The sequence below is a fragment of the Chitinophaga sp. CF118 genome, assembly GCF_900112615.1.
Lineage (GTDB): Bacteria > Bacteroidota > Bacteroidia > Chitinophagales > Chitinophagaceae > Chitinophaga.
The window spans coordinates 230686-346028 of sequence record NZ_FOMK01000003.1 but is presented as its reverse complement, the minus strand read 5'-3'; the positions used below and the strand labels follow the sequence as shown (position 1 = coordinate 346028).

At 40.9% G+C, this 115343-nt stretch carries 89 protein-coding genes; 38 read left to right on the top strand and 51 right to left on the bottom strand.

From position 1 onward, the window contains the following. Positions 1-1139 precede the first annotated feature (1139 nt). Positions 1140-2057 (top strand): polysaccharide deacetylase family protein, encoded by a 918-nt coding sequence (locus BM176_RS13740; RefSeq protein WP_090103886.1) that lies wholly within the window; start codon positions 1140-1142, stop codon positions 2055-2057. After that, positions 2008-2637, top strand: coding sequence for a class I SAM-dependent methyltransferase (locus BM176_RS13735; protein ID WP_090103885.1), 630 nt, complete (start codon positions 2008-2010; stop codon positions 2635-2637). Before BM176_RS13740 ends, BM176_RS13735 begins: the two co-directional genes overlap by 50 nt. A 147-nt stretch (positions 2638-2784) precedes the next feature. Here the strand turns inward: BM176_RS13735 and BM176_RS13730 are convergent, their stop codons facing one another. Both BM176_RS13730 and BM176_RS13725 read right to left on the bottom strand, forming a co-directional pair. Next, positions 2785-3528 (bottom strand): class I SAM-dependent methyltransferase, encoded by a 744-nt coding sequence (locus BM176_RS13730; protein WP_090103883.1) that lies wholly within the window; start codon positions 3526-3528, stop codon positions 2785-2787. A 12-nt stretch (positions 3529-3540) separates the two neighbouring features. Further along, positions 3541-4563: a polysaccharide deacetylase family protein gene (locus tag BM176_RS13725; RefSeq protein WP_218162206.1), complete on the bottom strand. Its 1023-nt coding sequence runs from the start codon at positions 4561-4563 to the stop codon at positions 3541-3543. 219 nt (positions 4564-4782) lie between these two features. On the opposite strand from BM176_RS13725, the gene BM176_RS13720 reads away from it, so the two are divergent. Then, on the top strand, positions 4783-5775 hold the full coding sequence (locus BM176_RS13720; protein ID WP_090103881.1) for an MBL fold metallo-hydrolase: 993 nt from the start codon (positions 4783-4785) through the stop codon (positions 5773-5775). A gap of 5 nt (positions 5776-5780) precedes the next feature. Here BM176_RS13720 and BM176_RS13715 read toward each other — a convergent pair whose 3' ends face one another. The 3 genes from BM176_RS13715 to BM176_RS13705 form a co-directional block, all read right to left on the bottom strand. Beyond that, positions 5781-6533 carry a hypothetical protein gene (locus tag BM176_RS13715; protein ID WP_090103879.1) on the bottom strand — a complete coding sequence of 251 codons (753 nt, stop codon included), beginning with the start codon at positions 6531-6533 and terminating at the stop codon, positions 5781-5783. A 133-nt stretch (positions 6534-6666) separates the two neighbouring features. Continuing rightward, complete coding sequence (locus tag BM176_RS13710; protein WP_090103877.1) at positions 6667-8109, bottom strand: M56 family metallopeptidase; 1443 nt, start codon at positions 8107-8109, stop codon at positions 6667-6669. A gap of 6 nt (positions 8110-8115) precedes the next feature. Beyond that, on the bottom strand, positions 8116-8493 hold the full coding sequence (locus BM176_RS13705; RefSeq protein ID WP_090103875.1) for a BlaI/MecI/CopY family transcriptional regulator: 378 nt from the start codon (positions 8491-8493) through the stop codon (positions 8116-8118). 182 nt (positions 8494-8675) lie between these two features. Between BM176_RS13705 and BM176_RS13700 the strand changes: the two genes are divergently transcribed. Continuing rightward, entirely contained in the window at positions 8676-8942 is a 267-nt protein-coding gene (locus tag BM176_RS13700) for a hypothetical protein (protein ID WP_090103873.1), read from the top strand. Positions 8943-9152: 210 nt separating this feature from the next. Further along, entirely contained in the window at positions 9153-10484 is a 1332-nt protein-coding gene (locus tag BM176_RS13695) for an outer membrane beta-barrel protein (RefSeq protein ID WP_090103871.1), read from the top strand. Positions 10485-10548: 64 nt separating this feature from the next. Here BM176_RS13695 and BM176_RS13690 read toward each other — a convergent pair whose 3' ends face one another. Further along, positions 10549-12933, bottom strand: a complete 2385-nt coding sequence (locus BM176_RS13690; RefSeq protein ID WP_090103869.1) for an ABC transporter permease — start codon at positions 12931-12933, stop codon at positions 10549-10551. A gap of 232 nt (positions 12934-13165) precedes the next feature. Between BM176_RS13690 and BM176_RS13685 the strand changes: the two genes are divergently transcribed. From BM176_RS13685 to BM176_RS13670, 4 genes are all read left to right on the top strand, one after another. Further along, positions 13166-17218 (top strand): hybrid sensor histidine kinase/response regulator transcription factor, encoded by a 4053-nt coding sequence (locus BM176_RS13685; RefSeq protein ID WP_090103867.1) that lies wholly within the window; start codon positions 13166-13168, stop codon positions 17216-17218. Positions 17219-17392: 174 nt separating this feature from the next. Beyond that, positions 17393-20401 (top strand): SusC/RagA family TonB-linked outer membrane protein, encoded by a 3009-nt coding sequence (locus BM176_RS13680; RefSeq protein ID WP_177230399.1) that lies wholly within the window; start codon positions 17393-17395, stop codon positions 20399-20401. A 23-nt stretch (positions 20402-20424) separates the two neighbouring features. Then, the gene (locus tag BM176_RS13675) at positions 20425-21939 is read left to right on the top strand and encodes a RagB/SusD family nutrient uptake outer membrane protein (RefSeq protein ID WP_177230398.1); all 1515 of its coding nucleotides are present in this window, start codon (positions 20425-20427) and stop codon (positions 21937-21939) included. Positions 21940-21942: 3 nt separating this feature from the next. Then, positions 21943-22956, top strand: coding sequence for a glycoside hydrolase family 43 protein (locus tag BM176_RS13670; RefSeq protein ID WP_090103861.1), 1014 nt, complete (start codon positions 21943-21945; stop codon positions 22954-22956). A 102-nt stretch (positions 22957-23058) separates the two neighbouring features. Here the strand turns inward: BM176_RS13670 and BM176_RS13665 are convergent, their stop codons facing one another. The 4 genes from BM176_RS13665 to BM176_RS13650 all read right to left on the bottom strand — a co-directional run bounded on the left by BM176_RS13665 (position 23059) and on the right by BM176_RS13650 (position 25801). Continuing rightward, positions 23059-24288, bottom strand: coding sequence for an alpha/beta fold hydrolase (locus tag BM176_RS13665; RefSeq protein WP_218162205.1), 1230 nt, complete (start codon positions 24286-24288; stop codon positions 23059-23061). Positions 24289-24293: 5 nt separating this feature from the next. Then, positions 24294-24848 carry a hypothetical protein gene (locus BM176_RS13660; protein ID WP_090103859.1) on the bottom strand — a complete coding sequence of 185 codons (555 nt, stop codon included), beginning with the start codon at positions 24846-24848 and terminating at the stop codon, positions 24294-24296. Continuing rightward, positions 24845-25144, bottom strand: a complete 300-nt coding sequence (locus BM176_RS13655; protein ID WP_090103857.1) for a DUF2089 family protein — start codon at positions 25142-25144, stop codon at positions 24845-24847. The genes BM176_RS13660 and BM176_RS13655 overlap by 4 nt, the downstream gene beginning before the upstream one ends. Positions 25145-25234: 90 nt before the next feature. Continuing rightward, positions 25235-25801, bottom strand: a complete 567-nt coding sequence (locus BM176_RS13650; RefSeq protein ID WP_090103856.1) for a hypothetical protein — start codon at positions 25799-25801, stop codon at positions 25235-25237. A gap of 588 nt (positions 25802-26389) precedes the next feature. Here BM176_RS13650 and BM176_RS13645 point away from each other — a divergent pair. Further along, positions 26390-27406 (top strand): GntR family transcriptional regulator, encoded by a 1017-nt coding sequence (locus BM176_RS13645; RefSeq protein ID WP_090103854.1) that lies wholly within the window; start codon positions 26390-26392, stop codon positions 27404-27406. Between the two features lie 81 nt (positions 27407-27487). Here the strand turns inward: BM176_RS13645 and BM176_RS13640 are convergent, their stop codons facing one another. Further along, positions 27488-27676 (bottom strand): hypothetical protein, encoded by a 189-nt coding sequence (locus tag BM176_RS13640; protein WP_090103852.1) that lies wholly within the window; start codon positions 27674-27676, stop codon positions 27488-27490. Positions 27677-28056: 380 nt separating this feature from the next. Between BM176_RS13640 and BM176_RS13635 the strand changes: the two genes are divergently transcribed. After that, positions 28057-28248, top strand: a complete 192-nt coding sequence (locus tag BM176_RS13635; protein ID WP_090103850.1) for a YgaP family membrane protein — start codon at positions 28057-28059, stop codon at positions 28246-28248. Here the strand turns inward: BM176_RS13635 and BM176_RS13630 are convergent. From BM176_RS13630 to BM176_RS13600, 7 genes are all read right to left on the bottom strand, one after another. Next, complete coding sequence (locus BM176_RS13630) at positions 28245-29468, bottom strand: PAS domain S-box protein (RefSeq protein WP_090103849.1); 1224 nt, start codon at positions 29466-29468, stop codon at positions 28245-28247. The two genes, BM176_RS13635 and BM176_RS13630, sit on opposite strands and share 4 nt — an antisense overlap. Positions 29469-29631: 163 nt before the next feature. Next, positions 29632-30669, bottom strand: coding sequence for an LLM class flavin-dependent oxidoreductase (locus tag BM176_RS13625; protein ID WP_090103847.1), 1038 nt, complete (start codon positions 30667-30669; stop codon positions 29632-29634). Positions 30670-30944: 275 nt separating this feature from the next. Beyond that, the gene (rhaM, locus tag BM176_RS13620) at positions 30945-31256 is read right to left on the bottom strand and encodes an L-rhamnose mutarotase (protein ID WP_090103845.1); all 312 of its coding nucleotides are present in this window, start codon (positions 31254-31256) and stop codon (positions 30945-30947) included. Then, positions 31253-31837 (bottom strand): LutC/YkgG family protein, encoded by a 585-nt coding sequence (locus BM176_RS13615; RefSeq protein ID WP_090104901.1) that lies wholly within the window; start codon positions 31835-31837, stop codon positions 31253-31255. The genes rhaM and BM176_RS13615 overlap by 4 nt, the downstream gene beginning before the upstream one ends. Positions 31838-31945: 108 nt before the next feature. Further along, positions 31946-33097 carry a nucleotidyltransferase family protein gene (locus BM176_RS13610; RefSeq protein ID WP_090103843.1) on the bottom strand — a complete coding sequence of 384 codons (1152 nt, stop codon included), beginning with the start codon at positions 33095-33097 and terminating at the stop codon, positions 31946-31948. Positions 33098-33103: 6 nt separating this feature from the next. After that, positions 33104-34861 carry an ABC transporter ATP-binding protein gene (locus tag BM176_RS13605; RefSeq protein WP_090103841.1) on the bottom strand — a complete coding sequence of 586 codons (1758 nt, stop codon included), beginning with the start codon at positions 34859-34861 and terminating at the stop codon, positions 33104-33106. A 40-nt stretch (positions 34862-34901) separates the two neighbouring features. Next, positions 34902-35195, bottom strand: coding sequence for a PqqD family peptide modification chaperone (locus BM176_RS13600; RefSeq protein ID WP_090103839.1), 294 nt, complete (start codon positions 35193-35195; stop codon positions 34902-34904). A gap of 190 nt (positions 35196-35385) precedes the next feature. Between BM176_RS13600 and BM176_RS13595 the strand changes: the two genes are divergently transcribed. The 4 genes from BM176_RS13595 to BM176_RS32910 are packed head-to-tail and all read left to right on the top strand — an operon-like array spanning position 35386 to position 38777. After that, a complete protein-coding gene (locus tag BM176_RS13595; protein ID WP_090103837.1) occupies positions 35386-36291 on the top strand; it encodes a hypothetical protein in 906 nt (301 codons plus the stop codon). Position 36292: 1 nt separating this feature from the next. Next, positions 36293-36724 carry a lasso peptide biosynthesis B2 protein gene (locus tag BM176_RS13590; RefSeq protein WP_090103835.1) on the top strand — a complete coding sequence of 144 codons (432 nt, stop codon included), beginning with the start codon at positions 36293-36295 and terminating at the stop codon, positions 36722-36724. 5 nt (positions 36725-36729) lie between these two features. Continuing rightward, positions 36730-38601 (top strand): asparagine synthase-related protein, encoded by a 1872-nt coding sequence (locus tag BM176_RS13585; RefSeq protein ID WP_090103833.1) that lies wholly within the window; start codon positions 36730-36732, stop codon positions 38599-38601. Positions 38602-38645: 44 nt separating this feature from the next. After that, positions 38646-38777, top strand: a complete 132-nt coding sequence (locus BM176_RS32910; protein ID WP_255373508.1) for a hypothetical protein — start codon at positions 38646-38648, stop codon at positions 38775-38777. A 112-nt stretch (positions 38778-38889) separates the two neighbouring features. Here BM176_RS32910 and BM176_RS13580 read toward each other — a convergent pair whose 3' ends face one another. The 22 genes from BM176_RS13580 to BM176_RS13475 form a co-directional block, all read right to left on the bottom strand. Further along, the gene (locus BM176_RS13580) at positions 38890-39801 is read right to left on the bottom strand and encodes a formyltransferase family protein (RefSeq protein WP_090103831.1); all 912 of its coding nucleotides are present in this window, start codon (positions 39799-39801) and stop codon (positions 38890-38892) included. Between the two features lie 15 nt (positions 39802-39816). Next, a complete protein-coding gene (locus BM176_RS13575) occupies positions 39817-40398 on the bottom strand; it encodes a phage tail protein (RefSeq protein WP_090103829.1) in 582 nt (193 codons plus the stop codon). 39 nt (positions 40399-40437) lie between these two features. Then, positions 40438-40998, bottom strand: coding sequence for a phage tail protein (locus BM176_RS13570; protein WP_090103827.1), 561 nt, complete (start codon positions 40996-40998; stop codon positions 40438-40440). A gap of 31 nt (positions 40999-41029) precedes the next feature. After that, positions 41030-41581, bottom strand: coding sequence for a phage tail protein (locus BM176_RS13565; protein WP_090103825.1), 552 nt, complete (start codon positions 41579-41581; stop codon positions 41030-41032). A 521-nt stretch (positions 41582-42102) separates the two neighbouring features. Continuing rightward, a complete protein-coding gene (locus BM176_RS13560; RefSeq protein WP_090103823.1) occupies positions 42103-42756 on the bottom strand; it encodes an RloB family protein in 654 nt (217 codons plus the stop codon). Positions 42757-42759: 3 nt separating this feature from the next. Then, positions 42760-44067: an AAA family ATPase gene (locus BM176_RS13555; protein ID WP_090103821.1), complete on the bottom strand. Its 1308-nt coding sequence runs from the start codon at positions 44065-44067 to the stop codon at positions 42760-42762. Between the two features lie 155 nt (positions 44068-44222). Beyond that, positions 44223-45599, bottom strand: coding sequence for a lactate utilization protein B (locus tag BM176_RS13550; protein ID WP_090103819.1), 1377 nt, complete (start codon positions 45597-45599; stop codon positions 44223-44225). 6 nt (positions 45600-45605) lie between these two features. Beyond that, positions 45606-46346, bottom strand: coding sequence for a (Fe-S)-binding protein (locus BM176_RS13545; protein WP_090103817.1), 741 nt, complete (start codon positions 46344-46346; stop codon positions 45606-45608). Next, positions 46347-47705 carry an FGGY-family carbohydrate kinase gene (locus tag BM176_RS13540; protein ID WP_090103815.1) on the bottom strand — a complete coding sequence of 453 codons (1359 nt, stop codon included), beginning with the start codon at positions 47703-47705 and terminating at the stop codon, positions 46347-46349. Positions 47706-47728: 23 nt separating this feature from the next. Next, the gene (locus BM176_RS13535; protein WP_090103813.1) at positions 47729-49003 is read right to left on the bottom strand and encodes a sugar isomerase; all 1275 of its coding nucleotides are present in this window, start codon (positions 49001-49003) and stop codon (positions 47729-47731) included. 361 nt (positions 49004-49364) lie between these two features. Continuing rightward, on the bottom strand, positions 49365-51482 hold the full coding sequence (locus BM176_RS13530) for a bifunctional aldolase/short-chain dehydrogenase (protein ID WP_090103811.1): 2118 nt from the start codon (positions 51480-51482) through the stop codon (positions 49365-49367). A 20-nt stretch (positions 51483-51502) separates the two neighbouring features. Next, complete coding sequence (gene rhaT / locus BM176_RS13525) at positions 51503-52558, bottom strand: L-rhamnose/proton symporter RhaT (RefSeq protein ID WP_090103809.1); 1056 nt, start codon at positions 52556-52558, stop codon at positions 51503-51505. Between the two features lie 121 nt (positions 52559-52679). Next, positions 52680-53621, bottom strand: coding sequence for a UbiA family prenyltransferase (locus BM176_RS13520; RefSeq protein ID WP_090103807.1), 942 nt, complete (start codon positions 53619-53621; stop codon positions 52680-52682). 65 nt (positions 53622-53686) lie between these two features. Next, positions 53687-55432, bottom strand: coding sequence for an ATP-binding response regulator (locus tag BM176_RS13515; RefSeq protein WP_090103805.1), 1746 nt, complete (start codon positions 55430-55432; stop codon positions 53687-53689). A gap of 264 nt (positions 55433-55696) precedes the next feature. Further along, positions 55697-57226, bottom strand: coding sequence for an ATP-binding protein (locus tag BM176_RS13510; protein WP_090103803.1), 1530 nt, complete (start codon positions 57224-57226; stop codon positions 55697-55699). 187 nt (positions 57227-57413) lie between these two features. Beyond that, the gene (locus tag BM176_RS13505) at positions 57414-58013 is read right to left on the bottom strand and encodes a hypothetical protein (RefSeq protein WP_090103801.1); all 600 of its coding nucleotides are present in this window, start codon (positions 58011-58013) and stop codon (positions 57414-57416) included. A gap of 158 nt (positions 58014-58171) precedes the next feature. Beyond that, positions 58172-59494, bottom strand: coding sequence for an MBL fold metallo-hydrolase (locus BM176_RS13500; protein WP_090103799.1), 1323 nt, complete (start codon positions 59492-59494; stop codon positions 58172-58174). An 11-nt stretch (positions 59495-59505) separates the two neighbouring features. After that, positions 59506-59922 (bottom strand): DUF6691 family protein, encoded by a 417-nt coding sequence (locus tag BM176_RS13495; protein ID WP_090103797.1) that lies wholly within the window; start codon positions 59920-59922, stop codon positions 59506-59508. Between the two features lie 2 nt (positions 59923-59924). Then, the gene (locus BM176_RS13490) at positions 59925-60494 is read right to left on the bottom strand and encodes a YeeE/YedE family protein (protein WP_218162204.1); all 570 of its coding nucleotides are present in this window, start codon (positions 60492-60494) and stop codon (positions 59925-59927) included. A 64-nt stretch (positions 60495-60558) separates the two neighbouring features. After that, positions 60559-61365 (bottom strand): sulfite exporter TauE/SafE family protein, encoded by an 807-nt coding sequence (locus tag BM176_RS13485; RefSeq protein ID WP_090103795.1) that lies wholly within the window; start codon positions 61363-61365, stop codon positions 60559-60561. Positions 61366-61424: 59 nt separating this feature from the next. Continuing rightward, complete coding sequence (locus BM176_RS13480; RefSeq protein ID WP_090103793.1) at positions 61425-62063, bottom strand: Crp/Fnr family transcriptional regulator; 639 nt, start codon at positions 62061-62063, stop codon at positions 61425-61427. A gap of 75 nt (positions 62064-62138) precedes the next feature. Further along, on the bottom strand, positions 62139-64376 hold the full coding sequence (locus tag BM176_RS13475) for a helix-turn-helix domain-containing protein (protein WP_090103791.1): 2238 nt from the start codon (positions 64374-64376) through the stop codon (positions 62139-62141). Between the two features lie 450 nt (positions 64377-64826). On the opposite strand from BM176_RS13475, the gene BM176_RS13470 reads away from it, so the two are divergent. The 14 genes from BM176_RS13470 (at position 64827) to BM176_RS13405 (ending at position 90293) form a co-directional block, all read left to right on the top strand. Continuing rightward, complete coding sequence (locus BM176_RS13470) at positions 64827-65135, top strand: hypothetical protein (protein WP_090103789.1); 309 nt, start codon at positions 64827-64829, stop codon at positions 65133-65135. A gap of 44 nt (positions 65136-65179) precedes the next feature. Further along, entirely contained in the window at positions 65180-65692 is a 513-nt protein-coding gene (locus tag BM176_RS13465) for a DUF4402 domain-containing protein (protein WP_090104898.1), read from the top strand. A gap of 88 nt (positions 65693-65780) precedes the next feature. Further along, on the top strand, positions 65781-66641 hold the full coding sequence (locus tag BM176_RS13460) for a fimbrial biogenesis chaperone (protein ID WP_090103787.1): 861 nt from the start codon (positions 65781-65783) through the stop codon (positions 66639-66641). A 34-nt stretch (positions 66642-66675) separates the two neighbouring features. Next, the gene (locus BM176_RS13455; protein ID WP_090103785.1) at positions 66676-69135 is read left to right on the top strand and encodes a hypothetical protein; all 2460 of its coding nucleotides are present in this window, start codon (positions 66676-66678) and stop codon (positions 69133-69135) included. Positions 69136-69153: 18 nt separating this feature from the next. Continuing rightward, positions 69154-70866, top strand: coding sequence for a T9SS type A sorting domain-containing protein (locus BM176_RS13450; protein WP_090103784.1), 1713 nt, complete (start codon positions 69154-69156; stop codon positions 70864-70866). Then, positions 70863-71393 carry a DUF4402 domain-containing protein gene (locus BM176_RS13445; RefSeq protein WP_090103782.1) on the top strand — a complete coding sequence of 177 codons (531 nt, stop codon included), beginning with the start codon at positions 70863-70865 and terminating at the stop codon, positions 71391-71393. Before BM176_RS13450 ends, BM176_RS13445 begins: the two co-directional genes overlap by 4 nt. A gap of 7 nt (positions 71394-71400) precedes the next feature. Beyond that, positions 71401-74040, top strand: a complete 2640-nt coding sequence (locus tag BM176_RS13440) for a hypothetical protein (RefSeq protein ID WP_143097800.1) — start codon at positions 71401-71403, stop codon at positions 74038-74040. A gap of 11 nt (positions 74041-74051) precedes the next feature. Continuing rightward, positions 74052-74486, top strand: a complete 435-nt coding sequence (locus BM176_RS13435) for a MauE/DoxX family redox-associated membrane protein (protein ID WP_090103778.1) — start codon at positions 74052-74054, stop codon at positions 74484-74486. A gap of 18 nt (positions 74487-74504) precedes the next feature. Continuing rightward, a complete protein-coding gene (locus BM176_RS13430; RefSeq protein ID WP_090103776.1) occupies positions 74505-82457 on the top strand; it encodes a hypothetical protein in 7953 nt (2650 codons plus the stop codon). 259 nt (positions 82458-82716) lie between these two features. Continuing rightward, positions 82717-83226 (top strand): DUF4402 domain-containing protein, encoded by a 510-nt coding sequence (locus BM176_RS13425; protein ID WP_090103774.1) that lies wholly within the window; start codon positions 82717-82719, stop codon positions 83224-83226. 30 nt (positions 83227-83256) lie between these two features. Continuing rightward, complete coding sequence (locus BM176_RS13420) at positions 83257-84114, top strand: fimbrial biogenesis chaperone (protein WP_177230397.1); 858 nt, start codon at positions 83257-83259, stop codon at positions 84112-84114. A gap of 28 nt (positions 84115-84142) precedes the next feature. Next, a complete protein-coding gene (locus tag BM176_RS13415; protein WP_143097799.1) occupies positions 84143-87211 on the top strand; it encodes a T9SS type A sorting domain-containing protein in 3069 nt (1022 codons plus the stop codon). After that, positions 87204-87710 (top strand): DUF4402 domain-containing protein, encoded by a 507-nt coding sequence (locus tag BM176_RS13410; protein ID WP_090103770.1) that lies wholly within the window; start codon positions 87204-87206, stop codon positions 87708-87710. Before BM176_RS13415 ends, BM176_RS13410 begins: the two co-directional genes overlap by 8 nt. Beyond that, positions 87711-90293 carry a hypothetical protein gene (locus BM176_RS13405; RefSeq protein WP_090103769.1) on the top strand — a complete coding sequence of 861 codons (2583 nt, stop codon included), beginning with the start codon at positions 87711-87713 and terminating at the stop codon, positions 90291-90293. On the opposite strand, the gene BM176_RS13400 is transcribed toward BM176_RS13405, so the two are convergent. From BM176_RS13400 to BM176_RS13380, 5 genes are all read right to left on the bottom strand, one after another. Then, positions 90294-91514 (bottom strand): ABC transporter permease, encoded by a 1221-nt coding sequence (locus BM176_RS13400; protein WP_090103768.1) that lies wholly within the window; start codon positions 91512-91514, stop codon positions 90294-90296. A gap of 2 nt (positions 91515-91516) precedes the next feature. Next, complete coding sequence (locus BM176_RS13395; RefSeq protein WP_090103766.1) at positions 91517-92266, bottom strand: ABC transporter ATP-binding protein; 750 nt, start codon at positions 92264-92266, stop codon at positions 91517-91519. Continuing rightward, positions 92263-93507, bottom strand: a complete 1245-nt coding sequence (locus BM176_RS13390) for an efflux RND transporter periplasmic adaptor subunit (protein ID WP_090103764.1) — start codon at positions 93505-93507, stop codon at positions 92263-92265. The genes BM176_RS13395 and BM176_RS13390 overlap by 4 nt, the downstream gene beginning before the upstream one ends. Positions 93508-93519: 12 nt before the next feature. After that, a complete protein-coding gene (locus tag BM176_RS13385; protein WP_255373507.1) occupies positions 93520-94875 on the bottom strand; it encodes a TolC family protein in 1356 nt (451 codons plus the stop codon). A gap of 396 nt (positions 94876-95271) precedes the next feature. After that, complete coding sequence (locus tag BM176_RS13380; protein ID WP_090104895.1) at positions 95272-97209, bottom strand: alpha-L-arabinofuranosidase C-terminal domain-containing protein; 1938 nt, start codon at positions 97207-97209, stop codon at positions 95272-95274. Positions 97210-97900: 691 nt separating this feature from the next. Here BM176_RS13380 and BM176_RS13375 point away from each other — a divergent pair. Further along, entirely contained in the window at positions 97901-98749 is an 849-nt protein-coding gene (locus tag BM176_RS13375; RefSeq protein WP_090103762.1) for an RpnC/YadD family protein, read from the top strand. Between the two features lie 56 nt (positions 98750-98805). Here BM176_RS13375 and BM176_RS32905 read toward each other — a convergent pair whose 3' ends face one another. Further along, complete coding sequence (locus BM176_RS32905; RefSeq protein WP_255373506.1) at positions 98806-98937, bottom strand: hypothetical protein; 132 nt, start codon at positions 98935-98937, stop codon at positions 98806-98808. A gap of 259 nt (positions 98938-99196) precedes the next feature. Between BM176_RS32905 and BM176_RS13370 the strand changes: the two genes are divergently transcribed. Further along, positions 99197-100267, top strand: a complete 1071-nt coding sequence (locus BM176_RS13370) for a winged helix DNA-binding domain-containing protein (protein ID WP_090103759.1) — start codon at positions 99197-99199, stop codon at positions 100265-100267. Positions 100268-101002: 735 nt separating this feature from the next. Here the strand turns inward: BM176_RS13370 and BM176_RS13365 are convergent. Together BM176_RS13365 and BM176_RS13360 are read right to left on the bottom strand one after the other, a co-directional pair. Beyond that, the gene (locus BM176_RS13365; RefSeq protein ID WP_255373505.1) at positions 101003-102457 is read right to left on the bottom strand and encodes a RagB/SusD family nutrient uptake outer membrane protein; all 1455 of its coding nucleotides are present in this window, start codon (positions 102455-102457) and stop codon (positions 101003-101005) included. Between the two features lie 19 nt (positions 102458-102476). Further along, positions 102477-105554 carry a SusC/RagA family TonB-linked outer membrane protein gene (locus BM176_RS13360; protein WP_090103758.1) on the bottom strand — a complete coding sequence of 1026 codons (3078 nt, stop codon included), beginning with the start codon at positions 105552-105554 and terminating at the stop codon, positions 102477-102479. Between the two features lie 516 nt (positions 105555-106070). Here BM176_RS13360 and BM176_RS13355 point away from each other — a divergent pair. Beyond that, positions 106071-106640: a hypothetical protein gene (locus BM176_RS13355; protein ID WP_090103756.1), complete on the top strand. Its 570-nt coding sequence runs from the start codon at positions 106071-106073 to the stop codon at positions 106638-106640. Between the two features lie 96 nt (positions 106641-106736). Here BM176_RS13355 and BM176_RS13350 read toward each other — a convergent pair whose 3' ends face one another. From BM176_RS13350 to BM176_RS13340, 3 genes are all read right to left on the bottom strand, one after another. Further along, positions 106737-107273, bottom strand: coding sequence for a hypothetical protein (locus BM176_RS13350; protein WP_090103754.1), 537 nt, complete (start codon positions 107271-107273; stop codon positions 106737-106739). A 190-nt stretch (positions 107274-107463) separates the two neighbouring features. Then, positions 107464-107832 (bottom strand): hypothetical protein, encoded by a 369-nt coding sequence (locus BM176_RS13345; protein ID WP_090103752.1) that lies wholly within the window; start codon positions 107830-107832, stop codon positions 107464-107466. A gap of 111 nt (positions 107833-107943) precedes the next feature. Then, positions 107944-108507: a helix-turn-helix domain-containing protein gene (locus BM176_RS13340; protein WP_090103749.1), complete on the bottom strand. Its 564-nt coding sequence runs from the start codon at positions 108505-108507 to the stop codon at positions 107944-107946. A gap of 285 nt (positions 108508-108792) precedes the next feature. Here BM176_RS13340 and BM176_RS13335 point away from each other — a divergent pair, with 285 nt between their 5' ends. The 6 genes from BM176_RS13335 (at position 108793) to BM176_RS13310 (ending at position 115199) form a co-directional block, all read left to right on the top strand. After that, a complete protein-coding gene (locus tag BM176_RS13335; protein WP_090103747.1) occupies positions 108793-110268 on the top strand; it encodes a hypothetical protein in 1476 nt (491 codons plus the stop codon). A gap of 51 nt (positions 110269-110319) precedes the next feature. Beyond that, positions 110320-110865, top strand: coding sequence for a hypothetical protein (locus BM176_RS32465; RefSeq protein ID WP_177230395.1), 546 nt, complete (start codon positions 110320-110322; stop codon positions 110863-110865). A 107-nt stretch (positions 110866-110972) separates the two neighbouring features. Next, the gene (locus BM176_RS13325; RefSeq protein WP_090103746.1) at positions 110973-111917 is read left to right on the top strand and encodes a hypothetical protein; all 945 of its coding nucleotides are present in this window, start codon (positions 110973-110975) and stop codon (positions 111915-111917) included. Positions 111918-111923: 6 nt separating this feature from the next. Continuing rightward, on the top strand, positions 111924-113618 hold the full coding sequence (locus BM176_RS13320) for a tetratricopeptide repeat-containing sensor histidine kinase (protein ID WP_090103744.1): 1695 nt from the start codon (positions 111924-111926) through the stop codon (positions 113616-113618). Beyond that, positions 113615-114316, top strand: a complete 702-nt coding sequence (locus BM176_RS13315; RefSeq protein WP_090103742.1) for a LytR/AlgR family response regulator transcription factor — start codon at positions 113615-113617, stop codon at positions 114314-114316. Before BM176_RS13320 ends, BM176_RS13315 begins: the two co-directional genes overlap by 4 nt. Positions 114317-114362: 46 nt before the next feature. Beyond that, positions 114363-115199: a hypothetical protein gene (locus tag BM176_RS13310; protein ID WP_090103740.1), complete on the top strand. Its 837-nt coding sequence runs from the start codon at positions 114363-114365 to the stop codon at positions 115197-115199. The last annotated feature ends 144 nt before the right edge of the window (positions 115200-115343 follow it).

Here is a 115343-nt window from a genome sequence, read left to right as displayed (position 1 = left end):
TAAGTATCCCTTAATAGTGATAACTGCTCAAACAAACACTATACCAATTACATCACATGCTTTTTTTTTACTGTCCGTCTTAATAACAATTGAAGTTTAAATATTGTTTTCAATTTTTTATTAAAAACTATTTATAGACGACAACTCAGATATTTAAAACACTTAACAGTTGAGAAATAAACAAAATATAAAATGCGCGAGTTAAGTATATAGGAATAATTTTAAGTAAAAACTTACCTCTATCTGTAAAATTAACAATGGGTAAATTTTACTACACTTTATATCCCTGCCCTATTGATATTTCCTCATTTTCCACTGTACCATTTGTACGACTTTCTGAAACACCTGTAACAGATATACCGTCTTAAAGGCAAAAATCCGAGAAATGTTTTAACCAGGAAACTTCTGGGTACGCGATCTTCAAGAAGGCCTCTCCTGCACTTGGGGCAAGTAATTGTGGCTTTGGGTACTACCTCCTTTATTGGCATTTCCTTTTGATGATGATCCATAGTTATAATAAGGTTGTATCCCTTAATGGATATGGTAATAAATAAAGAAACAATACTATTACTACTCAAGACGTATACCAAATTAATATTATAGTCTATAAAAATTTACTAACTCATTTATCTGATCCGGATAGAAAATAATTTCAATATTCTCTCATCGTTCACTATAAAGTCTAAACGAGTCATATAGTAGCTTTAATATATAATCTGTTAATTTAACAAGCCATTCCTGGCATAGAATGGTAGTAGTGTTCGTATCGTTTTGTGTGAAAGTAAATTTTTCTTTCAGACTCACTCATTATATTCAATCGCTTTATAGAAAAATAAGTAATACCCCTTAGGTGCAATCCTCAAGACACCGTATTTTTTTCTTCCTTAACATCGGATTAACAAACTTCTCAAAAAAACAACCTTACTTCGCATTCCATTAACTATGTATAAATCAACTTATTATATCCGCATTCACATAGCAACAATCACTTCTTTGATTGCTCCTGCTTATTTCATTAAATACTTCCACAATTCTCTCTAATCCAAATTGCGATATGGAAGTAAAATTCAACCCAAAACACAACACAATAGAAGAATTTACTCGGATGATTTTGTAAACCTCTAATAACCTCACTCGTTATGAAAGATGATTTAAACTCTACATTCACACTTTCCATAGATTGGGAAGATTTCGGTCAGTTAGCCTACAGGGATCACAGTGCGAAGGTTACGGAACCTCTTAAAACTATTGACAGACAAACGGGGATTATACTGGACATATTATCTCAAACAAAAAGGAAAGCTACCTTTTTTATTCTGGGTATGCTTGCACAATATCGCCCGGATTTAGTGAAGAAAATTGCAAAGGAAGGGCATGAAATTGCCTTGCATGGCCAGCACCATAAAAACATGCGCAATCTCAGCAAAGCTGATGCATATAATGATCTCCGGGATTCTTATAAACTCATTACTGATATCATTGGAGGACCTGTATATGGTTACCGGGCTCCTTACTTTTCAATTGACGAAAGTAATTTTTATGTATTGGAAATGCTTGCAGACCTGGGACTCATTTATGATAGCAGCATTTTTCCGATTAAACTTAAACGATATGGCATCGAAAATTTCAATACAAAAGATACACTTTATGAATTACCAAATGGGAAGTCTCTTGTTGAGCTCCCTCTGACAATATCACAGTGGAATAATAAAAAAATACCAGTAGCCGGAGGCGGATATATGAGACTTTTCCCCAAGTTCTATTTAGATCGTATCTTCCGGGATAAAAATAGCAAGCAACAAAATGTAATGTTATATTTACATCCGTACGAATTCGATACACAGAATCTAAATTGCACAGATAATTACCCCCCAGGCGAGAACTACTCAAGAGCAAAAACATTCTTATTCAACATGCGCTGGAATCTTTTCAGAAATTCTATTACGCCCAAAATATGTTCGCTACTTGAAGATTATAATTTCATAACCTGTTTAAAAAAAGCTGAGAATGTCAAAACAAACACATACAGCCCAACAATATTGGGATGTCCGCAGTGATTTATTCGCTAGTTATTACAAAAAACCATCTCTTTTCGACAAACTATTTCGTCAGGGTATTTACACACGTACAGCCGTTGCTCTAAAAACAATACAGGAATATGATAAACCTACTGTTTTAGATATCGGCTCCGGACCAGGGGTGAATAGTGTAACCTGGTTAAAAAATTCCAACGCTTCTCTCCTGCTCGGAATTGATTTTGCAGAATCGATGAATGAATATGCCAGGAAAAATGCAAAATCCGAAGCCCTTGCCGATCGCTGCAAATTTATTGAGGGGGATTTTATGAAGCATAAATTCGACCAGTCTTTTGATATATCCGTAGCTGTAGGCGTATTGGATTATATTGATGATGCTGCCTCATTTATCAAAAAAATGGATGCTGTAACGAACAAAGCATTTGTAGTGTCATGGCCCAAAAACGGCCTCCGGATGGCGTTACGAAGATATCGTTACACCTGTGCTGTTTTTCATTATACGGAGAAGAGTATCAGAGATCTGCATGCCAACTGCAATATTAAAAGTATTGATTTTATACCTACAAATGCAGGATGGGTAACCATTGCCAGGAAAAAATAGTGTTTATTATTTTAGTTTATGCAATTAAGCAATTCGCTACACTCACTTGATTTACAACCTAAATACACAGGATCTCAATTCTATTATATCCAATGTGAACCAGGGAATAGTGATTGAGAGTGTAGCGAATCTTTTACCATACTTATCCTATTTTTTCTTCGAACAAACTATAGCTGTAATCCAGCATAGTTTCTTTAATGGAGGAAAAACATACAATAAAAATCTATCTACGATAGCTAGCGGTTTTTCTAACAGCTTGTAAAATCGTATTTTATTATTGAATAACAGTATTGCCAGTACTCCAAACAAGTGAAACTCTTTATGATTAATTGTTTCAAAATGATCTTTTAGATTTTCAATTTCAGTAAATGTTAAGTAGCCTTTGATTGATTTTATATAACTTTTCTTGCGTTCAGTATTCGCTGTAATTTTCCTGAATAGACGATAAATATTTATAAATGGGTTAAATGGTAAATTTTCGATTAATATAAGAGAGCCATCTTTTGTCAAAACCCTTAAATACTCCCGGATCACTTTGTCCCTTTGCATATATTGTATAGTACTCATCGAAAACACGTTATCAATGCACTCATTCGTGATCATGGACATGTTTTCTGTAGTGGTATTAATGAATGTACAGTTATTTCCTACCTGGTAACGGTGTGAATTATTCTGTGCTTCTGATAGTCTATCCCCATTAATGTCAATACCAATTATGGAGGCCCCTTTTAAAGCAAAAAAGATACTCATTTCGCCATTTCCACATCCCGCATCCAAAACTGTTGTCCCATCCACTTCATCAATCTGATTTACTAAATAATGAATTGGAGCACTAAATATCAGTCCTCCACGGCAATCCTTGTTAAGATACAGACATTCAAATTTTTCCATGATTGAGGGTGATTATTGATTAGTTTTATTCTCTTGCTTTCCATTTTTAATATGGTTTGCTAATTCAGACATTGTATTACTTTGAAAATTATACCTTTTATTTAAATCATTATAATGGGCCAATATTCTTTTTAAAAAGGAAAAATTCTCATTCTGATTTACTCCAAAATTATGGGGATGCCACCATAAATGGTAAGTCATATTATTCCTGGCGGCGTATGACATTCCAGATTTTATTCTATGCAATTTTAATCCATCCAAAAGCTTTAGTCTCCTTGAATACGGTCTTAAAAATCTGCTTGCTGGTATATCAATCGGATACTTACTCTTTAAGTAGGATTTAGTATAACTATTATGTCCGGATATATTTATGTAAGCATCCAATAACCTGAAAATTCTGCGAACCCGGTTATCTTTATTCTTCGCTACATATAACCAGGAATGCTCGTTTCCTCTGTAACAAATAATTCCTAATTCATTGCAAACTTTTACATATTCATCATTAAATTGATTTCTTGGAAAAACTAAAGAGGTTAAAGCAATTCCATATTTTTTTCCGATTTTTATTGCTGACTCAATATCAGTTCTAAACTCATCAATATTTTGTCCTTCCTCTAAACAATAATAATGGGAAAAGGTATGAGTACCTATTTCCTGCTCTGGATAATCCTGAATAAGTTTTATCAGCGTAGGTGCATAATGATATAAGTCTACCTTTAAATTATCACCTACTAAATCAAAATAATCATTGTAAGGTGATAAATTTACCTTTTTATAACTGGGTGAACTTACAGGTACATTATTTATTAACTCCTGCTTGTTTTCAAAAAATAAAAAACCAACGGTAGAAAATGTTGCCCTTACTTTATACTCTCTGAAAGTTTCTAACAAACGTGGTATTACAGTATGAACACCTAATACATTCTTTCCGTATTGCTCTTTTGTTCTGCAGTCTCTAACCCCCCATAATAGTTCAAAGTCAAGGGATATTATAAAATTTCCATAATCCAAGGTATCCTTTTTAGTTTCATTCATGGAAGGTATAATTGATGTGGAAAAACAACATTTTGTTCAGCCTTTTCAGCTGTATTTAAGGTTTAACATTTACTTTGAGACAATATTTACTGCTCAGTTTTTTATTAAATTATTTCTATAACACTCTTAAATCCCAATTTGTTTTACATTCTGCCCTGATTATACTTATATTTATAACTTCATTGTTAATTTTCTCTTATTGGTATTATCTTAGCCCTCATGGATCATACAGACATCAAAGGCTATAGAAGCAATCCGCAGTTAAAAACAATCATTCACGACTGGAAAGGAACACCGGTAGATAAGAACGGCAGGTTCATGAACCTCACTCACCCATACATACCCAAACTATCAGACCTGCTCCGCTGGAAATTGCAATCGAACCCATTCAAACAAGAAAAGAAAACAGCACACTGGCAACCTGAAATACAAACAGATCATTCCTGGATAAACAGCAACGAAGATGTGATTGTGTGGCTGGGCCACTGTACTTTCTATATAAGTATAGGTGGCATCAGGTTACTAACCGACCCGGTATTCGGCGATATACTCACGCTTAAACGCCAAACACCTTTCCCTGTAGATCCTGTTATTTTTACTAACCTGAACTATATCCTGTTATCCCATGATCATCGCGATCATATGGACAAAGAGAGCCTTCAGTTATTATCACGAAATAATCCCGGGGTCAAATATCTCACCGGTCTGGGAGAAGAAAAGCTCGTTCATCGGTTTACAAACTCAAACAATATTGAAACGGCTGGCTGGTATCAGCAGTTTAATACCACTGCAATACAGATCACATTTATCCCTTCCAGACACTGGGCAAAACGCAGTGCCTTTGATACCAATCAACGCCTTTGGGGTGGCTTTGTAGTTGAGGGGAATAACAAACGTATCCTGTTTGGAGGGGATAGCGGATATGATATTCATTACAAACAACTGGCAGAAGTATTCGGTAGCTTTGATTATGCCCTCCTGGGTATCGGAGCCTATCAGCCCACCTGGTTTATGAACCCCAGCCACCAGTCTCCGGCAGAGGCCCTGCAGGCATTTGAAGACCTGCACGCAAAGTATCTCATTCCTATGCATTATGGCACCTTTGATTTGGCCGATGAACCATTGGATATGCCTGCGAAAGAGTTAATGAAAGCAGCTGCCCAAAAGAATGTAATCATATTAAAACCCGGGCAGCCGCTGTCTGTTAATTGATTTCACTAATTTACTTTACTGGTCCTCTCTATCTGAATACCTTTGGAGTGGTTGCTGTAATGAAAGCTGTTACCAGCAAAGCGGGCGTATTTTGTTTTATACTTTTTGAAGATATCGGCCGATTGCGCTTTACCGTTCACCGTCATTTCATCATTAGTAAGTGACAGATCATGTAAACTTTCTTCATTGGGGATGACCTTATCGTTGATCAGTTCACTGATCATTGTTTTCACCAGTTTGCGATCTTCTTCTGCCTTTTTACGATCAATATCTGCCTGTGCTCTGTCTTTATCCGCCTGCACACGGTCTTTTTCTGCCTGCTTACGATCCAAGTCAGCCTGCTTACGATCTAATTCAGCCTGTGCACGGTCTTTCTCAGCCTGTTTACGGTCTTTCTCTGCCAGCGAGCGATCTTTCATAGCTTGTTCACGATCTTTCTCTGCCTGCGCACGATCTTTCTCTGCCTGTTTACGGTCTACTTCAGCCTGTGCCCGGTCTTTTTTTACCTGTTCTTTAATCTCCGTAATTGCAGTATTATATTTACTCCATTGGTCTGCCGGGATTTTTTTACCATTCACATACAGCTCAGTTATATTGTCGTTCTCCATTTCTATCCTGTACGAAGTGCCTTTCCATTCAGTATTGACACTTGTAGTCTCCTGTTTCTCCGTAACGGGAGAATCCTGTGCATTGACAAATAAAGTTGTCAGTAATGCAACGAGTAAAAAAATGCTTTGTGGGAAATAATTCTTTCTCATGGTTTTGTTAGTTTTTTATGGTTTTAAAAAGGGCAATAAGATCCCGCTTCACTTTCAGTGAATATTCGGAATAGGCAATACATTCCTGCTTCACTTACCAGTGAATGTTAAAAAATGAAAATGTTTATGGAAATTAAGTATTCGCCAGCCTGGCTCTTTCTTTCATGGCATGCTCACGGTCCCTTTCTGCCTGTTCACGGTCTTTATCGGCTTGTATCCTGTCTTTCATGGCCCGCTGCCGGTCCAGCACTGCCTGTTCGCGATCTTTATTTGCCTGCTCTCTGTCTTTCTCTGCCTGCACACGATCCAGTTCGGCCAATACTCGGTCTTTATCCGCCTGTTCTTTATCTCTTTCCGCCTGCTCCCTTAGTATGTCGGCATGCACACGCATTATATCTGCCTGAACCCTGGCTTCTTCAGCAGCAGCAAGACTACCTTGCTCCTGCTCAACAAACTCCCGCTTTTCTACTGTTATAACCCTTTGCCGGAGTTTATGTGGTTTTGAATATCGTTTAATGGTATCTGTTACCGATTTTGTAACGATCTGGGAAGACGATGTATAAATAGGTTTACTATCAACTATTGTACGGATCTCCACGATACCAGCTGCTGTAATCATGACCCCAAGGAGCAGTATTCCTGCCATAAAGAACAGTTTCTCTGCAGGGTTGAGTGTATTATTCCTGTTATGCAGAATCCGGCTCACCCGCTGCAATAAATGATCTTTCCTGCCTGGAAAAGCCACTGCATAGTTTGAACCATACAATGAATGTTCCTTGAAACTGATCAGCGCTTCTATAAATTCTCTTTTGTTCTTTGTCTGCGCAAGGGCAATATCATCACAGCAATGTTCCCGTTCATCGCGCAGTAATGATGAAATCCATAGCAATCCCGGGTTAAAGAAAAATATAGCTTCAGTAATATTTTGTAAGATGTTCACAAAGTAATCGTTCCTCCGGATGTGTGCCAGTTCATGCAATAAAACTGCCTCTACCTGGCTGATTGGCAGTCCTGCTAATAATCCCACCGGGATAAGAATCACCGGCTTGAAATGCCCTATTACAAGTGGCATTTTCACATACCCGGATTCCAGTAACAATACCGCTTTTTTTAATTGCAATTTTTCACAGAGTACTTCCATCTTATTTTTCCAGTCATCGCCGGGAGAATAAATATTCCTATGCCTCGCACGACTGATATAAATAAGCCCTCCCATAATCCTGACTGTACGTGCAATAAAAAAGATGAACCATATACATAATATAATGGGGGCATTCGCTGAAAAGTAGTGAATACATGTCTTTATGATATCGGCCCTGATATTAAAGAACGCAGCCCCGGAAATAGATTGAACTACTGTATGTAACTGGTACTGGTTCCACTCCCACATAAAAGTAAAGATGCAGGCGCATACAAATAATAAAAGCAGTGCAAATACCAGGTTATAACGTATAGCTGCAGATGACCTTTTGGTGAGCATCAGCACCACACCGGCAATAATTGCCAGCAGTAATCCCTGCCATAATGAATGGATAAGCATCCAGCTGAACGCCTGTACCAGTTGATGTAAGTACATAATTAATTATTTACTCATCTTATTCAGTAACTCTTTTATCTTCTTCAGCTCTTCTGCAGATGTTTTATCGTTACCCAGCAAAGCTACCATTAAGTCGCTGGGAGAACCGTTATACATAGAATCCACAAAACGCCCCAACAGATTACCTTTCACTTTATCTTCCACAAGTAAAGCACTGTAAATGTGTTTCATATTGGTTTCATCACGATCCAGCATTCCCTTCTCTTTCATCACCTGCATCAGCTTCAAGGTAGACGTATATATTACCGCCTCCTTCTGCTCATTGAGCTTGTCGTGTACAAATCGTACGGTAGATGGGCCATACTGCCATAACACCTGTAACACGTCCATTTCGGTCTTGGTAGGAACAACTTCATCTTTCATAACCTAAAGGTACGTATTAAAACGTACGTTACATCAAGAAGGGTTACTTTTTTTGAAAAAATTTAGAGAGTCTCTTTTCAATCCATCCGTAACATTGAACAATACAAGTTTGTGGACGTTATTTGTATAAGTAATTCTGTCCCCCAAATAATTTCACAACGTGAAAAAACTTACTCTCAGCTTTGACTTCACCAACATTTAATCAGAGCGTTTCAGGCAGTACTATTAACCTTACCTGGACAGGCGATGATATAGATAATGATATTGCAGGATATGATGTTTATTTTGGTACAACCTATACAGCTCCTCTTTATCAGAGTAATGTTAGCAATATGTACTTAAACAGTATCGCCATTACATCCGGAACAACTTATTATTGGAAGGTAGTAACACACGATACAAAAGGGAATACCTCCACTTCAGATGTTTATACATTTATAGTGAATTGATGAAAGAATTTTCTTTTAGAAATGTAATGTTTTGTCTACCATACAATCTCACCATATCAAAATGATAATTTACCCTCTCATTTTGATATTGTAAATTCTAAATAATTTTTTACATAAAATTCTAACATATTGACTTTGTATTATTTATGATCAGTTATTGACTTTGGCATTTCAATGGCATATAGGGTGGGCAATTAATTTAAATAAAACATGAAAGAGCGCTTATTCATTTTTATTTTGCTTACAACTGTCACATTGAATGCATTTTCTCAGGTAGATCCAAAATCCTTAAGTACCCGCAAAGATTCCGTAAAACGTTCCCTGCCATCACCGTTGGATTCACCTCCGTTTCCAACCAGCGAATGGGATGGTGCTCCTCTTATTGGTATTGATGCCACAGCCCCCGTTTATCCTCTGCAAAAAGCCTTAGGATTAACTAAAACCAAACTTAGAATTTATGGCTGGATTGATCCCGGGGTAAATATAAGTTCTTCAAAAACATCCAATGCTCCTACATCGTACGATCTCATTCCAAACAATGTAGTGCTCGACCAGGTGGGTCTTAAATTTGACCTCCAGCCAAATACAATTCAAACAGACCACATTTCAGCAGGATTCCTGCTTACTACCATCTTTGGCACCGATTACCGCTTCACTACAGCCAAGGGCTATTTTAGTGATCAGTTGTTAAAACACAATAATAAATATGGGTTCGACCCCGCCGAAATTTATGGATTAATATACTTTCCGAAGATCGCTGATGGTATGATTTTAAAGGTTGGACGATTTATTTCTCCTGCCGATATTGAGGCACAATGGGCAACAGATAATTACCTCTACTCACACTCGTTAATGTTTACGGTAGATCCTTATACATTCACCGGGGCACAAGCAACTTTTAAGCTCGGATCATACTGGCAACTGGAAGTTGGCGTACATGCGGGAAATGATGTTGCTCCATGGAGCAACTCTGCAAGTATTAATGGCTTATTAATGGCCCGTTGGGTTTCAAAGAATAACAACAACTCCATTTACGGAGGTATTAATTCATTGGGCGCCGGTAAGTACAAAAATAATCATGATGATCTGCAAATGGTTGTTGCAACCTGGGGGCACCGCTTTAATAATACGGTGCACATGATGACAGAAGTATATTATATGTGGCAAAAAGATGCACTTGTTGGGGGAACAGTAATTGATGGTCCACCACAACCATTTTTCAAAGGTGTAGGTGCGGGAAACCCAATTCCTGGATATGCTAATGCTCTTGGTGCTGTTAATTACTTCCAGGTAAAACTTTCAGGGGCTGACTACCTATCTATTCGTAATGATTATTTAAACGATGCTAAGGGAAACCGTACAGGCTTCGCTACTGCATATTCAAGTCATACTATCGGGGTTGTTCACTTCTTTAATCCTTATATAAGAATACGCCCGGAAATAAGATATGAACGCGCTTATGCTAACAATGTAACACCATATGATAACGGAGTTAAAAAAGACCAGTATTCAGCTGCTGCGGATCTGATAGTCCGTTTTTAAAACACAAAGCAGTAAAACACATAAGGTATCAGTAACTGATACCTTATGTGTAATCATATAAAATTTATTCCGCTCTCAAACTCTTCACTGGATTCATCAATGCTGCCCTGATACTCTGGAAACTCACCGTTACCAATGTAATGATCAATATCCCCACTCCTGCTATGGCAAAGATCCACCACGATATTTCAGAGCGGTACTGGTATTTCTGTAACCAGTTACTCATAAGATACCAGGCCATGGGGATGGCAATGATCAATGAGATAAATACCAGCAGCACAAAGTCTTTCGATAATAATTTCCAGAGATTGAATACAGATGCTCCCATTACTTTCCTCACACCAATTTCTTTAGTTCGCCGCTCTGCCATGAAAGATGCCATTCCAAATAATCCCAGGCAACAGATAAAAATAGCAAGAACAGCAAAGAAACTTCCCAGTTTACCTATTCGTTGCTCATTGCCAAACTTCTTCGCATATTCATCATCCACAAATTTGTAATCAAACGGTTGATCAGGACAATACTTTTTAAAGACAGCTTCAATTTTACTCAATGCTTCCGGAGCACTTTTAGCAGGATTCATTCTTATATTAACAATACTCGTATACTGCTTATCTATGTGATACATAGAGGGTCTCACTGGTTCATATGGCGATTCCACGATCATATCTTTAATTACCCCAATCACTTTAAATGAAACATCGTCCCACTTAATTATCTCACCCACCGGATTTTTTAAACCCATAAATTTTACCGCAGCCTCATTTAAAACAAAACCAGATGAATCTGTTGCATAAGCGGTAGAAAAGTCCCTTCCTTCTATAAATTTCCATCCTATTGTTTTTCCATACTCATATGATACCCCCGTACTGGGAAAATCCACTGCCAGGGAAGGATCTTTTCCTTTCCAGTCAAAACCTCCATTCGTTGACCAAACGGCCGTTACAGGGGCATTGGCTTCCGCCATTTCTGCAATTGTTCCTGTACTTTTCAATTCAGTTCTTATTGCGTCAAAATGATTATGAATATCATTGTTGATCATCTGTAAAGAAATTAATCCATCACGGCTATATCCAACCGGTCTGTTCATTGCATACTGAATCTGGCGGAACACAACAATAGTTCCAATGATCAACGTAACAGATACAGTAAACTGCAATACCACAAGTACCTTACGGGGAATAGCGGCATACCGCCCCACCCGGAAAGTACCTTTTAATACCTTTACCGGCTGAAAAGAAGAAAGATAAATAGCCGGATAACTACCGGCTATTAAACCTGTGAGCAGACTTATGCTAATACCCACCAACCAGAATACAGGATTGCTCCAAAGGATGGACATCTTTTTGTCAGCTACACTATTGAAAAATGGAAGAATTAATTGTACAACAAGCAGGGAACATACAAACCCGAACACTACTACCAACAGGGATTCACTGAAAAACTGACCTATCAGTTGACTGCGTAAAGACCCGATAGCCTTACGAATCCCCACTTCTTTCGCCCGCTTTTCTGAACGGGCCGTGCTCAGATTCATGAAATTGATACAGGCGAGTAACAATACAAAAATGCCAATAATACAAAACAACCACACAAACTGGATCCGTCCGCCACTATTCACTCCGTTCTTAAATTCTCCATATAAATGCCATCTACTCATTGGATGCAGGAAAACTGCCGGACGATATTTTTTATCTTCTTCAGGAATATGATTCAGCTTAACGTCTTTGATCTTTGCAGAGACCTTATTCATATCTGTATTATCTGCAATCTGCACCAAAACAAGAAATGCATTATTACCCCACGGAAAATCATTTTTTTTCACCCATCCCAGACTATTAATATACAGATCAAACGGTGCTATAAAGGCTACATTACCAAAAGCAGAATTATAAGGCAGGTCTTTATATACTCCCGTCACTATCACGTTCTCCTGGTTATTAATTTTCATGGACTTACCCATGGGGTCTTCATTACCGAAGTAATCTTTTGCAGTCGATTCGGATAATAAAATGGATGAATTATCTTTCAGGTTTCCCCTGCTCCCCTTCAGCATTTGCAGATCCAGCAACTCAGGACCATCCGGCTCCATATATTTACCGATCTTCTTCAGTTTCTTGTCACCGCTGGCAAGCACCTTGTAGAAATCCCAGGAGGCCATCACCACATGCTTAAAATTATCGCCATATGTGTTGCGCAGGGCATCTCCCATTGGATAGGGCATCGTTTGCCAGGTCCCAACGTCTCCATTGAAGGTCTGATTCTGCATCAACTGCGCTATCTGATTATAGTTTTTGTTGTATTTGTCGAACGACAATTCATCCCAGATCCACAACCCAATAAGCATAGCGACAGACATTCCGGCTGCTAATCCGCCGATATTAATAAGAGAATATCCTTTGCTTTTGATAAGATTGCGCCAGGCAATTTTGAAATAACTACTGATCATAAGGGTATGGGTATGTTATCCTGATTCGATGAAAAGTATGCCAATTAATAAATCAACTGACATTCAATCCATTATCTTAATGCAAAACTATGAAAATGTCCGGTTTCGTTACATCCGGGTGTCCGGTTTTGATAATAAATGAACTATTTCATTTATCAGGATAATTTGCGTATTTTTTCGATGTCGTGAACAATGTATCGTAATCAGAACAGTGACTATAATATTTAATTCCATGTGGCCAGCTCTTCAATCGAAACGGGTAATCCTTCTTGTGCTCAATACTTTTTTGATCCTTACAAAAAGTCTTGCTACTGATCAATATCCCATTACCTACCTTGGTATAGAACAGGGCCTTTCCAATAACGCGGTTACCAGTATCTACCAGGACCATAACGGGTTCATGTGGTTTGGTACTTACGACGGACTAAACCGTTACGATGGATATAACTTTACCATTTACCGGAATGAATTCAATAATCCGGGCTCCCTTATAAATAATCGCATCGCCTGCATTGTGGAAGATCAGGACAACAGACTCTGGATAGGAACAAGAGGCGGGGTCAGCATTTTCAATAATGCAACGTCCCGGTTTTCTTCCGTTAATTTCCTCCCCTACAAGGAAAAAACAGCAAAAAGGATCACCGTTGCAGTAAATGCTGTCATGCCCAATATGAAAGAAAATGTATTTATTGGCACCAGTGGAGAAGGTCTTTTAATATATAATAAAGAAGCCGGCTCTGCCAGGCAAATCCCTCTTCAAAACGGGAATACACATTACGATGTAATGTCCATTAAATATGACCAGGATCAACATGCCTGGTTATTCGTCCGTAATATAGGGCTCTGCAGATATAATGATAAAACGGACATAATAGAGGTAATTAATAACAGTATTAAAACCGGGATAACCTTACAGGCAGATAAAAACAAACACCTCTGGCTGGGTGCCGACGAAGGTCTCTATAAATATGATATCCCATCCAATACCTTTTCCAACGTTCTGGCTACTCATTATAACCGGGTAGTACATCTTACAGTAGACAAACAACAAAATCTGTGGATAGCTTCTGATGGAGAAGGCATTTTTACGATGCCACTCGCCACAGAAAAAATCACCCATCTCAATAAAGAATTGCTCACCAGTACCGCAGTATTTTCTGTACATGAAGATAAAGAAGGCCGGAAATGGATCGGCACGCTAAGAGGTGGTATCAATATCATTGATCCCAGAAGAGCAGGGTTCACAACCATTACGCACGATCCGCTGAACAGCAACAGCCTTATCAATAATTTTACATTATCACTTTGTGAAGACCCGGAGCAGAATTTATGGATAGGTACAGATGGAGGCGGAATCAGCTACTGGAACAGGAAACAAGATGTATATATCAACTTCAAACACCAGGACGATAATAACACTTCACTCAGCAATAACTTTGCGACCAGCATCATAAACGATTTTCAGAATAATATCTGGTTAACAACCTGGGGAGGAGGAATTAATCGCTTTAATAAATCCACCCATACATTTGAACACTTCTCCTGCTTCAACCCACAAAGCAATGCAGAAGATAAAAATACCTGGATATTATATGAAGATGCTGAAAAGAAACTCTGGGCTGGTGCATGCAACAATGGTTCGCTCTACTGGTTCAACAGGAATACCAACCACTTCGAACTCTTTGATAACAACCTCACTAATATGCTTTCCCTGGCAGAAGATAGTAGCGGGAATTTCTGGGGTGGTAACTATACTTCACTGATTAAAATTGACCGGCAAAACAAAAAACACCAACTATATAATATTGGATATCCTATCCGGGCAATCCATGAAGATAAAGCCGGTAATTTCTGGATTGGTACAGAAGGAGGCGGATTATTGCTGTTTGATAAGATCACTGCCAGGTACTCAAGATATACAAAATCAGATGGGCTTTCCAATAACTCTATCCTGAAAATACTGGAAGATAAAAGCGGTAACTTATGGATCAGCACATTTAACGGGCTCTCAAAATTCGATCCCCGGAAAAAAACATTCAAAAACTTCTCCCAATCGGATGGCCTTCCAAGCAACCAATTCAATTACAATGCAGCACTGGCTCTAAAATCCGGAGAGTTTATCCTTGGAGGCATCAAAGGATTGAGCATCTTTTATCCGGATAGCATAAAAGATTATGCTACCATGCCCAGGGTGTTTCTTACCGGCCTGAAAATAGACAATATACCCGTTGAGCAGGACGGCTCATTTGTCACTGAAAGAACACCGGATAATATTATTGCACTCCGGATTCCCTATAATAAAGCAGTTATTGCTTTCGATTTTGTAGCGCTGGAATACGCCGCGCCAGATAAAATTGATTATGCCTATTATATGGAAGGATGGGACAAAGACTGGAATTATGTAGGCAAGTCAAGAACAGCTAATTATACCCGCTTGCATGAAGGCAACTATACTTTTAGGGTAAAAGCTACTAATGCTGAGGGTGCCTGGAACAACAAAGTATTTACACTAAAAATAACAGTACTGCCACCCTGGTACAGGGCATGGTGGGCTTACCTGTTATATATAGCCGTTATCCTGGCAATATTCTATACTTATCTGCAATATAAAGCGCAGAAAACAAAACTCGCTTTCGACATCCGGCTTGCGCGCCTGGAAACAGAAAAGGAAAAAGAACTGAACGAAAAGAAACTGTCTTTCTTTACGAATGTTTCCCACGAATTCAGAACCCCTCTCACACTGATCATTAACCCGGTTAAAGAATTACTGAATAACAGTGAGCATAACACCGGCCTGGATGTAGTGTACAGGAATGCCCGCCGTTTATTGAGCCTGGTAGACCAGCTTTTACTGTTCAGAAAGGCAGATAGTGATGCCGATAAACTGAAAGTAACCAGGCTTAACTTTTATAATTTTTGCAGAGAAGTATATCTATGCTTCACCCAGCAGGCAAAAGCCAGGAATATTGATTACCAGTTTATATTTGATAATCAACAACTTGAGTTATATGCAGACCGTGAAAAATTAGAGATAGTACTGTTTAACCTGCTTTCGAATGCGTTGAAATTTACGCCGGAGAACGGGACCGTCATATTCGAAGTAAAGGAGAAGGAATACAACGTTGAAATCTCCATTACAGATACTGGTTGCGGTATTGAAGAAGATACGGGTAACAGGCTATTTGAGAAATTTTATCAGGCGAAAGAAAACAGACTACCGGGAAAAGCCGGGTTCGGCATTGGACTACACGTTTCAAAACATTTCATAGAAAGCCATAAAGGTGAAATATCCTACACCAGCAATATAGGGAAAGGAACCCGGTTCCTGGTACAGCTCAGGAAAGGTAGCTCCCACTTTCCCGGCCACTACATTTTTGAAGAAGTGGCAGAAAGACCGGCTCTCTTGGAAGAACTCATGGGAAATATTAACGCCGAGCTCCCCCGGGCGACTAAAGAAAGAGAAAGCGTGGCTGAGATCATTTCAGGTAAAAAATCTATCCTGGTAGTGGATGATAATACAGAAATAAGAGGATACCTGAAACAGTTGTTCAGCGAAAAGTTCATCTTCCACGAAGCAGATAACGGGGCAGAAGGTTTAAAAATAGCACAGGAACATTATCCCGATATCATTATCAGTGATATCCTGATGAAAGGAATGACAGGGGTTGAACTTTGTAATACCATTAAACAGGACCCCTACCTGAATCATATACCGGTTATTCTATTAACAGCCAGCCCGTCATCAGATATCAAGTTGAAAGGAATTGAGTGCGGGGCCGACGATTATATCATCAAACCCTTTGAAAAGGATCTCCTGATAGCCCGGATAGACAATATTCTTCAAAACCGGAATGTGTTACAGCGCTATTTCTTTGATAAAATCACCCTTAAAAAGAATAGTTCGAAAATTTCAACCGAATACCGGGATTTCCTGGAAAGATGCATCGGCATCGTTGAAAATAACCTTGATAATGAAGAGTTTAATATCAAAATGCTGGCTGCCCAGATAGGTATGAGCCATTCCAACCTTTATAAAAAGGTAAAATCCATTTCCGGACATTCCATCAATGCCTTTATCCGCTTTATCCGTTTACGAAGGGCGGCCGTATTATTATTAAGTACAGACTATAATGTAAATGAAACCGCTTTCCAGGTAGGGATTAATGACAGCAAATATTTCCGGGAACAGTTCTGTAAACTTTTTGAAATGAATCCATCAGAATACATAAAAAAATATAGAGGGTCATTTAATAAGGATTTTAATATAGTTAACTGGAAAGAATAGCCATTTTTACCAGTTTACCCCCCATTTTTGGCGATTGCCCCCCTGTAGTTTACTCAGTAAGGGGCATATCATTGCATAGAATTATTCCACGAAAACAATTCCGACATAACTTATTTATAGTATATGCTTCGGGGGGGACAATACAATTTAACTGATACAAAAACCAGAATCATCATGGGAAATTTCCTTACGTTATGGAGAAAACAGGCTTATTCCTCCTGTTTTAAACTAATCCTTTTCTTTATTTTCAGCTGCCATGCTTCCGTCCTTTATGCTCAACAAGCCGTTAGTGGAAGGGTGAGCTCCGGCGATACCTCTTTACCTGGCGTTATAGTATATGTAAAAGGTACATCTGTAAACACACAAACAGATAATAATGGCCGGTTCTCCATTAATGCACCGGGGAACGCTACCCTTTCATTCAGCCTGATGGGGTATGGCACCAGGGAAATACCTATCAATAACCGCACTACTGTTAATGCAGAACTGGAATCTGTAACAACGGGACTGGGCGAAGTGGTGGTAGTAGGATATGGTACCCAAAAAAGAAAGGACCTTACAGGTTCAATTGCCACGCTGAATGCAACTACATATAAAGACCAGCCCGTATTAAGTGCTTCGTCCGCTCTGCAGGGCAGGGTTGCCGGGGTTTCTGTGGCCAATAGTTCCGGAGCTCCTGGTGGTGCGGTAAAGATCCGCATCAGAGGTGCGAACTCTATTAATGCCAGCAACGACCCTTTATATGTTATTGATGGGGTTGCATTAAGCAGTATTGGCATTCAGGATATCAATGTGAATGATATTGAATCCATGGAAGTTCTGAAAGATGCATCTGCTACTGCCATTTATGGTTCCCGTGGTGCTAATGGTGTGATCATCATCACGACTAAAAGCGGGAAAGCCGGTATTACGAAAATTGAATACAACGGTTTTATCAGCAGTAACCGGCCAATGAAAAAATACAAATTGCTGGATGCTGTGGGTTATGCAGAGCAGGCTAATCATATTACTGGTGCATCTGTATTTGCAGATCCACAATCTTATGCAGGCAAAGGTACCGACTGGCAAGACAAGATCCTGCATGACGGCATTACACAAAATCATCAGCTTTCTGTTTCCGGGGGAACAGAAAAATCCAAATACTATATTTCAGGGTATTATGTGAATCAATCCGGGTTACTGCTAAATACCAATCAGGAGAAATTTGCAGTGAGAGCTAATTTAGATAGTAAACTGAGCAATAAGGTGAGCATAGGACTAGGACTGTTTGCTGCTCATGCCAACTCACACAACAATGGCGATATTGGCGGAAAGGGGAACCCCGTTACCGCCGCGCTGGCATGGGCACCTACAGAACAGGTGTATGATTCAGGCTCCCAATATAACAGGTTTGGGATCTCTCCAATCTGGTCCAATCCTTACATGACCATCAAAGAAAGAAACAGCGATAATTCCTCCAACTCAGCTGTGCTAAATGGCAGACTCAAATACAATATTACAGACTGGCTTACTTTTAATATTAATGTGGGCCTGGATATGAATATCACCAGAAATGCCTATCTGAACAACGACTGGATCAGTCCTGGTAATCCAGGTTCCGGTCAGAGCTCTACAGAAACTTATACATTCCAGAACAGTAATGCTCTTACTTTTCATAAAAAATTCAATGAAAAGCACGACCTGACAGTAATGGGTATCGTAGAGGAAACATCTAACAGATTAAATTCCTTCAGCGCTACCGGTTCCGGACTTACATCTACTTCCAACGGATATTATAATTTAGCACTGAACACCTCTCAGGGTATTTCATCGACTTATTCTAACTGGGCACTACTTTCCTATGTTGGCCGTGCGTCTTATACCTTTAACGATAAATACCTGATCACCGCTACTTACAGGGCAGATGGATCTTCAAAGTTCCAGTCAACCGCCAACAAATGGGGTTACTTCCCTTCAATTGGTGCAGGCTGGAGAATGTCTGAAGAACAATTCATTAAAGACCTGGGCATCTTTTCCAACCTGAAACTACGTGGTAGCTGGGGTATTACAGGAAATCAGTCCATCAATCCTTATAGCAGCCTGGGACTATTATCAGGTGTTCAATACTCCTTTGGTACCAGTACTTTATATCAGGGATATATGCTTGGTAGTCCAAGTAATCCGAACCTGAAATGGGAAACAACAAAACAGACCGATATTGGTCTGGATATGGGATTCATGAATGGCCGGATAAATGTAACTGCCGATTACTACAACAAACGTACGGAAGATCTGCTGTTACAGGTGCCCATTGCCAGTTATGACGGCGGTGGTACCGTATATAAAAACGTAGGTGCGGTAAATAATAAAGGCTTTGAAATTTATGTAGATGTAGCTGCGATTCAAACGAAAGATTTCTCATGGACCGCTACCATTAATGCATCTACTTACAAAAACAGGGTAGAAAGCCTTGGTAAAGATTCCATCCTGTACAGACCAATTATAGGCGGGGGACTAATCAACACCAATATTCAGGTGGTAAAAACAGGACAATCGCTGGGATCATTCTATCTCATTCCATGGCAGGGTGTATACCAGGATGCCAATAATACACTGGGTTACAAAGCAGGTGATAACCGTTATGTGGATGTAAGTGGCAATGGCTCTATAGGTTATGAAGACCGTGTAATTGCAGGTAGTGCTATTCCTAAATTCCAATGGGGCTTTAATAATAATTTCAGATATAAAAACCTTGAGCTGAATGTATTCGTACAGGCGTCACATGGTAATAAGATCTTTAATGCTACCTATGCCGGTATTGCTGCTCCTACCAGTGATGTGAAATATCCTACACTTGCTGAATCTGCCAATTACTGGACTGCTAAAAATACAGGTTCAGTATGGGCCGATCCTGCAAGTACCACAAACAGGAGTTATGTTGAATCAACTCAGTATCTGCAAAATGGCAGTTATGTAAGACTGAAAAACGTAAGTCTTTCTTATACCCTGCATAAGAAAACCACCAGGTTTGCAGATGTGAGATTTACCCTTAGCGGACAAAACCTGTACACCATCACAAAGTATAAAGGATACGATCCTGAAGCTACATCCACAGCAGCTTCCAGTGATGCAGATGCTGGTATTGACCTGGGTGCTTACCCTTCTCCACGTACAATCACCTTTGGGGTAAATATATCATTATAATGACCACGTTAAAATCTCATAAGATGAAAAAATATTTTGCAATTGCAGGCATTGTGATCATGGGAATGTCCTCCTGCAGTAAAGACTTTTTAAAGGAAGATCCTAAAGGTAATCTTACAACAGAAAATTTCTATAAAACAACCAACGATCTGAATATGGCTACTATCGCCCTCTATACACAGATCAACGGCGCCTTTAACCAGTCTGCCGGTTTTTCTACCCTCTGGGGAGGAGATGATATGACCGTGGCAAGAGCAGGAAACAAAATTTCCTATTCGGATTTTGATACTTATCAGGCTACTTCTTCCAACGACCGTATGACTAACTGGTGGAGCTATTTCTATTCCACTATAAAATCCTGCAATGCACTGATCAATAATTATAAGAATGCTACTCAAGCTTCTGAAGATGACAGGAATCATGCCGCCGGACAAGCCTATTTTCTGCGGGCGCTGAGTTATTTTTTCCTTACCCGCACCTGGGGAGAAGTGCCCCTGGTAACAGATAACACCGTAGACTATACGAGAACAAAAGCAGAGCCTGCAGATATTTATGCCCTCATTTTAAGCGATCTGCAAAATGCTGAAACAATGCTGCCAGACGGATGGGATGGAACAAGGAAACAAAACGGCGTGGATATTCCTCCTACCCGTGGTTCAGCAAAAGCACTACTGGCCAATGTTTATTTAACAATGGCAGGATGGCCGCTGAAACAAACAGATAAATATGCACTGGCAGCAGCTAAAGCGAAAGAAGTGATAGATAATAAAGCCACCTGGGGATATGAGCTTGCTACCAACTTCATTGACCTCTGGCAGAAAAGTGGTAAGTTCAATCATGAAACAGTATTTGGCTGTTACTATAATGTAAATGTGTCCGGCTGGGCTTGGGAGAACTATAATATGCTTACCCCTAATGCCTATGCACCAGATGATGAAGGTGGATGGGGCGACGGATATGGTGAGATCAATTTCTATAAGAAATTCCCTGCTGGTCCAAGAAAGAATGCCACTTATCAATCTGTATACTACATCAATAATGTGGTGAGTGATTCAGTTGACTATACCGGAACTCTACACAAACATCCTTATTTCTTTAAGTTCCGTGATGATGATGCTTTTAACCCGGTTAACCATGTTAACAGTAACTGGATAGGCAGTCACACTGTATTTGTAATCCGTTATGCAGAAGTATTACTCACTTATGCAGAAGCGCAGGCAATGTCTTCCACTCCTGATGCAACCGCCTACAGTGCTATTAATGCGGTTAGAAACAGGGCTGGCCTGGCAGATCTTCAGGCAGGCTTATCACAAACAGCTTTTCGTGACTCAGTGATTGCAGAACGGGGCTGGGAATTTGCCGGTGTGGAACCTGCTGCCCGCTGGTATGATCTGATCAGAACTGAAACGGTTGCTAAAGCAAACTCCGACAGAGACGCATCTGAAGAAGTACTGAAAAATATTCCAAGCGACGAAACCCATACTTTTTACTGGGCTCCAATTCCAATTGGGGATCAACAGCTCAATTCAAATCTTTGATCAATGAAGAATATTTCAATAACGCTGTTGACGATTATCTGCATCCTGGTTTTTAATACGGGCTATGCACAATTTATTCCGGGGCAGGTATGGAAAGACGTAACCGGTAACCCGGTGAATGCACATGGAGGAGGTATTTTATATCATCATAATACCTACTATTGGTATGGTGAAATTAAAAAGGGACCTACCTGGCGGGTACCGGGTTCTACATGGGAAAATTACAGGGTGAATGCAGGTGGTGTTTCCTGTTATTCGTCTAAAGACCTCCAGCACTGGGCATTTGAAAGCGTAGCATTATCGCCGGATAAGGCAGACAGTACAAATGATCTTTATATCGATAAAGTGATAGAACGTCCGAAAGTGATCTTTAACAGGAAAACCGGAAAGTTCGTAATGTGGCTGCATATTGACTCCAAAGATTACAGTTATGCAAGATCCGGAGTAGCCGTAAGCGATCGTCCTGAAGGGCCTTTTAAATACGTAGGTAGCGTAAGGCCTAATGGGAATATGGCCAGGGATATGACTATTTTCCAGGATGATAATGGTAAGGCATATCACTTCTATTCATCTGAAGAAAATAGTACAATGCATATCTGTGAACTCACAGATGACTACCTGGCTCATAGCACGAATGATAAACGGATACTGATCAATCTTTCAAGAGAAGCACCTGCCGTATGCAAATACAATAACAGGTATTATCTGTTCACTTCCGGTTGCACCGGCTGGTCGCCCAATGCGGCATCCTATGCAGTAGCAGATAACATCCTGGGCGATTGGAAACAATACGATAATCCATGCAGGGGCATTGACAGTGACAGTACCTTTCACGCACAAAGTGCCTATGTGATACCGGTACAGGGTAAAAAGAATGAATTTATTTTCATGGCAGATAAATGGAATAAAACTGACCTGGAAGCTTCCCGTTATGTATGGTTGCCCCTGGTATTTAATTCCGCCGGCAAACCAGAAATTATTTGGAAAAATGAATGGCAGATAGGTTTGGAGAAATAAACTGTTTCGTTTAAAAATCGACTCCATCTTCGATTACCTGAACAGGTAATTGAAGATGGAGTTTCTATTTTGGTGGAGTTATATATATCAGAGGTGCAGTACTTACTTACTCACAAATGTTACTACAGCTTCCGTTAGTTCTTTTTTAAGTGGCAGATCCGGATTAGTATAAGTAGCTATGTTGGCTGTTCTCTCTGCAGGCGCCTGTTTTAGCACATGGTTCATCTGATCGATTTCTATCAACGACGCATCTGGTTTAGCCTTTTTCAACGACGTAGCATTATCGTTACTCACCTGTATATCTGTTGTTCCCTGAATGATCAATACCGGGATCTTTAATTTTTTGATTTCCTGTTGTGGGTCATACTTCAACCAGGATATCATGTATGGCTGTACGGAAGTACGAAACAAACTATTCAGATTATTATCTGGCTCTTTCACAGCGTATCCTTTTTTAAGACTGTCTAATAAGATAGCTCCCTGTGCTGCCAATTCCGGTGATTTTACATTCAATTGTTTTTTGATGGTGACATCCGCACTCTCCGCTATTCCTGCAATGGAGATAAAACCAGCTGCATTTTCCCTGGCAGCAGCGATCATTCCAATGAGCGATCCTTCACTATGTCCTACTACAAATACTTTAGAGAAACGACTGTCTGCCTCCAGCATTTTAATCCATCCTGTCGCATCATTGATCATATCTTCAAAACGAACATCAGACTCATTATTCAGAGCTGCCCTACTGGCACCAATACCCCGTTTATCATAACGCAAACAGGCTATACCTTTAGCCAGCAGTGCTTCTGCCAGCATTTTGTAAGTATTGGTATTCAGCCCCATTGTATTGTTGCCGTTTCTGTCTGTCGGCCCCGAGCCTGCTATCAACAATACCACTGGTACTTTTTTGTTCTCATATGGAATAGTAAGGGTACCATGTATTCCATTCAAAACAATATCGGCAGTATCTTTCTTAGTTTCAGTATATGTAAAAAAGCGAAACCCTTCCAGCAGATTATCATTGTTAAGTGACAGAACCATCTTAAAAGTATTGCTGGTAAAAACGGCTTTGTAAATATTATAAGATTTCTCTTCATTGGTCAACGTTACACTTTTCAGTTCGCCCAGCTGTGTATGCAACTGGCTGATCGTACTTACAGTTTTCTCCAATGGCAGTACCGTTTTCATGACAGGTGCATACATACTATAGAGACTGTCAGCCTGTTGCTGGTTATAGTATCGCTTAAATTTCTCAACAGCAGCAGGATAATCTGCCTGCGCCATTGTACATATCCCATTCAGCAGGATAACAGCAACAAACAATATATTTTTCATTTGAATTATTTTAACGGTTGATATAAAAGGTGCAGGAAGATTTTCGAAAATATTTCAGCAATTATGAGTGAAGCGATGAATACCCCTACGGCCTTATTCCCTTTTATATTACAGGAAACTTTAAATGCGTTGTACATAAGGGCAATCATCCATATTTCCAATATTACGGTTGTAAATATTGCCAATATAGCAAGAGCATCCATCTGATAGATATCCTTAATTCCAGGAAGTGCAAAGTTAACTATTGCAAGGAAGAGCATCGGAGCTCTGGCCAGGGCCAGGGTTCCTGCCACATCAATAAACCGTATGGAAGAAACAGAGAAGAATTTACCTGCCAGGAAGATTACCAGTACCAGGCATCCCCAATCGACCACTGGCTCCAGGAAGTAGTACTTTATAGAGAGATCCCCAAGCCATACATGAGCATCAACAACCCCATCAAAATGAGTTTTGCTGTAATAAGCAATACAGGCAGTGATAAGTATTAGTATCCAGCCTATAATTAAGGACTTTAAGCCTGCAATGTAGGTGAAGGGATTAAATATCCAGGAAGTCTTCATTTGTCAGATTTTAGATTTCTTTCATTAGTCTCTATCTTCAGAATGATATCGTCCAGCAGGTTACGCACAGTTGGGTAACTCAATCCGAGCTGCTGTGCCATTACCTTCAGGCTGCCGCTGCTTTTTACAAAGTCAAGCACAAATTGTAGTTCCTCTTCTGAAAGTCTCGCCAGCAACGGCAACTCAAAAGAGCCCGATACTACCGTATCACAGGCTCCGCAAGCCAGCGAAGTCACTTTCAACGGTGACTGACAAGCCGGACAAACATGAGGGAGCGATTTCTTTAACTGCTTCATTGTTTAATAAAGTTAAAGAAAAAATAAATAAAATCAAGTTTATATTAAATAAAATAGAACACAGAGCTTAAAAATGACATTGATGAATTTTTAGCATCCGGTAATAACCTCCTCTCTTAAAGTTTGTTTCCCAGGACGATTTATAGCTGTTATGATGATCTTTGATCCCTTCAGTACATCATTCTGTGTGGTAACTTTATATTTCCAGCTTTTACCATTAACCGGCGCAAGCGCCTCCCCTTCTTCTATAAGAACGCCAGCAGCATTCCGTATAACCACTTTCATAAGTAAAACAAGGAAATTATCTGCTTTAATAATGATGATATCTCCCCGTTGCCCGTGGTAATCGCTTGTATCAATGAACAATATTTCAGGTGCTTTAGATGCATCTGAAAATGCCACATTGTAAGCCGATTGCCCGGGATTGGCATGAGCTTTATACATAGCTTTGATAACAGGGTCATTAATAGCGGCCTTTGCATACATTTGAGCCTCTTTAAATTTGTCCTGGTTATCCAGCTGACTTTCTGTAGCCGGCACCTTACTTGATCCGCGTTTTCTGCTTACAACGGTATCTCTTCCTCTCTGACTAAAGGTCATGTTGCCTATTGTCCCGGAAAGGCCTAGTGTCAATAAATTACCAATTGCTTTTGCCATAAAATAATAGTTTAATAAATGTTAGTTTAATTATTCAGTTCTGAGAGGAACAAGCCCTCATCTGGTAGCTTTGATTATTAAATCAATATTAAAGTGAATTCCATTTCGTTTGGAAAAAATATAGTTGACCAACGGAAAAAACATCCATGAACTAGCAATAAACACTAGATGAACAATAAATTAACCTTCCAGTATTGAGAAAAATATTAATATAAATAAGTGAAAAAGTGATCATTCAATTCTACACGTGAATGTGTTCTGGGTTAATTGTGGATAATAATAAAATAAACCGGGTATAAACAGGAATCAGACAGGCTCATCTTACGAAAAAAAACGTAGGATGAGCCTATCTGATTCCTGTTTAATAACTGTTTAAATAATCTTTAAGGAGGTATAAAGGTATATTTTGTGAGGTATAATCAGTTCTTCTTTTTCTGGCTCCTGATAGTACTTCCCTGCTCATATGATCAAAGATAAAGGCAATGAAACGACATATAATTCAATACGTCTAAGAAAGTTAAAAATTATTTATATTTAACATATCTCATTCATACTTCTTAATTGATATTTGTTTGCTATTTTACCATAATGAAAGGGTTGAACATAGATACCAGCAGTAAAGTTCCGGTATACCTGCAAATTGTAGATTCTATCATGGCTGCCGTGCGTGATGGCGGATTAAAGCGCGATCAGCAGATACCTTCCATCAATGAACTGAGTGAACACTACCTGCTTTCCCGGGGTACTGTGGAAAAGGCTTACAAAGAGCTACGCGACAAAAAAGTGATCATTTCCGTAAAGGGCAAGGGCTATTTCATTAACCGGACAGACGTAGTGATGCCCCTCCGGATTTTACTCCTGTTTAACAAAATCAGCAACTATAAGAAACAAGTGTATAACGCATTTGTGAAAAGCCTGGGCGACAGTGTTTTTGTAGACCTGCACGTGCACCATCACAGTGTTCCTCTCTTTGAAAGTCTTATCAACAACCATCTTGGCGATTATGATTATTATGTAATCATGCCTCATTTTTATGATCATCCGGAGGAGGTATTACGCATTATCCGCCAGATCCCTTCGGATCAGTTGATTCTGCTCGACAAAGATCTTCCTGCTCTTTCGGGCGATTATGCGGCCGTTTACCAGAATTTTGAGAAAGATATCAATGAGGCTTTGTTCGAGGCCCTGCCGGCCCTGAAAAAGTATGAAAACATGGTATTTGTGAACCCGGGCCTTACCCCTTATCCGGATGAGATCAAAAAAGGATTCCAGTACTTCTGCCGTATGAATGATTTCAACTTCTCCGTGATCGAAGGTGTGGAAATGTATACGCCCGTTAAAAAAGGACAAGCCTACGTGATCATTGAAGAAACAGACCTCGTTAACCTTGTGAAAATATGCCGCAATAATAAACTCCGGATTGGGAAAGATGTAGGTATCGTATCTTATAATGAAACCTTATTAAAAGAGATCCTGCTGGATGGGATCACGGTTATATCTACAGATCATGAACAAATGGGCGAAACTGCAGCCCAGATGATTATGGAAAAATCGCAGGAAAAAGTAAAGAACCCTTTCAGATTGATATTGAGGAATTCGTTGTAAGGATTATATTTTATGTTCTAAACTGGGATGGGTAACAAACTATTCTCGGAGTTAATATTGCTATACAAGCAAAGGAAATGATTATAACTTAACCTTTTCCTTAACAACTTTACGGGCGTTTCTACGTATTGTAGTAGATTGAGTTGCTTTTCCAGCCTGTTTAAGTTTTCGAGCTTTAATAAAGTCACTGATTGCGCTTTCATCTTCTCTTGTTAAAGCCCCCAAACCGCCAATAAAGTCAACATCTAGTTCTGCCTTGCGACGTTTCATTTTATTCAGTTTTTAAAATATTTATCAATCAGTTTTAATGCTGCTTGTGTTTCGATAATCATACGTTTCCCACCAATATGAAATGCTCCCAAGCCCTTAATATATAAGTTTGTCAACTTCAAAATCCAAATGTATTGGGTGTTTTCTTTTCACTATGCGAATTTACGAAAATAAACGCCTTATCTAATGCTAAAGGACATATAGATAATGCCGACGTAAAAACCCGGAGTTATCATTAATTTGCTTCATATAAATATTATTACTATTTTTTAAGCGGTTTTCATATCAGGAAATCAGGAATATCATAAACAGTTCTGACCATCAGAACCGCGCCATTACAGTTATTAGTCTATATTTGCCACCTATCAACAATGTCCGTTATGAAAAATAATATAGGAAAACTGGATCGTATTATCCGGATTTTGCTGGCATTCACAACATTCTATCTATACTATGTAAAATCAATCACCGGAACTTTTCTAATCATGGCAACAGCCATGCTCCTCTTTACTACCGGCATAGTAGGCAATTGTCCGTTATATTCTTTGTTTGGTATCAGAACACGCCGTTAAGAACCTTTTTCCAGTCGAACAGCTTCATTCGCTAATTCCACGATCTCAATGATCTTCCCATCCAACTTTTTCAACGCTTCTTCCATCATTTCTATATGATGGGGAGCAATCTCTGTATATTCCTCCTTTATCAGGGGTAATAAAGATAATATGGAAGTAAGCGGTCCCCTGAATTCATGGGCCTGGATAAAAGCAATCTTTTCCAATAATGCATTCTTAGTCTCTAACCGCTCCTGACTGATCTTTTGTTTCGTGATATCCTTCAGGATCAATGTGGCTCCTACAATCTTCCCCGTATTGTTTCTTGCTGGTTCCAGACTCACTTGTCGCCATGAAACCTCATCTCCATAATTAAACTTTTGTTCATGACTGATTTTAACACCCGCCATCGATTGCTTAAAATCTTCCGGGAAACGGCTCCGGTAAGATGAATGTAATATCGGACCTATAGCCTGCCCTTCTTTGGGTTGAGTACCAAACAGTTTCTGATACAGATCGGCCGCTTCGCGGTTAAAATGTACAATATTCATTTTATCGTCCAGCAGGAAAAACTGGTCACTCAATCCCTCAAAAAAAGCCTGCAACTTGATTTCAGATGCCGCCAGTTCAACAGATTTTTGGGCAGATATTTCCTGTTGCCGTAACATGTATCCCCGGATTTTGGTAGTAACCAGGTACATATACAATATAGCTACAATAAAACAGGTGCTCATATCAATATACTGTTCCCGCAGACTGCGATACCTTCCACGGATCAGTGAAGGATATTGACTCTCTATAATGATACAACCGATTGGTACAACAATATGTAAAACCATCCAGAAAGGATACCACTTACGTTCTGTGACACTAAGTGCCAGCTGAAAAGTCATGAATAACAGGATCAGCGTAGGTCCGTTAATTCCTGCATTCAACCCATAATTGATAGCTAATGCAATAAAGCCGATAAGTATGTACAGGTTGATAATATAGGAATAAATACGTTTTACCTGGGAAAGAAAAAGGAACAAAAACTGAAGAACCAGCAAAACCTCTAACAAATAAGGCGGTACAGCTACATTTGCAATTGTATCTACCACAATAAAAATGCAGAGAATAGCAATCGTCATTATTGATATTACCTGGAAGATGTACTTTTCAATTGAATACTCTCCACCTGGATGTAAGATGTGTTTAAAGTAAAAAGATATTTTATTCTTCTCTTCCTGGATGCGCCCCATAAAAATGGTAATTGGGAATATTTTATACTAATAGCCGCTACTGTTGACCAATATACAGAAACGAAATTAAGTTTTATACAAATAAAGGAGGCTGTATTCTACAGCCTCCCGATATTGCGGATTTAAATTAGACTACATCTATTTGCTGATTAAAGTTATTATCCTACACCAGATTCTTTGTTTTAACAGTATTGATTTCCTTTATAACATCTGCAAAAACTTCATAAGAATGAATTCTGGCCTGATGATCAAAGAGATGTGATGTCACCATTATTTCATCTACCTGCGTCAGTTGCAGGAAATGCTCCAACCTTTTTTTGATTGTTGCCGGTCCGCCGATGAAAGAATAAGTCAGCATATGGTTCACGGTTTGTTCTTCATGCGCGTTCCAGATCTCATCCATGCTTTCTACAGGTGGTGGTAATAATTGCCGGCGACCGGTTACCACACCTATAAAGAGCTGTTTTACCGATGTTGCCAGCCTTTCAGCTTCTTCATCCGTATCAGCAGCTACTACATTCACACAAGACATTACATAAGGTTTGCTCAAGTGGGCAGATGGTTGAAAATTCTCACGATAAAGCTTTATTGCCTCCATAAAATAAGTAGGTGCAAAATGGCTTGCAAAAGCATAAGGTAAACCCATTGCTGCAGCAACCATAGCGCTATCAGTGCTGGAACCTAAAACCCAGATAGGTATATCCAGTCCTTCACCGGGAATAGCCCTTACACTACTATGTTTGTTTGTGGCAGAAAAGAAGTTCTGCAACTTCTGGATATCTCTGGGGAAATTATGTGGTGCCTTGAAATTATCTCCCCTGATAGCCATAGCGGTTACCTGGTCCGTTCCCGGGGCCCGCCCCAAACCAAGGTCTATCCTGCCGGGATATAAGGAGGCTAAAGTTCCAAACTGTTCCGCTATTACTAAAGGGGCATGATTCGGCAGCATAATTCCACCTGAACCTACTCTGATAGCCGATGTACCTCCGGCTACATAACCGATGAGCACCGAAGTAGCTGAACTGGCCACACTCTCCATATTATGATGCTCTGCAAACCAGTAACGGGTGTAACCCAGTTGCTCTACCTTTTTAGCTAATTCAAGACTATGACGAAAACTATCTGCTGGTGTCTGGCCCTGTACTACAGTGGCCAGGTCTAATACCGAATAAGAAATGGCTGTTGATTCCTCTATCTTCATTGTAATTCAATGTTTTTCTGATAAAAACTTGTTCCGATCGAATTACAAAATTAAAGGTTATCAGACAAAAGTGACAGAATATAGCTGGTGGGGGGCATTTTGTGACTTACAGAAGACTTTAGTTAATTACCAACCTTTCCAGTACCCCCCAGCTTTGTCAGCCCCTCTTCAAAAGACTAATATTTAACTGCTATCCGGTAAAAAAGCAGTCTGAATATTGGAGGATACTGAACCTATCTGGCTTATTACGACTGCTCTAAAAGAAAGATGGAGACCTACTCCATATGGAATACTTCCTCTAAAGGAGTGGTTACAGGAGAATTATCAGGGTTAGTATCCATAATGTCGGCCATAAAAGCCCACCAGCGCTGCACAATGGGAAGAGTGCCGAGATCCTGCGATGATTGTTGACCAGCTTGCTGTTGCACTCCAAAGAGAATATTGGTTTCTTCATCCAGGAAGATCGTATAATCACTTACGCCGTTATCTTTCAACAACTGCTGTAACTCCGGCCAGATAGCCTGGTGACGTTTACGGTATTCCTCTTTGCAGCCGGGTTTCAGTCGCATTTTAAAAGCTATTTTCATGGCATCAAAAATATAGTAAGACTTTTAGCTCCGTGTGCGCCTAATACCAGCGATTGTTCAATATCAGCCGTTTTGGAAGGGCCGGCAATAAATACTCCGAAGCCGGTTTCCGGGCCACCAATGTGATTATAAGCGTCATGCATGGTAGGAACAATAGTAGCTGCAGATAATACAATAGCCAGGTGTTGTGTAATAAAAGGTAATACCCTTACAACCAGCTCTTTTTCAGTCACCCATACCGCACCATTTTCAGCCACGCCCAGTTGTCCGGGTACAATAGCCAGATCTACCTGTTCCAACTGGCGCCCGTCGCCCTCCTTCCATTCAGTCATCCCACCAGGATAAAACGCAGAATCCACTGCAACCACACGCGCCTGATCGGTAAAATTGGCCTGTACGTACGACGGAATATCCGAATACCGGGCAATTTCTATCACCTCTCCCCCCAATGTTTCTACCACCTTGCAGAAAGCCACCGGATCGCCGGGTGAAGTATTCCTGAAACCTTCAATATCAGGCAATACATGCTGTTCCGGTTGATTTCCCTTAATGGAGGCTAAGATCGTTTCTCTGCTACTCATAATACCTTGTTTATGGATCATTCAAACCCCCAAAATACTAACTTTATTTTTAAAGTGCAGTCATCCTGAAAAAGAATCGGGCCGGATGCCTCCATAAAAATTGAGCTACTAGGAAAGCCCCCGTAATCTCCTTGTTGTTATCCTAAAGAATTTAGTAACATAATAGTAGGAATAAAATGGGAGTTGTATGGATTCTATATCATTGCCATTAGGTGTAATAAAAAATACTATAGCCTTTAACAAAATGTTCCATTTTTGTTTTAATCCCTTACTGAACCTTATTCCGAGATAAACGTTTCTTAATAGATCTGAATTCTTTATTACCTGCTTTTTCAATAATTCATTCAAAAGGAAATTAACTGCATAATTCAGATTGCTGTCATCTTTTTTATAAGTCTCCACAACAGGCATATTGAAAAGATGACTGGAAAGAACGCGCCTTAAAAGATCAAACCGTTTCAGTTCAATAGCCTCTTCATCCAGTTCATCTGCCTTAAAAGAAGCAAGATCAAGTAGTGAACGAAGTGTAGGATAATAATCACTTACCCCATTATTATAAATCATCAGCTTATAATAATCCTTATGATCATATATCCGGTGAGGAGATAAATAATCATTCCCTAATAACTGACTGAATGAAGTTGTTGTATTCATTCTATATTTTACTGGTCTAAAGTGAAACTCAAAATCAAATGAGCCACCAAAAGCACCTTCTTTATTGAAACAAACATCTTTATGTAATTGATGGAATTGTTCAGGAAATCTATCATAAAACTTATGCGTACCCATAGTATATCCTTCCTTTTTTAAGGTATCTACAACCGACGACACATCCTTTTCTGCAATAATAACATCGATATCCGAGCTTTCCCTCAAACTCATATCCTTATAAAGCAGCACTGAAAAATCAAGCCCTTTGTACGGACAGGCACTAACACCTCGCTGCTGAAGAAGATCTATTATCCTGTCGCACTCCGCTTTCCTGCTAAAAACCCGCGATGAGAAATTCATGCAGAAAGAGCGGAATAACTGGTATGTATTCTGTTCTACCAATTCCTTTACATGGAATAATATATTAAACACTACCGGTCTTATACGATGAAGTGCGCTCAGATTATAAACCTTATTCCAGTTAATGCTACTATCTGTAATGAAAGTCCTTAGCATTTCCTTATCTGCTGTTCTCAGGAAAACCCTGCAACACAATACTAATAACGCTATTTCAGGATTATATTTTTCCTTTATTGCTCCAATCTCCATAACACCTCATAGTTTTTGTTTATCGTACATGTTCCTGAATAATCCATTCGCCGATATCAGGTTGTCAAAAGTTCCTTCTTCAGCAATCATTCCATCTTTCATAAAATAGATATAATCTGCTATTTTAAGATTATACAAACGATGTGTAATTAACAGTACCATTTTATTTCCTACAGATTCCCTCACATGTTGAAATACCTCGTATTCAGCAGTTGCATCCAGAGCACTGGTTGGCTCGTCAAGCACCATCAGGTGACCATTTCTGTAAAAAAGCCTTGCAAGTGCAAGCTTCTGCCACTGTCCCCCACTGAGTTGTTCACTACCCTGAAACAATGTACCCATGCGGCAATGATAGCCGGCAGACAATTTTGAGATAAATGTATGTGCCCCGGCTAATGTAGCAGCATGCTGAACATCGCATAAATTTTCAGGATCATGAAATGCTTCAAAAGCAATATTCTCTCCCACTGTTAGAAAATATCTTTCAAAATCCTGGAACAAAAAAGTACTGTTATTCCTGAAATCCGTTAATGCTATTCCTGAAATCTCTACATCATCAATTTTAACCGACCCTGTCTGTAACTCATATAAACGAGCCAGCAATTTCACCATCGTTGATTTACCCGAACCATTCTCTCCCACTAAGGCAATTATATTTCCAGGCGTACAACTGAATGATATGTTCTGCAATACGGGATGCTGTGACTGCGGATAACGGAATGAAACATTATTTACAGATAACCCGTTATGTGTGCGGGGAAAGAGAATATCTGCATCCGGAGTTTCCGGAACAGGAAGATCCAGAAACAAAAAGAGATCTCTCAGGAAAACTCTTTGCTGAAATAGTTGAACCAATGCCTGCAGAAAATTCCTGGATGTAGTTTGCAGCCGCTGAAACCCTTGCAGATATATAACAAAAACACCTACTGTTATTGTTTTCCCCCATACACTCCTGGCCAGATAAATCAATATTATTGTGATAACGACCACTTCCAGTATCTCTGCTACTATGCTGTATAAGGTGTTCTTTTTATATACATCCTTTTTTCCCTGGAGAATAAATGCCCTGATATGTTTGAATTTTGCTGTAAGAGCTGCTCCAAACCCAAATATTCTTACTTCTTTTGCATGGCCTACGCTTGTTAATATATAATGCAGGTAATGCGCTTCTCTTTCACTGGGCGCTAACTTTCTTTCAAGATGCGTCAGGGAAAATCCTGCATACCATTTAATCACAGCCAGTGGCAGCGATAATATAATTAATAACAGGGCAAATGCAGGTTTCATAGAAAACAGAAAACCAAACAGAAAACATAATGAGAGACTGTTTAACAACATTGCATTAAACCCATTCAATATAGTTGCTGTTTTATAGATTACCTGTTGCTGAGCTAGGTGAAGAGTATCGTGATAAACCGGATTTTCATAATAGTCATATTTTACACTTACAGCTTTATTTAATACCTCCAGCGACAAATAATCTGTGAGATGCTGCTGATGTATAGTATTTATAAAAGCAGTATACTGCCCGGTAACAGCCTGCAACATCTGAATGCCTCCCCATGCCACAAGCGGAGCCATGGCTGAAGAGAAATTCATATTTTGCATCATCATAGCATCAATCAGCAATCGAAGGCATAACAGGGAAGCTACAGGTAATATAGCAAGCACTACCTGCAAAATAACATTGATACTAGCAACCCGCATATTAGCACGCCATATCAGTACAACTGAACGGAACAGATCTTTCAGAATAAAATTCATGTGAGAGGGGCAAACTTATGATCCGATGAAATGAATGTTACTACTGGATAATCAGCATGTCTTGTTCCAGCATCTGTTCAAGGTATGCGATCGTTTCCGTTTCACATTGCCCCGGACTGATATCATAAATATTTGTCAGAGATACAACGATATCCTTTACTGGAAGTGCTTCTGCTAATATATTCCATATATTACTCCCAACGCTGTTCATTCCTATATAAACACCCTTACTGATATCCATCATCACCACTTCATCACCAATATGGCTGACAAGAAATTTTTCTTCATTCCTGGTAATAAGGGTATTTGATGTGAGGCTGCATTCTTTTTCCATAACATGAATTAAAAATTATCCGGGGTATTATCTGAACTATCTAAGGTTATTTATACGAAAATAGGTATTATTACAAAACAATTGACGACGACTCCCAAATTAATACGATCATCCGGTTATGAAAAATATTTATTGCACCATTACAGATATATAAGTTAGATATCGAACATTCAAAACACAATCAATATTCATGTACAAATACTTTGGATTTGGGCTTCAAATCCTATCAGATATTGAATTTCCTGAATTGCTTCCTTCAATATTTGATGTTCCGGATGTAATGATTAACATCGGAGAAATCCCTGCTATTACAAATGTAAAAATTATACAAGGCAACGATATTTCTTATATTATCAATGAAGAGGAACTAATCTTCTCGGTTAAAGATACTGCAAGTTATTACGTTGCTTATGGCAGGGAAATCATTATAGCCCCACATAATGATGTCAGGGAATTTCGTAGCATCAGACTTTTTGTGCTGGCTACTGCTATGGCGGCAATTCTCACACAACGGGGATTGCTCCCCTTTCATGCTTCTGCAATATTGGAAGATGGAGAACTGGTGTTTATATGCGGATACTCAGGTGCGGGAAAATCAACCACACTTGCCGGACTTATCAAACTTGGATACACTATATTCAGTGATGATATTACAGTATTACAACGAGATCCGGACAATAACCTGATAACTGGTACGGCCTCCTATCCTATGATCAAGCTATGGGAAGATTCTTTGCTTACATTAAATCATCAAGCTTTCCAGGACAGATCATTCCCTGTAAGACCGGGAATAAAAAAATACGGGATCTTCTTCCATGACGATTTCGATCGTCATCAATATCCTGTAAAGAAAATCATGCTGTTAAAAATAGGAGATGATTACCGCATACATACTGAAAAACTAACAGGCATACACGCCTTTGAAGCTATATCAAATCAACTCTACAGGCCGGTGCTAATGCAAAGTCAGTCATTACGGATGTTAAGTTTCAATATAGTCAGTAAACTATTACAGCATACTGATGTTTATCTTATTACAAGGCCTTCCAGCTGCAGACCTTCGAGATTATTATCAGTAATATCTTCATTGATATAACATGCGAAAATATGTATCTATCCGAAGCCTCTTGTTTTTCGCCGAAGCCTGGCTGCTGCTGGCAGCTGCAAGATTGATCCTTATTTTTGTTCCTTTCCGGAGAATAGCTCCGCTGCTGGGCAAAAATATTATCGGACAGCTACCATTACTACAGATAATAACGACAGTACAAGTTCAACAAAACGTTCGTATTGCTATCAGCCGGGCTTGTACAAGATCCCCCTGGAGAACAAAATGTTTTGAACAGGCCCTTGCAGCAAAAATCATGTTAAGAAACAGAAGTACAGTGTCCATTATATACTTTGGTGTTCATATAAAAAATGATGATGCAAATACAATGCTTGCACATGCCTGGCTGGAAAGTGGTGGCATCAGGGTTACAGGTGGGAAAAACATATATCCGTTTTCTGTGATAGCAGGTTTTAAAAGCTGAATATTATGCATGCAATTTTCGGTATTATTAATAAAAGCGGGGCTCCTCTACATGATATAATAGTTGACAAACTGTCTCATTCAATGCAGCACAGAGCTTTTGATGGCATGGATGTATGGCGCAACGGAGCCATTGCACTTGGGCAATGCCAGGTTACTTCCGGTCTGGAACCTGCAGAGAAAAGATGCCCTCCCGCTTACTGCAGCATTTTCATTACGGCAGATATAAGGATTGATAACAGACAGGAACTGATCCATATCCTCCGGCTCGATAAACACACTGCAGACTTTAACCTGTTATTACACGCCTACCTGAAATGGGGGGAAGATTGTGTCAACCACCTGCAAGGTGAATTTGCATTTTGTATCTGGGATAAGTTACGAAAACGGCTATTTCTCGCTACAGATCATATAGGATACAGGCCGCTATTCTATTATGACTCTACCACCGTTTTTATTTTCTGCAGCGAAATCAAAGGAATACTCTCGGTAAAACCAGGCCCCCATCATTTTAATGCTGCCAGCCTGATTGAATATCACTGCAGAGATGGCAATCCGGATCAAACCTACGACAAAGACATAAAAGCATTAAGAGGAGGAAACAGTTTAATACTGCAGGATGGAGTATCACACATTAAGAAATACTGGCATCTCCTTCCCTTAAATAAATACCGGTTCAGAAAAGATGAAGAATGGACAGAATGCCTGAAAGAATTACTCCAGCGTTCGGTAGAGAACAGGTTAAGAACAAACAAACCTGTCGGTGTGATGCTCAGTGGGGGGATTGATTCAACGGCCATTACCTGTATGCTTGCAAAAATACTGGCCGATAAAAATCAACCTCTGTATGCTTTTTCATCTGTTCTGCCTATAAGCTATACAGGTGCTGCGCAGGATGAAAGAAAATACATAGATATTGTTCGCAAACATTGTCCTAACCTGGAACAAACATATGTGGAAACCACAGGTGACGGACCTTTCACAGGTATTGAACAGGCTTTTGAAGCAGATGAATGCTTTCCTAATATTTTCTTCAATATGGACAGGGCAATTGCAGCGGCGGCTAAAGAAAAAAAGATCGGCACCTTCTTCATTGGCTATGGCGGCGACTACTGGGTATCCTGGAAAGGTAATACCGTCTTTTATCAGTTAGTACAAACAGGACACTGGAAAGAAGCAGTACAACTATTAAAGAAGTTCAACCGGAATGGTAAACACTGGTTGCAATTATTAAAGGAGGAATATGCAATTCATACATCTTTGTACCAAAAGATCCGGCAAGTTATAAAAAGACATGACCAGGACAAACACACTACTTTACATAAAGAATTTACTACTCCCTACCACACTGGTCCGTTCTTCCAACGGGTACAACCCATCAATACTTCCATGCAACAAATCATCAGCAGTGGCCGGTGGAGCATGTTGCTTGGAACTTTTGCAAACCGGTATGCCGGTCATGAAATGCAATCTGCAATACCGCTGACAGATAAAAGCATTAATGAATTTATGATGGATGTACCATTGAAATTATTCAGAAAAGGGGGATACAAAAGGAGCCTGATGCGCCATGCTATGGAAGGTGTTATTCCACCGGAAATCCAATGGCGGCAAGATAAAGGGAAATATGTACCTGACTATGCAGTCCGTATTATGGAACAAAAATCATATATAGAAAATATCATGCAATCGGAAGAACATAACTTTGCATTCAATCATTTTTTATCCCGGAAAGGAATACAAAACTCATTGGAAGCTGTTGCAGGAAAAACCCACTTTAACACCGGAGAGGAGCAAATAATATCTTCACTTGCACAGGCTACTATTTCTGCTCAGCTACTTTTTACATTGAAGGAGAAAGGCTATAATTTTTCATAACGAATAAAAAGTGTAACTTAAATGCATCATCCAAAACAAACAATATGAAAAACGAAACATCTGAGACACAACCTAAACAAACATGGGTAACCCCAGCATTCACTGTACTTTCCATTAATGACAAAACACTGGGGTTAGGCGGTGGCGGTCCTGATTTTGGGTCCGAGTTGAGTTAAATTATTTTAACTATGAAATCAGGAGCTGACTAAAAGTAAAGTGAAAACACTGAATATTTTTCATCTCCATCGTAATCAGTTAATAGAGTTTTTACTTTTAGTCCGCTCCCATTTATCCAAATACTTTTCCTTTTACAAAACCCCATACTTCAGCCTGATATGCTGGAATAAAATAATCACTTACATACAACATCCCTACTTTAATTATTTTCGTATCAGCACATGCGATTAATATACACTCATTATTATCGAGTATAGTACCCGCTCTTTCAGTGCTGGAATCATTCATCAATTGGGCATCCATTAATTTTGCCTCCTGTTGGTAAAATAAAGTTTGTGCCCCTTTATTCCAGGGATTACAGGCACGTACAAGATCACAGATCTCCTCTCCCTTCATCGTATCCCAGTTAATCATCACATCTGTTAACTGCGGACGTTTATAATATGCTGATATCTTACTTTTCGCCCGCAGATCAGGCAACGGAAACTGAGATTTAATTACCGACAGGATGAACTCCACTCCCTCTATACATAACCTGCTGAACAACTGATGAACATAACTGTAATTATAATGAGGCAGATTGGATGTTTCTTTTTTCCATACCACTTCACCATCATCAAATTTTGAAGACAAGCGGTGTATGGAAATTTCCAGAGAAGATTCTCCCTGCTTCAATTGCCAGAATACAGGTACGGGCCCTCTGAAAGAAGGCAGTGGTCCATAATGAATATTGAAAGCGGAGATATTCAGTTTTCCAAATATTTTCACATCAAGCAGGTACCTGTATCCGAGAACAAAAACAACGGCGAGCCCTTTTTGTTCCAGCCAGTTATATACATCTGTCTTCTGGTCCTGCTCAATTGTACAGGGAATATTTATCGAGTGTAACAATGTTGTTACTTTCTGATGAATGTAATTATCGGGTGGAGGAGAGAAAAAAACACACACCTGAAAACCGTGATTTGCAAGTGTGTATGCCAATAGGATGCATTCATCCGAATTGGAAATAATACCAATATGCATGTATAGAACTATGGATTATGCTGGTTCTGGATATATTCCGTTCACGGCTATGATGTAATTAAAACTAACGTAAGGCATGAGGTTGTCATGCGCCTGGCTTGACCCCGCTGATTGACATGTATTAGCGGCCAATGTACCATTTGTAGTGGTAGTTCCTCCATCGGGAAGTGGCAATGCAGTATACGATGTTACATCCGGATAAGGAGGTGTTAAAGTACTGTTGTTTCCATTCGTTTGTGCCAGCAAAGCATTTGCCGGACTACCAGTATTTGCTGCAATGTTTACTGCCTGGAAGGTATGTATATGTGAAGGCAATGTAGTACTGTTTAGTATTACCTGAGCAGCTCCCCCCTTGGCAGCCAGTGGATAAGAGCCCGTTCCTCCTGCTGCAGAAATTGTACCTGTACCAACTGCTACATTCAACCGGAAATCCGGAAGTGCAAATGTAGAGCTTCCGTTACCTCCGTATGTATTTCCCAATAAGGCATATAAAGCCTGGTTCTCTGATACATTTAGCATTGTACCATCACATAAGGCCCAGCCAACCGGAGCATAATTTCCCGCGAAAACTCTGATTTCTCCAATATATGGATCCATAACGTATAGATTTATGATTAACCAATTGTAATTGTCTTTTTATGATCTGGTCGGATATAGCCCCGTAATAGCAATACAATAGTTCATTGCCAGGTAAGGACTGCGATTCTCATGACCAGCTGAAGATCCTGCGGTTGCAATACAAGGTGCCATAGGAACCAGTGGGTCCGTAATTGCAGGAACTGCATACAAATTTGCATTTGCCGCGTTTTTTGATGCCTGCGTGGCAGCTGTAGGAATGTTGGGATTCCCCAGGTAATGAGTATTGGGCCCACCAGAGTCATAAGTATTATTCGCAGCAAGGGAATGAGTATGTAAGGGAATCTGAGCAATGGTTAATACAACATTCTCTGTTCCTCCGGCCTGCCCAATCTTATAAACAGTTCCAGACGGTGTACCGCTTGTAAAACCAACTATAGCACGCCCGTTCAGGTTAGGAAGATTAAATACAAATTTAGCATCTCCCCCATAAAAAACTCCTATTAACGAGTACAAAGCAGCATGCTGGCTTATCTGGAGTAGCTGTCCGTTACAAGCCATCCAGTCGGCCGGAATACGGTTGTACGGAAAAAGGCGGATTTCTCCTACATAGAAGTCCATATTGTTCTATTTAAATAAGGTGAAAAATAAATCATGTTCTGCTAGGATACATTCCATCATAACAAATGCAAAAATTCATAGCCAGAAACGGAGCTAAATTTGAATGAGGAAGGCCCTGACCGGTGGGTGTGATTGCTGCATTATTCATTGAAACAAGGCGGGCAGCGCCTGCAGAATACTCAATAATACTTGCATTGGCCGTTTTACTAAGCGCATTGGTGAGGTAAACAGTATTGCCCGGTTGAGCCGTTCCTGTTACTGCTTGTGTAGGCTTGTTCCTGGTTACAACATTAACAGCATGAGAGTGGGCCGTCATCTGGTTAGATGCCAGCGTAATTGTTTCTGCACCTCCGGAAGCCCCCACTGTATGATTTGGTATCTGATTCTGCGCACCACTCAGAATTTTACCGGAAAGGTTTGGAACTTTAAAAGTAGCTGTTGCACTTCCACCAAAGGTTGTTCCGATAATTGAGTACAACGCAGCATACTGCTGTTGCGGATACGTTGTACCATTACATGGCAACCATCCCTGTGGAGTGTAATTAAAACCAAAGGAGCGGATTTCTCCGATTATTCCATCCATAACTTAACAGATTTAAGAAGTTAGTAAAAGGTTCTTAGTTTATGTATACAGATGTTTTAGATACTTTCATGCTTCAGGATACGGTATAGCTTGATAATGGAATGGTCGTTATCATCCCAATTGAAATTCTTATTGTCAAATGCAGATTATTACTTCAGCAATGAAAATGGTGGTTTAAAAATGGAGTTACCATTACTTCAGTAAATGGAATAGTAAATGCTTTTGAAATTAGATTTTGTGCTTTTGGTGTTAAGGGGTATGTATTTGAAAAGATTAAATCCTATGCTCATTGCAAATGTCTATATCCAATTTAGGATATCAAAGTGAGAAATAAAAATCCCTAAGTAAATAAATTCCTTTTTATTATGCAGAAAATAATCTACCTCATATATGAGGATTAGACTAATTAAGTCGATTTCATATAAATAGTCTACTTAATGTTTTTTTTTGCATAGATCGGTTTCTACTCTGCCACGGCGTTCTGCATCACCCAGAATAGTATCAAAGTATTTGAGAAATATCTATAGATATTTATTGAGTTCATTAACCAATTGAAATACGGTAGTAGATGATTCTTCTATGGCAGGATTATGAGGTTTTTCAAAAGAATGGTATATCCTGTCTGCATTTGCAATGGCTGTTTCCTGAGTATTCAACAAGGCATTAAACATTTGAGAACTTATACCGGCATCTTTACTATAAGCAAATCCCAAATGTTGATTCAGCAATTGTTCAAACCGTTTCCTGTTAATATGACCTTCATGTGCTGAGAAATGCAATAAAAACCAATATTCAAAACATTGATTGGAATATGCAACTTTAAAACCATTTGCAACAGCTATAAGAATGGCATTATTGAAATCTTCCGCACTGAAATCATCCTTATCAAATACTACCCAATGCTGGTCAAATTTTCGCCCTTTATTGCTGTATTTCTTTTTTATATCTATCGCTTTGTTTACCAGGGAAACAGTATTGAATCCGGTACCAACTGCTTCTACCTGTGCAGATCCCAGTTTAAACCCATTAAAATAATCAGGCTCTGTATTTTGTCCCTCACAAATAATCAGAAAAGTTTGTTTTGGTTCCTGATAATTATTAAAACGTTGAATACTTTTTTCTTTTCTTTTATCCAGTCTTTGCTGAATTTTCAAAGGGATATCCCTACTTGCCATTTCTTAAGTTTTTAAATTAAATAACTTTCCGAAATTTCTCAAGGCAGGAATGGCGCCATACCTCCCCTGTAAGTAGTCCTTTTCGAAGGAGGCGTCATTACGTACTTTGTAGGTTGATAAAGCATATAAATCTGATGCTCCGTATCTGTTTTTTTGTGTAAACCAGATCTGGTCTCTTCTAAATTGATTTGTGCTTAAAAGGTTTGTGTCATGAGTAGTAAAAATTAATTGTGCATTCTTCGGATTGGTTACCGGCGAGTTAAACAAACTGATGATCTTTTCTGTCAATAGTGGGTGTAACTTCGAATCGAGTTCATCGATCGCCAAAACTTTACCATTGTCTAGTGTATCAAGTATAGGGCCCGCCAGGCCAAAATATTTTATCGTACCATGTGATTCATCTTTATTAAAATGAAACTGAACTGGTTCAATCTCTACTGAATTTACATCAAATTTCTGATGTATACTTATAAGCGAATTAATTTCTTTACCAATTGTTGGTTTTCTTGCAGGAGGTTCAAAAAGCATCCATCCTTCTTCAGCATATTCATCTGCTGTTTCCGTAGCATTAATCTGTAAATCATCGATACCTAAATCGGCATACTTAGTAAAGTCAATAATACGCTGTCTATATGATTCGTTCTGCAAAAGGTTCATTGTGTAGCTTAAATAATTCTCATCAGTTAAACCTGACAACACCTTAAAATCTCTAAACCATTCGAAAATCTCATTTGCAATCTGATCATTAAATTGTGCTGCTACAGACAATAATAATGCATTAGGACGAATCATATTCTTAATCACCAGATCATGGCCAATCTTAAATTTACTATGCAGTGATATTGGTTCATTCTCATGCCTGTAGAATATTTCCAGTTCCTTGGATTTCGTTTTCAATTTCTTCTGAAAAAGCCACTCAGTTACTACTCTTTTAGTATCCGCTTCAAAGCCATACCGATATTGAAAATCATTCTTTATAAAAATGATTTCAAAATAAGACGGAGTATGTTCAGTTTCACTACTGAGTTTAAAATTCAGAATATCAATTGGCTCCCCCACCTGTGTGCTGGTTGAAGAATTTAATACAAACCAACGCATAAACTTTAACGCCTTACAGAAATTAGACTTCCCACTTGCATTGGCACCATATATTACAGCACTTCGTAGCAGATTAAATCTGACAGACTCAAAGGGTTGAAATATCACATCCTCTTCTTCGATTTTCTTATCTTTTAATGAAGAAGAAACCATGCTAAATGTAATTTCCTCTTTAAAAGATAGGAAATTAGCAATTGACAACTGTACAAACATGATATTCGTGATTTTATCACAAATATACATAACATCTTCTGGATTTTTACATTTCTCCCCATATTTAACTCACATTTCTTCATTTTAACCAATAAACCCCATAAAAAAAGCCGCCTGCATTATACAATACAGGCGGCGAATATCTATCTCTTATATTATTTCTTATTCTTCTTATACCACTCCGAAAACGATACTGCAGGCGCTTTCGGCATTTCCCTCTGTTTAGCCCAGGGGTTCAGCCTGTTATTCGCAATACCAGGAAAAACACGCAACACAAACCTGCCGGCACTCCCTGCAAATTTGAACAATCCAGGCTTTGATAATACCATGTTCATCATCTGCATACCTGCTTTCTTCGAAGTATCACTATACCCTTCCTGTGTAATCACCTGCCGCCATTTATACAACTGCTGATGTATATCTATTTTTACCGGACAAACATTGGAACAGGAACCACATAAGGTAGATGCAAACGGCAGATCCTTATATTCTTTCATATCCAGATTAGGTGCCAGTATAGCTCCTATAGGTCCGGCAATAGCGTTGTGATAACTATGCCCCCCGCTACGCCTGTAAACAGGACAGGTATTCATACAGGCACCACAACGGATACACTTTAACGAATTGCGGAAATCTTCACGCCCCAACTGTCTGCTGCGACCATTATCCACTAATACGATATGCAGTTGCTGCCCTTCTTTAGGTTTGCGGAAATGACTGCTGTAAGTGGTGATCGGCTGTCCTGTAGCACTACGTGCCAGCAGTCTTAAGAATACTCCCAAATGCCGGCGCTGCGGAATAATTTTCTCTACACCCATACAAGCTATATGTACATCTGCCAGATGAGCTCCCATATCAGCATTGCCCTCATTGGTACATACTACCATTTCTCCGGTTTCTGCTACGGCAAAATTAACACCGGTAATAGCTACACGCGATTGGATAAATTCCTTGCGCAGGTGCTGCCGTGCTGCTGCTGTCAGGAATTTAGGATCAGCATTGCCTGCAGGCGTACCTAAATGGATATGGAACAGATCTCCTATTTCCTCTTTCTTTTTATGGATACAAGGCAATACAATATGGCTCGGCGGTTCCTTTGCCAGTTGTACAATACGTTCGCCCAGGTCAGTATCTATTACCTCAATACCATTATCTGCCAGGAAAGGATTCAAATGACATTCTTCTGTGAGCATGGATTTACTTTTGACCATGCGTTTTACTCCATGTTCTTTCAGCAATCCCAGTACAATGCGGTTATGTTCTGCTGCGTCAGCGGCCCAGTGCACTACAGCACCGTTTTGCTGTGCATTACGTTCAAATTCCAGCAGATAATCGTGCAGGTTACCCAACACATTATGTTTGATCCGCGAAGCGGCCTCCCGCAGGTTTTCCCATTCAGGAATGCTCCACGCCATCTTATCACGTTTCTGGCGTACCCACCACAACGTTTCATCATGCCAGTCCACTCTGGCTTCATCAGCATTAAACGCTTCTGCCAGCTCTGCGTGTTCTTTATGTACAATCTCTTCCATGATCTTTTATTCGTAACAGGCGTTCAGAATCTCTGCAATATGTAACACCTTCACCGGACTATTCTGGCGGCGCAAAATCCCTTCAAGGTGCATTAAACAGCTTACATCATTGCCGGTAATATATTCGGCACCGTTATTCACATGATCTGTGATCCGGTCTTTTCCCATCTTCACAGATACCGCTTCTTCAAATACACAAAAGGTACCGCCAAATCCGCAACATTCATCTGTACGTTTCAGATTCACCAGTTCCAGTCCTTCTACCATCTCCAACAACTGCTGTGGCTTGGAAAACGGTGCTGCCACCAGCTCGCTCATCTGGGCAAGCCCCAGCCCACGCTGACCATGACAGCTCTGATGTATGCCTACTTTATGCGGGAATTTTGCCGGCAAACTTTTCACATGCAACACATCTGTTAAAAATTCTGCCAGCTCATAAATATGATGGCGGATATGTGTGGCTGCTTCCTCCTTACCATCTACATGTAAATGCTCTTTGATATGCAGTACACAGCTACCCGAAGGGCCAACAATGTAATCGTAATCCTGGAAGTGATCAACGAACAGCGTATTACAGCCGGTTGTCAAATGCTCAAAACCAGAGTTGGCCATCGGCTGCCCGCAACAGGTTTGCCCCTGCGGGTATACTACCTCACAACCCAGTTTCTCCAGCAGGGACAATGTGGCAATACCCACCTGTGGGTAAAACTGATCTATGTAGCATGGTATGAAAAGTCCTACTTTCATCTATATCGTCTTATTATGCGTATACAACCTCATCTCTACCAGGTCGCCGGGTAATGGCTGTTGGTTCCAGTGCGGGTGAATAGCCAGCGCGGCTCCTACCGCCGTGGCCTGCGCTACTGAAGCGGCATATACCTCCATATAAGGGAATGCAGCTGCCAGTAAATGCATATACACCGGGTTCCGGCCAAAACCACCGTCTACAAAAATACGCTTCACCGGAGTACCCGCCGTAACTAATTTTGTAGAATGCTGCTGCTGTTCCATAATATCCATCATCAACCGGTGATAGGCTATTTCATAACTGGCAAAAGCTGTCAGCGACCTGTTTGCAAACCGGGAAGCCTTCAACAATTCAGGCCGATTCTCCTGCTGGAAGTCTGCCGGATGCAACAAAGCAAATATAGCTGGGTCAAAGGCAACCTGCTGGTAGTAATTTACCGGTGTCTGATAATATTCTGCCAGCCTCTTCACCTGCTGTTCATGTTCGTTGCCGGCAAAAAGCCTGGCAGCTTTCACAGGGTCTCCTTCATAAGTAAGATAACAAAGGCAATCCTGCTCCAGTTCTTCCGGTGTAAGCGGCTGTTTGTTAAACGGATTCAGAGTGATACACCAGGTTCCTGTGGAGATCAGTGCAAAAGGTTCGGAGAAACTTGTGAGATAAGGAATAAGTGCCGAAGAACTATCATGTAATCCTGCGCCAACTTTATAATCGCCTGCCTGCATTGTTTCATTACAGGGAAAAAACGGTGGTAGTTTATCAGTAATACCTTCTTCCTTTACCCAGTGATGATATTGCTGTTTTACAAAATCCCACAGCATAGTATGACATCCTACACTGGTAATATCTGCCAGCGGCCGGCCTGTAATGAGATAACTGATGTATTGCGGGAGATGTAAGGCATATTGAATATTGTGAAATAATTCAGGTTGCAGTTGCTTTAAACGATAAAATTGTAACCCTGCATTCAAACTTCCCAATGCCGGAGAAGCCGTTTCATTACTTAACTGTGATTGCGTACCATAGCTCCTGTAAAATTGTTCCTGTACTTCGGCAGGGTATGGTTTAAGATAATTGTACAAAGGTGCGGCCACCTGCCCTTTCCGGTCAAGGTATACCAGGCTGGCTCCATAGGTGCTGAAATTCAGTGCTTTTACCGTATATCCGGGCATTTGTGTCAATTCCTGCAAACTATCCTTCACCCAGCGGGTGAGTAATGCCACATCCTCACAGGTATCTCCATCTTCATCTGTTGTTTCCGGAAAACTTTCTCCCCGCTCCCATACTATCTTATAGTGTTCATCTATCAGGAACAGTTTCTTGTTCGTCTTACCTATATCAAGTATCGCTATACAATTCATTGGTGTTTTTTTGCAACGGGAGTCTATAGTCCGGTGGCGACTGTTTTCAATCCTCTCTCCTTAATTAAGTTCTCCCTTACTTTAAACTTCCGGTAAAAAGATACCGGTTCCAGCACTCCGCCAGACAGTAAGCGCGCCTGCGCTATCAGCGGACGAACATCCGTTCTGTAAGCCTGCTGCAATATTTCCTGAGCGGCAACTGCATCATTATTCTGCTGTGCGGCCTGTAATGCTTTTGTATCTACCAGCAATGCCTGGGCATAAGCAATCATAATTGCTTCTACGGATTGTAACAGATCTTCCAGCGGATCTTTCACATTATGAGAAGCATCAATCATCCAGCCAAGGTCTGTGTTATGATTCATTCCACGTGCATCCATTCCTTCCACCAGTTCATTGAATATCAGGAACAGCTGATAAGGATTGATACTGCCTACCGTCAGATCATCATCACCATATTTGGAATCATTGAAATGGAAACCTGCCAGCTTACCTTCCATTAGCAGCAAAGAAACTATCTGCTCTATATTGGCATTAGGAAGATGATGTCCAAGATCTACTAAAGTTTTTGCTTTAGGGCCTAGTTTATTTGCGAAGAGCAGGGACTGGCCCCAGTCTCCGATAGTGGTAGAGTAAAAATTAGGTTCAAATGCTTTGTATTCGATCCAGAGTTTCCAGTCACCTGGTAATGCTGCATAGATTTCCTCCATACTTTCAAGCGTGCGTTTGAAAGCACCACGGAAATTCAGCTGACCGGGAAAGCAGGAACCATCTGCCAGCCAGAGGCTGAGCGCATTGGACCCTAGTTCCATACCATAACGGATCACTTCAATATTATGTTCTATTGCCTGTGTTCGTACCGCCTTATCCGTATGATGGAGAGAACCAAACTTATAACTATGTGCCTGATCCGGCTGATCCTGGAAAGTATTGGAGTTCACTGCATCAAAACGTATGTCATGCTGAGCCGCCAGTGCTTTAATAGCTGCTGCATTTTCAGGAATATCCCAGGGAATGTGCAGGGAGATGGAACCACTGCTGCGGTTCAGTGCATGCAGTAAGCCAACGTCCGTGATTTTCTCTTCAATATTACGGGGTTCACCACCACCGGAAAAACGTCCGAAGCGGGTACCACCGGTACCGAGCGCCCAACTGGGAATAGCTACCTGGAAGTCCTGCAGTTTTTGCAGAATGTTAGGCAGTTCCTTAATATTTTCTGCTATGTGATTAAAGTTTCTATTGTGGGTTTGCTGAAGGTCATGATTAAATTCAGCTACCTCGAATTTTTCTATGTTCATAACGGAATCATTGTGGGTTATAGGAAAAATACAAAATTAAAATGAGGCAGACTAAAGTTAGATATCACCTCAAAGTCATAACCTCTCAAACATAAGAACTAAAGTTATCTACCCTCTCAAAGCCATATTCTTTTCAAACATAAGAACTAAAGTTGCCTACCTTCTCGAAGCTATATCCTTTTCAAACATAAAAACTTAAAAGCGCCCTTAGGAGCTCTCTGTTTTTAGCATATAAATTGACTCCTTTAGAAATCATTTAATAAAGGGCCGACTAAAAAGAATATCCTCGATTCTTAACGCTTTTAGTCGGCCCATATATTTTCTATAAACAAAGAGATCTAACTGAGCTTTTTCAGCTAATTTATCTTACAAAGGCAGCGGCCACCCCACCATCAACATTCAACACATTCCCGGTGGATTTGCTTAGCAATCCGCCGGTGAGGGCGAAACAGGCATTAGCAATGTCTTCTGGTAAAATCACCTGGTTCAGTAAGGTACGCTTTGCGTAAAATGCCGGTAATTCGGATATGTCAATACCATATGCTTTTGCACGACCAGCAGCCCAATCGCCTTCCCATATTTTACTGTCCGCAATTACCGCATCAGGGTTCACAACGTTGACACGAATGCCATATGTGCCCAGCTCTGCGGCATTCAGACGGCTAAGATGCAACTGTGCCGCTTTTGCAGAACCGTAACCCGCATTATTAGGACCACTCATCAAGGCATTTTTACTCACAATATTGAGTACATCGCCTCCCATATCCTGCTTACGCATGATATTTACTCCTTCCTGTGTTACAAGAAACTGACCTTTCACCAGTACATCGTATAACAGGTCCCAATCTTTTTCAGTATGTGCTTCCAAAGGTTTAGAGATGGACAGACCCGCGCAATTTACAATCAGGTCAACCCCGCCAAAAGCAAGGCTGGCCACTTTATAGGCTTCCCGGATATCTTCACTACGCGTTACATCAAGGATGGCGGTTGCGAATACGTCCGTTGAATATTGTTTTCCAAATTCTGCTTTTGCAGCTTCCAGCCTGCTCGCATCGTTATCATTGATGATCACACAGGCACCTTCATCTGCAAATCTCTTAGCGATTGCTTTTCCAATACCTCCGGCACTTCCGGTGATCAGGGCAATTCGTCCTGATAAAGCCTTGGGCTTCGGCATACGCTGTAATTTCGCTTCTTCCAGCAACCAGTATTCTATATCAAAAGCTTCCTGTCTTGGTAAGGCAGTATATTCGGAGATCGCTTCTGCACCCTTCATCACATTGATCGCATTGGTATAAAACTCAGCAGCTACTCTTGCAGTTTGTTTATCCTTTGAGAAAGTGAACATACCAATACCAGGATAAAGAATCACAACAGGGTTAGCATCCCGTAGCGCAGGACTATTCGGATGACGACAGGTATTGTAATAGTCGGTATACATTTGCCGGTAAGCTGCAAATAAAGGCTCCAGCTGTTTTTTCAGAGCATCCGCATCATCCAGGGAAGCTGTAGGATCCAGCGGTAATACCAGCGGACTTATCTTTGTACGCAGGAAGTGATCCGGGCAACTGGTTCCTAGCGGTGCCAGGCGATCCAGATCTTTGGAGTTGATAAATTCAAGCACTCTCGCATCATCTGTAAAATGCCCAACCATACGGGTATGGCCGGAACAGAGTCCACGTAATACAGGAGCCAGTGAAGCAGCTTGTTTTCTACGTATTTCTGAAGCAGGCGAAGTGAGTTTTAATCCACCGAATGCAGGTCCTTTCTTACCATAATTACCTTCCAGGTAAGCAGCACAAGCCTCAATCACTTCCAGGGTATTGATATAACTTTCGTAAGCAGTATCTCCCCAGGTAAATAAGCCATGAGAACCTAACATGATACCTCTGATTCCAGGATTATCACGCAGGCACTGCCGCAGTTGCAGACCCAGATCAAAGCCAGGACGCTGCCAGGGCACCCATCCTATTTTACCACCAAACAGTTGTTTTGTAATACGCTCACCATCCTTTGCAGCAGCAATTGCAATAGCCGCATCCGGATGCAGGTGATCTATATGTTTGAAAGGCAGGAAGCCATGCAAAGGCGTATCGATGGAAGGTGCTTTTGAGCTAAGGTCAAAGATGCAATGATTAAACAGTTCCACCATTTCATCTTCATGCTCAATGCCCTTGTAAATGTTTTCCAGGCTGTGGAGACGCTCTACGTACAATGCTGCCAGTCCGCTGCGTTTCAGGGTTCCCAGATCACCACCGGAGCCTTTTACCCACATAACTTCTGTTTGTTTTCCTGTAAGTGGATCTATAGATTCGACTTTGCAGGAAGTGTTACCCCCACCATAATTGGTAAGCCTTAAATCAGCCCCCAACAGATTAGAACGGTAAATCAGCAGCGCTACCTCATCGCCAGCCAGTGCGGCGGCTTTTTCCTCATCCCAGAGATAGCTTACATGCTTAAAATTGATTGTTGCAGACATATATCAGGTTTAATATTTTATTAGTTCAAAGAATTACCATATCCCACCAACAGCACCGATATCATGATGGTAAGTACACCCAGCAGGATCGTGCCAAAAGTCTTTTTACTCACACCTCTCCATTCATGCAGGACTATACCCCACAAACTGGAGATCATGATGATGAAGGCCATGTGTAAGATCCAGGAGCTGGCACCATTACCAAGTTTGCTTTCTCCCATACCGTAAAAGAAGAACTGGAAAAACCAGGTAGTTCCGGCAAGTGCAGCAAAGAGATAATTATTTGACAGCGGTGTTTTCTTATCGGTATAATTACTGAATGTTTTATTTCTTGCATTCAGTAAAAGACACCATAAAAGGTTAGTGGTCAAACCGCCCCATAACAAGACTACAAAGATCACATTATTCTGAAACAAGGGATTGGCGCCATGTTCGATAGCTACCCCTGCCATTGGTTTACCCGCTTCTATACCAAAGTTAAAACAGGCACTCAGTATACCGGATATGGTGGCCACGATCAATCCTTTGCGAAGGCTAAACTCTTTAATACTTTCCTTCTTCTGATCATCAGACAATTCACGTTCCTTCATTACACCAGCTGCTCCGCAAATAGCAATACCAATGAGGCAGACAACCACCCCGATCAGGACCATTTGTCCGCTGGCGCTGTGCAGCATAGCTGAAAAAGTATGTGGATTGTCTTTAGTAAATAAGTCGCGATAAATTGGCGGGATCAGGGAACCGAAAGCGGAAGTATAGCCCAATGCTACAGACATTCCGAGGGACATTCCCAGGTAACGCATGGCCAGTCCGAATGTGAGTCCGCCAATGCCCCATAAAACACCCATAAAGTAAGTCCAGAATAAAGTAGAACTGTCGGTATCCCTGATAATGGCAAGGAAGTCCGGTACTGTGATCCATGCTGCGAGGAAAGGTACTATCAGCCAGGAAAACAAACCTCCAACTATCCAGTAACTCTCCCATGCCCAATTCTTAACTTTTTTAAAAGGAATATAAAAACTACCAGAAGCAAATCCCCCGATAAAATGAAAAATAACACCTAAAATAGCTTGCATAATTGTGGAATTGATTTTATATCAGTCTTTAACGGTGGAACATCTACCCTTTACATATGGGTATCTTTCAAAAATAATTAAAGAGATGCGGGAAACTGTCCTATACCTACCTATTGGGGAATTAACTTTTCAAGACGCATACCATTGGTATAGCTGCACAGAATAACAAAACGTATAATAAATATGACCGGTGATCTGCTTCCGGGGTGGTATAAACCAACAAGCGGTATGCAACAAGCCAATGTACTATCATCTGTATTATAAAGATGCTAATGTTTAATGGCTTTGATATAACCTCTTTTAATGGAACCATAGTCAGCATTGCACATAAAAAGATGGCGGGTAAAAACAGGAAGTAATGGATACTTAATATGATTCGGGCTTTCCGGTCTCCTACGGCAATGGGCAATGTTTTCCTTCCTCCTTTTAGATCACCGGCCACATCTCTCAGATCTTGTATTGGCAAGGCAAATCCGGCCCATATGCTCATCATTGCAAAATATGCCTGTGTTCTGTAACTAATTACCTGCTCTGGTTGTAATGCAATTTGCCATTGAACATTAAACAATATAAATGTGCCTAATGTCATTCCAACAAGATTTTTGGAAATCCAGTGATTACTCCATCCTCCTAAATTTAAATAATAGGAAATAATAGTCCAGGCTAACGAATACCAGAATAAGCCCAGGAATAATGCATAAACAAGATAAACGAAATTGTATGCATACATTCTGGTGAAAGTTTCTTTCATGGTTACGAAGCCCGTAACAAGAGGCCTATATGGCTTATTGATCCGGTCTTCCTCAATTCCATCTATCTGATTAGAGATGCAAAAGGTGTAGATATATAGTACAGCATAAGTAAGAGAAATGAGGATGGGGATCATCAAATCTTTCCATGATCTGCCATTAAAAATACAGGAGGTAATAAATATTAATAATGAAGGCATAATTGTATCCCAGATATCATTATTAATAAATCCCCATGCAATACGCAGTTCCCTGATTATTGCCCTGAATGTTAATTTACAGTATAGCGGACGCATGAGATAAAATCTCCTCATTCCAAAAATAAGGAGAAATTGGACAAATAAAAGAGGGATAAATCTAAACAATGCCCTAACCTCTCTTAAGAGAGAGATATGTCTTTTTTAAGACATTGGTTTAATATCTTATATAGATTCTTATGCTGAATAGGCTTTATTATATATGCAGCAGCTCCTACCTGCTCCATTTCATCCATTGCATTCTTTGAACAATCTCCTGAAGCAATGATAACAGGAATATCAATGAAATGATCTTTCAACCAAACAATTAACTCTTTCCCGCTCATTTTAGGCAAATGCCTGTCAGAAATAATAACATCCGGCACATACTCTTTAAGTATTTCCAATCCCTCTTCTACACTACCACAACTTTTCACTTCAGCATGTTCATTAAGCAAAAATTTCGCTAAAATCATCTGGCTCATCAGATCATCTTCAATTACAAGTATCTTCTTTCCTGCCACATTCTCCCTATCATGTATTTCATCTTTGGAAGGAATATAATCGCCAGGTTCAAAAGGTATCATTACTGAAAAAGTAGTATGTTCTCTCTCAGTCTCAACGGATATCTCTCCGCCTAACATTGTAACCAGCTTTTTAGTTATGTATAAACCCAATCCCGTACCTTCAACGAAAGCATTTCTTTCACATTGATATTCGTCAAATATTTGTGCTGCCTTCTCTTCCGACAAAAAGCTTGAGTTTCTGAAATGCATTACAATATATCCTTCGTGGGTATACTCCAGCGTAAAACGAACCTGACTTTTAGGTGCTGTGAATTTTATAGCATTAGATAAAAGATTGTTGATGATTTTTAGCAGAAATATTTCATCACCCCTCATAATGGGTATTTCTTCATCTGCTATTAAGATAATATCTGCTCCTACTCTGCGGGCAATAATACTATTAACGCTTATACAGGTTTGAATAAGATCCTTAATATCGAAAGATGTCTTTCTGATCTCGTCAAACTTCCCGGCTTGAATCTTTGCCAGGTCTAACACGTTATTTATAATATCTATCGTTGTTTTACCCGCAACATTTAAATCATCAATTTCTTTCATGATTTCAGAACCTTCCTCTAATTGAAGAAAGAGGGATTTTCTTGATTGCAGGATCTGGGCAATCCCTATAATCCCATTGAGCGGAGTTCTTATCTCATGCGATGTTTCCCAGAGAAAATTAGTTTTATGGGTATTTGCTTTCTCTACATCTGCAAATAATTTATCGTTCTGCTTTATGTATGAAAATGTTATAATAGACATTAGTATCACCATCCCCCCGCAACATAAATGAGAAATCACAGGAAGGGCAGTTTCAGAAAAATGAATGGGCGTAATAACCTGAAAAAAATGATTTAGATAAACAATCAGCCATAGAATAATTGTTGCACTTATAAATACTGCTCTGGATTTCTTCTCCCTATAAACCAAACAAGCAGATCCTATTAAGAAAATAAACAGAAATGCAGCAATTAACTCAACGGGAATAGTTTCGCCCAATATTGCACCAAAATATACCGCACTGAAACAATGAATAAGATAAACTCCCATTCTGGCTTGCTGGTATTTACCCAGTCCGTTCAGATATACTACTGCAAAAAAACTGCTGCCTTCAAATATAACGGGAATTAATATTTTAGTCAGAGGCATCATAGCATATATAATACCACCAAACACAAATACCATTAATCCTGTAACTGCAGAAGTGAAATTAATACTAATCACCGCCTGCTTCTCATTCTCATCAAGACCTGGAGTCCCTGCATTTATTATTCTGCTAATTATAGACTTGAGGGTAATGCCGAAAATGTTTCCTGTAATTTTCATATAATTATTTGAGGGTATTAGGGCCAAACCTGATAATCATACATTCCTCATTATAAAGTAAATTATACTTTTTCTCTCCCCGGTTTGTTAATGGGAGGTTAACAACATTTTATTTATAGCATTACGACTTTGATCCCCGCTTTCAGATTACTGCCCCCTGGATTGATAAAATTGGTTGTCCCGAATTTAAAGTGACTTCTAAGTAATAACTCTTGTTCAGCAGGTGCTGAAACTAAATAGAGGGAAGCCTCCCCTTCATATATTTTATTCCACCTCTTTAACCAGGAATTCTTCTACAGATCGTTTCTCAGAAGAGAAATTAATACCTATCCCTATTTTCTTTCTGGAATCTGATTGATACGAACGCAAATATCCCTTCTCAAAAATCTGATCAAGGGCCGCCTGGGCAGTGCCATTCAGCTTCAGCTCTAATGCAAAAATGTATTTATCAGTAAATACTAATATATCACATCGGCCGGTAGAGCTATGTACTTCGCTGCGTACGTCAATACCTAAGCGCTTAAAAGAAAGATGTACAATAATATGAAAGATAGATTCGCTTTCTGCCTTCCAATGATCATAAGGAATGGTCGATAAAAGTGTATCCAGCGCTTTTATCATTTGAGGCATATCATTATTTTTCAACGCCTTGTTCAAATCATATGTAACCGACATCGAGTCATGACCCGGAAATATATTCCTGTAAGCACTCAACAACGCATCTGTAAGGCTTTCTTCCACCTCCTTATTCGGATATCCCAGCTCATATAGCCTTGATTCAGGATCATAAGCCTTAATGGTCAGGTAACCCGTCTGAAACAAAACCGGCACCGGAGCAATATGCTCCACATTAAAGCTACTTATGGCATTTTCTCCAATTAATACATTATCCAAATCAAACTCAAGGTTATGTTTCATCAGATTCACCAACCACGTTGGTGTACCCGTTTGAAACCAAAAATTCTGAAGCCGTCCGGAACCCATATAACTAAGCAATGAGAATGGGTTATACACTTTTGTAATGCCATCCCAGGAATATCCATTATACCATTCCTTTAATTTCTGCAAAACATTCGGCTGACTTTGCTGAAGAACACTTATTTCTTCGGCAAAATCAGATTCAAGTTCTTGCTGGGTAATACCTACAAGTGCAGCATAATGGGGATTAAGCGTAATATCATACAGGTTATTCAGATCAGAGAATATACTCACTTTGGAAAACCTGCTTACCCCAGTGAGCAACAGCAAACGAATATATTCATCAGAATCCTTTAATACAGAATAAAAACTCTTAAATACAGAGCGGTTCTCCTCCACTTTCTCCAGATCTTCCAGATAATCTGTAATAGGTTTATCATATTCATCAATCAGGATCACCACCGCGCCATTGGCTGAAGCTTTACGGATTAATTCTGCAAACCTTCCTTTTAAATGACTGGATTCCAGTTCTATGCCGAACTCTTTTGCTACAATACCCATTTCCATATTGAGCGCCTCATACAATCCTAATTTCTGGTAATCGAGCTTACTAAATCGTAAATGTATCACCGGGTGTATCTGCTCCCAATTCCATTGATCATGTATCCAAAGCCCTTCAAACAGTTTTTTGTTGCCGCTGAAAATTTCCTTTATGGTTGATAACAACAGGGATTTACCGAAACGTCTGGGACGACTGAGAAAATAATACTTCCCAGATTCTATTAGCCTATAGATTAGTGGGGTCTTATCTACATATAAAAACCCCCCTTTCCTTATTTCCCCGAAATCCTGTAAACCTATTGGATACTTACGCATGCTAACAAAGATAAAATAAAATTCAGCACAAATACTGTGCTATATCCTGAGAATCAGTATGATTAAATCTCTATCAGGTATTAACATAAAAAGAGGGTGCAAATTGAAGTGCACCCTCTTTTTATATGAATCCCAGGGCCGATTTTTCAATATAGAAGTCAGCCCCTGACTGTATTAATTATAATAATTATTTGTACTCTACTTTTACATCTACCAGCACATAATTATCGAACAGGGATTTCACCTTGATAATCCCGATCTTACCGTCGCTATTCTTGAAGAATACAGCCAGTGGCAGGTCTGCAGCATCAATTGTTTCATTATCATTCGTTACAGTCAGCTTTTTCAACGTTGATGCATGTGTTAGCGTATCAAAAGAAGTTACTTTGAATGATGAATCAACATAGTTACGGACATTCGTTTTAGTCACACCAGGTATGGTTATGTCAAATGCATTCGGATCTGCACTGGAAAAGAACATGGAAAATGATGCCTGATAGTGGAAAGCCAGATTGATATACTTACCTACTGAATCCGGAATAGCATCATCCAGGTATACCAGGCCGGTTACTGAAGAAAATACACGACCATAAGTTTGATCTCCCGGTGCTAATCCAATTTTTACATTGGTAAAGGTAACAACACTGTCTACGCCAACTGCAGGGTTCTCGGTACCTGTTGAGTCACCACCATTATTGTTTTTATCGCCTTCTAATGCGGCATCTTTTGAGCAGGATGCAAAAGCCAATGCAACAACTACCATGACAGGCAGGAGGAATTTCTTCATAGGATAGGTTCTATTAGTTCTTACAAAAATATGAAAAAAATTGATCAAGTGTGCACTGAAGGGATCCCAATGAAGATACTCCTCTTATCTCTCTCAAAATCAACGTATTTGATACTCTAAAGAATCCCGATGAAGGTTACATCCTTCAGAATCAGGTATTACGAAAACGATTGAACAACTTCTCCCAGATCATATACCTTCGCCCGGCCATGTAATACTCCATCCACAATACTACTGCCGGCTGCACTGCGGTAACCGCCTGCGCAATGTACCACAACGGGCTTATCTACCGGGATCTCTCCGGCTCTTTCTCTCAGTTCATATAAAGGAATGTGCAGAGCATCCGGGAAAATAGGATGTGCTTTTACTTCAGCAGGGTTCCGGATATCAACAATTGTATAATGGTCCTGATGTGTTTTGAAGTTATCCAGATCCAATGGTGTCATGGATGTATGGCCTGCTGCACCGGTAAAAGCTTTTTTGATAAATCCTTCATATCCTATCTTAGCAGTCTTTTTTATTACAGACTGTAATGCTGCCTCATTTTCAGCCAGTAAATAGAACGCTTCTCCAGGGGCAATAATGCTGCCTAACCATGTTTCAAATTTACCTCCATCCTGTAAATTAATAGCTCCGGGCAGATGTCCTTCTTTAAACGCTACTGCTGACCGCGTATCTATTACAGGGATCTTTTCATCTTCCGGATTACCAATCACAATTTTAGCTAAAGAATCAGCCTGATTTTCCGCTCCACTTTTATTTACCCCTACATCATATGGAAAATACATAGGGACAAAAGGTTGTTCGGAGATTAACTCACGTACAAATTCCGCTTCACTCATTTGCTGTAAGCTCCAGTTACTATATGTTTCTTCGCCTATCGTGCTGCTGGATGCTTCACTTAATGCCTTACCACAAAGCGTACCTGCGCCATGAGCGGGATAAACAATCACATTATCATCCAGCAACATTAGCTTTTCACGCAAAGAATAATACATCTGTTTAGCCAGATCTTCTCTTTTGGCACTAGCCTTTCCGGTATTTTCCCGAAGGTCCGGACGACCGCAATCACCTATGAATAAAGTATCTCCTGTAAATACAGCTTTGTCTTTCCCATCCTGTTCTACTACAATACTGATGCTGTCCGGTGAATGTCCGGGTGTATTCAATGATTTTAGCTTTACGGCCCCTATTATGATTTCATCGCCTTCATCAAATGTATGATGAGGATAACTGGCTTCCTGTAATGCAGAGCAATACAAAGCAGCCCCAGTAGTGCGATGCAGTTCAAAATGTCCGCTCACAAAATCAGCATGCGGATGTGTTTCTATAATAGCGATGATCTTTGCGGCCTGCTCTTCTGCATATTTCAGGTAAGGCGTAATATCTCTTGAAGGATCTATCAATGCGATCTGTGATCCACTTAATACTGCGTATGAATAATGTGCCAGTCCTTTATCTTCGAATTGTTGAATCTTCATCTTTCTTTATATTAATGTGGTAATTTTTCTCTGAACTTTCCATAAAACCATGTGCCGGCAATTGCGCTGATAAGTGTGACGATAATCACTGTTGCACCCGTGCCTATCTGGGCAAATAAGGGACCAGGACAGGCACCTGTTATCGCCCAGCCTAAACCGAACATCAGCCCGCCGTATATCTGCCCTTTGTTGAATGTTTTCGGATGAAACTGAACAGTTTCACCATCCATAGTTTTAATATCGAATTTCCTGATGAGCCATACTGAAATCATCCCAACGATCACTGCACTCCCTATAATGCCGTACATATGAAAGGATTCCATCTTGAACATTTCCTGGATCCGGAACCAGCTGACAACTTCCGCTTTAACGAACACAATCCCGAACAAGGTACCTACAATTGCATATTTTATATTCTGCTTTAACATTATTATAATTTAAGAATGTAAGGAAGGATCAGATTAGCCATGATAAAGCCACCGGACATGAATGAAATAGTTGCTACCAGCGATGGCCATTGCAGGGTTGATAATCCCATGATAGCATGACCACTGGTACATCCTCCTGCATAACGTGTTCCGAATCCTACAAGGAAACCTCCTCCAATCATCATCACAGCTCCTCTTATACTGAATAAAGCAGACCAGTTGAATAATTCAGTTGGTACCAGTGAATGGTAATTATGAATTCCATAAACAGACAATTCACTGGCCAGTTTTGGATTCACAGCTACAGCTTCAGGATTTCCCAGCCAGTACACTGCTATAAATCCACCCACCAGGATGCCTGCTACAAAGAAAAGATTCCAGATTTCCTTTTTCCAGTCATATTGAAAAAAGGGGATTTTTGCTGGCAAACATGCTGCACAGATATGTCGCATGGATGAACTGATGCCAAAGGATTTATTACCCAGTAACAACAAAGCCGGCACAGTAAGTCCTATAAGCGGACCGGCTACATACCAGGGCCAGGGTTGTTTTAAAAATGTAATCACTGTCATTGTTATACTTTTGTTTGCTTAATATAAAGTTCCGGATCTTCAGGCTTTTGAATGGTGACTTTAGTCACACTACCTGTTTTACCAAAAGTTCATGAATAATAATATAAATACCCATTATCAGCACAAACCAGCCAAAGCCTTTTTTAAGTTTTTCGCCTGATATTTTTGGCGCCAGCAATCCTCCCAATAGTATTCCTATCACTGCAATGAAAGCGATTTTTAACAGGAAGAACCAATCGATCTGATAATGCCCAAGATCACCTAAAAAGCCAAATAAAGAATTGAGTGCGATGATGAACAACGAAGTGCCTACAGCTGTTTTCATAGGCAATTTTACCAGGATAATGAGTGCAGGTATCAATAAAAATCCACCTCCAGCTCCCAACAGGCCGGTTACAATTCCTATGCCCACTCCATATAATAACAGCTTCAGGAAATCACTGATAGTAGTGGATCCTGCCGGAGCACATTCTTCTGTTTTACTGCTGATCATAGATATAGAAGCTGCCAGCATCAGTATGGCAAACAGGATCATTGTAACAAGTGACCAGGTTACAGTAAAATGTCCGAGTTTAAATAAATGCTCAGGAATGGCCGGGATAATAAATTTTCGTGTAACAAATACTGTTACTATGGAAGAGATACCAAATAATAAGGCTGTATGAAAACTTACCTGCCCTTTGCGAAAGTTACCATAAGCACCGATCAGGCTGGTGCTGCCAACAATGAAAAGTGAATAAGAAGTTGCCAGAACAGGAGAAATACTGAAAATATATACCAGAACCGGTACTGTAAGAATAGATCCTCCCCCACCAATAAGACCCAGAGAAACACCGATAAGCAGCGAAGCCAGATAACCCAATACTACCATTGCATAATTTATTATACGGCAAAGATCGCATTGTTATGAAGCAAGTACAGTGACTAATGTCACAGAAGCTCTATATAATTTCTAAACAGGCGAACCTTCTGCTGCTGTTCCAGCTTCTTCAATAACCTGGAAATAACCTCCCTGGAAGAATGAAGGTCTGTCGCAATTTCATTGTGAGTGATGAAAAGCTGGTTGGAATTTAGCTTGTTTTGTTGATTCTCAAGATAGGATACCAGTCTTTCATCCATTGATTTGAAAGCAATACTATCAATAATGACGAGCAACTCCTCAAACCGCAACCGGTAAGTTTCTACAACAAAAGCATACCAGCTTTTGAATTCCTGCATCAATGATTCCATCATAGCTACCGGTATCATCAGTACAATACTGTCTTCCAATGCCTTCGCCATTACTCCGCTTGTAAGTTGTTTCTGTGCACAAACCATAGATAATGCGCAGGCATTACCAGGCTCCAGGTAGTACATAAAGAATTCTCCCCCCTCTTCTCCCTCACGATAGAGTTTTAAACGTCCTTCTATCACAAGCACAGTAGAACGGAAATACTGTCCCGTCTGGATCATCGTTTCTCCTTTCAACACAGATTTTACGGTGCAGTTCTTAGCTACCTGTTCTCTCAGTCCTTCTTCAAACTGCGGAAAATATTTATTGAGATATTCATTTATCTGTGTTGCCTCCATAATACAAAGGTATAATTCCTGGCTTCGATTAACAGATCATCGTTCGCAAGAGTCTGTTCATGTCCTTAACTATAATTATTTCTCTGCAGGAACATCCTGAGGATTCATCTTTTTATAATGATTCTGTACGGCTCTGATCTCTGTCCAGGACACTGCATCTCCCAGTCTTGCTTTAATGGGTGAAGAAGAAGCCACACCCAATTCTTTCACATGCGGCAGAATGAGTGCTATCTTCTTTTCGTCCAGGAAACGCTCCAGTTCCAGCTCTCCGAAAGCAACAGCATCTGCCAGATGGCTTTCTACAGTGCTGTATGCAAGACTACGCTCTGTAGCAATCTCCTGTAATGTTTTACCCGCCAGAAATAAGTCCAGGGTACCGCGTCTGCTACTACCTGCCTCTGCCTTCTTTTTGACAACCTTTTCTTTCTCTACCTGTTTTTCTTTTTCCCTTGTTGGACGGCGTAATGCCTCATAATCAGGCAGCCCTTCGTTAAATTTCAGATCTCCGTAGCTGAGATTCACAAAAACTTCCAACCGGTTCCACAGGAATGTTTCCAGGGCACTCAGCTGCACTACATACTTTTTTATTTTAGGAATATCTTTTACGATGTCCAGCTCCCGCTTTACAGGTTTGATCAGATTGTCGTAGATGTCCTGCGTAAAATAGGCTACCGCTTTGCTTACACGTTCTTTCAGGATGGTTGTCTCATCGGTCCGTAAAACATCTTCCACTAAAGGCTGTAGCTGCTGGCGGAATTTCTGACCTACCTGATATTGTTGAGCTGCCAGTTGTTGCAGATTACGGCTAAGTGTAACGGCACTCTCCATGCCGGTCATCTTTTTATCTTTCAGCCAGAAAGCATGTAATTGCAGTTCTGTCAGGGTTTTCTCTCCACCAAACACTTTGATGAGCTGTTCTCCCCAGAAAATCCGTTTCTGACTATCCAGGTCATCTTCCAGTTTATCGGAATCATTTGATCGCTCAGAAAACTCCTGCACCTGCAGATCTGTTCTGATAGCACCCGGATGAATTCGGGAATGTAATACCAGTCCTTCGAGTGAAGTACAGCGGCTTAAAGCCACATATACCTGTCCGGGAGCAAACGCATTACCGGCATCAATGATAGCCTTTTCAAAGGTTAGTCCCTGACTTTTGTGGATGGTAATAGCCCATGCCAGTCGTATTGGATATTGCGTAAAACTTCCCAGTTCCTCTTCATCCACACTGTTCTCTGCTTTATTCCAGGAATAGCGGATGTTCCGCCATGTTTCTTTTTCCAGTATCAGCGTTTCTTCGCTGCCCGATAGTACCACTACAATTTTATCTTCACCAATCACTGATTGCACAGTAGCCAGCTTGCCGTTAAAATAGCGGCGGGGTTCTGCCAGATCATTTTTGATAAACATCACCTGTACACCAGGTTTGATTTGCAGTACCATATCTGTAGGTAATGCCTTATCACTGAACTCTCCTTTTATCTCTCCTTCAAAACGGTGCAGTTTTCCACCCATAGCTGCCAGGCGGGCAGCATTGATTTCATCGGCGCGTCTGTTATGTGTGGTTAATACGATATACTGATCGCCTTCCCCATTGAACTTAGGATCATACCGTTGGTTCAGTGTTTCCAGCTGGTCCCAGTCCAGTGTACTGTTACGCACCCCATTCAGCAGATCGATAAACGACCTTTCATTTTGACGATAGATTTTTTTCAATTCAATATACAGAGGAGGTGCCTGACGCATCACTCTTGCATGGAAAAAGAATACGCTTTCGTAGTGGTCTTTCAGCAGTTGCCACTGATCGTCCGGCATTACAGGTGGCAGCTGGTAAAGATCTCCTATGTACAATACCTGTACTCCACCAAATGGTAATAATGGCTGGCTGCGGAAGTGGCGCATAATAGCATCTATCGCATCCAGTGTATCTGCCCGCACCATACTCACCTCATCGATGATGAGCAGTTCCATTTCACGTAGTAGTTCTTTCTTCTCATGATTGAACCGGATATTGCGGAACAGTGCATGCGTATCAGTTACCCCATTGTCTACACCAAAGAGATGTGCACCTGAAGGTACATATGGACCGAAAGGCAACTGGAAGAATGAATGCATGGTAACCCCGCCGGCATTGATAGCAGCAACACCAGTAGGCGCTACTACTACAGTATTTTTAGGAGTGTTATCCTTTATATATTTCAGGAAAGTAGTTTTTCCTGTACCGGCTTTACCGGTTAAAAAAAGATGGCGGTTTGTATGATTGATATAGTCTGCCGCCAGATGAAACATTGTATTTGAGGTATCCGGTTGTGGCATATAAAAATGTGTAAGATAAAAATTAAGTGTGCGAATTTAAGGAAAAATGTTTGTTAAATAGCGATAAACTCATACCTGATTCTAATATAATTCAATCTCCATTTATAATACAAACTATAACACATATATTAATTTAATACTACTTACTAACTGATAATCAATAAATTAATTTGCTAGTTTAATAAATTAGAAGTAATATACATCGTCTTAACAAGTGAACAAAAAAACTCCACGGGAGTCCTCGAAATACCACTATCAATTTATCCGATACTTTATTAAAACCTAATTCCAAAGTCCAGAACAATAAGAAAAACCAAAAATCCAAATAAAAAATTTTAGAGAAGCCTTAATGCATAACGAAATCTTGTATTTAGAAAAATCTCTTTTACCTCGCTGCAGCGTTTGCTGATCAGTTTCATTTTTTCACCTTATACTTTAAAATCATAATTTATGAAAACCATTTATTTCGGGCTATTAGCCGTTACTATTGCTGTATGTAGTGCATTCGCCACAAAACCTGTTTCGGTCAGAGACACTGTGTACTATCAGTTTTATTTAGATTCAACCGGGTATCCTTATTTATTCCAAGGGGCTAGCGAGGAATTCATACTAACAGGATGCAAATTCGGAGATCTAATATGCGGTAAACTATACGAAGTAGCAGATGTAACTGAAACACCGGCATCGTCAGGTATTTATGTTGTTACTGCAGGTCATGAAGAAAATCAGGTTGCGACCTATTACAGGACTCCTGAATGAAGGGGCACTTTAATCTATTAAATATAGTAAATACAAAAAATTCTATGAAAACAATTACATTTTTCGTCACTTCTTTAATGTTGGTCGGTTTTGTTACTCAATCGCATGCACAGGAAACAGCCTCTGCCACTGCCACTGCTACAATTGTAACACCGATCAGTATTGTCAAAGATGTTGACATGAACTTTGGGAATGTAGCGGTACAATCTACTACAGGTGGTACTGTAACATTATCGGCCGCTGGTGTACGTGCCAGGTTCTTAGGTGTTACACTTCCTACAACTGCAGGAACCGTATCTGCAGCGTCTTTTACCGTATCTGGCACAGGATCATACGGATACACTGTTACACTTCCATCTTCAGCAGTTACAATCAGCAGTGGTGCTAATACTATGACTGTTACTACATTTGTCAGCACTCCTTCAGGAGCCGGCGGTGCATTAACCGCAGGGGAACAAACACTTAATGTGGGTGCTACACTAAATGTAGGTGCTGCACAACCTGCCGGTACTTATGTTTCAGACACTCCTTTTGACGTTACTGTAAATTATAATTAACTCTTCTAAACCTACACTGGATACGGTACATATTGTACCGTATCCAATATTTTTAAATACATGTCAAAATCTAAAACCAACGCTATATATGAAACGCTATGTGTATGCACAGGCACAGTATCTTATTATTATCATTTCAGCAGGGATCCTCCTTACCGGTACGATACCTTTAAAAACAATGGCACAGGGAAATTTATTGATTACTCCAGTGAGAGTAGTTTTTGAAGGACAGAAAAAAATGCAGGAACTTAACCTCGCGAACAGCGGGAAGGATACTGCAAAATACCTTGTTTCTTTAATGGAAATAAGGATGAATACAGACGGAACATTTGAAAGGATAAGCCAGCCGGATTCCGGGCAGGCTTTTGCCAGTAATAATTTACGTTTTTTTCCACGAACAGTAGTACTTGCGCCTGGTGAAGCACAATTAGTCAAAATACAACTTACCAGATCAAGTCAGTTAACTATGGGTGAATATCGCTCCCATATTTACTTGCGGGCAGTACCCGATGAAAAGCCTTTGGGTGACAAAATGCCACCAAAGGATTCTTCCGCTATATCTGTAAAATTGATAGCTATTTTCGGTATTTCCATTCCTGTAATTATCCGGATAGGGCAGTCTACAACAAAAGTGAGTCTGTCAGATTTATCCCTTGATACTGACTCTCTCCACGGAATTAATATGCTGATTAACCGTACAGGAAACTTTTCTTCATATGGCGATGTGACAGTAAAATATATCTCTCCACAGGGAAAGGTTACAAAGGTGGGTATGGTAAATGGCATAGCTGTTTATACTCCAAACATAGTCCGCAAATTTCATGTTAATCTGAATACTAAACCCGGTTTTAATTACCATAAAGGCAAACTGCTGGTAGAATATTCTATAACAACTGATGGAGTTGTTACTCCAGTCCTCCTGGCACAGGCGGAACTACTGTTGCACTGATACACAGCATTACCAGGTTTTTAAAATCATTCGCATGAAAACTAAGTCTACCTTTTTATTAGTTGTATTTATTGCTGTTTCTACAGTAACATTTGCACAAACAGTAATAGTTACTGATGATGCTGCCTATACAACAGGAGCAGCATCTTCTGTGCTGGATGTTAAATCAACAACAAAAGGTTTCCTGGCACCACGAATGACACAAGCACAACGAATTGCTGTTACCAGCCCGGCAGAAGGCTTGCTGGTGTATCAAACTGATAATACCAAAGGATTTTATTATTACACTAATAGTGCCTGGATAAGCGTTGCAACAAGTGGGTCCCCATGGTCACTTACCGGCAATACTAGTACCAATTCCGGAACTAATTTTCTTGGCACCAGTGATCTCATAAGTTTACGTCTCCGTACAAATAATGTAGAACGGATGGTCGTCGATAGTCTGGGCAGAGTTGGGATTGGTGTAACTAATCCTGCAAGTCCATTAGTACTAAAAGATACATTGGAAATACGTCGCGTAGGTACCCTTTCAGAAATAATTTTTTCTAATTCCGCAGCTGGCACTTTCCGTATTGAAGGAGATGCGGGAGATATGTTCTTACAAGGGGGCGGTGGAAAATCACTGCAGATAGGTTCTTTTCATACAACCATACTAGCTGGTGACCGTCAGTCAGCAATTTTCCCATCTTTTCTAACAGGTCCCGACCTTCTCAACACGGGGGTATTAGTGCCGTCACAACGTGATGTCAGCGTACCTCTGGCTATCCAGGCCAAGTCTGCCACACAAACCGCGAATCTTACAGAGTGGCGTAATTCGTCTCAAACTGCAATGAGTGTTGTAGACGAAAATGGATATTTCGGTATAGGCACTGCGATACCTTCTTCCCTTTTGCATATAATAGGTACAAACCCAGTTACATTAGTGGGCGTGCAATTAGGAACCTCTACAGACAGTTTGCTTACCATTGCAAGTGGGTTAGTGAAAAAACTACCCTATAATACATTTTCCACTTTAGCAAATAGCTGGTCTACTACTGGCAATACAAGCACAAATTCCGGAACTAATTTTCTTGGCACCAGTGATCTTAAAAGTTTACGTCTCCGTACAAATAATATAGAACGGATGGTGGTCGACAGTCTGGGCAGGGTTGGTATCGGTACTACTACTCCTGCTACAGCCCTCCACGTTTTTGCTACTAACCCATTAACTTTAACCGGTGTGCAAGATGGTGCCACCTCAGATAGTGTATTAACAATCACATCCGGCACTGTGAAGAAACTCCCTTTCTCAACATTCTCGGCTGCAACGGCCTGGATACTTACCGGTAATACGGGTACAAATTCTGGAACAAATTTTCTTGGCACCTCTGATCTAAAAAGTTTACGTATCCGTACAAATAATGTGGAACGGATGGTGGTCGACAGCCTGGGCAGGATTGGGATTGGGACTACCATTCCTACAACCCCCCTGCACGTAGTCGGTACAAATCCGGTTACACTAATGGGCGTACAATTAGGAACTTCTTCAGATAGTTTACTTACCATCTCAAGTGGGGTAGTGAAAAAACTACCCTATAATACGTTTACCTCTTTAACAAATAGTTGGTCTACTACCGGAAATAGCGGAACCAGCAATTTAACAAACTTTTTAGGTACGGCTGATAATGTCCATTTCCCGATTCGTACAAATAATGTGCAACGAATGATAATAGATAGCCTGGGCTGCGTAGCGATTGGCACTTCTGCATTTGATGCTACTAACCGTGAAAAATTACTGATAGATGCGGGTACTACCACTTCCGTAAATGCTGTTTATGCAAAAGGAAGTATTAATAACTACCTCCAGTTCAACATCCAGAACTTGTCGACAGGAACCCAATCCAGTGCTGATCTTGTTGCAACTGCCAACAATGGTACCGAAACCACCAACTTTGTGGACCTCGGTATTAATGGTTCTGGATATGTATATCAATCCGGCAATCCAATAGAAACCGGGAAGGCAAACGACTGTTATCTGATTTCTTCAGGTAATGACATGTATTTGGTCAATAATAATGCTGCCAAGGATCTAATCTTCCTTGTAGGAGGTACAGCCCCTGCCAATGAAGCGATGCGGATTTTAGCAAACGAAAATGTAGGCATTGCTACCATTACACCTTCTGCAAAACTGGATGTAGCAGGCACCTTTAAACTGGGGGCGTCAGGAAGCGTACTTAACAATGTAATCAAAACGTCCGTTACGATTAGCGATAATACCAACAACATCACCTATTCGTTAAGTCTTACCAAATCCGTGACGGTAACAGGTGCTGCGACTAGTAATACCGTTATTGTCAATCCACGTGCCGCACTTCCCAACGGGGTGGGAATTGCCTGGTCCCGTGTAAGTGCCACCAACACAGTAGATATAAACTTTACGAATACAGGGGCAGGATCATTAGGTAATCAGAAGATAGGAAACAATGCGGTTTTTGATATAACAATCATTCAATAAAAATGAGACTATCAATAAATGAAACCAAAATTTTACATACCTATTCTTATTTTAAACCTGCTACCTCTATTTCTCAAGGCGCAGGGTTTAATCATTCCATCGAATGCATACATCATTTCCGGTAATGGGAATATAGTACTGCAAAGTAACTGGACTAATAACGGCACGTTTACCCATAATAGCGGTACAGTGATCTTTGGTGGTACTGTTCAAACACTGGGCGGAACATCCTCTACCACATTCAATAATATTACAGTAGCCAGCACTAGTAATACCACTATCATCACTGCCGGTCATACTCTGAAAGCCATTCTTTTAAGCAATGATACCCTCAATGCCGGTGGAAACCTTACCCTGCTATCCACAGCTTCACAAACCGCTTTAATCGATGGCACCGGTACCGGCGAAGTACTCGGCAATGTTGCCATACAACGTTACCTGGCTTCCGGTTTTGGTTATAAATATTTCAGTTCTCCTTTCCTGGCAGCAACCGTAAATGAGTTTTCTGATGACATCAATTTCGCAGACACATTTCCTCCTTTTTACCGTTATGATGAAAACCTGGTTTCTTCCGGCTGGGTAATCGATACTATCACTTCTAACCTGCTCACACCTACGCAGGGATATAATGCCAATTTCGGTTCGTCCTCCGCCTCTACAACAGCAGATATAACAGGTGTGGTCAATAACCATACACTTTCTGCTACGCTATATAACCACAACCGACCTTATACTCTTGGTTTCAATCTCGTGGGTAATCCTTACCCGTCGCCGGTTGACTGGGATCTGGCTGGTGGCTGGACCCGTACAAATATTGACAATGCAGTCTATTACTTTAATGCGGGTACTACCAACCAATATACAGGTACTTACAGCTCTTATATTAATGGCGTTTCCAGCAACGGAACCGCCAATAACATTATAGCTGCTATGCAGGGATTTTTTATACATGTATCTAATGGTACTTACCCGGTTACAGCAACCTTTTCCGTTAATAATAATGCACGCATTAATAACCTGGTGCCCAATTTTTATCGTGCCCCGCCATTAAGCGTCCCTTTATTACGTTTAACTGCTGCATTTGATGGGGGCATTTCAGACGCAGTAGTAATCTACTTTGCAGATGAAGCTATATCCTCTTTTGATAGGGAAAAAGATGCTCTTAAGATCATGAATACAGATTCACAGGTACCTAATCTGTATGCACTTTCTACTGATGCTGCCAGGCTCTCTATCATCTCATGGCCTGCCACATACGATAGTACCAGTACAATCCCACTTGGGCTGCAAATAAAACATGCAGGATCGATCATTTTTAATACGCAGGATATGGAACGGATCCCTTATGGCCAGCATATTTATTTATATGATGCCAAAACAGGGAAAACACAGGACCTTCAGAGTGATCCGCAATATCGTTTGTTCCTGGAGGAGGGCACATATGAGAACAGGTTTTCTATTGTGTTCCACAAAAAAGATAATGGCTCATCATCAGAAACCGGCACTACAGTTTATAGCATAAACGGTAAACTGTATGTATACCTGAAAAATATACCTGATGCAAAGTGTTCCATTTCTATAACCAATCTGCTGGGGCAAACAGTACTACAAAAAGATCTTTATGGCAATGGATATCATGAACTCGGTTCACAATTCAGCAGTGGACTTTACATCGTAAGTTTTTATACCAAACAACATACATTTTCAAAAAAGGTGGTTATCAGCAAATGATTAAGATTAATATTATACCATCCGGCAAGAATAAAGGTTACACACTGATATGTGTAATGGCACTACTGCTGCTCATGCATTTCACTGCATACTCACAGGAACCGCCGCCACGTCCTATAGCCATTTACGTGAACCCCGCACAGGGGCTCATATTTGGTGCGTTTTTTCATGGTCCTTCCGGCGGTTCAGTAATCATTTATCCGGATGGTTCCCGTTCAGTAACAGGGAGTGTAGTGCAGGCGAATCTGGGGTTTCCCTTCTCCTCCGCTATTTTTGAGATAGATGCAAATCCTGGTACCCTCATTGCTATCATGAACGGGCCAGATGTTAATCTCTCAGGCAGCGGTGGAGGAACTCTCTCATTGCATATCGGCACTGCCAGTACAGGAACTCCGTTTGTGGCTACAGCTACCTCACCGGCACGAACGCAGGTGAGAATCGGAGGCACACTTACAGTAGGGAATATGCTTGCTAATCCTGCGGGTTCATACAGTGGAATGTTCTCAGTTACTTTTATCCAGGAATAATAAAATTATGATGTTATGCAATAGCACATATACAAATACCTTTCGCTGCTGCAACAATTTTGTTGTACGCACGGCAGGATGTATAATGCTATTGCTGTGCTGTTTTTTTTACAACGTTTACGCGAATGAAGAAGACCCTCCATATTATGAAACTTCCGTTTTTCTGATAGTACAAGGCATAGGTGGCCAGGAGGTTTCAGCCGTAATCAATAGTGATTCAGTCTTCCTCTCTATTGCCGATGTATTTGATTTTTTAAAGATCCGGCATAAGCTTTCCTCCGGGATGGATTCTGTATCAGGATCTTTTATCAATGAGGGAGCAGTTTTCCTGATTGACAAAGTCAATAAACGTATTCAATATCAGGGCAAAGTTTTTATTCTGCATAAAAGTGATTTTGTACTTACAGAAACAGGCCTTTATCTGAAAATGAATTATTTCAACAAGGTGTTTGGGCTTGACTGTAAATTTAATTTCCGCAGCCTGTCTATGGTATTGAGTACAAAACAGGAACTACCGGCAATTCGTGAAATGAAACTGGATATGATGCGACGGAATATTAACAAGCTTAAAGGACACATAAAAGCAGATACCATTATCCCCCGACATTATTCCTTATTCCAGTTTGGAGTGGCCGACTGGTCTGTAGTGGCTACCCAGAGACTACCGGGTGTAAACAATACCTGGCTTAGTTTAGGACTCGGAGCAACTGTTGCTGGTGGAGAAGCAACTGTATCTCTCAACTATAATAATTACGCTCAGAAAACATCTTCCACTCATGATAGCAATACAATTAAGCCTTTTGACAAGCGGCAGCAATATTACCGGTGGCGTTTTGTCAACAATGATCATCGCGCTTTACGACAGGTAATAGCCGGGAAAATCTTTACGCAATCTGTTTCCTCCATTTTTAATCCGGTAGTAGGTATGCAGATCACTAACACATCTACTGCCTACCGGCGGTCGTTCGGTTCTTATACGTTAAGTAATTTTACCGGCCCTAACTGGACAGTGGAACTATATGTAAATGATGCCCTCGTGGATTATACTACTGCTGATGCTTCCGGATTTTTCACATTCCAGGTGCCGTTAGTATATGGTAATTCAGTATTGAAACTCCGTTTTTATGGTCCCTGGGGGGAAGAGCGTATTAATGAAGAGAATGTCAGTATCCCATTTAATTTTCTTCCTTTACATGAATTTGAATATACAGCAAGTGCGGGCATTGTAGAGGATACTGCTCATAGCAAGTTCTCACGCCTGCAAATGAATTACGGTATTACCCGCCATATAACAGTGGGCGGAGGTATTGAATACCTTTCTTCCGTAACTACCGGTAAAACTATGCCCTTTATGAATGCCTCGTTGCGTATAGGCTCCAATATGTTATTTTCAGGGGAGTATACACATGGAGTAAGGGCAAAAGGAATATTAAGTTACCGTTTACCTTCCAACCTGCAGATTGAACTGAATTATACACACTTTACGAAAGATCAGAAAGCTATCATTTACAATTATAGGGAACAGCGTAAAATAATAATATCACGGCCATTTATCAGCAAGAAATTTTCACTATTTACCCGGGTTACACTGGATCAGATAATTTTACCTGATACAAAATATACCACCGCCGAATGGCTGTTATCTGGAGCCCTTTTCAAAGTAGGCACGAACCTTACCACTTATGCAGTATTTCAGCCAAGGGAAAAACCTTATGTATATAGCAATCTCGCTCTCTCCTTCCGGCTGCCTGGGCAACTGACGGTTACCCCTCAGGCACAATATGAATATAATACAAACCGGTTGATGACTCTAAGATGTGAGATGGCGAAATACCTGTTTCATAATGGATATGTGAGTATCTCTTATGAAAAAAATTTTAAAGGCGGAGGCAGCAATATAGGGATAGGATTACGCTACGACTTTTCATTTTCGCAGGTAGGTTTTTCTGCAATGCACGGCCGTAATTCAACTACCCTGGTACAATCTGCCAGGGGAAGCCTGATGCATAATGGGCCCACCGGTTACAATGGTACATCCAACCGTAGTAGTCTTGGTACCGGTGGAGTTGTATTCCTTCCCTTTCTTGATCTGAATAACAGTGGCCGGCGGGATCCGGGAGAACCTAATGTCTACGGGCTTAAAGTGAAAAGTCATGGCGGCCGCATTTTCCATAACAGGCGGGATACTACCGTCCGTATAACAGATATGGAACCTTATGTAAACACTTTTATAGAACTGGAGCGCAACAGTTTTGAAAATATTTCCTGGCAAGTAAAAAAGCCCGTAATCAGCGTAATGATTGAACCCAATCAGTTAAAACTGATAGAGGTCCCGGTATCTATTATGGGTGAAGTATCAGGAAATGTATATCTGAAGGATAACGATGAACTGAAAGGAATAGGGCGCATCAAAGTATGTATTTACAGCGCAGATTCCTCGCTTGCAGCGTGCATCCTTACTGAATTTGACGGGTTCTTCAGTTATATCGGGTTAACTCCCGGTAAATATACAGCAGAGGTGGATAAGGAGCAGTTGCAAAAACTGAAGATGACGGCTAGCCCCTTCGCAATTCCTTTTCAAATATCAGATAACAGAGAGGGAGATGTAATAGATGGACTTGGATTTACATTACAACCCAATCAATAATATTTCATTGTATGTTTAAAAAAAACGCACCGATTCTCATTTCATATTTACTGGTCATCCTGTTTGTATATGGAGGATTGACGAAACTATTTGATCTCCACATTTTCAGATCAGATTTAAGTAAATTTCCTTTCATCAAATCTTATGCAGGTACTATTGCCTGGCTACTACCTGTTGTAGAATTTATTATAGCAGCAATTTTATTATGGCCAGGAACCCGGTTGTGGGGCCTCTATTCATCCTTTCTTTTGTTGTTAGTATTCTCTGTATATATTATTCTGATGCTAACCTCAACCTCACATGAAATTCCCTGTGCCTGTGGCGGTATATTTCGCCTTATGACCTGGATGGGGCAGCTTAAAATCAATATCGCATTTATGGCGCTAACATCAATAGGTATATGGTTGCAATCAAAAGAAAATGCGGCAGAGATTGTATTACGTTAACAGACTGATTTTATTAACATGAGCATTGAGAAAAATATATTAATTTCTCTCTTGTTCCTGATCTTACCGATCATTTCCATGGGGCAAACAAGCTGGAAAGGTACAACAAGTACTGCATGGAAAACCTCCAGCAACTGGACTGCGGGTGTGCCCACTTCTTCCATTGATGCTACTATAGGTGATGCAAATTTTACAGGATCCTTCCAACCTACTATTAGTACTGCTTCGACCTGTAAATCACTGACCATTGGCGCCGGTACGGGAACCCCTGTTCTCACGCAAAACAAAGGACTTACAGTTGCTGGTAATCTGACCATCGGCTCTGGCGGTAGCTTTACTCAAGGTAATACTACTCTTACAATAAAAGGAAACTGGAGTAATACCGGCACCTACTCTACCACAAACGCTAATGCCAAGGTAACATTCGGCGGTACGACTCAGACAATTGGCGGAACAAATGCCACTGCTTTCAGAAAACTGACTATTAATGCAGGAAGTACTGTAACACTAAATATAAATACATCAATTGCCGGAACATTTGCAGTGAACGGAACATTTATTCCCACAGAAAATGCAACTCCTTTCCTGGTGTCAGGCGCAGGAACGCTTGGTGTAGGCGCTACCGGAACACTGAAAGTAAATGCAGCTACTTTTGCTGCAAATTACGGACTGGCAGGGGCAATTACACTTACAGCGGGATGTACCGTAGATTATAGCGCTACGCTGATAAATCAAACAATTAAAGAAACGTTTATCTATTCAACACTTAAAATAAGCGGTGCAGGAGTGAAAACACCGGCAGCGAGTTTAAGTGCTTTAAATTCCACTGGTGCTACTACAGGAAACATTACTGTAACTGCGGGTACGCTGGACCTCTCAACATTTACAGCCAGTAGAAGTAATACTGTTACTGGAGGAACACTGACTGTTTCCAATGGAGCAACATTAAAAATTGGAGGAACCAATCCTTTCCCTTTAAATTATAATACCCGTTCTCTTAGTTTAACCAGCACTGTAGAATATGGAGGTACCACCCAAACAGTTTCTGCACAGACATATGGGAACCTGACTCTTTCCTCCTCTACCGGAGCTGCTGTCAAAACAATGCCGGGCAGTGATTTTACAGTTGTGGGAAACCTCACAAGTACTATCAGTACAGGCACATCGGTTAGTTTCACTGCAGCTTCCAACATTACAGTGAGTGGAAACGTGAATATTGGAACCTCTACTACTTTTAATGGAGCCAGTTTTACGCACAGTATTGGAGGTAACTGGGTAAATAATGGCACGTTCACCGGTAGTACAAGTACCATAAATATAATCGGTCCTGGTTCCTCCATCAGTGGCACAGGCTCACATAATTTCAATAATCTTTCCATTGGCGCATCCAATATTTCAGGAGCTGCTACAAGCAATATTACCGTGACCGGGAACTTGTCCAGCACAGGGCCAGGATCATTTACTCATGCCGCAGGCGGTACATTCACCATGTCTGGCACAACAAAAACAATAACAGGCACCGGCTTTGTGTTTGATAACCTTACTATTTCCGGTACTGTAACTACTGGCAACGACATCGCTTTAACGGGAAATTTATCTGTAAGCGGCAGCTTTACAGGCAGTAGCAATGACTTTACAATGAGAGGCACTGCAAAGAGTTTTTCAGGTGCCGGTACTATCTCATTTAATGCATTATCGGTTACCGGTACGATTACAACTTCTGTTAACTTCTCAGTAAATACTTCACTGAATGTGAGCGGCAGCTTAACGGCATCTGCAGGCACGGCCACTTTTACTGGTACCAGCACTTTAAATGGTACGGCCAACCTGTTTAATGTTACACTCAATGGTACTTCTCTGCAATTATCAACTAATGCCATATTAGGAATTGCAGGTGCTTACACAATAACCAGTGGTACCCTGAATGTGACCTCCACTACCCCCAATACTGTAAATTACAATGGCACCGGAACACAAATCATTGTTGGCAGTAGTTATGGTAACCTTATTATATCGGACGGAAACATCCAAACTGCCGGTGGCGATATTACAGTCAATGGCGATTTTACAGTTGATGCTATCACTGCTTTCAATGCGTCTTCATTCACACTTACTATTAAGGGAAACTGGATTATGGATGGCACCTTTACAGCAGCCACCAGCACCGTCACATTCACAGGAACTGGTGATGCAACCATCAGTGGTGCAACCACTTTCAATACCCTCACTATTAATAAATCTGCTAACACCAACCAGGTAAATAATCTAAGCAATATAATTGTCACTACACTTAATATGACAACCGGTGGAATGAATACAGGCAGCAATACGATTAATATATTGGGGAACCGGAGCGGCAATGGTTTCATATCTGGTACGATACAACATACGCATTCTTTTGCTTCAGGAACGCCTTACGCATTTGAAGGACCAGATAATACTATCACTTTCGCAGGAACAAACACACTTCTTACAGCGGTAACTGTTACGGCAACCAAAGGAGGGATCAATGATTTTCCTTTTGGAGGTTCCATTAACCGTGCTTATAATATTAGTTTAACCGGTACCGTGACATCCCTTGCTACACTCAGGCTACACTACGAAAATGCAGAACTCAATGGAAATAATGAATCTTCTATGCAGCTATGGCACTATAACGGTTCAAGCTGGGGAACAGCAGGTAAAACAACTAATAGTACCATCTCAAATTATGTAGAGCTGAGCGGATTGGCGGATGTTAGTAATCGCTGGACCATCTCTGACAATACAAGTTTGGTAAGATGGAACGGCTCCGTAAGCAGCGACTGGTTTACAGCTGCTAACTGGACAAGTGTGCAGGGTAGCCCCTCCACCCCACCAGCATCAACCGATATTGTGGAAATCGGAACATCCGCTTTTACCAATCAGCCCACTATCAACGGTAGCGCTGTTGCAAAAAGCATCCTGCTGGGAAGTGCACAGGCAGTTACTCTTACACTAATTACTGGCGGCTCATTAACTACACAGGGAAACATCAGTGGCACATGGTCTGCCAACAGCACCCATACAATTAACGCCAATAACCAGACAATAACTGTTAACGGAGATCTGGTACTGAGTGATGGAACCAGTGGCCATATCATCAATCTAAATATGGGAACAGGCACGACAACAATTGCAGGTTCATTGACAGAATCCGGCGGAGCCAATATCACTTTTACAGGTGCCTGCGCTCTTAATATCGGGAATAACTTTATTTATACCAGTGGTACCTTTACTCCTGCCAGCAGCACTGTAACATATAACGGCAGTATTGAACAAACAATAGCCGGATTGAGTTATAATCACCTTACTATCAATAAAACCACTGGTATTGCTTCTATCAACTCCTCCGCTGCCATTGGTGGCAATCTGTCTGTTTCAGCGGGAGAACTGGACATCAATGCTGCCACTTCCATCACCGGCGATGTAACAATTGCTTCAGGTGCTATAATAAATGGCGATGGTATTATTACCACCGTTGGTGGTAACTGGAATAACAGCGGCACCTTCCTGTCGTTAAGTGGCACCATCATATTAAATGGAAGCGGTACACAAACCATTTCTGCCACTACTTTCAATAATCTAACAATTAACAAATCTGGCAGTACTGCCACGCTCACAGGTAATATTAACATCAATGGCAATTTATTAAACTCCGCAGGTACGTTTAATATAACAACATTTACCTGTAACAGAAGTTCTCATGGTGGTACGTTTACATCTGCCAGTGGAGCAATGTTGTTAGTAAGTGGTGCCAATAACCTGCCATTCAATTTTGAGACCTATAACATCAGCAGTTCCAGTACTGTAAACTTTAATGGAACTGTTGCTCAAACAATTCCACCTGTAGAACTAGGCAATGCAATTTTCAGTAACAGCGGTACCAAAACATTAGCAGGCCCACTTATTGTTAACGGGGATCTGACCATTAACAGCGGATCCACCTTTGATGCAAGTAGCAATACCGTCAACCTGGGAGGTAACTGGTTAAACAACGGGACTTTTGTTTACGCAACAAGCACGGTCATTCTAAACGGAAGCACTAAAACTATTACAGGAAATACTACATTTAACAGGCTAACCGTCTATGGCAGTTATGCTGTAAGTGGAAGTAATATTGTTTATAATGCCTCATTAAATGTTACTTCCGGGGGCTCTTTTGATGGAGGTTCCGGTTTGGCTACTATAAGTGGCGATCTTATCAACAGCGGCTCATTAATAAGCAATGGTATAACTACATTTACAGGTACAAGTGTACAAACTATCCGGTTCTTAAATGCCGTCACCTCCAATTCAAGCGGTGTTATCAATTTCAACGGTAACGTTTCTCCAGTACTAAATTCAACCAGCTCTCCAATATATGCTACACTGAATATCAACAATACAGCAGGTGTTACTGCCAGTGTTGGATGGACAGTGGCTATTGCTTTTAATATAGGTAATGGAGCCAGCTTTAATGGAGGATTTTCCACCCACACTATCCTGGGAAGTTTCACGAATAACGGCACAGTTACAAGTAGCGGAATAATGAGATTCCTCCCCGCGGCCGCGCAAACTATTACACTCGTGGGTACAGGCTTTTCAAGTACCGGTACTGTTATTTTCGGAGGGGCCGGCGCAATAGCAGTTACGGGTACGCCTACCAGTTTAAATAATGTAACAATTTCTAATACTACCGGTGTTACACCTGCTGCTAACTGGAGTGTGAGCGGAATTTTTTCAATAATGAACAATGCTGTTTTTAACGCAGCTAGTTATACTTATGCCATTACCGGGGATATGGAAAGTAATGGTACTTTAAATGGAGGAACATCCACTTTTACCATGAGTTCCGCCACCGGCCAGCTTACGGGAAGCCCCAATACAACATTTTATGATTTCACCGTTACTGGTGCCATTACCGCTAACAGTGATTTCAACGTGTCACACAATTTCACTAATAATAATTCTATTGATGTATCCATCGGCGCTTTGATTATGACTGGTGCAACTGCTTCTGTTATAGATGGTACAGCCTCTCCTTTTGCATTGGCACAATTTGCCATCAATAAAAGTACCGGTTCTACCACAACACTGGCAAAAGGTGTAAGCGCTGTTACAGATCTTCATATTATAAGTGGGACACTCGATGCTTCCACCTTCAGTATCGCCCAGGATGCGGGTGGTGGAGCCCTTACTATTGAAGACAATTCATTTTTAAAGATAGGAGGTACTAACACATTACCAACCTTCGGTACTTATGCATTGGACACTTTAAGTACTATTGAATATAATGGCAGTACACAATCAATATCTGCTGCAACCAGATATGGTAACCTTACCATTTCAACAACGGGCACCAAAAGTGCATCTGCGTCCTTGTATATCTTAAATAATTTTTCACTTGCCATAGGCACTTTTGTATCCGGAAGTTTTGCAGATACCCTGGAAGGCAACTGGAATATGACAAGCGGCACATTTACTAACACAGGCAATACAATCGTTTTTTACGGCATTGCCACAGAGAGTATCTTTTCAACTGGGACATTTAATAATCTTACTATAAATAAAACCACAAACCCTGTCACATTATCTGCAAATGCTACTGTAAATGGAGTATTAACTTTTATAGCCGGAAAAATACAAACCGGTAGTAGTTACAGCGTGATACTCCCTTCTACCGGTAGTATATCTGGTGCTTCACAATCTACCGGGTGGGTTTATGGAAAATTACAAAAGAACGTCGCTACCGGCTCAAATGTGAGCAGAGTATTTGAGGTGGGAGATAATACCAGTTACACGCCGACAACTGTACTTTTTGCCAGTGTTACAACAACAGGCAATCTTAGTGCCGTAGTGGGCACACCTGATCATCCCAATATTGCAACATTCAGTATTAATACTAACAAGAGCGTAAACCGTTATTGGTCCTTCTCCAACAGCGCTACTGTTTTTACCACCGCTTCGGTAACCGTTAACTGGGTGGCTGCAGATGTAGATGCAGGGTCAACCACTGTGAATTTCAAAATAGGTAATTACAATGGCAGCTCCTGGTCGCAGCCCACAGTTGCATCCCCATTGTCTACATCCATCCAGGCAACAGGAATGAGCAGTATCGGAGATCTTGCTATAGGAGAACTTGTAACCACGGCCACCTGGACGGGTGCTACAAACACTAACTGGTCTCTTACCGGTAACTGGTCACCAACTGCTCTTCCTGTAAATACATCAAATGTGACCATTCCTTCCAGTCTCTCCAATTACCCGGTTATCAGCTCTGGTACTGCCACAACAAATAATATCACGATTCAATCAGGCGCTTCCGTAACAGTAACTGGTGCTATATTACAAATATCCGGTAGTATCAGCAACAGTGGAACATTTACAACAAGCAACGGTAGCATTGAATTAAATAGCAGCACCACCCAGACAATACCTGCCAGCGTATTTGCAGGAAACGCGATTCTAAATCTTACTACAAACAATGCAGCAGGTGTAACATTAAGTAGTACACTGCAACTCTCAGGAATATTAAAAGCAAGCACCGGACAATTCACTACAGGTGGCTATCTTACACTGCTTTCAACAGCAACACAAACAGCCCTCATTGATGGCAGCGGAGCAGGTTCCATAACAGGGAATGTAAAAATGCAACGTTACCTTGCTTCAGGTTTTGGATACAAATATATCAGCTCTCCTTTCCTGGCAGCTACTGTCAACGAATTTGCGAATGACCTGAATCTAACGGACTCTTTTCCTTCTTTCTACAAATACGTCGAAAACCAGGCATCCTCCGGCTGGACAATTGATACTGCTGCGACCGGGGTACTCACACCCATGCAGGGATATTCAGCCCAATTCGGGGCTTCGGCAACTCCAAAAACAGTGGACATAACAGGCGTGGTCAATAATGGCACAATAACTTCTCCTACCATCTATAATCACAACCAGCCATACACGTTAGGCTTTAATCTTGCAGGTAATCCATACCCTTCTCCAATAGATTGGGATGCTGCCAGCGGATGGACAAGAACCAACATTGACAATGCAATCTATTACTTCAACGCTGGTACTACCAACCAATATACCGGAACATACAGTACTTATATAAATGGCGTTTCCAGCGATGGCATCGCCAATAATATCATACCTGCCATGCAGGGATTCTTTGTACATGTATCTAACGGTACATACCCGGTAACAGCTGCTTTTTCAGTCAATAACAATACAAGGGTCAATAATCTTACACCCAATTTTCACAAAGATGCTCCGGCAACAGTTCCTCTGCTCCGGATAAATACTTCTTTTGCAGATGAAGGAATGCCCACTGATGCAACCGTTATTTATTTTGATCATACTGCTACCTCCACATCAGACCCCACTATGGATGCTCTTAAGCTGATGAATACAGATCCCGAGGTACCCAATCTTTACTCATTATCAGGAGATACTACCCGGCTTTCTATCCATGCCCTTCCTTATGTGAATGATAGTACCAATGTAATACCCCTTGGACTTAAATCAGAAAGAGCAGGATGGATAACGTTTAATGTGCAGGATATGGAACGGATACCTTACGGCTTGTATATTTACCTGCGCGATGCCGAAACAGGTATTATCCAGAATCTGCAACGTAATCCACGTTATCGTCTGCTGCTGCAGGCTGGTAAATATGAGCAGCGGTTTTCGCTGGTATTCAGTATGAAAGAACTGTTACCTCAACCTGAAAATAACATAACATTCAACGCATACTGTACGGGTGGAAAAGTATATGTATACCTGGACCTTGCCCCGGGTGAAAAGGGAAGCATTATTATCAATAATATACCAGGTCAGATACTATTCCAGCAGGATATAAGCGGCAGAGGCTATCATGAACTGGGACCGGTATTCAGCAGTGGGGTCTACATTATAAGTTTACGTTCACAGAAAGGTTTGCGCTCTAAAAAAATATTTATAAGAAATGAATGATCGCTCATCATTGACATCTCTTCTCCTGAACCCAACAGATATTCTATTCCGAAACACTATAAAGCCTTATAAAATCGTTAACCGGAATCTCTTATTATTGCATGCGTTCACAAAAAATTAACTACTGTTATCAAATTAAAAATTTGGTAAACTGAAGAAAAGGTGTAATATGCAATCCCATAACCTCTAAAAAAACGCTTTTTTTGTTATCTATCCCCCTGAAACTCCCTCATAAATTTATTTATTAAAACCAACCTCAATGAAAAATTTGTCCACATTTACAGCGGGCACTATTGCCATGCTATGCTGTGCCACCAGCGTATTCGCACAGGTTACAGCTTCTGCCGATGCATCAGCTACCATCGTAACTCCCATCAGCATTACAAAAACTGCTGACATGAATTTTGGTAACGTTGCCGTACAATCCACCACAGCAGGAACCGTGGTGCTGGCGCCAGACAACTCCCGTACAAAAACAGGTGGTGTAACGCTTCCTGCAACTACAGGAACTATTTCTGCGGCCATCTTTACCGTTAGCGGAGAAGGTTCCTACACTTATACTATTACACTTCCCTCTTCTGTTACAATTACCAATGCCGGTAATAATATGACAGTAAATACATTTACCAGCACGCCTTCCGGAACAGGAACGCTGAGCAGCGGAACACAAACGCTCAAAGTGGGCGCCACACTGAATGTTGCGGCTGGACAAGCAGCAGGAACGTATACTTCTGCTACACCTTTTAATGTAACAATTAATTATAATTAATAAAAGAAGCCTCCTTCTAAAACTACCATTATGAAATTGGCATTGCTACGGAAAATATCCGTAGGCATATACGCTGTGTATTGCATGATCTTTTGTTCCGTTACAGCAACGGCACAAGGCAACCTCCTCGTTACACCCAGGAGAGTTGTATTTGATGGGCAAAAAAAAACGGAGGAACTAAACCTTGCTAATACAGGCAAGGATACAGCAAAATACGTTGTTTCCATCATGGAGATCAGGATGAATGAGAACGGTACATTTGAGCAGATCACAGCACCGGATTCCGGACAAACCTTTGCCAGTAACTACCTCCGCGTCTTTCCACGTAGTGTGATCCTTGCGCCTAACGAAGCACAACTGGTAAAAATTCAACTGGTAAAAACCAGTCAACTGGCGCCAGGTGAATACCGTTCCCACATATACTTTAGAGCAGTTCCAAATGAAAAACCATTGGGAGAAGAAAATCATGGTAAAGATTCAGTAGCAATATCTGTAACACTGATACCTGTTTTTGGTCTTACTATACCGGTGATTATCCGGGTGGGAGAATCCACTACCAAAGTAAGTCTTTCAGATCTCTCACTTTCAATGGTAAATGATACTACCCCAAGGATCAATATAATTTTTAACCGCGAAGGAAATATGTCTGTATACGGTGATATTACAACAGAATATATTTCACCGCAAGGGAAGGTAACTCAAGTAGGATTTGTAAGAGGTGTGGCTGTTTATACACCTGCCCTGAAACGTCAATTCCACATAGATCTCAATAAAGTACCGGGCATCGATTATCATTCCGGCAAATTAAGAGTAATATATGCAGAACAGGCAAATGCGAAAACCAAACCAGGTTCACCACTAGCACAGGCAGAAATGCTATTACATTAATATACCCACTTTCCTGAAGTTTATTAACATGAAAGCACAATGGGCGTTATTACTGCTTCTTTCCGCATCGCTAACTTCTATGGGACAAACAAGCTGGAAAGGAACAACAAGTACAGCTTGGGGTACTGCGGGTAACTGGACAGCAGGCGTGCCCACTGCTGCCATTGATGCTATTATCGGTGATGCAAATTTTACAGGAACTTTCAAACCTACTGTAAATGTTGCTGCCAACTGTAAATCGCTCACTATCGGCGCCACAGGAGCACCAGTTCTCACACAAAGCAGTACCCTTACGGTTGCAGGCAACCTCACCATTGGTACTGGTGGTACTATTAGTCAGGGGAACACTACTCTTACACTAAATGGCAACTGGAGTAATGCTGGAACCTTTACTACCACAAACACCGGTGCCACCGTAGTTTTTGCCGGTACCAGTCAAACAATTGGTGGAACAGTCGCAACTCCCTTCAGAAGATTGACTGTCAATGCAACAAGCACTGTAACCCTGAATATAAATACATCCGTAACCGTTGCATTTGCTATGAATGGAACATTCATTCCTGCAGAAAATGCCACGCCATACCTGGTATCAGGTGCCGGTACACTGGCCCTGGGCGCAGCCAGCGTATTGAAAGTAAATGCTGCTACCTTCGCAGCAAATTACGGACTAACTGGTACCATTACACTCACAGCAGGATGTACCGTAGATTACAGCGCTACACTGATAAATCAAACTGTTAAAGAAAATCTTACTTATTCAACACTTAAAATAAGCGGTGCAGGAGTAAAAACTCCGGCAGGAAATTTAACTGCTTTGAATGCCACCAGCGCTACTACAGGAAACATTACCGTGAGTGCAGGGACACTGGACCTTGCAACATTTACAGCCAATAGAGGTACTACTGTAACGGGAGGTACACTTACCGTTTCCAATGGGGCAACGCTAGAAATCGGTGGCACCAATCCCTTTCCGTTAAATTATAATACGCGGACGCTTGGTGTAACCGGCACCGTTGAATATGGAGGGACCAATCAAACAGTTTCCGCACAGTCCTATGGTAATTTAACGCTGTCCTCTTCAAGCGGAGCTGCGGTTAAAACAATGCCAGCTACTGCGCTTACTATTGCTGGAAACCTGACCAGTACAATCGCCACAGGCACATCAGTTAGTTTTACAGCAGCGGCCAATATTACTGTAAATGGAAACATGAATATAGGCGTTTCCACTACTTTTGCCGGGGCAACTTTTACACATATTATCAAGGGTGGCTTCACAAACAATGGTACTGTAACGGGTAGCGGTACAATAAATTTCCCCCCCACTACTACACAAACTATTACACTCGCAGGAACAAGTTTTTCAAATACCGGTACTGCCATTTTTGGTGGTACAGGAGTTATGACTGTTGCGGGTGCGGCTGCCAATTTAAAAAATATCACAATTCAGTCTGGCGCTTCTATAGTATTAACCAGCACTGCATTAAAAATATCTGGCAGTATTACCAACAGCGGAACTTTTACAGCAAACGACGGTAGCATCGAATTAAATGGTAGCACTGCCCAGGTGATATCTGCTAATACTTTTACCGGAAACACGATTAAAAACCTTACCATAAACAATGCAGCAGGTGTGACATTAAGTGGTACACTGCAACTATCAGGAATATTAAAAGTAACCACCGGACAACTAACTACAGGTGGATTTCTAACACTGCTTTCAACTTCTACACAAACAGCATTGATTGATGGCAGCGGCGCAGGCGAAGTGGTGGGAAACGTGACCATGCAACGGTACCTTGCTTCTGGTTTTGGTTACAAATATTTCAGTTCCCCTTTTCAGGCAGCGACTGTCAACCAATTCTCCGATGACCTGGATCTTGCAGCGGCCTTTCCCACCTTCTATACTTATCTGGAAGATCATAACTATACCGGATGGACGAATTATACAACCACTACAGGATTACTTACTCCTATGTTGGGATATGCAGCAAATTTTGGCACTTCGGCATCTCCTAAAACAGTAGATATAACCGGCGCGGTCAACAATCATACAGTGACCTCCCCCACTTTATACAATCATAATCAACCTTATACTCTCGGCTTTAACCTGGCTGGAAATCCATACCCTTCACCTGTTGACTGGGATGCTTCCAGTGGATGGACACGTACAAACATTGACAATGCTGTGTATTACTTCAACGCTGGCACTACCAACCAATATACCGGTAGTTACAGCTCGTATATCAATGGTGTTTCCAGCGATGGTATTGCCAACAATATCATTCCTGCTATGCAGGGATTTTTTGTACATGTGACTAACGGAACGTATCCGGTGACTGCTACATTTTCAGTAAATAATCCGGCAAGAGTCAATAATCTTACAGATGGTTTTCACAGGAAACCAGCAATGCCACTTCTTCGGCTGAATACTTCTTTTGCAGATGATGGTTTACCAACAGATGCAATCGTTATTTATTTTGATGATACGGCTACTCCTGTTTTTAACCAGGCCATAGATGCATTGAAGCTGATGAATACAGATCCGCTGATACCCAATCTCTATGTACTGTCGCAAGATACGGCCAGGTTATCCATCTGCGCCCTCCCTTATATGCATGATAGCACCAGCATTCCGTTAGGACTGGTATCCTCTAAAACAGGATGGGTAACTTTTGCAGTACAGGACATGGAACAAATTCCATACGGCCTGCACATTTACCTGCGCGATGCTAAAACAGGTATTATCCAGGATCTGCAACGTAATCCACGTTATCGTCTGCTATTGGAAGCGGGGAAATATGAACAGCGATTCTCGCTAATATTTAGTGAGAAAGAGCTGGTGAATCAGCAAGCTATTAACGCTACGTTTATTGCATATAATGCAGGTGGAAAAATATATGTATACAAGGATCTGGCACCTGGAGAAAAGGGCTCTATCACACTCAGCAATATAATTGGACAGATAGTATTGCGGCAGGAAATAAGTGGTAACGGTTATCATGACCTTGGCCCCACATTCAGCAGTGGAATCTACATTGTAAGTTTTCGTTCGCAGAAGGGGCTGCGCTCCAAAAAAATATTTATAGGAAATGAATGATCATTGTTCACATAAACTTATATACGTATTTATACTATTGTTTTCAACGCAATTGAAGATCAGAGCACAACAGCCTCCACCCAATCCCATATCCGTTTATGTGAACCCATTACAGGGACTCATATTCGGTGCGTTTTTCCAGGGCATTTCGGGAGGTACAGTAATCATTTATCCGGATGGATCCCGCGCGGTTACAGGCGATGTGGTGCAGGCTAACCTGGGCTTTTCGTTTTCTCCCGCTATTTTTGAAGTAGAAGCCAATCCCGGTACCCTCATTTCTATAATGAATGGATCCGATGTTCTGCTAACAGGTAGTAACGGCGGTTCTATGACATTGCATATTGGAGCTGCCAGTACAGGCACTCCCTTTATTACAACAGTAACACCACCTGCACGAACACAGGTAAGAATTGGAGGTACACTAACCGTAGGCAGCCCATTGGCTAATCCGGCAGGTGCTTACAATGGAACGTTTTCAATCACTTTCATCCAGGAATAAATGTTAGTCGACCCCAGATACACACTCTCTCTGCTCCCGTTATTACTTTTTTACTGTATAGGGAAAGCTTATGCCAGGGAAGATCCCGAATATGACGAAATACCAGTCCAACTAATAGTGCAGAATATTGGAGGAATAGAAATACCGGCACTTATCCGGGAAGATTCCATTTACCTGCCTGTTGCTGATATATTTGATTTTTTAAAGATCAGAAATACCCTTTCAGCGGGACTGGATTCTTTATCGGGCTTCTTTATTTCTCAGCAGGCAGTTTTTCTTATAGATAAAACAAACAATAAAATTCAATACCAGGGAAAATCGTTTGTGTTACCATTGAATACCCTCATTCATACTCCTGGCGGACTATTCCTGAAATCGGATTATTTCCAAAAGGTATTCGGATTATTATGTGTATTCAGTTTCCGCAATCTTTCTGTAACCCTGAGTACAAACATCGAGTTACCAGCTATACGCGAAATGCGGCAGAAAATGATGCGTCTTAATATCAGCCGCCTTAAAGGAGAAACAAAAGCCGATACGGCTATTGGCCGCAACTATCCTCTTTTTCATATAGGCATGGCTGATTGGTCAATCATCGCTACACAAAGAATCTCAGGAACAAGTGACACAAGAATAAACCTGGCGCTGGGCGGTATTATTGCCGGTGGAGAAACCAATGTTTCTCTTAACTACAATTATTCTTCAGAGAAACAGCAAGCCTTCAGCCATGACAGTTCTCTTATTAAACCTTTTGATGAAAGACAGCAATACTACCGCTGGCGTTATGCCAATAATGATCACCGGGCACTACGGCAGGTAATAGCCGGAAAGATTTTTGCACAATCAACATCTTCACTTTATGCCCCGGTTGTTGGAGTGCAGATCACCAATACACCTACCACCTGCCGGCGGTCTTTCGGGACTTACACACTAAGTAATTTTACTGAGCCGGGCTGGATAGTGGAATTGTATGTAAACAATTCATTGGTGGATTATACCAATGCAGATGCCTCAGGTTTTTTTACTTTCCAGGTACCAATGGTATATGGCAATTCACTTGTGAAACTCCGCTTTTACGGCCCCTGGGGTGAAGAGCGGTCTCGTGAAGAGAACATCAGTATACCATTTAATTTTCTTCCCAAACATGAATTTGAATATACAGCGAGTGCTGGTATAGTGCAAGATGGACATAACAGTCAGTTTTCACGTATACAAATGAATTACGGGGCCTCCCGGAAAATAACTGTTGGAGGCGGACTGGAATATCTTTCATCTGTCACTACCGGCAAAAACATGCCTTTTGTGAATGCTTCGGTAAGAGTACTACCCAGCCTCCTGTTCTCGGGAGATTATACCTACAATGTAAAGGCCAGGGCTATCATTACCTATCGCGTACCTTCAAACCTGGAAGTAGAACTGAATTATACCCGGTATAAAAAAGGTCAGCTCGCCATCAATTACAATTATCTTGAAGAGCGGAGAATTACTATATCACGGCCATTCAACAGCCGGCATTTTTCTGCATTCTCCAGGCTGGTACTGAATCAGATCCTGCTTCCGGATACTAAATATACAACTGCCGAATGGTTACTTTCGGGCGGCATATATGGCGTAGGTACCAATCTCACTACTTACGCCATGTTTACAGAGCAGGCATCTTTATACATATACAGTAACCTTTCGCTGTCCTTCAGGCTTCCCGGAAAAGTACTGTTCAACCCACAGTTGCAATATGGATATAATGATAACAAACCCATCGCACTGAAATGCGAATTGGGTAAATATGTGTTCCATCGTGCTTATGTGAATATATCTTATGAACAGAACTTCAAAAGCCGGATTACCAATATCGGGATAGGATTCCGTTATGATTTACCTTTTGCTCAAACAGGATTGTCCAGCTGGCGTAACAACAATATATCCACTGCTGTACAATCTGTCAGGGGAAGCCTGATATACAATAACAAACCAAAATACCTCGGTGCAAATAACCGCATCAGCGTAGGAACCGGAGGTGTAGTATTACTACCCTATCTGGACCTTAACTGCAACGGGCAAAAGGATCCCGACGAACCCAGGGTGGCCGGACTTAAAGCTGCTATCAACAGTGGCCGCATTACAAATAATAATCGTGATACCCTGATAAACATTACGGATATTGAGCCTTATACAAATTATCATATTGAGCTCAATCCAAATAGCTTCGACAATATAGCCTGGCAAATAAAAAAGAAAAGCTTCAACGTAGCCATTGATGCCAACCGGTTAAAACTTGTAGAAGTACCCGTTACCGTAATGGGTGAAGTTTCCGGAAAGGTATATGTTAACCGGGAAGGACAGGGACGCATACTTGTGGGGATCTATAACAATGATTCAATCCAGGTTGCGCGTATCCTTACTGAGTCTGATGGATTTTTCAACTATATGGGCCTGGCACCCGGCACCTATACTGCGCGTATGGATCCCTCTCAGTTGCATAAATTAAGGCTCACTGCTTCACCCGCTATTATCCCCTTTCAAATAATACGCAACAAAGATGGAGATATAGTAGATGGACTGGAATTTCACTTGCAGGCTTTATAGCTATTCATATCGTAACGCCTCTATAGGATCTAATCTCGAAGCTTTCTGCGCCGGGTAGTAACCGAAAAATACACCGGTGAATGCGCAGACTGCGAATGATAAGATAATGGAAGATTCGGATACCAATGTTGGCCATGATAAAAAATAAGTAATGAGCTGAGCAGAAGTGATGCCCAGCACCACGCCTATCAATCCGCCGGTGATACTGATCATAATAGCTTCAATTAGGAACTGCATGAGGATATCAATGCCGCGGGCACCGATAGACATGCGTAATCCTATTTCACGGGTACGTTCTGTTACAGATACATACATGATGTTCATGATCCCGATCCCGCCAATGATCAGGGAGATACCTGCAATGGCCGTTAGCAGGATAGTGAGCAGATTACTGGTAGAACTTAGGGCACTGATCAGTTCTGCCATTGTACGTACCTGAAAATCGTTTTCATCAGTAGTGCGCAACCGATGGGTTTTTCGCAGGATACTGGTTATTTCGTCTGTAGCATCGTCAGAGGCACTTTCACTTATCGCAGAAGCATAGATGGTACGAAAATAAATAGTAGCCAGGATTCTCTTTTGTACTGTTGTATAAGGTGCAAGAATTACATCATCCTGATCCTGACCAAAAGAACTTTGTCCTTTTGCTACAAGTACGCCAATTACCTGGAAAGGAATATTATTAAAACGGATGATTTTCCCTACCGGATTCTCCCCGTTGGGGAATAAGTTGGTTATAACTGTTTGTCCCAGTAAACACACTTTTGCAGATGCCCTCACATCTTCATCAGAAAACGGAATACCATCTTTTAAATCCCATTTGCGGATATCCAGATAAGAAGGACTAACACCTTGTATGGTAGTTGGCCAGTTCAGCGCACCGAAAATGGATTGTCCGCTGGAAGTAGCTGCGGGAGAAATCGCGCTGACATTTACTGCCTGTTTCCTGATTGCCTTTACATCATCTATTGTAAGCGTTTGCACAGTCGATCCTCCCAGTCGTGCTCCACCCGCGATATTACTGGCTGGCAGGATGGTAATCATATTAGATCCCATACTGGACAACTGCGACTGAATACTTTGTTTGGATCCTTGCCCGATAGCCACCATCGCTATTACAGAAGCCACACCGATGATCACACCGAGCATAGTCAGGAAAGCCCTCAACTTATTACGTTGCAGTGCTTTAAATGCTATTCTTATGAGATTTAAGATATTCATAATCAATAATCTTCTGCTGGTGGTAATGCTGCCAGCGCTTCTTTTGCAGAACGTACATTTTCATTTAAAGTATCCTTCACCACTTTCCCATCGCGCAATGTTACCGTACGACTGCTAAAGGCTGCAATATCCGGTTCATGCGTTACAAATACAATCGTTTTACCCTGCACCTGGTTCAGTTCCTGTATGAGTGCCATAATCTCATAAGAGGTGCGGGTATCAAGATTACCAGTCGCTTCATCTGCCAGGATCATTACCGGTTCATTCACCAGTGCACGTGCAATGGCCACACGTTGTTGCTGTCCGCCGGAAAGCTGATTGGGCATATGATCCAGCCGGTCTGCCAGTTTCACGGCTTCCAGTGCTTTTATAGCTTTCTGCTTCCGTTGCTCATGACTGATCTCTATATTGTAGAAAAGCGGCAACTCTACATTCTCCAACGCGGAAGTACGCGGTAACAGGTTGTACGACTGGAATACAAAACCGATCTTACGGTTGCGTAATCTTGCCAGCTCATTGCGGTTCAATCCTCCAATATTCACACCATCCAGCAAGTAAGTACCTTCTGTAGGTTTATCCAGGCATCCCAGTGTATTCAGCAAAGTCGTTTTCCCCGAACCACTACTTCCCATTATAGTCACAAACTCCCCTCCCATCACATCAAAAGATACTCCTTTCAAGGCACGGACAATCTCTGTACCCATTACAAATTCCCGCTTGATATTCTGTAGTTCCAGGATCTTTTTGCTCATCGTCTTCTACGTTGTGGCATAAACGGACTACCTCCGGAGGATGCAGCTGCAGCCTCTTTCTTTGTTTCCCGCTTCATACCTGTGATCACTGATTCATTTTCCGATAAGCCAGACAAAACTTCTGCATGGGTATTATCATTCAACCCTATCATTACCTTCTTTTGTAATAATGTATCTCCCTGTAGTACCCATATATAAGTAGCTGCCTTTGCATGATCTTTTGATTTAACGCGTATGCTATCCCTGTTGCCTCCGGTTATAGGAGTGGCACTCTTATGCTTTTCCACAGCAGCAGGCGCAATGGCAACAACTACAAACTTCTTTGACAAAGCAGAATCAGGTTTGAACATCAGTGCTTTTGCCGGTATCAGTAATGCATTATCTTTCTCTTTTGTATAGATGGTAACCGTTGCCGTCATCCCCGGTTTCAACTTCATATTGTCATTCGAAGCACTGATGATAGTCGTATAGGTGACCACGTTGGCAGATACTGCAGGCCGTAACCGTACTTCCTGCACTCTGCCAGCAAACTCATCTTCCAGGTAGGCATCTACAGTAAAAGATACCCGCTGACTATCTCCAACATTTCCTATATCCGCTTCATCCACACTCGCCTGTACCTGCATTTTGGTAATATCTTTTGCCAGTACAAATAAAGTAGGAGTGCTAAAACTGGCCGCCACTGTTTGTCCTACACTCACGCTTCTGCTTAATACCACACCATCAATGGGAGAATAAATCTCTGCAAAAGACAAGTTTCTTTGCGCAGATGCAAGAGAAGCTCTTGCACTTTCCGAGCTTGCTTTTGCCGCATTATACAGATAAAGCTGGTTGTCGTAATCTGCTTTGCTCACAGCACCTACTTTGTATAACTGGTCTTCTCTTTTATATTGTGCTTCCTGGTAAACCTGCTGACTTATTGAATTAGCCAGTAATCCTTTATTGCGGTCTACTTCTGCCTGCAATAATATTTTATCCAGCTCTGCCAGCAATTCCCCCTTTTTAACTTTATCATTAAAATCCGCGTAGATATATTTTAAGGTACCGGATACCTGTGTACCCACCGCCACAGTATCTACAGGTTGTACCGTACCTGTTGCTGTAACGCTTGTGAATATATGCCCGTAAGATGGTTTCTCTGTTTCGATAACGACCGGCTCTTCTTTTTTCCGGAAAAAGAAGTACCACACGGCTATCAATGCCAGGAGTACCGCTATTGTTATAATTACCTTCTTATTCATCCGTAGATATTTTTATAACTTAACAGGAATACCCCTGTAGAAATCGTAGATCCTGATATAAAGTGCTGAACTATATTTCGCCTGCACATATGATTGTAATGCCTGCACATACAGATTTTTCTGTTGCAGCACTTCCACTGTATTCGCAGCTCCGATCTTTAACTGTTCATTCGCAATACGGTAACTTTCCTGTGTGTAACGCAATTGCTCAACAGCAGCATCGTACTGCGCCTGCGCATTTTCTACATTGATGTAAGCCTGTTCAATTTCCTGCGAAAGAACTGTACGTGTATTCTGTAATGTTAGCTCTGCCTGTCCCACTTCCAGTCGTGATTTTTCTTCATTCACCTTATTAGCTCTCCTGCTGAAAATAGGCACTGATAAAGTCACTCCTATCTGCTGATAAAAATTATTATCCAGTTGCCGCACATAAGAGTAATAAGTATTACTCCCAAAGCTGGTTCCTATTCCTGCGCCAGCAGTTAATACCGGTAAATAACCAGCACGTGCTTTTTGCAGATCCAGTTGTGCCGATTGTACACTTAATTCACTGCTCTTTACTTCCGGCCTGTTTGCAAGAGCATATTGTTGAACATCTCTTAATGGCAAAAGTGCAGTAGCCATTAGCGTATCGGGTTCCACCACTTCAAAAACAGTATCTGTAGGTAGTTGCAATAACTGTTTTAGTGTAAGTAAATTTTGCCGGTGTGAATTCTGTGCGGTTACCAATGTGTACCTGTCATTTGCCAGTTGCGCCTGGATCTGTACCAGATCTTTCCGGGCTACGGAACCAGCATCATAAAACTGCTGTTCCTGTTTCAGCTGCGCTTCTGAGGTAGCTACTACATCCTTCACATATACAATATTTTCTTTCGCCAGCAGGATATTAAGATAAGCCTGGGTTATCTGTAATGTAATATCATTTTCCGCAGCCTGCAGATCAAGACCCGCAACCTTTACCAGCAAATCTTTCTGCCTGATATCATTTTTCAGATATCCCCCGTTAAAGAGGGTGATGGAAGAAGTGGCAGAAGTGCTTAAAGAAGGAGTAAATCCTGATTTAAGATTGCCATTGCTATCGGCAGATTTAACATGTGTTAAAGACGGAGATAATGTGGCGGACAAATTGGGTAATACCGCTGACCGGGACAACAATAAATCCTGCTCTGCACTCCGGGTATTCAATCGAAGACTATTCAATGTAATATTATGCTGTTTTGCATAATCCAGGCAATATTGCAGATCCCATCTGGCAGGAGGTATACTATCCTGTGCATATAAAGGGAGTGTCTTACAAAGAATAAGATAGAGGATCAACCTGTGCATGTGTTTGTAGAACATATTAATACTTTTCGGCGTGCTCTTCATTCTCCACAGATAAAGTCCTAAAAAGCGTGCCACAGGGCATTATTCCTATGTTAAACAGTGTTAAAGTCAGAACAAATCTGCTAATGATAGATTTTTACCGATGATCGTAGTAATGGCAGCAGGGGGATGTAATAGTGGACAAGTTTTAGAGTAGAGAAAAAGTCATCCTTCGTTCATCCTTCGTCTTTAAACGAAGGATGAACGAAGGATGACTTTTTCTCTACTGTATTTTAATCCGTTTGAAATAAGGTTCTTTAATCTTACAGAAACCTCTGGTTTTATAGGGAAGATAAAGTGGAGATTCAGTCATCCTACGTTCATCCTACGTTTAAAACGTAGGATGAACGTAGGATGACTGAATCTCCACTTGTATTTCAATTTGCCAGGGAAGTAAGACTATTTATAAGAGATCTCAAATACATTCAGGGAGTTAGGTGCTAAATAAAGGTTAACAAGATTTTTACCTCCCGACAGGGTGCCCTCGATAGGTTTCACCACGTCGGGATTATCCAATGTATTAAAATCCCCTTTATCTTTTGCGGTGAGCCGGTGTTGTACAATTGGTCCTCTTAAAGCAGCCCCTTCAAAGGCTATTTTATAGGAACGCGGTCCGCCTACATTTACAATCTTCAGCAGCACTTTATGGCTCGCAGGATCGATTGTAGCACTGGCATAAACGCTATCTTCCCCAGCCAGGGTTTTACCGTTAGACAACACGGGAACAATTTGTGCACCTCTGAAATTGGCGAATAGTTTCTGCACGTAGTAATTAGGTGTACCTACTGAACGCAGATTATCAAACCAGATCAGGTCCGGACGCCATTGCCAGGCATCCACATGAGCCAGCAAAGGTGCGTAGGAAGCCATATGTACCACATCAGCATTCCGTTCCAGGCCAGTCATAAACGCCGCTTCTGCCAGCGCACTGCCCCAGGTATTGCGGGTTTCCGGGCCATCCTTCTCTTTATCCTTGATATGGGCGGCATATTCACCTGCAAATATTTTAGGTGCATTCCGGTCATAATTGTCATAACGACGGGCATTTTTCAGGAACCAGTCGGGCGACATATAATAATGTTCATCTACCAGGTCGGCGCGGGAATGTTTCAACTGTGCCCAGGAATAATCGAAACGGTCACCGGATGGCAAAGGTCCGGAACCAGATACCAGTTTAATTTCGGGGTGTTTTGTCTTCAGTACCTCCTCAAATTGTTTATAACGGGCAATATACTGGCTATCCCATTGTTCATTGCCTACACCCATCATTTTGAGGTTAAAAGGCGCGGGATGCCCCATTTCTGCCCTTAACTTACCCCAGCGGGTATCTGTTGTGCCATTGGCAAATTCAATCAGGTCCAGCGCATCCTGGATATAGGTATTTACATCTTCATCTGCCGCTATTTCGCCTGTATTATACTGACAAGCCATACCACAGTTGAGAATGGGCAGCGGTTCTGCACCAATATCTTCGGACAACTGGAAATATTCAAAGAAACCCAGGCCATAACTCTGGAAGTAGTCGCCCGGAGCGCGGTGACTGAATTCTGTATTCCAGCGGTTCTCAATCAGGGTACGGTCTTCCACCTTGCCGACGGTCTTTTTCCACTGATAGCGATTAACGAGGTCACGTCCTTCCACGATACAACCACCGGGAAAACGTACAAATCCGGGGTGCAGATCGGCCAGCAGTTGAACCAGGTCTGCCCGCATTCCGCCGGGGCGCTGTTTCCACGTATTGACAGGGAACAGGGAGATCATATCTGCATCCAGCACACCACTGCCGGAGAATAATACCTGTAACCCACCTTTTGCGACTCTCTGCCCAGCTGTAAGGGCTACCGTATACTTCTTCCATTCATTGCCGGTAATGGCCACAGCCGCATGACCAATATCCTCTCCTTTCTCATTTACCAATACAGCGTTTATTGCCACATTACCAGCGGTGGCACGTGCCCACACAGAAAAATTATATTGTGCATCCTTTTCCAGGCCCATTCCCCGGAATCCTTCATTAAAGAGACCGTACTTACCATTCACCGTGATATGCGCATATCTGGGATTAGCCTGCTTTTCCGCCCGGTTCACAATCAGTACACTACCTTCTTTCGTTACTTCCTTCCAACCCATCATCGGCTGAATAAACTCAAATGAGCGGTTTTTCACCAGTTCAGCATATAATCCACCATCAGCAGAGAAATTAATATCTTCAAAAAAGACTCCCCACATTGTAGGCTGTACAGGAGCCTTAGGCGATGAAACCTTTACAGTGAGCGTTTGTGCAAATGAAAGGCCGCTCAGGAACAAGAAACCGGAAATACTCAAGATTTTCTTCATAACAACGGAATTATCTGACAGCAAGATACAGCCAGAATTTAACATACACAATAGTTGCAGATATTTTTAATGTATAATTGACACATAAAATAAAGGGGGAGTATATATATGAGGGCGACGCTTTACCTGAAACTGAGAAAAAATTCTCAAAAACAGGCAACAGTTCCGACCCAACAAAATGAACAGGTATAATTTTGTTTTTCAGGAATGAACAAAATGAACAGCCTTTTTAACCAGAAAAATATAAATCTTTGCTCCCGTTAAAAACAAAACATTGTTAACCTGAATTATTCACAATGTTTGTTTAATCCATCAACTAAAATCAGTTATCCCATGCAACTTTACCTACCAGGGAAATTGCAGATGAATCGTGTATTTAAAATCTATGGAATGTTACGCCCACAACCTCCTCCATGTCGGCACATTTATAATATTCTATGCATACTTCTTTTGTCAATTTAAATTAAGTATCACTGCATAAGGCGGTTAATAATGCTCCTCTTAGAAAAGTAGTGAGTAATGATCCAATACCAGACGATTTGAAATTAGTACTGCTAAAACTAGTCAAAGAAATTTATGACAGGGTTGTATTGATGAAGGTTTATTTGGACAAAAAAAGATAGCTATCCAATCATTTTTATTCTCCCCTGCTAAAAATTGAAGTATTTATTTATTAATCATTTACAATTAAATGAAAGTAGAAGTTATTGATCAAAAGCAAGGTAATAGGTATGATAAGGTCATACGTGAGAATATGGATGATGCATTACCTGATATTATGAAAGAGGTACTACATTTAGATGTTGCTACCAGCGAAGCAATTCCTGATAGTATTCAGTACACAAAAGAAAGAAGACCGGATGTGCTAAAAAAAATCACAGACCGGAATAACAATGAATATGTGCTACACCTGGAATGGCAGTCTCAGAATGATAAAAACATGGTGTATCGCATGGCGGAATATGCGGTGATGTTATATCGTAAATACCGCATACCAGTGGAGCAATACGTTATTTTTATAGGTAAGGGAGGCGCTAAAATGAGCTGCGAGCTTAAACACAAAAACCTGCAGTTCAGGTATGAAATTATTGACTTCAAAAAATTTGATTACAAAGTTTTTTTGTGTTCAGAAAGTCCCGCAATAAAAGTATTTGCAATTTTAGCTAACTTCGAAGAAGATGGTGAAGATAAAGCTATAGAAAATATTTATAAAGAAATCATAGCTGCTGACAAGAAGGGTTCTACGGGAAATAAGTATCATAATCAGCTGCGTGTCTTAATGAATTTACTGACTACAAATATTAAACTTAAATTTAAAAAAATGATATCAGTTAACGCTTTTTACACGAAAGAAACCGATGTATTTTATTTGATAGGGAAAGATGAAGGAAGAGATGAAGGAAGAGAAGAAGGAAGAGAAGAAGGAAAATTAAAAACGCAAAAGGAAATAGCTACAAATCTGAAAAAATCCGGGCTTGACATTGTATTTATTTCTCAGGTATCAGGTATGCCCGTAGAAGAAATAGAGCAACTTAATTAATCTATCAAAACAAAACGGCCCGAAGGCCGTCTGGAATAAAATGGGTTAGATTATTTTTAACAAAGATTTCGAACAGAAAGCAAAACAGTAGTTGTTGGTGCTGCCAAAGTATCATGCGTTTTAGCCTGACTCAGATTTGCAATTTTGATTTTGCTCAGGCTAAGTTTTTTTGATGTTTCCTTTTTCATATGAATGTGATTTTATGGTTATACAGAGTAAGTTACCAGATCTCACTGCAACCAAAGTTCAGAAAAACTCCCCCTTTTCGGGGGTATTTAGTCTTACGGGTAAATCCCGGTAGGACTAAATACATTAATTTGCCGGACAGGCTGTCGTTCCCGAAAAAAATTCCGTACTTCTGTTTTACAACTGACATACAGCTGTCACATCCCCCCTTTAGCTTTGTAATACAATAATACATAGTTAGGAGGAAAATAAACTATCACTATGACAAGCAGAACTATAGCTCATCACCGCCTGATCAATCAACAGATCACTGGCGCAGATTTCTCAGAACCTGATGAATTGATCCGGTGGATGGGCTGTATCCAGGCGCAGGATTTTGCCGCGGCTAAATGGGCCATCGGAAACAGGATAAATGGAATTACCGAAGCTGAAATTGACAGGCAATTTAATGATGGCATTATCCTGCGCACGCATATTCTACGGCCTACCTGGCACTTTGTTTCACCAGAGGATATTGGCTGGATACTGAAATTGTCTGCTCCAAAAATAAAAGTATTCAACAAAACCTTACATCGTAAACTGGGTATAGATGAAAACACCCTTACCCGGAGTAAACATATCATTGCAAAAGCATTAATGGATGGCAAACAGCTTACCAGGGAACAATTAATTGTATTACTTAAAAAAGGCAAGATCAATACCGACGATATCCGCTCTAACTTTTTAATGATGGATGCAGAGCTGGATGGAATGATCTGTAGCGGTGCCAGACATGGGAAACAATTTACCTATGCCCTGCTGGAAGAAAGAGTACCTGATACTCATGTGATGGACCATGAAGCGGCCATAGCGGAACTGACAAAAAGATATTTCCTGAGCAGAGGCCCTGCTACACTACAGGACTTTACCTGGTGGAGCAAGCTCAATTTATCGGAAGCAAAAATGGGAATTGAGATGAATAAAAAACTTCTGGCCCATGAAGTAATAAACGGTCAGGCATATTGGTTTTCATCAGATATGGATCTCCGGCAGAAGCCTAAAAACTCCCTTCACTTATTACCTGCTTTTGATGAATATACTGTTGCCTATAAAGACCGCTCAGATATTCTCAAACCAGCGTATCATAAACAATCCGGCAATGGGATTTTTAAACCGGTGATTATGCTGAATGGACAAATTGCAGGCACCTGGAAACGCACTGAATATAAAAGTAAAGTACTGCTGGAAACTTACCCATTCAGTGCTAAAGACCAGCTTCCGGAACAATTAATAAAGAAGGCTGCTGAAAAGTATGCCAGATTCGTTGAGAAAGAGTTGGTAGAAGCTAATTAAAACTGCTAAAATACCATCAGGAACTTATGTCCCTGGATTATCGGGATGGATAATTGGTGTTAACTCCATAACACTTTGTCCATTCCAGAATAGAGTTTATTCAAGAAAGTCTTTCAAAACCGAAATAAGCATTATTAAGAATATGACTCCCAAAACCTGGGAATGAAGATGTGTATGCATATGCGTAAACGGATAATAGTAATTTCATCGTAACCAACAGACAGGAATGCAAATATTTATAGTTAACAACAATTAGCAATATACTTTCTTATTGAAAACGTATAATAGTTATTGATAGATTATAGCGTTGTGCTATTAAGTTCGGAGAGTCTTGAGAGTGTCTCCCAGGAAACTTGCTAGTAAGTAGCACCTTTCACCGGTGATTGATCGGTGGTTGTTCGGTGGTTGATCGGTGGTTGGTCAGTCACGACCGAACAATCACCGATCAACCACCGAATAACCATCGACCTAATCTGCAAGATTCTAGCAATTTACTCCGAACTCTCCCCGATCACGCCCAATTAGAAATAAAGACATGAATACTTCCGTAAGCCTCCGGAATAATCATTTAGACAGAAGATCTTAATTATGGGCGTAGAAGTGGTCGCGTAATACCGCGCGGATATGTAGAAAAGTGTAAGGTCTAGCGGATTAAAATACAATAGCGTCCATAAAAAGAGGCCCTCCATCCCTGGAAGGCCTCTTTTTATGGACGCTATTGTAATAATTACCTTACTAGTAATTTGGGTTCTGGATCAGCACTCCCTTACTTCTGTCTATTTCCTGCTGAGGCAGTAGGAAATAATAGTTTCTAGGCTTGGTGAATGTACGTGCAGGCATTATTACCTGTCCGTCGGAACCCAGCTTGGGTTGACTATATATAGCAACAATATTAATGAGACCTGCTTTATCCCAACGCATCAGATCCTGGTGACGTTCATTTTCGCCACACAGTTCTACGCGTCTTTCATGCATCAGGGCAGGCATACCTGCACCACTTACCGGAGTAAGACTGGCAGAAGCACGTTTACGTATAGCATTGATTTCTGCATCACCTGCGCCAGCACCTGATTTACGGATCTTAGCTTCGGCCACTACAAGGTAAATATCAGCACTACGCAGCAAAGGATATTTCAATGAGTAGTTCAATCCACCGGAACTTTTCCAGCTGCAGAACTTTTTGTAATGATACCCGGTTTTTGACAGGTCCGCAGTATAGGTTACAATCCCTGTTCCTATGTCGATCTGATCTCCTGGTTTCATGATACATGCATCTTTGCGGGGATCTCCTGCTTCAAACTCATCTACCAATCCTTTTACAGGCTGGAAGAAGTCCCAGCCATTCCATGTACGTGGAGCATGGTAGGTAGTAAAATCAGAATAACCCCAACCGTCGGTAGTTTGTACATTCACCAGCATTTCACTGTTGTTACTGGTAGCCGGAGTGAAGTTAGCAGCATAAGTGGGAGCCAGCGCATAATTTGAATTGGTAGTTACTTTCTCACCATATTCAATAGCCTTATCCATATTATCCTCATAGAGGTACAATTTGGCCAGCAATCCCCAGGCAGAACCTTTATTCACGCGGCCTGCACTATATGCCTCAGGAAGCAGGTCTGCCGCCTTTAACAAGTCTGACTCTATCTGACCACGAACACTATCCAACGATGATTTTGGATTATTATAATTACCATTCAGTACATCATCCTCAGTTACGATTGGCACTTCGCCATAAACTATCATCAAACGCCAGTAAGCGAATGCACGGAGGAAATATGCTTCACCAAGACAACGGTTCTTCACATCCGGATCAATGTCTGTGATCTTAGGAATATAAATCAACGCATTATCCGCACGGTTAATCGTTTCATACTTCCATTTCCATGGCAACCTTAATGAAGGGTTGGATGCATCAAAAGTAAATTTTTCTATAAGATCATCTTCCGGGTGATCTCCTGCATGGAACTGATCATCCGAACAATTATCATAAGTAAATTCAACGAAGCCGAGATAATCTTCCTTCAGAAAAAGAGTATAGATACCAGAGATACCATCCACAGCATCGCTTTCGTTACGCCAATAGTTGCCACTTGTATAACTTCCTTTTGCTTCTACATCCAGCACTTTGTTACACGCATTAGTAAAGAGGGCAACCACACCTATCAGCAATATATATTTCGTACGTTTCATAATCATCATCATTAACAGGTTAAAAATTAAGTGTTGCACCAAAAGTAAAACTCCTTGCCTGTGGATAAGTAGCTACATCTACCCCACGCTGTCTGTTACCATCAGTAGAATTAGGGTAACCCAGTTCAGGATTCAAACCTTTATATTTCGTAATAACGAAAAGATTCTGACCGGTTGCATACACACGTACATCAGATACGCCTGAATGACCCCACACTTTAGCAGGAATTGTATATCCAAGTGTTGCGTTGCGGAGCGACAGGTAATTACCATTCTCTACAAAACGATCAGAAGTACGATAATTCTGGTTGGTATTTTCCAGAGTCATACGTGGCACACTGTTTCCTGTACCCTCACCATGCCAGCGCTGCATAGCCTCTGCATACATATTGTAAGGATAGGTAGGATCCAGACCCTGCATTCTGTCGGCATTATACAGTTTTACCCCTGCTACACCTGCAAAAGAAACACCCAGATCAAATCCTTTATAAGAAGCTCCGGCCTGTAAACCAAATGTTACCTTAGGATTAGGATTGCCCAGGTAGGTACGGTCCTGATCGTTTATAATACCATCGCCATTGTTGTCTAAGAAACGGACATCCCCTGGTTTGATATTTGCTTTGTTGGGATCATTTGCGATATTGGCATCATTATCAATAGCAGATTGGTTCTGGTAAATACCATTAGTTTTCCAGCCATAGAAGGAAGCAATAGACTGACCTTCATAAGTGCGGGAGATTTCCTGATTCTGCCTGCCATAGTTAGTAGAGCTGATGAAAGTACCCGGCTCATAGAGTTTTGTAACCTTATTCTTTATAAATGAAGCATTTGCCGCTACATTATAATGGAACTCACCTTTACCTCCCAGGTAACTCACTTCTATTTCCCATCCCTTGTTATTCAGCGCACCGATATTACGATCTGGCACTGTAGCCGCACCATGCTCGTCCATTAAAGGTGCAGGTACCAGCATATCCTTGGTATTCTTATTGAAGTATGTAATAGTAGTATTCAGTTTGTTCTGGAAGAAACCTGCTTCCAGACTGATATTGGTCATTTCTGCTTTTTCCCAGGTGATATCAGGGTTAGCCAGTGTTGAGTTCCAGATACCGGTTACTGTATTATCTCCAAAAGCATATCTCTGATCCTGATCCTTTTTGATAAGCGCCAGGTATTGGAAATCAGCTACACGCTGGTTACCCAATGCACCCCAGCCACCTGTAAGTTTCAGATTACTTACAAAAGATACATTGTCTTTCATGAAGGCTTCGTCAGAAATTCTCCAACCTGCAGAGAACGCAGGGAAATAACCCCAGCGATTGTCTTTAGGGAATTTGGAGGATCCATCTGCCCTGAAAGTGGCAGTGAACAGATATTTACCTTTAAAGCCATAGAAAGCACGCATAAAGCCAGATGCAATCGCATTCTCAGCAATATAGTTTCCGGAAGCATCATGAATATCGATACCGTTATCCAATACACGTTGCGGAGTGGTTTCGTCGTTATACCCCCAACGTTCTGCCCTGTAATAACTACCATAGGCTTTTTGCTGAGAATAACCACCGGTAACAGTTACCTGGTGATTTTTGGCAAATGTTTTATTCCAGGTCAGGAATACTTCTGCCAGTTCAGAACCATCTGTTTCATTACGCTGATAAAGTGCGGCATGATCGGAGGCACGGATCTGGTCGAGTACTTTAGGTGTAAATCCATATTGATTGTTAATCGTACCATCGTATCCATAATTGGCACGTAAAGTAAGGCCATCCAGGATTTGTACTTCTCCATATACACTTGCCAGCATCCGGTAATTCTTATTATAGCCGTCTGAAGTTTCAGCAGTAAAAACAGGATTATTAATATCACCCAGTTGACCGCTTGCTTTTGCAGTACCATAAGAGCCATCCGCATTTCTTACCGGAATAGCCGGGTTGAAACGCAGCGCACTGAATATCAGACCTGTTTGTGAAGAGTAAGTATCAAAACCTTCCTGCTTCCTGTAGGTCAGTTGCAGGTTCTCTCCTACTTTTACACGTTTACCGATTTTGTGTTCAGAGTTGATACGTACACTGTAACGTTTGAAATAGGTATTCTCGATTAGTCCTTTTTCATCATAATAGCCACCACTGATCAGGTAGTTGGAGGTAGCGTTACCACCACGCAGGCTCACATCGGCATTGGTAGTCTGTCCGGAGCGCAGCAGTGCCTTTTGCCAGTCAGTACGTTGTACTGCATAATAAGGGTCCTGCCAGAAAGGATCAATGGCCACACCATCATTTGTATAACGTTCCTGTTTCAGTTGCACCAGTTCAGGAGCTGTCAGCATCGGGATATAACGGCGTACATTGGAAACACCTTTATATATATTAACACTTGTTTTCAGTTTTTCGCCATAGCTACCTTTTTTAGTGGTAATGATGATCACCCCATTTGCCGCACGGGTACCATAAATAGCTGAGGAAGATGCATCCTTCAGAATTTCCATGGAAGCAATGTCATTAGGACTCACATCACTCAAACCGGTTGCAGGTATCCCATCTATAATTACCAGCGGGTCTGCATTATTAATAGTACCTGTACCACGGATACGGATAGAAGGCTCTGTTCCGGGAGATCCGTCAGAACGAACAATGTCTACACCGGTTACCCTACCCTGAATAGCCTGGGCAGCATCACTCACTGGCAGGTTCTTAATATCTGCTCCTTTAATAGAAGAGATGGTACCAGTTACATCCCGGCGGTTTTGTACACCATATCCTACAACCACTACCTCTCCAAGTCCTTTGGTAGTAGATTTCAGACCAACATTGAAGACTGTCTGCTCTCCAATGGCAAGGGTCTGTGCCTCATAACCAATAAAAGAAAAAGAGAGGGTTTTACCGGCATCGGGTACGGTAAGTTTGAAATTTCCGCTGGCATCCGTAGTGGCTCCTGAAGTGGTACCAGGAACGGTGACATTTACTCCGGGGAGGCCACTGCCGTCGCCCGCATCTGTTACCTTACCTGTAACAGTCCGTTGCGCAAACACGGCACCCGTAACCAGGCATAATAAGATTACCAGAAAGCTTTGCTTTCTAAAAAACGTTGTTTGGCTCATAAAGGAAAGAAATAAGGTAATTTAAAATGACTATTGCATTGTTCTAACGTGTTAGGAATATCCCATTATATTATTATCAGATTGACCATACTACTATTCACCATTCACTTACAATACATATTAATAATGTGAACTGTTTACTTCACAGCACTCTACATACATGACAGCGCGATAAAAATAAGCGAACATTTGTAGATAAGTTGATACTATTTTATCATTGCCAGGTGGTGCCTTAACATTTCTTTAAGACTTTAAATAAGTAGGGCACCGTCTACCCGGTTATGTAACCCATATTCTACATACTGTTTTCCTTTTTTACCTACTCTTCTAAGTAAAGCGGTTAATTATTTTAAATACTACTCAAAAAAGATAATTTTCCAATTAACTGTAAATCAGTTATTTATCAAACATGATACATCCTTTAACATTTCTTTAGAGTATTCTCGCAAGGTTTTAGTTAGATAGTCTGTACCATAATTTATTGATTTTCTATTAACCAGTTAAAATTGAAAAACCATGAAGAAGCAATTATTAAAGTTCGGCCTGATGGCCGGCATGGGCGTTTTCGTACTGACGCAAACTTACGCAAAAGATGCTAAAGCTTTAACCAGCAATGTAGCGGACACAATTACAATGCGCGACACAGTTAATGCTTTGGACACTGCCAGCATGAACAGAGACACAGCAAACTTTGTACTCGACACAGCAAGTTTTGCACATGACACAGCAAACTTCGTGCTCGACACAGCAAGTTTTGCACACGACACCGCGAGCTTTGTACGTGACACAGCAAATTTTAAGGACACGGCAAATTTCGTCTTTAAGGCGGATACCGCAAATTTCAAATCTGCTGACACAGCAAGCGCTTTCAAGTCTGACACAGCTGCTTTCAAAGCAGATACTGCCAACTTTGCTTACAAACTGAGTTCTGTAACCGCAGACACAGCAGCAATGAAAGCAGATACTGCTGCCTTTAAAAAGGATACAGCAAGAGTTTTAGGTCAAAATATCGTTTCTTTCAGGAAGGATACTACAACTCCACAGCCTACCGATACCACTGCTAAACCAAAAGCGGTAAAGGAGTAAGAAACAATGATAATTAACGGAAATCATGTGGACAATAAAAAGTCCCGGACAATTGTCCGGGACTTTTTAATTATATGCAATCTGTGAATGCTGAAATTAGAAATTATAACCAGCTTTCAAACCGAAGAAACCAGCTGTACCATCTTTGTACCATCCTTCGTATTTAGCTTCTACATCCAATCCTAAGAAACGGATCCCGATGCCTGGTGCAAAGATAATAGGAGCTTCATTCTCTCCTGAACCTACTGACTTGGCAACTCCACCTTCTACCTTTAAATATAATAAAGGGAATGGGAATTTATACTTTACACCTACTCTTACAGGAATGGCCTGCAATGCTGAATAACTGGTGGTCATTGTTGTGCCTAAAATAGGATCAGTAGTTACCACATCTTTTCCAGGGAAACGCATATACCCAACAGAACCGGTCACACCAAATCCTGCGATGAGTTTAATATCTGCATTCAAACCAGCACCAAAGCCAGTATTATGCGTATCACTCAGATCGCCGGTAGGAACGCCAGCTTCCACGTAGGGGCCTATGCTGAATCGTTTCAATTGTGCCTGAGAATTACTGCTGGTTCCCACAAGTATGGCGAACAACAGGCAAGCACTGTAAAAGGTCTTTATCATACAGGATATTTTAAAATTCTTACAAATGTAAGTAATTCATACCTAAATGAACAAATGAAAAATCGGGTACATTGAAAGGAATTCAGGCATTGCCTGGAAGCAGCTTTCTGTTGAGGCAATCTTTGAGTTTACTTTTTATAAGTAAAAGGGTATCAAAACTTTATCTTATTCTGAATATGACTAGAGAGATTTATTGGGGGCGTACCTTAAAAACAGTATCAGTACGGACACTGTTGACACTGTCAGCAACCGGGGGTGTTTTGGAAAATGAAGAGGAAGGAACGGCGGCGGAAGTTGCGACATTCGAATGCCCTGCCGGCAATCCCATCTGCCTCATGTCTTTGCGCGTTTTCTTATCAAACAAATACTGCGGATGCTTCTCTTTCCGCAAGCCATCTTCAAAACGGTATTCCGCACCTAACCGTGGTGGCTGGTATTCGCGGTTAGCAGATGCACAGCTACCGGCTAAAACAACAATGCCTGCCATCATACATGTATGTAGCAGCATGAAGGCAGGTTGTCGTAATTTGAAATTTTTCCAGGTTATTGACTCAAACATATTTCCTGGGTTTACTGTCCGCAATTATAACGTCGTAACAGGAATGTTATTGCATGAAAACCAAACTGTTCAACTGCTTTAATAACAGCTTCTGCTGATTTGCAACTATGCTTATACCATATCCAGTGGTTTCCGGTTATTCTCCTTTAACTGCCGGTAGCCGGTAGGCGTTAGTCCGGTAATCTTCTTGAACTGTTGCGACAAATGCTGTACACTGCTATATCCCAGACTGTCTGCTATTTCACTGAGATTCATTTCGTCGTATTGCAGCAGTTCCTTTACCCGTTCAATACGCTGAAGGATAACATATTTCTCAATGGTAAGTCCTTCTAAAGAAGAAAATACGGTAGAAAGATAATGATAATCTGTATCCAATGCTTCCTGTAATACCACAGATAATTTAGTATTCAGTACTGCATTTTCTTTTCCGTGGATCAGCCGGATGATAGTGGTTTTCAGTTTTTCTACCAGTGCATGCTTTTTATCATCCAGCAATTCAAACCCAAGTCCATGCAGGCGCTCTCCCAATACCTGCAGTTTTTCTTTTTCAGGTATCTCTTTTAAGGTCACCTCTCCCAGATCAATATTTGTAAACCCCATATCGAGTTTTTCAAGTTCCTGCTGCACTACCAGAATACAACGGTTACATACCATATTTTTTATGAACAGATCCATTGCTATTGATTGAATTTACAAAGTTAGGGGATAAGATCAAGTTATTACTATTTAAGATATCCTAAATATCTTAATGAAGTGGATATCCACTTTCTTTATTCCTGTTGTCTGTTATCTTATACCTCAAATCCAGGGTCTTATTCCCGGAAAACCAGGCTTTATGCCATTTGCCCCCAAACGCCCCTTACCTGCTCCTACTTTTACACCAGCATGAAGCTTCAATGCGAAGGTGGACGCCGAAAAACCATGATCAGAGTAGGCAACTAATTTTCTAAATCAAATAAGATGTTCAAAACATTAAAAGCTGAAGGTAACAACGGAGTTACCACCCTGGCTACTGACATTGCCGGACAACCATGGCTGCCAGAATATGCATTCGGGAAAGGCGTGAATGCGGTTACAGGTAACCTCGCAGGTACCGCAGTTGTAATACCCGCTGTAAAACCGGCAACAGGACAAAGCAGCATCACCACCTATTCCAGCATCACTTCCAGCAGCGATGTAGAAAAGCAGATTTCAGCATCGGCAGATGGAAGTTATAATATGGATGGTATGACTGTCTCTGCCTCTACCTCATATCTGACAGAAATAAAACAGTCGGAATTATATATGACTGTCATTGCCACATTTGAGTCATCCTCCAACGGTTATGATACGGTTTCTTATCCAGGTACCTCCATCACACTAACAGAGCAGGCAAGAGCATTGGTAGATAAAGGAGATTTTGCAACCTTCCGCAATATATACGGTGACTACCTGATTTCAGGCAGCAAAAAATGCGCATACTTCAGAGCCATATTCACACTGCATACTACGTCTGAAAGTGATTTACAGAAACTGGAAGCAAGCATCGGGGCAGATGTACCTGAAATATTCACGGCAAAAGGAAATACTGCGTTTCAGGAAGCGATTAAGCAAAGCAATGCCAGTGTAAATATGACATTGAATATGCAGGGATATTCAGGAAATCCACCTTCCGGCAAGTGGGATATCTCTACCGTTTCAGAAGCATTAACGTGGTTTACTGCGCATATGGCCCCGATAGAGGTACTAACTGAAATGATTCACTACAGCATTGTTGATTCCCGTATTCCTACAACATTAAATATCGATCCTTCTATATTCAGTGCTGTATCAGATATCTATCTCAATGCTTACATGCTGGATATTTCATGGGCTTCTTTGCCGGATGAATGGCAATACATTTATGAAGTACAGGTAACCAGCCTTGTGAAACAGGTACGTTTCAGTGCACAGGAACTTGTTACCAATGACAGCCTGCGCGCTACACTGTATAGTGAAGTAACACAACTTTTAAGCACATTGCAGAACCTTTACCAACGCGTTGTTTTCATTAAGCGTATAAAGAGCCTGCAGCCAGGAGAACCTGCCATTGGCCAAAGCGAATCAGGCACACAGCTTTATGGTTCTACAAATTATCCGAATAAAGCTAACGACCCTGCATTTAAAATCCAGTATGTTTCCCAGAACTTTAAGGAAACAGGTCATGTTGGCCATAAGTATCATACTTTCTATATAGCCCCGGACAATGGCATCATCATTCAGTGGGAACTACATGCGGTATGGACAGACGGAACTGATGGCACATGGTATCTGGAACAGCAAAATAATAATATGAGTCATATTCTTCTTAATAACGCAGCCAAAATCACAGCAGTATCAGAACTTTCCAGGGGCTTTGATAATACACTGACAGTGTGGTATGTTGATGCATCTTTAATACCAGCATCATTGTTTTAGTAATATTTTTTTATCAGACAAATTTATTAACAACTTTAAAACTTTATAATTATGCCGAATTTCAATTTAAGATGGGTGAACAGATCGCGTTCCAAACAGGATTGGATGATCAGTAATGGTGATTCATTTACGTTGCAACCCAATTTCGAACGTAGCGTAAACCTCATTATTAATAATGACTATACATTCAGGATAGTTGTTAGCACCAGGGGTGGTTATGCGCATGCAGACCTGACCTACTCAGCTCATACAAATTCCTGGACGCTTACAAGTTTAACTCCTAATGAATGGGGCCTTGCTCAGGGTAATGGCATTGTGACTGTAAGATGTTTTCTGGAAGATGTTTTTGAAGCATATATTCCAATGTATGCAGCACAAGTTCCTGAATTTAGTGATGAAGAAGAAAAGGTAAAGTATCCGGCTTATCAGTTATATGAGGATAATACTGATACTACCTATTGCAGTCCTAAAAAGGTATTGAGTCATGCTGTAGGTAACCTTTGGATTAAAGCCTGTCTGGCTGCTCATCCGGGTACCAGTTGTAATGGGAAGCCCTGGATAAGTGATGATCAGGATGGCACAATATGGCCGGAATAAATTTTTAATGATCAGTGAGGGCGGCTCAAAAATAATTGAGCCGCCCTCTTTTTTATTACAGCGCTAATCAGGGATATTATTTACATTTGAATCATTAATCATGATTTATGTACCCAGTTCCTGATTCCTCTTTGTTACCCGCATCCGGTAATGATTACATCGATTCAAATATTTACCAGTCTGGCGATGTAAAAGTGATATGCAGTAAACGTATTATTGATTCAGGTATATCTGATATACCTGATCATAAGGTTTTCCTTTCCTTTTACCAGTCTGAATATGCATACGCCTTTAACCTTGTTATCTATGGTTATTTCCCCGATAATTATGTACCTGACAATCCTGTATTTGATACAGAACTGGTTAACCGGGAAGTGACTACAGGTGATGGCGGCGCACCCACTACCCTGCTTACCAGGGTACTTTCCCTGAACTATCCTTCCACACAGGAACAGCAGGCTACTTACTCCTTATGGGAAATCAATGTTACTTACGCTGTTTTCTTCAGTGACTTTGCCCCAATGGAAAAAGCAGAGGCTATCCTGCTAAACCTGATAACAAACGGGAAGTTGGTTGAGTCCAGTGTCTTTACTATCCCCAAAAGAATCTACCCTTTCTTTTTAGGAGACAGGCAGGTACTGGATGCAACATCGGAGATTGTACATACCGGAATGCAATTCCCTCCCCTGGAACCGCTGGTAATCTTTAACAATCCCGTGGCAGACAACGAAATCAACCTCACTATTTACGCGTTTCTACCTGCAGAATATGAGCCTTCAACAGTCACGCTTATTCCTGCTGTAGGCACTCCTGCCATCGTACTTCCAATTGAAGGAGAAGACCCATCCAATAATATAAAGGTTGCTATCAGAACGATCAGCATCACTTATGCTACAGCGGCACTTTTTCCGTCAAAGCGATTCGGAGAATATAGTGTGTGGAAGATACAAACCAGTTATACAGACCCTACTGCACAACTGGTGAGAGTATGTTACAGTATAGGCGATCCAGTTACCACAAGAGGCACCGTTACTTCCGTTCAGCGTTCCTGATCTGTTATGCGTTATCTTATTATAATTATCCTTTGCGGCGCTTCTTTTACAGCCACCGCGCAGTCATGGCATCTTTCTGATAACATCAGCAAAAAACTGCTGTCGCTATGTCCTGTGTGTTCTCCCGTTACAGCTTCTGCTGCTTCCGAAAGTTTTCACCGTTGTCATATCACACTTGCCAGCAGTGAAACAGATTCTGCCTATGCATATGCACTGCAGACAATTGCCACCTGCAACCCATTGCAAGATAGTTTGCTGATGGTAGCATCTCTTTTCATCAAAGCCAGGATACTCTATTATAAAAGTGTCAATGAACAGGCACTTACAGTGTATAATAGTATACATACCCATGACAAGGATATTGCAGCTGCTACCACCGCTAATATGGCTGAAATATATCTCCAGCAAAGTAATTTCCAGGCAGCATTACAGCATTTTAATGACTGGCAGTCACGCTTTGCAGCAGGAGCCGACCCTTATATACTAAAAACAATATACAGTAATACCGCTACCTGCCTGTTACATATGGAAAGGTATAAAGAAGCATGGCCCTATTATGAGAAAAGCCTTGTTATTTCCGTACGCATAAAAGATACCACCGGTCTTGCCCAAACTTATATGAATATGGCCAACTGGTATTATAATCAATATAAGGACAAAGAGGCTGCCGCCTATTTTAACAAAGCACTATTCTTTGCCCTCCGTTCACATGATCATGAAATAATCAGGGATATTTATCTGAATATGGCACAGATAGCAGAAGATGCGAAAAAATATACGAACGCCCTCTCCTATAGGAAACTTTATGAAGCCACTGTAGATACTATCTGGAACCGGGATAAGATTTTTGCTACGGCAGAACAGGAAAAGAAACTGGCAGTAAAACTACTGCAGGAAAGTGCAATACGGCAACGTGCGGAACTGGAAAAAAGAAGATGGCAGCGCAATACATTTCTGCTGCTGGCAATATTCTTTCTTACCTCTGCGGGACTAATCTATTTTGCTTACCGTCAGAAAACAAGACAGAAAAACACGCTTGCAGAACTGAACCAGACGAAAGATCAGCTGTTTTCTATTGTAGCCCATGATCTCCGTTCACCGGTAGCTAATCTGAAAATCAATCTTCATTATCTGAAAACGGCGTTGACAGAAAATCGTATTACGCAGGCGCTGGCATTATCGGAAAAGATAGAAACTATTTCCAACAGTACACATATGTTACTGAACAATCTGCTGCACTGGGCGCTGGGCCAAACCGGCCGCCTTGTACTGCACCAGGAAGTGCTGCATCTGCAGGCTATCACAGAACAGGTATGTTATGATTATATCCCCGTAGCGGCAACCAGAAATATTACTATCAGGAATGAAACACCTGCAGGGTTATACTTTTTTGCAGACAGCAATACGGTAAAAATCATCCTGCGCAATTTGCTGGATAATGCTATTAAATATACGCCTGCTGAGGGGCACGTTTCTATATCTGCTGCAATCCTTGAGAATACCTGCCAGATAACGGTAGCTGATTCAGGTGCAGGTATGGATGCAGCTACCTTACATGCGATACAGCATAACCTGCGGCACAGTTCAGGCATCGGGCTATGGTTATCCCGGCAGATGGCGGAGAAGAATGGCGGTACCCTTCATATTGACAGCGACAACAATGGTACCCGGATTACGCTACATTTATTATTACCCTCATGAAAGTGCTTATTGTAGAAGATCAGCCTGATGAAGCCGCTTATCTGCTCCAGATCTTACAACAGTACGGTTATACAGATGTTACTGTTACTGCTTCTTTGCAAGCCGCGCATGACAGTCTGATTACTTTTACGCCGGACATATGTATTATTGATATTTACCTGAATGGAAAACCTGATGGCATTGTTTTCGCCACCCAGATTAACAAACGGCTCCCTTTTGTTTTCCTTACCAGCCATGACGATACCACTACTTTCCAGCTTGCAAGGATGGCGATTCCCTGTAGTTACCTTTTAAAGCCCTATAATCCACTGGAACTAAAGTATGCAATTGAGCTGGCTGTTGAAAAAGCGACACCTGTACAACCTCCGTTAAATAATAATATTCTTTTCGTTAAAAACGGTAATATACTATCGCAGGTAGCGATGGATACTATCAGGTATATTGAGGTGGAAGGGAAATACAGCCGGATTATCTGTCATCAGGGAAAATTCCTGGTACAGCTGCCATTAAAGGAATTAATCAGACACTTGCCTCCACTTCTCTTTCCAAGGATTCACCGTAATACGATTGTCAATATCCGGGAGGTGGTGCGTATTAATATTTATGAGCAAGAGTTATTTCTGAAAGACGGGCAAACACTGGCTATCAGTCGCGGGTACATTGATGACTTACTGGTGGCCTATAAGGTATTGAAATAACATTACCACTTTTTCAACTTACATTTACACCCTTACCTTATCAGTCATGCATAAACTATTTTATCTTTTCCCGGTGCTTATTGCTACCAGCTGCGTAGAAAATGTCAGGGAACAGAAACATCATACAGATAGCGTCACTGTTGAAAAAAGCGTTACAACACCAGCTCCTGTTAAACAGGCAGAAAGCGCTTTACCTGAAAAAGTAATTGCAGAAAGATTAAATGGTACGGTAACATTACTGGATACTGTGAATGGGAAACCGATAGCCCGCCTGCATGATAATATATTACTGAATGCCGGTGTAGCCAAAGGTGGCTGGATAATGGCAGGTGTTGAAACAGAGATCAGTGCTGCACAGGAAAAGGCTATGCTGTTTAAAAAGGGGCAGTCATTACTTATAAAAGGACAGATTGTAGGAGAAGCACTGGCAGATATTCCCCTTCAAGCAACAGGACAAACCAAAGGAGGCGCCAGGACGGGGTTATTCTACGGGTTTATTCCTGCCGGTAAGATTAAAGCTGGTTCAGTAATAGAAACAGCGCTTAGCCAGTATCTGTTGCAACACAGTAGCAGGATGCTGCCAGAAATGCAGTCATTTATCAAACAATTTCAGTTGCAGCCAACCGGCTTTAATGAGCCATTCCTTGAATATGCCAACTACGAAAGTTCCGTAGATGATCCTTCACCTGCTTACCGTACAGTATTGGTATTTTACAAAAACAAGCTGATTGCCATTGCAGACTCCCGGCATGTAAAGATCCCGGGAACAGCAGAACATAAACTGGACAGAGGCTTTCATGGCTATTTCTTTGAGGACGCTGATAGTAAACTGCAACAGGAATACATTAAGATGTTCAATAATTTTATCAACTCCGTAGATTAAATTTTAATGGACTAAAAAATATTTTATACTGACCAGTACCTGGAAAAGATTTTTGCGTCTATATATATGTACCATTAAAAGCTATACTCTTTGCACTGATACAGTGCGTTTTGATACTAATAAGTTACGATTTAGATTTTGTCG

What these genes read in the sequence shown, in the direction of transcription:
- BM176_RS13410 (WP_090103770.1), top strand. Translation starts at nt 87,204, where the DNA reads ATGAATGATCATTGTTCACATAAACTTATATACGTATTTATACTATTG.
- BM176_RS13565 (WP_090103825.1), bottom strand. Translation starts at nt 41,581, where the DNA reads ATGGATGGAATAATCGGAGAAATCCGCTCCTTTGGTTTTAATTACACT.
- BM176_RS13360 (WP_090103758.1), bottom strand. Translation starts at nt 105,554, where the DNA reads ATGAGCCAAACAACGTTTTTTAGAAAGCAAAGCTTTCTGGTAATCTTA.
- BM176_RS13595 (WP_090103837.1), top strand. Translation starts at nt 35,386, where the DNA reads ATGTACAAATACTTTGGATTTGGGCTTCAAATCCTATCAGATATTGAA.
- BM176_RS13695 (WP_090103871.1), top strand. Translation starts at nt 9,153, where the DNA reads ATGAAAGAGCGCTTATTCATTTTTATTTTGCTTACAACTGTCACATTG.
- BM176_RS13650 (WP_090103856.1), bottom strand. Translation starts at nt 25,801, where the DNA reads ATGGCAAAAGCAATTGGTAATTTATTGACACTAGGCCTTTCCGGGACA.
- BM176_RS13470 (WP_090103789.1), top strand. Translation starts at nt 64,827, where the DNA reads ATGAAAACCATTTATTTCGGGCTATTAGCCGTTACTATTGCTGTATGT.
- BM176_RS13730 (WP_090103883.1), bottom strand. Translation starts at nt 3,528, where the DNA reads ATGGAAAAATTTGAATGTCTGTATCTTAACAAGGATTGCCGTGGAGGA.
- BM176_RS13425 (WP_090103774.1), top strand. Translation starts at nt 82,717, where the DNA reads ATGAAAAATTTGTCCACATTTACAGCGGGCACTATTGCCATGCTATGC.
- BM176_RS13615 (WP_090104901.1), bottom strand. Translation starts at nt 31,837, where the DNA reads ATGAGTAGCAGAGAAACGATCTTAGCCTCCATTAAGGGAAATCAACCG.
- BM176_RS13480 (WP_090103793.1), bottom strand. Translation starts at nt 62,063, where the DNA reads ATGGAGGCAACACAGATAAATGAATATCTCAATAAATATTTTCCGCAG.
- BM176_RS13515 (WP_090103805.1), bottom strand. Translation starts at nt 55,432, where the DNA reads ATGAAAATTACAGGAAACATTTTCGGCATTACCCTCAAGTCTATAATT.
- BM176_RS13435 (WP_090103778.1), top strand. Translation starts at nt 74,052, where the DNA reads ATGTTTAAAAAAAACGCACCGATTCTCATTTCATATTTACTGGTCATC.
- BM176_RS13600 (WP_090103839.1), bottom strand. Translation starts at nt 35,195, where the DNA reads ATGGAAAAAGAATGCAGCCTCACATCAAATACCCTTATTACCAGGAAT.
- BM176_RS13370 (WP_090103759.1), top strand. Translation starts at nt 99,197, where the DNA reads ATGACAAGCAGAACTATAGCTCATCACCGCCTGATCAATCAACAGATC.
- BM176_RS13455 (WP_090103785.1), top strand. Translation starts at nt 66,676, where the DNA reads ATGAAAACTAAGTCTACCTTTTTATTAGTTGTATTTATTGCTGTTTCT.
- BM176_RS13690 (WP_090103869.1), bottom strand. Translation starts at nt 12,933, where the DNA reads ATGATCAGTAGTTATTTCAAAATTGCCTGGCGCAATCTTATCAAAAGC.
- BM176_RS13385 (WP_255373507.1), bottom strand. Translation starts at nt 94,875, where the DNA reads ATGAAGAGCACGCCGAAAAGTATTAATATGTTCTACAAACACATGCAC.
- BM176_RS13475 (WP_090103791.1), bottom strand. Translation starts at nt 64,376, where the DNA reads ATGCCACAACCGGATACCTCAAATACAATGTTTCATCTGGCGGCAGAC.
- BM176_RS32905 (WP_255373506.1), bottom strand. Translation starts at nt 98,937, where the DNA reads ATGAAAAAGGAAACATCAAAAAAACTTAGCCTGAGCAAAATCAAAATT.
- BM176_RS13430 (WP_090103776.1), top strand. Translation starts at nt 74,505, where the DNA reads ATGAGCATTGAGAAAAATATATTAATTTCTCTCTTGTTCCTGATCTTA.
- BM176_RS13550 (WP_090103819.1), bottom strand. Translation starts at nt 45,599, where the DNA reads ATGGAAGAGATTGTACATAAAGAACACGCAGAGCTGGCAGAAGCGTTT.
- BM176_RS13640 (WP_090103852.1), bottom strand. Translation starts at nt 27,676, where the DNA reads ATGAAACGTCGCAAGGCAGAACTAGATGTTGACTTTATTGGCGGTTTG.
- BM176_RS13740 (WP_090103886.1), top strand. Translation starts at nt 1,140, where the DNA reads ATGAAAGATGATTTAAACTCTACATTCACACTTTCCATAGATTGGGAA.
- BM176_RS13490 (WP_218162204.1), bottom strand. Translation starts at nt 60,494, where the DNA reads ATGACAGTGATTACATTTTTAAAACAACCCTGGCCCTGGTATGTAGCC.
- BM176_RS32910 (WP_255373508.1), top strand. Translation starts at nt 38,646, where the DNA reads ATGAAAAACGAAACATCTGAGACACAACCTAAACAAACATGGGTAACC.
- BM176_RS13630 (WP_090103849.1), bottom strand. Translation starts at nt 29,468, where the DNA reads ATGGGGCGCATCCAGGAAGAGAAGAATAAAATATCTTTTTACTTTAAA.
- BM176_RS13445 (WP_090103782.1), top strand. Translation starts at nt 70,863, where the DNA reads ATGATTAAGATTAATATTATACCATCCGGCAAGAATAAAGGTTACACA.
- BM176_RS13560 (WP_090103823.1), bottom strand. Translation starts at nt 42,756, where the DNA reads ATGGCAAGTAGGGATATCCCTTTGAAAATTCAGCAAAGACTGGATAAA.
- BM176_RS13420 (WP_177230397.1), top strand. Translation starts at nt 83,257, where the DNA reads ATGAAATTGGCATTGCTACGGAAAATATCCGTAGGCATATACGCTGTG.
- BM176_RS13345 (WP_090103752.1), bottom strand. Translation starts at nt 107,832, where the DNA reads ATGTTTGAGTCAATAACCTGGAAAAATTTCAAATTACGACAACCTGCC.
- BM176_RS32465 (WP_177230395.1), top strand. Translation starts at nt 110,320, where the DNA reads ATGCCGAATTTCAATTTAAGATGGGTGAACAGATCGCGTTCCAAACAG.
- BM176_RS13320 (WP_090103744.1), top strand. Translation starts at nt 111,924, where the DNA reads ATGCGTTATCTTATTATAATTATCCTTTGCGGCGCTTCTTTTACAGCC.
- BM176_RS13540 (WP_090103815.1), bottom strand. Translation starts at nt 47,705, where the DNA reads ATGAATTGTATAGCGATACTTGATATAGGTAAGACGAACAAGAAACTG.
- BM176_RS13500 (WP_090103799.1), bottom strand. Translation starts at nt 59,494, where the DNA reads ATGAAGATTCAACAATTCGAAGATAAAGGACTGGCACATTATTCATAC.
- BM176_RS13610 (WP_090103843.1), bottom strand. Translation starts at nt 33,097, where the DNA reads ATGGAGATTGGAGCAATAAAGGAAAAATATAATCCTGAAATAGCGTTA.
- BM176_RS13315 (WP_090103742.1), top strand. Translation starts at nt 113,615, where the DNA reads ATGAAAGTGCTTATTGTAGAAGATCAGCCTGATGAAGCCGCTTATCTG.
- BM176_RS13460 (WP_090103787.1), top strand. Translation starts at nt 65,781, where the DNA reads ATGAAACGCTATGTGTATGCACAGGCACAGTATCTTATTATTATCATT.
- BM176_RS13710 (WP_090103877.1), bottom strand. Translation starts at nt 8,109, where the DNA reads ATGTACTTACATCAACTGGTACAGGCGTTCAGCTGGATGCTTATCCAT.
- BM176_RS13535 (WP_090103813.1), bottom strand. Translation starts at nt 49,003, where the DNA reads ATGAACATAGAAAAATTCGAGGTAGCTGAATTTAATCATGACCTTCAG.
- BM176_RS13645 (WP_090103854.1), top strand. Translation starts at nt 26,390, where the DNA reads ATGAAAGGGTTGAACATAGATACCAGCAGTAAAGTTCCGGTATACCTG.
- BM176_RS13725 (WP_218162206.1), bottom strand. Translation starts at nt 4,563, where the DNA reads ATGAATGAAACTAAAAAGGATACCTTGGATTATGGAAATTTTATAATA.
- BM176_RS13450 (WP_090103784.1), top strand. Translation starts at nt 69,154, where the DNA reads ATGAAACCAAAATTTTACATACCTATTCTTATTTTAAACCTGCTACCT.
- BM176_RS13675 (WP_177230398.1), top strand. Translation starts at nt 20,425, where the DNA reads ATGAAAAAATATTTTGCAATTGCAGGCATTGTGATCATGGGAATGTCC.
- BM176_RS13465 (WP_090104898.1), top strand. Translation starts at nt 65,180, where the DNA reads ATGAAAACAATTACATTTTTCGTCACTTCTTTAATGTTGGTCGGTTTT.
- BM176_RS13655 (WP_090103857.1), bottom strand. Translation starts at nt 25,144, where the DNA reads ATGAAGCAGTTAAAGAAATCGCTCCCTCATGTTTGTCCGGCTTGTCAG.
- BM176_RS13310 (WP_090103740.1), top strand. Translation starts at nt 114,363, where the DNA reads ATGCATAAACTATTTTATCTTTTCCCGGTGCTTATTGCTACCAGCTGC.
- BM176_RS13510 (WP_090103803.1), bottom strand. Translation starts at nt 57,226, where the DNA reads ATGCGTAAGTATCCAATAGGTTTACAGGATTTCGGGGAAATAAGGAAA.
- BM176_RS13660 (WP_090103859.1), bottom strand. Translation starts at nt 24,848, where the DNA reads ATGAAGACTTCCTGGATATTTAATCCCTTCACCTACATTGCAGGCTTA.
- BM176_RS13505 (WP_090103801.1), bottom strand. Translation starts at nt 58,013, where the DNA reads ATGAAGAAATTCCTCCTGCCTGTCATGGTAGTTGTTGCATTGGCTTTT.
- BM176_RS13605 (WP_090103841.1), bottom strand. Translation starts at nt 34,861, where the DNA reads ATGAATTTTATTCTGAAAGATCTGTTCCGTTCAGTTGTACTGATATGG.
- BM176_RS13570 (WP_090103827.1), bottom strand. Translation starts at nt 40,998, where the DNA reads ATGGACTTCTATGTAGGAGAAATCCGCCTTTTTCCGTACAACCGTATT.
- BM176_RS13375 (WP_090103762.1), top strand. Translation starts at nt 97,901, where the DNA reads ATGAAAGTAGAAGTTATTGATCAAAAGCAAGGTAATAGGTATGATAAG.
- BM176_RS13355 (WP_090103756.1), top strand. Translation starts at nt 106,071, where the DNA reads ATGAAGAAGCAATTATTAAAGTTCGGCCTGATGGCCGGCATGGGCGTT.
- BM176_RS13590 (WP_090103835.1), top strand. Translation starts at nt 36,293, where the DNA reads ATGCGAAAATATGTATCTATCCGAAGCCTCTTGTTTTTCGCCGAAGCC.
- BM176_RS13665 (WP_218162205.1), bottom strand. Translation starts at nt 24,288, where the DNA reads ATGAAAAATATATTGTTTGTTGCTGTTATCCTGCTGAATGGGATATGT.
- BM176_RS13705 (WP_090103875.1), bottom strand. Translation starts at nt 8,493, where the DNA reads ATGAAAGATGAAGTTGTTCCTACCAAGACCGAAATGGACGTGTTACAG.
- BM176_RS13670 (WP_090103861.1), top strand. Translation starts at nt 21,943, where the DNA reads ATGAAGAATATTTCAATAACGCTGTTGACGATTATCTGCATCCTGGTT.
- BM176_RS13380 (WP_090104895.1), bottom strand. Translation starts at nt 97,209, where the DNA reads ATGAAGAAAATCTTGAGTATTTCCGGTTTCTTGTTCCTGAGCGGCCTT.
- BM176_RS13635 (WP_090103850.1), top strand. Translation starts at nt 28,057, where the DNA reads ATGAAAAATAATATAGGAAAACTGGATCGTATTATCCGGATTTTGCTG.
- BM176_RS13580 (WP_090103831.1), bottom strand. Translation starts at nt 39,801, where the DNA reads ATGCATATTGGTATTATTTCCAATTCGGATGAATGCATCCTATTGGCA.
- BM176_RS13340 (WP_090103749.1), bottom strand. Translation starts at nt 108,507, where the DNA reads ATGGATCTGTTCATAAAAAATATGGTATGTAACCGTTGTATTCTGGTA.
- BM176_RS13400 (WP_090103768.1), bottom strand. Translation starts at nt 91,514, where the DNA reads ATGAATATCTTAAATCTCATAAGAATAGCATTTAAAGCACTGCAACGT.
- BM176_RS13530 (WP_090103811.1), bottom strand. Translation starts at nt 51,482, where the DNA reads ATGTCTGCAACAATCAATTTTAAGCATGTAAGCTATCTCTGGGATGAG.
- BM176_RS13585 (WP_090103833.1), top strand. Translation starts at nt 36,730, where the DNA reads ATGCATGCAATTTTCGGTATTATTAATAAAAGCGGGGCTCCTCTACAT.
- BM176_RS13555 (WP_090103821.1), bottom strand. Translation starts at nt 44,067, where the DNA reads ATGTTTGTACAGTTGTCAATTGCTAATTTCCTATCTTTTAAAGAGGAA.
- BM176_RS13680 (WP_177230399.1), top strand. Translation starts at nt 17,393, where the DNA reads ATGGGAAATTTCCTTACGTTATGGAGAAAACAGGCTTATTCCTCCTGT.
- rhaT (WP_090103809.1), bottom strand. Translation starts at nt 52,558, where the DNA reads ATGCAAGCTATTTTAGGTGTTATTTTTCATTTTATCGGGGGATTTGCT.
- BM176_RS13415 (WP_143097799.1), top strand. Translation starts at nt 84,143, where the DNA reads ATGAAAGCACAATGGGCGTTATTACTGCTTCTTTCCGCATCGCTAACT.
- BM176_RS13365 (WP_255373505.1), bottom strand. Translation starts at nt 102,457, where the DNA reads ATGAAACGTACGAAATATATATTGCTGATAGGTGTGGTTGCCCTCTTT.
- BM176_RS13335 (WP_090103747.1), top strand. Translation starts at nt 108,793, where the DNA reads ATGTTCAAAACATTAAAAGCTGAAGGTAACAACGGAGTTACCACCCTG.
- BM176_RS13575 (WP_090103829.1), bottom strand. Translation starts at nt 40,398, where the DNA reads ATGGATCCATATATTGGAGAAATCAGAGTTTTCGCGGGAAATTATGCT.
- BM176_RS13325 (WP_090103746.1), top strand. Translation starts at nt 110,973, where the DNA reads ATGTACCCAGTTCCTGATTCCTCTTTGTTACCCGCATCCGGTAATGAT.
- BM176_RS13715 (WP_090103879.1), bottom strand. Translation starts at nt 6,533, where the DNA reads ATGAGAAAGAATTATTTCCCACAAAGCATTTTTTTACTCGTTGCATTA.
- BM176_RS13520 (WP_090103807.1), bottom strand. Translation starts at nt 53,621, where the DNA reads ATGAGGAGATTTTATCTCATGCGTCCGCTATACTGTAAATTAACATTC.
- BM176_RS13350 (WP_090103754.1), bottom strand. Translation starts at nt 107,273, where the DNA reads ATGATAAAGACCTTTTACAGTGCTTGCCTGTTGTTCGCCATACTTGTG.
- BM176_RS13485 (WP_090103795.1), bottom strand. Translation starts at nt 61,365, where the DNA reads ATGGTAGTATTGGGTTATCTGGCTTCGCTGCTTATCGGTGTTTCTCTG.
- BM176_RS13720 (WP_090103881.1), top strand. Translation starts at nt 4,783, where the DNA reads ATGGATCATACAGACATCAAAGGCTATAGAAGCAATCCGCAGTTAAAA.
- BM176_RS13735 (WP_090103885.1), top strand. Translation starts at nt 2,008, where the DNA reads ATGTCAAAACAAACACATACAGCCCAACAATATTGGGATGTCCGCAGT.
- BM176_RS13495 (WP_090103797.1), bottom strand. Translation starts at nt 59,922, where the DNA reads ATGTTAAAGCAGAATATAAAATATGCAATTGTAGGTACCTTGTTCGGG.
- BM176_RS13625 (WP_090103847.1), bottom strand. Translation starts at nt 30,669, where the DNA reads ATGAAGATAGAGGAATCAACAGCCATTTCTTATTCGGTATTAGACCTG.
- rhaM (WP_090103845.1), bottom strand. Translation starts at nt 31,256, where the DNA reads ATGAAAATAGCTTTTAAAATGCGACTGAAACCCGGCTGCAAAGAGGAA.
- BM176_RS13545 (WP_090103817.1), bottom strand. Translation starts at nt 46,346, where the DNA reads ATGAAAGTAGGACTTTTCATACCATGCTACATAGATCAGTTTTACCCA.
- BM176_RS13440 (WP_143097800.1), top strand. Translation starts at nt 71,401, where the DNA reads ATGATGTTATGCAATAGCACATATACAAATACCTTTCGCTGCTGCAAC.
- BM176_RS13390 (WP_090103764.1), bottom strand. Translation starts at nt 93,507, where the DNA reads ATGAATAAGAAGGTAATTATAACAATAGCGGTACTCCTGGCATTGATA.
- BM176_RS13405 (WP_090103769.1), top strand. Translation starts at nt 87,711, where the DNA reads ATGTTAGTCGACCCCAGATACACACTCTCTCTGCTCCCGTTATTACTT.
- BM176_RS13395 (WP_090103766.1), bottom strand. Translation starts at nt 92,266, where the DNA reads ATGAGCAAAAAGATCCTGGAACTACAGAATATCAAGCGGGAATTTGTA.
- BM176_RS13685 (WP_090103867.1), top strand. Translation starts at nt 13,166, where the DNA reads ATGTGGCCAGCTCTTCAATCGAAACGGGTAATCCTTCTTGTGCTCAAT.